The sequence below is a fragment of the Streptomyces sp. NPDC001717 genome, assembly GCF_042892775.1.
In the GTDB taxonomy this organism is placed as follows: Bacteria; Actinomycetota; Actinomycetes; order Streptomycetales; family Streptomycetaceae; genus Streptomyces.
In genome coordinates this window covers 449,642-560,753 of sequence record NZ_JBIAUK010000002.1, presented here as the reverse complement: position 1 = coordinate 560,753, position 111,112 = coordinate 449,642, and the positions used below count along the sequence as shown (strand labels likewise).

The following is a 111,112-nucleotide window of genomic DNA, read 5'->3' as shown; positions in this document are numbered from 1 at the left end:
GGAGGGCCCGGTCGTCGAGAAGAAGGTCCCGCTGCCCGACCGCTGGCTGCGCGGCTTCGCCGAATCCCAGGCCATCACCACCGGCTTCGACCTGCGAGCCGAACTCACCGCCGCCGAGGCCGTACGCTTCCTGCGCTCGCTCCCGCGCAGCCCGGCGGGCGGGAGCGCCGCCGGCGCCGCCCTGTGGGTGGTGCCCGCGGGCCGTACGCTGCGCCCCACCACCCGCCCCGTGCCAGGTGCGGTCTGCCTGCCCGGCCCGGACCGACTCGCCGCCCTCCAGCGGGTCCTGCGCAACGCCACCGGCCTGCGCGTGTACGGCCCCGTGCCCGACGGGGCGGCGCCCACGTCCTCCGCCTGGGAAGTCGGCCTGCCCGGCATGCGACTCACCCTCACCCTCTCCCCGGAGCCCGACCGAGGATTCTCCGGCGAGGGTGGCGTATTGGAAGCCCTCGCCACCGACACGGCGGCCGAGGACGCCGACCTGATATCCGTGCTGCTCGCCTGGGAGCCGCGCATCGACCCGGCCGACCTCGCGGATCAGTCCGGGCTTCCCGTCGAGCGCGTACGGGCCGCCCTCACGCACCTCGGTACGGCCGGCCGCGTCGGCTACGACCTCGCCGAAGCCGCCTACTTCCACCGCGAACTGCCCTATGACGCCCGCCGCGCGGAACGCCACAACCCGCGCCTGGTCGCCGCCCGGGCCCTGCTGGCGGCGGGCGCGGTCACCCTGGACGCCGCCGCGGGCACCGCGGTCGTCGCCTCCGGGGAACGCCGCTACCAGGTCCGTGCGACCGGCGGCGCCCTCAGCTGCACCTGCCAGTGGTGGGCCGACTACCGGGGCCGCCGGGGCCCCTGCAAGCACGCCCTCGCCACCCGCATGGCCCGCCGAGCGGCCACGCACCCCACCGCCACGCACCCCACCGACGCGACCACCACCCCTGCCGGAGCCGCACGATGAACGCCACCGCCCACCAGACCACCGCACCCGCTCCGCAGCCGGATGCTCCCGCTCCGGAGATACTCGCCGCCGTACGGGCCGGACGCGTCAACGCCCTGCCCGGACTGCTTCGGCCCCTGGACCGGCAGCAGCGCCGCGAGCTGCTCGCCGAGTTGAAGGCACTGCGCGCCGACCTGCGCGCCCAGGGCTGGGACAACTGGCGGGCGCGGGACCTGGCGAGCCGGGGCCTGGTCGTGGCGGGCGCCGCGTGCTCGACCGGCGCGGCGGCCACCGCCTCCTGGATCGCCGCCCGCGACCTGCGCCGCTGGCAGGCGCTCCCGACCGGCATCCTGCTCGACGTCCTGTCCGACCGGGAGCCCCGCCTGCTCGGCGACCTCGCCCACCGGCTCGCCGCGCGTGCGGCCACCGCAGAGCAGGACTACCGGCTGATCCGCGAGCTCGTCGAGCTCGCCGGGTGCGCGATGCCCACCACCGACGGCTGCCTGGAGGGCTGGGCCTCCTCCCTGCCCTCCCAGCGCATTCCCCTCGTCGACGTCCTGCGCAAGGACCCGTACACCGCCCAGCTCGTCCCGTGCCTCTTCGAGACCGCCGAGCCGATCGCCTCGCTCAACTGGCTGGGCGAACCCACCGGCCCGTACCACTGGCCGACCGCGCTCGCCGCCCTCGTCGAGGAGGGATTCCTCGACCGCGCCGCCCTCCTGGACGGGTGCACGGCCCGTCTGCTGCGCGGCGGCACGGCCCCCCACCTCAAGCCGTACCTCGCGATCCTCCAGGCCCTGAACCCGACCGCGCAGGAGGAGCGGGAGCGGGCGGCGGACTGGATCGCGCTGGCCGCTGACGCCCCGTCCGCCGTCGCCGGGCACGCCCAGCAGGTCCTGGCCCGGCTCGCCGCGGCCGGCGGCCTCACCCCCGGCCTCCTCGCCGAGATGTCCTCGACCGTTCTCTTCCGCCCCGAGAAGAAGCTGGTCCGCGCCCAACTGGTGCTGCTGGGAAGGGAACTGGTCCGCGATCCGGCCGCCGCCCCCGAGCTGCTCCCCGTACTCGGCGAGGCCTTCGGGCACACCGACACCGACATCCAGGAACGGGCCCTCAAGCTCGCCGCCGCTCATCTCGTCGCCGACCCTGACGTCCGCGCCGAACTGGCCGTCCAGGCCCATCTGCTGAGTCCGCTGCACAGGGCGCGTGCCGTGGAGGTCCTCGGGCCGGCCGCCGCACCGGCCGCCGATGCCGCCCCCTACCGGGAGATCCTTCCGCCGCCCCCGGCCCAGGTCCTGCTCGCACCCGCCCCGGAGAGCGTCGAGGAGACCGTGGAACTGGTCGCCGCCGTGATCAACTCCCGCTCCGCGAGCGTCGAGGAGTACGAACGCGCCCTCGACGGCCTCGTACGGCACGCCCACCGGGACCGGACCGCCCTCGCGGCGGCGCTGCGCCCCGCACTGGCCGGACGCTGGTGGCTCGACCCCGCACAGTCCCGCCACCACACCCATGATCTGCCCGGCATCGAACACGTCGCCGCCGCCGTCCTGGACGTACATCCGGCGACGCCGATCCACGCACCGCGGACCCCGCTCGCCTCCTGGCGCAGCGACTGCCACCACCCCGCGTTCCACGTCGCCGCCCATGCCCGCCTGGCCGAAGCGGCACGGCACATCGCGGACCGGCCGCTGCCCTTCCTGCTCGCGCTCCCGACCCACACGAGCGGCTCCCTGGACCCGTGGACACTGATCGAGCGCCTCGCCGCGTACGCACGGCTCGGCGCGACCCCCGGCCCGGCGGACTTCGCGCAGGCCCTGCTGCGGACCCGCCGCGATCCTGCCGCCATCCCGGCGGCGTCGGCCCTGGGCACGCCCGAGGGGGACCGTCTCGCGGCCTGGCTCGGCGAGGACGGCCGGCCCGCCGCCGTCACCCGGCGCACCGCACCCGCCAGGGCCCGCCACTACGACGTGTGGCCGGAGCACCTCACCCTGGACACCGGGGAACGCCCCACCGTTCTGCACGGCTTCCCCGAGGCGTTCCGGGAGCTGGGACAGGCACGCACGGCGACCGGCCGCTGCTGGGACGGCGACGGCGACGCCTCCCTCGTCGCCGCACTCCCCGAGGACCGGGAGACCCTGGCCGCCTGGTCGCTCCCGGGCATCACCTCCTGCGCACTCCACGAGGGTCGCGGCGGCACCGCCGTGCTGCCCCTGCTCGCGGCCGCGGGCGGCCCGGCCGGCCCGACGCTCCACCTCGCCGTCGCCACCGGACTCGGCGCCCGGTACGCGGAGGACCGGCTCAGGGCCGTCGACGCGCTCCTGGCCCTCGCCGCCCGCGGCGAACTGGACGCCGTACGCCTCGGTACCGACCTGGGGGAGCAACTGACCCTGGACACGGTCAAGCCCAACCGGCTCGCCGACTCGCTGCGCACCGCCGCCGCGACCGGCGCCTGCGCGACCACGTGGGCCGTGCTGGCGGCCGCCCTGCCCGCCCTGCTCACCGGCACGGCAGACCCGCGCGGCACCGGCGAGCTCCTCGAGATCGCCGCCGAGTGCGTCGAACAGTCCCTGGTGGCCTCCCCGTACCCGGACGGACTCGCCGCCGCCGCGGCCCGCGGCGGCCGGTCCCGTCTGGTCACGCAGGCAGTCCGCCTGGGCAAGGCCCTCGACCGGAACGGGGAGTCGGCCGCCGCCTGACCTGTCGGCGGGCCCGGTTGCCCTGACGCGACCGTCGGCGGAGTCGAACGGCTCCGCCGAAACGTTCCTGGGGTGAACGCCGGCGGCCGGACGGGTGACGGGCCGCGGATCAGGGCCCGGGCGGGGTGGGCGGGGCCGCTACAAACGGGCCGTGAACGCGCCCATGCTCCGCTCGCTCCCCGCCGTCCTGATCGCCCTGGCCGCCTGCGCCGCACCGGCCGCAGCCGCCCCGGCAGCCCCTGCCCCGCCCGACCCGGTCGTCTTCGTACACGGCTGGAACAGCGACGGCACGGCCTGGAACACCATGGCGGGACGGTTCCGGGCGGACGGCTGGCCGGCCGACCGCCTCCACCAGTGGACCTACCCGACCTCCCAGTCCAACGCCACCACCGCCGCGCAGCTCGCCTCCGTCATCGACCGTGTCCTGGCCTCGACCGGAGCCGCCAAGGTGGACGTCGTCACCCACTCCATGGGCGCCCTGTCATCGCGCTACTACCTCAAGAACCTGAGAGGCGACACGAAGGTGGACGCGTGGGTCTCCCTCGCCGGCCCCAACCACGGTACGGAGGCCGCCCGTTGGTGCGGCGGAGCCTCCTGCGTCGAGATGCGTCCGGGTTCCGCCTTCCTGCGCGCGCTCAACACGGGCGACGAAACACCCGGACCCACCCGGTACGCCACCTGGTGGTCCTCCTGCGACGCGATCATCAACCCCGCCGGCAGCGTCGCCCTCACCGGTGCGGTCAACACACACGCCCCGTGCCTGCTGCACACCGCCTTCACCGAGAACGCGGGGATCTACCGGCAGGTGCGCGACCACGTCACCGGCACGGCGCCACGCTAGGGCCTGTCGTCAAACTCCCGTCTGCCCCGCGACGCCTGGCACGCGCTCTCGCCGCACCGGGCGAAAGCCCAAGTACGTCCAGTACGCGGGCTTCCGCCCGGCGCACCGAGAGCACGCACCAGACGCCGCGGGGCCACCCTCCGGGCGACGACAGGAGTTTGACGACAGGCCCTAGGCCGACTCCCCGCTACGGGGTCCGTGCGCTCGCCACGCGCCCGGAATCAGCCCCGCCGCTGCTCGCCGCCGCTCTGCCGAGATGCGAAGGCGGCTTCGACGTCACCTCCGCGGGCCGGCGGACCGCCGCACGCCAGGCCGAGCCCTTACGACCACCCAGAGCTCTCGCCGGCCCGCCGGTACGCCGCGCAGCCCGTGTTGGCACCTGCTCCCTCGGTCGGTGACCGGTCAAACGTGTCACGCCGCGCCGACCCCGCGACAGTCGTGTTCGTCATCAGCCCGGTGCGCAGTACGCACGGGTCACTTGCGCCCGAAGCAGCCGAGCCGGCCTCCCGCCCCGTTACAGGCCCGGTACCGCCCCGGCAGCGGCCCGGTACCGCACCGATCCGGTCACCCTGGACGGCCCTCCGCCCCACCGTGCGCGCCCGTCACCAGGCCGGGAACTCGAGAAGGCGCGTCACGTCGTGCACCGCACCGAGCCCGGCAACGCCGTGGGACCTGTACGAACTCCCGTACGCCATCCGGAATCCGTACTACCTGTCCGCAATTCGACCGTCGATGTGCCGTCGGCCTTCACACCTGTCAGCATCGACATCGGTTGAGCGTCAGACGGAAGCTCAACTCCGCAACGCAACCTTCGAATCGAAAGCGAGTGTTGTCATGCGTCACCGCTTGGCCGCAGTCTCCGCCGCCGCCGTCCTCTGCCTCGCAGGCGCAACGGGCGTGGCGGAGGCCCAGCCCGCGAGCCTGTACGCCCCGTCCGCCCTGGTCTTCACGATCACCCAGGGGGACGACGCGGCCACGGGCACCGTCCTGCGGGCGGCCGTCCTCAGCTGCGCCTACACCGCGGAGGGCACGCACCCTGCCCCCAGGGCCGCGTGCGACGCCCTCAACGCCACCGGCGGAGAGTTCAACCGCCTGCTGTCCGCGCCGAATCCGGACCGGGCGTGCCCCATGCACTACGACCCCGTCACCGTCACGGCGGACGGCGCCTGGCACGGCAGCCGCATCGCGTGGAAGCACACCTTCCCCAACGCGTGCCAGATGTCCGCGACCCTGGGCGGCAACGCGCTCTACGCGTTCTGACGGGCTTCGCCGGGCTGCGCCGAGGGGGTCGTGGGGGCTCCCTCAGCGCAGTTCCTCGGCCAGTCCGACGATGATGCCCGCCGGGCCGCGGAGGTAGCAGAGCAGGTAGCTGTCCTCGAACCGGGCGATCTCGCCGACGAGTTCGGCGCCGTGCGGGCGCAAACGGGAAACGGTGTCCTCGATGTCGTCGACGGCGAACATGACGCGGTGCGTGCCCGGAATGTTGTGCGGCCGGTTGCGCGGCCCGGCGCTGATCATCGGCGGGCTCTGGTACTCCGCCAGCTCGAGTCGACCGTGACCGTCCGGGGTCCGGAGCATCGCGATGTCACAACGGACGCCGTCGAGCCCGGTGCACCGGTCGGCGAAGAGGCCCTCGACCTCCCCCCTGCCCTCCAGCTCCATGCCGAGTTCCACGAAGAACGCGATGGCGCCATCCATGTCCTCGACGACGATGCCGACGTTGTCCATCCGTTGAATCGCCATGCCGGTCGCTCCTTCTTTCTCGTCCGTCCGGCGGTGGCCGCCGGTATTCGTTGCCCTGCCCCGTCATATGTCCCTTGGGGCGGGCGACGACCGTCTCCTATGCTCCGGCCGTGGACGGATACGGGCACCTGAGGGCATTGATCGAATCGGCCTGGGAGGAGTTGGACGCCGCGCCCGCGGGCAGCGGGGACCTCTCCCTCGACGCGATCGGCGACGTCCTGGAGACGGGCCACCTGACGCAGCACGACGTCGAGCGGACCGTCGAGCGCCTCGTCACGGTCGCACTGTCCGACGGCGGCCCCCGGGTGCGGGAGTCCGCGCTGCACGCGATCTGCACCGCCTCCGTGCACCACGAGCTCCCCTACCGGGTGGTCGAGCCCCTCGCCGTCGGCGCGGACGCCTTCGAGCGCGTGCTCCTGGAGTACGTCCTGGGCATCCTCGGCTCGACTCACGACCGAGCGTCGCTGCCGGTCGTCGAGCGGTACCTCCGGCACCCCCACCCCGAGGTGCGCAGGGAGGCGGCGGACGCCGTGTACGAACTGCGCTGGAGCCTGGAGTCCCGGGAGTCGGCGCAGGGCGGAACGACCCGGCGGCTCCGGCCCTCGACGCCCGCCGAGTAGCCGCACCGAGCGGAGCCCCGGCCGCTCCGGACGCGCATGCGGCATGTGACGAAGACCCCGCGTACGGGGCCGAACGGATGATGTGGATCCGTACCTGCTTGACCTAGCCTGTACCGGTAACGCACGCCGGGGGGCCGAGCGCAAAGGATCAGCGCCTCCATGGTCGTCACCAGCAGCTCCGCACGCCGTCGGTCGAGGGTTTCCGTCGTCGCGGCGACCGTCCTCGGCCTTGTGGCGGCGGTCGCCGCACCCGCCCTCGCCGCCACGGACGGCTCGTCGGGCCGCTCCACCGCCTCGAACCCCTCCGGGTCCGCCGAGGGCGCCGGCCGGATACCCCTGGGCATATCGCGGCTGGCGCAGGGACCGGGCCACGACGTCGCCATCACCATCGACGACGGTCCGGACCCCCGCTGGACCCCTCAGGTCCTCCAGGTGCTGAGGGAGAACCACGTCAAGGCCACCTTCTGCATGATCGGGACCCGTGCGCAGAAGTACCCGGACCTGGTGCGTGCGGTCGCCGCCGACGGACACCGGCTGTGCGATCACACCGTCGACCACGACGTGACCATGGACCACAAGCCGGTCGCGTACCAGGAGCAGCAGATTCTCGACGGCAAGACCATGATCGAGAAGGCCGCCCCGGGCGTCGCCGTGAACTACTACCGCGCGCCGGGCGGTGCCTTCACGCCCGAAAGCCGCGCGATCGCCGCCGCGAACGGGATGCGGCCCCTGGGCTGGAGCGTGGACCCCAAGGACTGGAGCAGGCCGGGGCTGCCGGCCATCGTCTCCGTCGTGGAGGGCGTACTGCCCCAGCAGCCGACCGTCCTCTTCCACGACGGGGGCGGCGACCGCAGCGAGACCGTCGCGGCGCTCAAGGAGTACCTGCCCTGGCTCACCGACCGGGGCTACACGATGACCTTCCCGGCCCTCACCGGCCGGTAGGGAGCCCATCGGGGCTCAGGGCTCCAGGGCCGCCCGTCCGAACCGGGGACTGTCGGCCCCTCCCGTAACCCGGTGACACCGCGGGGTCCCGGGGTAGAGAATCGACCGAGGCGGGGTGGGGCCGAGGAGCGGGGGGCGCTGTGGGTCGGGCATTGCGTGTGGGGATCGTCGTACTGCCGGTGGGGTTCGTGCTCTGGTACGCCTCGTACTACACGACGATCATGGTCTGGGAGCTGCGCAAGCTCTTCGCCTGGTTCGCCCTGCCGCTGCTCGCCGCGGCCGGCGTCGCCGTGGTGTGGCTCGTGGTGCGGTGGCTGAGGCGGCGCGCGGGGCACACCGTGGGCTCGGAAAGCGCGGTCGCCACACTCGGGTGCCTGGGGGCGCTCGCCGGGCTGGCCCTCGCGGTCGGCTGGCTGGTGTACGGCTCGTACCTCCAGGACCGTGCGTACATGGCGACCGCGAGTGTGGTGACCGACCCCGTACCCGGGCTCACGGCCCGGGCGCCGTACGTCGTCGGCAAGGCGCAGGCCGCCCCGCACCTGGGCGACGTCACGGGCGAGATCTCCGACATCACCTACCTGCCCGACTCGGACAGGTTCGCCACCCTGGTGGAGCGGCGCGGCTGGCTCGCCGGGTACGAGGTCGGGCTCGTGCAGGACATCCCGCTCGGCGGCGAGAGCCGCAGCCAGGAGCGCTGCCAGTTCGACGTGTCCGCCGCCGACGCCCGCATCAGCGGCTGGTTCTCCCACAACCTCGGCCGGAAGATCTCGGCCGAGAAGCGCTGGGTCCGCTTCGAGGCCAATGACGCCTACGTGACCTGCTCGGGGGGCGAGCCGACCGTGGTCGTCCCGCTCAAGCGCCAGACCGGGTTCCTCGTCGTCACCGAACGCCCCGCCGGCGTCGCGCTCTACAACGGGCGCACCGGCAAGCTCACCATCACCTCGGACACCTCGGCCGTTCCCGGTCCGTCCTATCCCCTGAGCCTCGCGGCCCGGCAGCGGGAGGGCACGGCAGCCGTGGGCGGATTCGGCGACTGGTGGTTCGAGCGCAGCGGCTGGGACGCTTCGGAGGACGGCGCCAACGAGGGCAACGAGTCCGAATTCACCCTGCGCTACCAGGAGGGAGCCGGGCGCAGCGCCTACGTGACCCCGCTCACTCCGCAGGGGGAGGCCAGCTCGATCGTGGCCGTGTCGACGGTGCCCACCCGCCACGAGGGCAACGGCCTCGCGCCGATGACCATCCACCGCCTCGATCCCGCGTGGTCGTCCCCGAAGGCGCTGGTCGCCCTCATCAAGGCCGAATACCGGGACGTCTGCTGTTACAACGACGACCAGGTCTTCGAGGTCGTCCCCACGGGTGGCAGCACGTGGACGGCCACCGTCGGCAGCGAGCAGAACATCCGGTACCGGGTGGAGGGGAAGGGCCAGGTGGGAGGCCGTGAGGCGACCTGCCTGAAGGCCGCCGACGGAGCGCTCATCCGCTGCGCGTACGCGGCTCCCGGCTCGCCCGAGGAACAGGAACTCAAACGCCGGGAGCAGCAGAAACAGCAGGAGCAGGGCGCGAAGAACCCGGGGGACCCGGGGGACCTGAAGGGATACACCAACGAGCAACTGGCCGAACTCCAGCGCCGAATGAGCGAGGAGATCAGCCGCCGGCTGAAGGCCGGATAGCGCGGGGGTCGACGAATGGGGCGTCCGTCGTACGGGCGCCCCACCGGTCGTCAGTCCCGGATGAGCAGGACGACGAGTCCCGCGACGACGCCCAGCGCCACCGCGAGCACGGAGTACCGGGGCCGCGACTCGCGCAGTACGGGAAGGAAGTGGTCGACGGAGAAGCGGCCCGGCCCGGTGAGCGTGAGGGTGAGCGCCCCGGCGAGCAGCAGCACTTCGAGCTCGACGCCCTTCGGGGGGAAGAAGGCGCTCAGCCCCCGCACGTCGAGGACGTTGACGAAGACGCCGATCAGGGCCGCCCCGGCCAGCGGGGTGAGCAGGCCGAGCGCGAGGCCGAGGCCGCCGAGGGTCTCGGAGAGACCGGCGATGACGGCCATGGCGTCGCCGGCCGGGTATCCGGCCTGTGTGAAGCCCTTGCCGGTCGCGGAGAGCCCCGGACCGCCGAACCATCCGAAGAGTTTCTGCGTGCCGTGGCCGACCATGGCGAGGCCGACGACGATCCGCAGCACGAGGAGGCCGACGTCGTGGGTCGCGGTGGTGCCGGGGGCCGGCACGGTGGCGAACATCGTGCGCCCCCATTGTTCTTGCACCATGGACGTCCCGTTCTTCCGGCACCGGTGAGCGACGGCCACCCTACGTCGCACGCCCGCGCCGACCGGACCGCAACGGCGGCGGGCCGCTTCGACGACCCGTTCGGCCGCAGATGGGCCCGCACCCGGAACGACGCCCCAACCGGCCGGATCCGGAAGGGACGCTCCACCCGGGCGGCCGGGCGGGGTGCTCACGCCAGCAGGCGCAGGGATGTCGCCGCGATGCCCAGACGTACGCTCTGACCCCAGGTCAGCTGCAGGGCGTCGGCCTCCATGCCGTCGCCGAAGACCACGATCCGGTCCGACTCCACGGTCAGCCGTAGTCCCTGCCGCTGTTCCAGGTGGCCGGAGACCCTGGAGGTTCCCGTCGACGGCGACGGCCAGGCCTCGCGGACGAACCACAGGAGCCGGCGGTCGCACGGCGCGGGCAGCTGTGCGGTGCTGCCGCGTTCCAGCCACAGCGAGCGCAGCCAGCCCGTGGCGCCGGTGCCGGTGCCTACGAGTACGCCGGAGGACGCCTGGGCCTCGCCCGGGCCCTCCTCGCTGTCGGGGCCGAGGCGGTAGCGGGCCGTCTGGTGGCTCGGCGGGCCCAGGTAGATCTCGTTCAGCGCGAGGAGGCGCTGGGTGTCGTCGGCGACGGCCTCGACCATGGTCAGGTCTTCCGTCCGCCCCCCGGAGGTCGCGGCACGCAGGAGGGCGGCCGTGTCGGTGCTGCGGTGACGGACCAGGACTCCGGGGTTGCGACCCGGATCGGTGTCGATGCCGACCACCGGCTGGCCGGAGAGGTACTTCGCGGTGTTGGCGACCAGGCCGTCCTGCCCCACCACGACCACCACGTCCTCCGGCGCGAACAGGAACCGGTCCAGGTCCGCCCGTTCCACCTGGGAGCTGCGCCAGGTGAGCGGCACCGCCGCCGCCACCTCGCGCAGCGCCTGCCGGGTCCGGTCGTGGCGGGTGACCACCTCGTCGATCGAGCGGCCCCGACTGGAGAGGAAGAACGCGGCCTGCCCGTGGGTCCCGTGACGGGCGATCAACTCCTCGTACTCGGTCCTGCGGTGCACGAGCACCGCCCGGGGGGCGAGGCTCACGCGTCCGCCCCGGGGTCCGGACGGCCGAGCCGGCTCAGGAGGCCGGTGAGGACGTCCGGGGTGAGGGTGATGCTCTCGACCCGCGGCAGGTTCTCCGCCATCCGGGTCGCGGCCAGGGCGTACAGCGTGCCCGGGCCCGCCTCGCCGTGCACCTGGAGCCAGGCGGCCTGGGCCTCGGCCCGCGCCGAGCCCGTCTCGCGCTCCGCCGCGGCGTCCGCGCGGGCCAGCCGGACCTTGCGGGCCGCCTCGGCCTCGGTCCGTACGCTGTCGGCCGCCGCCTTCTCCTCCGCCTCACGGCGGGAGTTGATGCCCCGCTGCTCGACCAGCTGCTCCTCGCGCCGGGCCAGTTCGATCTGACTGGCCAGCTCGTTCTCGGCGATCGTGCGCTCGCGCTCGACGGCGACGGCCCGCCGTTCGTAAGTGGCCCGGTCGGCCTCCTGCTGGATCTGCTCGCGGGCCGGTGTGCGCAGCGCGCGCTCCACCTCGGCCTCGGGTCGGATCGCGACGACGCGTACGGCGACCACGTCGATGCCGGTGTCCGGGAGTCGGGGTTCGGCGGCGAGACCGGCGGCGACGCTCTGTCGTACGGAGGCGACGCCGTCCACCAGCGCCACGGCCAGCGGGGTCCGGGCCAGCACGTCCAGCGTGTGCTGCTGCGCGGTCTCGGTGAGGAGGGTGGAGATCTGCTCCAAGGGCGCGCCGCGCCAGCTGCCGTTGTCCGGGTCCACGGAGAAGTCGAGGCGGTCCGCCGCCGCGGCCGGGTCGCTGATCCGGTAGGTGACGGTGGCCTGCACGGTGACGTCCTGGAAGTCGGCCGTACGGGCGTGGAACGCCATGGCCAACTCCCTGTCGTCGACCGGTACTTCGGACAGCGCCGCCGACAACGACCGGTACCAGAAGCTGAGGCCCCGGCCGTCGTGGACGAGCCGGCCGCGCTTGTGGTGGCGGATGTGGGTGGTGGGCGCGGATCGAAGATGACGCCAGCCGAAGCGCCGGGTGATGTCGGCCATGGTGAACCCCCTTGATTTCGTCACCATGACGATAATGGTCGCCGCCCATATCGTCAAGGGGACGAAAAGAAGGGGGTTCGCCATGGCCGCCGCGCCGGCTCAGGGTCCGGTGTTGAGCTCCGCGACGATCGAGGCGGGAGTGTGGCCGCTGCCGTCGGACAGGCGGTGGAAGTCGACGGAGACGAAGTTCGGACTCCGGCCCCCGGTCGCGGTCCGGCACTGGTCCGCGATGCGGTTCCGGAGCTTGGCGCCGTTGTCCAGGGATGCCGTGAGGACCGTGGGCACGTTGCGGTGGTGGCTCATCGTGAACAGCCTCCGGAATCCGGGCTCCTGCCGGTCCAGGGGGACATCGGGCCAGCGGGTGACGCACGCGAGGTCGTTGCCCATGTCGCCGAGGCTCCAGTAGTTGCTCACCGTCCACGACCTGTCGTACATGACGCCCAGCTGCTCGCGGTCGGACCTGTCCGAGAAGACCAGCAGACGCTTGCCGGCGGTGACGAGGTCGGCCACCTTCGGCCAGCCGTTCTGGCGGACGCCCCACGCGTCCGGCCGGAACAGCATCTCGTCGAACCCGCGCACCCTGCCGAGGGATTGCCGGAGCTGCTCGGTGCTGACGTAGTCCTCGAGGAAGACGGTCACCACCTCCTGCGGGTGGGAGGCCAGGAAGTCCACCACGGTCTGCATGGTGCCCTGGAAGGACTGCCTCGGCAGCGCGTAGGTGGCTCCGGCGAAGGTCTTGCAGTCGCCGTGGCACAGGTACACGTCGCTCGGGTAGCAGTCGCTGCCGAAGCTGATGACGCAGAGCCAGGTGCTGTGCTCGTACCAGTGGGTGTCCAGGCTCAGACCGCGGACCCCGTTGTCGAGCTGGGCGCGCACCGACTCGGACTGGTTCACCGAGCTCCAGCGCGAGTCCGCGTAGTTGGTGAAGGAGTTGTGGGTGGCGAGGAAGGAGACCTCGTCGAGGCGGCGGTCACCCCAGCGGGCGGAGGCCTCGGCCGCCCGCGCCGCGGCGGGAGAGGGGGGAGGTGGCGTGGCCGCGGCGGCGCCCGGTGCGCCGAGGAGGGCCAGCAGGAACAGGCACACCAGGAGACGGAGGCCGGTCCTTCCCGTCGGAGAGCCGGCGGAACGGCCGTGACGCCCGCCGGCGGAGGCGCGGAAAGTCGTGTCCATGTCAATCATGGGCGGGAGGGTAGCGCGCCCCACCGCAACGCGCCGCCCCTCGGGCGGCATCGGCCGAATCCCGCCACCGGTGGCTCGCGCGAAGTCGCACGCCGCGCCTTTGTCCGCCACCACACGACGCGCCGGTGGCGCGCCCCGGTCGGGCACGGTCCTCCCGTCGAGCGACGCGTCAGGAGCCGTCATGGCCCTCCCGCGGCTCTGATCGTGGCCGGCCCTCCCGAAGGGACGATCCGGGCCGTACGGCAAGCCACGTCTCGCGCCGCGTACCGGGCCACAGCACACGGTCCGGGCGAACGACGTCCGGGTGAGCCGCCGCGCTCGCCCCGGCATGGGCCCTCGGTGAGCGACTGCATCCTTTGGCCTACCGTGTTTTCCGCCCTGTGGAGGACGATCTCGGGGCGCTCGCCGGGAGAAGGTTGATCCGTGCGAACAACCATTGGTTACACCATCGAAAGCATCGGCTACGTCGTGGGAGCGCAGGGGCTCGTCAGCTTCGCTTCGCAGACCTTCTTCGGCACGGAGTGGGGCTGGTTGCACAAGGTCGTCGACCTGCCGTCCACCGCCTACCTCGGCATCGTCGTCGTGGGGCTGGCCCTCGTCCTCGGCGGGGTCAGGATACGGAAGGCGCCGGAGCGCCACGAGGTCGCCTGACCGGCCGGCCCTCATCCCAGGGTCTGACCCCGCTGGTGGGCATCCTCGGATCAGTGCGTTCTTTCAATCCTGGTGCGAGTGACGCAGGCCAGGTGGGCGGCGTGCGCCCACGCGCGACGCCGCCGCCCGGACCATCTCCCACGCCTTCACCCTCGACACCCCGCGAGACCCGCACATCTGGCCCACACCCGCCCCGCATCCCGTGCCCCGGTACATCGAGGACGCCCTGCTCGTGGGCAGGACCCTCTCCACACTGGGCAGGGCGGCCTTCGAAGGGATCCGCGGCTTCGCGGACCATCACAACATCCACATCGAGGGACTTCCCGACGATCCCGAGGCCGAGGTCCCCCCCCGGATGAGGCCCTGCGGATCATGCGTGACTTCCTGGCCATTCACTTCCCCCGTCTGGTACCCGCCCAGGGACCGGAGACCTCGCAAAGCTGACGCAGGCGCAGATTTCGGCCCGGCGACAGGAACAGATCAGTAGGCACGGGTCACCCTTCGGGTCGTGCGGCGATCTCATACCGTGGTGCCATGGGAGAGGCGAACGCGAGCGCGGTCCAGTGGGTACACGAGGACGTCCACGCCGGTGAGCACGGCGCTCGGGCGAACTGCCTGCCCGAGCCGTGGATGTGCCGGGCTTTCCACCTCGACGGCAGCCTGAGGGACGTTCGGATCCTCGACACGACCCGCGTCGAGTGGATCGCGGTCCTCGAGCGCCTGCGTGTCGTGGCCGACGAGACCGAGGTGGTGCACCCCTACCCCCGGCTCGATCCCGTGCGTCCCGCCGTCGCCGAACTCTTCCGCCTCTGGGCGGACGCGCCGGAGGGCCAGGAGAGCGGATTCTGCTTCCGGGCCCGCTTCGGCGCCGTCTGGTTCGCGGCCTGGCCCGCCTTCGAGGAGGAGATCGAGTTCTCCCTGTGGCCCGAGGACGTCCTCGACGGCGCGGCGGTGGCCGCGGTGTTGCGGTTCCTGGTCGAGGTCGCGGCGGCCGGCCGGCGACGGGCCCTGCTGACCGGCGAGGTCGTCCAGTACGACCCGGGGATGCCCACGCTGATCTCCCACGACCCCGTCACCGGCCTCACTTCCCACATCTGAAAGGGGTCGGCCGGCTCCGACCCCGGCGTGCGAGCGACGGGGCCGTCGTCCGCCCGCGGTCGAGCCGGCCGGCGTGTTCATCGGCCGAGGAGGGCCAGCTCGTGGTTCATTTCGGAGAGGAAGCGGACCACGACGCGTAGTTCGTCGTCGGTGAACCGGGCGCGGGCGGTGTCCGTGCCGTGGGCCAGCGGACGGAAGTAGGCGCGCGCCACGTCCCTCGCCCGCTCCTCGTAGTGCAGGTGGACCACGCGGCGGTCGTCGGCCGCCCGGACGCGGCGGATGTGACCGGTCCGCTCCAGCCGGTCCAGGCACGCCGTCATCGCGCCCGAGGTGAGGTTCATCCGCTTGCGCAGTCGGCCGGGCGTCATGGGGCCGCCCGCGTCGTCGCTGTCCGCGTCCAGTACCGCGATCAGCGCCTGGACGTCGGTGAGATGGAGTCCCTGTTCGTGGGCGAACTCCTGCGAGATCCGATTGAACTCCGCGTTCATCCGGCGCAGGAGCACGGCGAACGACTGCAACCCGATCGGGTCGTCGGACGGAAGTACGGGTGCGGAGCTCTCGGTCGCATGCATAGCATCAGCATAAGATCTCTCGATGATTGACATTCTTTGTCGTTGACTTAACCTTCCGTCCTGCCTGAGGAACCACCTTGAACAAGACATCGCGCCGAGCCTTCTGGGCCGTGCCGCTCGTACTCCTGCTCGTCTGGCTCGGGATCGGCGGAACCCTCGGCCCCTACGCGGGCAGGCTGGGCGAGGTCGCCACCAACGACCAGGCGGCCTTCCTGCCGCGCAGCGCCGAGTCGACGAAGGTCGTCGACGCGCAGAAGGCCTTCGAGTCCTCGGCATCCGTCCCGGCCGTCCTCGTGTGGACCGCGGACGGCGGCCGGGTGACCGGCGCGCAGCAGGAAGCCGCCACCCGGGCGGTCGGGGCCCTCGCCGGCCGGGCCGGAATCGCCGCCGCGCCCTCGCCCGCCTTCGTCTCGGTCGACGGCCTGGCGCTGCAGGCCGTGGTGCCGCTGGCCCCCGATCTCGGCAAGGGGCTCCCGGCGGTCCTGGACGAGGTACGGAGCGCGGCGCGGCAGGTGCCCGGCACCACCGTGCAGATCGCCGGTCCCGCCGCCGCCCAGGCGGACCTCCTCGACGCGTTCTCCGGCATCGACGGTCTGCTGCTGGGGGTCGCGCTCGGCGCGGTGCTGCTGATCCTGCTGCTGGTGTACCGCAGCGTGCTGCTTCCCCTGGTGATCATCTTCAGCGCGGTGCTCGCCCTCGGTCTCGCCTGCGCCGTGGTCTACGCGCTCGCCGACAGGGGCGCGGTCCGCGTCGACGGCCAGGTGCAGGGGATCCTGTCGATCCTGGTCATCGGCGCCGCGACGGACTACGCCCTGCTCATCGCGGCACGCTTCCGCGAGGAACTCGCCGTACGGGGCGACCGCGCGGCGGCGGCACTGGCCGCCGTACGCCGCTCGGCGGGTGCCGTCACCGCCAGCGCGGCGACCGTGGCCCTCGGCCTGCTGGCGCTGCTCGCGAGCGACCTGACCAACAACCGGGCCCTGGGGCCCGTCGGAGCCATCGGCATCGTCTGCGCGGCGCTCAGCGCCCTCACGTTCCTGCCCGCCGTACTCGCCCTGCTCGGACGGGTGGCCTACTGGCCCGCCACCCCCAAGCCCGCCGACGCCACCGTCGAGGGCCACACGGTGTGGCGCCGCGTCGCCGGGCTCATCGACCGGTCGCCGCGGCGCGTATGGGCCTCCTCGGCCCTGCTGCTCCTGGTCCTGGCCGCCTTCGCGCCCGGCCTGTCCTCGAAGGGCGTGCCGCTCGACGAGATCTTCGTCAACGAAGCCCCCTCGGTCGGCGCGCAGCAGACCCTCGCACGGCACTTCCCCGGCGGTTCCGGCAACCCGGCCGTCATCATCGCGGACGCCGGGCGGGCCGCGGAGGTACGGTCCGCCGCCGAGAGCACGGACGGCGTCGCCGCGGTCGTCCCCGTCACCGCGGGAGGCCGGCCCGGAACGGGGACGCCACTGGTGGTGGACGGCCGGGTGCGACTGGACGCCACGCTCGACGCGGCCGCCGACAGCGACGCGGCGAAGCAGACGCTCCGGCTGCTGCGGGAGCGGGTACACGCGGTTCCCGGCGCCGAGGCGCTGGTCGGCGGGTACACGGCCCAGCGGTTCGACACCCAGGAGACCGCGGCCCGTGACCGTACCGTGATCGTCCCGGTCGTCCTCGGCATCATCCTGCTGATCCTCGTCGCACTGCTGCGTTCCGTGGTCGTACCGGTCCTCCTGGTGGCGACCGTCGCCCTGAACTTCCTGGCGACGCTGGGCGTGTCCGCGCTGGTCTTCGAACACCTGCTGGGCTTCAGCGGCACGGACGCCTCCGTCCCCCTGTACGGGTTCGTGTTCCTGGTCGCCCTCGGCGTCGACTACAACATCTTCCTCATGTCACGCGTACGGGAGGAGAGCCTGGCACTCGGCACCCGCAGGGGCGTGCTGCGCGGCCTGATCACCACGGGCGGAGTGATCACCTCCGCGGGCGTGGTGCTCGCGGCCACCTTCGCCGCGCTGATGGTGATTCCGTTGGCCTTCCTCGTCCAGATCGCCTTCATCGTCGCCTTCGGCGTCCTGCTGGACACCCTCGTCGTACGGTCCCTGCTGGTGCCCGCACTGGTCATCGACATCGGCCCGCGCGCCTGGTGGCCCAGCGCCCTGGCCCGGACCCCGGTGGATCCTGGCCGGCGGTCTCAGGACCTCTCCGCGGTCTGACGCCCGTCCCGCGGACCGTCCCGGCGCGGCGGCAGCGGCAGGAAGCCGCTGGTGCGCGCCGCGTATGCGGCGTAGCCGGGACGGTCCGCCATGTGCTTCTCCAGGAGGCGCTTGCCGCTGCCGACGGTGAGGAGCAGCGTCATGAGGACGGGGGACACCAGGACGGCGAGGGCCGGCTGCCAGGCGGTGCAGGCGAGCAGGTAGAGGCCCCACCAGACGAGGCTGTCCCCGAAGTAGTTGGGGTGCCGGGTCCAGGACCACAGGCCCCGGTCCATGATCCGTCCCCGGTTGGCCGGATCCTCCTTGAACCGGGCGAGCTGGTGGTCGCCGACGGCCTCGAAGCCGAGCCCGAGCGCCCACACCGCGATGCCGCAGAAGGCGAGGACGCCGAGGGGTTCGGAGCTGTAGGAGGCGGCCTGGACGGGCAGGGAGATCAGCCAGACGAGGGCGGCCTGGCCGAGGTGGACCACGCGCAGCGCGTACCAGGTCCGGCTGCCGGGGGCCTTGTCGAGGAGGGCGGTGTAGCGCGGGTCCTCGCCGTGGCCCCGGGAACGCCACGCGATGTGCGCCGAGAGCCGCAGCCCCCAGACGACGGTCGCCGCCGCGACGAGCAGGCGCCGGCCGTCGTCGCCGTGTCCGGCGGAGAGCAGCCAGGTGACGGCGGCGACGGCGCTGAAGGCGATGCCCCAGGCGATGTCGACGATGCGGTGCAGCCCGCGGCGTACGGCGATGGCGAAGGTGGCGAGCAGCACCATCCCCGCCGTGGCCGCCGTGACGGCGAGGTTCGTTGCGAGGGAGGCCCAGTCGGTGCCGTTCACGACGGACCGAGCCGGGACGGCGCAGGGGATGCGGCGGGTCTCACGGGCGGGTCCTTTCGGTGAGGAGCAGCTGGCGCACGTCGAGGTAGCGGGAGCGGAATCCGGCCTCCGAATAGGCCAGGTAGAACTCCCACATGCGCTGGAACACGGAGTCGAACCCGAGGGCGGTGACGGTGTGCCGGTTGGCGGTGAACCGCTCCCGCCACAGCCGGAGGGTTTCCGCGTAGTGCTCGCCGTAGCCGCGGTCGACGACGGTGCCCAGCCCGGCGGCGGCGGAGTGCTCGGCAATGGCCCTGCGGGAGGGGATCAGCCCGCCGGGGAAGACGTACTTGCTGATCCAGGTGTGCGTGGCGGCCGTGTGGAGCATCGGGCCGTGGCCCATGGTGATGGACTGCAGGGCGATCCTCCCGCCGGGGGCGAGCGCGCGGCGCAGCGCCTCGAAGTAGGAGCCCCAGAACTGGATCCCGACCGCCTCGATCATCTCGACGCTGATCACGGCGTCGTGCCGGCCTTCGGCGTCGCGGTAGTCCCGCAGCTGCACCTCCACCCGGTCGGCGAGTCCGGCGGCGGCGATGCGTTCGCGGGCGAGGGCGGCCTGTTCGGCGGAGAGGGTCAGGGTGGTGACCCGGGCACCGCGGGCGGCGGCCCGCAGGGCCAGCTCGCCCCAGCCGGTGCCGATCTCCAGCAGCCGGGTGCCCTCACCGACCCGGGCGAGGTCCAGGAGCCGGTCGATCTTGCGGTGCTGAGCGGACGCCAGGGACTCGAACCGGGCGGGGAAGTCGTCGAAGACCGCGGAGGAGTAGGTGAGGGTGGGGTCGAGGAACGCGGAGAACAGATCGTTCGACAGGTCGTAGTGGCGCCGGATGTTGTCACGGGCTCCGGCGAGGGTGTTGCGGTCGGCGACGGGGCGGGCGGAGACCCACAGCCCGCGGAGCCGGCGCAGCGGGGCGGGCACCAGGTCGTCGACGTGCTCGGCCAGAACCGTCAGTACGCCCGCCAGGTCGTCGCTGTCCCATTCGCCGGCCATGTAGGACTCGCCGAAGCCGATCAGGCCGTGGCGGCCGATGCGGCGGTGGAAGGCCTCGGGGTCGTGGAGGGTCATCAGCGGGCCGGTGGCGCCGGCCGGGCGGGCGGCGGCGCCGGTGGGTGCCGTCAGCGCCAGCCGCTCCAGGGCGCGGCGCACCAGGTGACCGGCCACGGCGGTGCGGGCGGGTGCGGGTGACGGCAGCCGGGCCGCGTCCGCCCAGCGTCCGGCGTCGACTTCGCAGCGACGGACGGCGGGCGCGACCGTACCGGCGCCGTGGGCCGACCCCGCGGGCCGATCGGTCGCTGCCTGCGTGGGGATCCCGACGGCCCGGCCGTGGGAGGTGGTGGCGGGCTGGGTCACGACAGCATGCCCTTCTGCGGAGTGGACCGGGGACGGGGTTGTACGGGCAGGCGGCGCATCAGCAGGTGGAGGCCGTGGCGGCGGATGCCGACCCAGACGGCGGCGGTGGACCACGGCCTGCGGACGGCGGCGGACAGCAGCGCGGGTACGGTGGCGGGCCTGCGGCGGCCCCGTACGACGGCGGTGAACGCCCGGCCGTCCTCGTTCTCCAGGTGGACGGTCAACCGGAGCCGTTCGTCGGGCAGCGGGAGCCGCATCCGGTAGTGGCCCTCGACCGCGAAGAAGGGCGAGACGTAGAACTCCTTGTCCACCTCCACCTCCGCGCCCGCCTCCACGTCCGCCTCCGTCCCGCCCGAGTCGTCCGTCCGCAGCAGGTAACAGTGCCGCTCCCCGTAGGTGTTGTGGACCTCGGCCACGACGCAGACGAGCGCGCCGGAGCGGTCGTGGCACCAGTACACGCTGAGCGGGTTGAAGACGAACCCGAAGACCCGGGCGTGCGCCAGCATCGTCACGCGCCCGCCGTCCAGGTCGATGCCGCGGGCGGCGAGGAAGGCGTCGAGCCCGGCACGGATGGAACCCGCGCCGCCGGTGAAGTGGTCGCGGGAGTCGAACCGGGCGAGCGGACGCACCGGCCGAGGCAACACCGGCAGCCGGTCGAGGTCCACGCACCACAGGTAGGTGCGGTGCCGGAAGGAGTGGCGCAGCGGTGTGGTGCGGGCATGCGCGATCACGCATTCGTACAGCGCGGCGGAGCCTCCGGTGCCGGTCACCAGCGCACCCCCAGGGATCGGGCGGCCTCGGCGCCGGAGCGGCAGCCGTCCTCGTGGAAACCCCAGCCGTGCCAGGCTCCGGCGTACGCGGTCACGCCCGTGTTGAGGCGGGGCAGCTCCCGCTGCGCCGCGACCGAGGCGGTCGTGAACACCGGGTGCTCGTAGACCATCCGCTCCACCACCCGGTCCGCGGCGATGCCGTCCTCCCCGCCCAGGGTCACGACGAAGCCCGCCCCGGCGGGCAACCGCTGCAGGCGGCGCATGTCGTAGCTGACGCGCACGGGCTCCGTCGAGGGGTCGCAGCCGGTCATGCGGTAGTTCCAGGAGGCGCGGGCGTGCGGCGAGCGGGGCAGGATCCGGGTGTCGGTGTGCAGCACGGTGGGGTTGCGCGAGTACGTGAAGGCGCCCAGGAGCCGCCTCTCGTCGGCGGTGGGGTCGGCGAGCAGACGCAGCGCCTGGTCGGGGTGCGTGGCCATCACCAGGGCGTCGTACGGTTCGGTGCCGTCCTCCCGGGTGGTGACCAGTACGCCCCGGTCGGTGCGCCGGACCGCCTCGACCGGGCTGGAGGTGCGGACGCGCTGCACGTGCTTGGCCGCGGCCGCCACGTACGAGGCGGAGCCGCCGGTGACGGTCTTCCACTGCGGGGAGCCGGTGACGGACAGCAGTCCGTGGTGGTCGAGGAAGGCGAAGAGGTGGGCGGCCGGATACGAGAGGGCGGTGCCGGCCGGGCAGGACCAGACCGCCGAGACCAGCGGGAGCGCGAAGTGGCCGACGAAGTACGGGGAGAACCCGCCGCGGCGCAGGAAGTCCCCGAAGGTGAGGCCCGGGTGCGCTCCGCGCGCGAGTAGGCGCCGGGCACGGCGGTGGAAGACGGGGACCTCGGCCAGCATCCGCAGGTGGCGGCCCCGCAGCGCGGCCCGAGAGGCGAACAGCCCCGCCGGGCCCCGGGCGCCCGCGTATTCCAGGCCGCAGCCGTCGCACCGCACCGACATGCTCATCTCGGCGTCCTGCGTGCCCACGCCCAGCTCCCGGAAGAGCCGCAGCAGCGTGGGGTAGGTGCGCTCGTTGTGCACGATGAACCCCGAGTCCACGGCGACCGGGAGCCCACCGGGGCGGGCCGCCTCATGGGTGTGGGCGTGCCCGCCGAGCCGGTCGTCCGCCTCGTACAGGGTGACCTCGTACGAGGACGACAGGACGTAGGCGGCGGTCAGGCCCGCCACCCCCGCGCCGACCACGGCCACGCTCCGGTGTTCCACCACGGCACTCCCGCCACTCGGCTCGCCGCCGGCAGGCGGCCCTTCACCCGTGATTCGCAGCCGGTGGAGGAGCGGATTGGAGGCAATCCGCGAGCGGTGCGCGAGTGGTCCGCAGGTGATCCCCGGGCGCGGTCGACGGTCAGGCGGGGAGGGTCATCAGGAGGAGGGGGGTGGTGGTCGGCCGGGGTGATCCTCCGGAGGGTTCGAGGGTGAGCCCGACCGCACCCGCGTCGGCGGGGTTGCCGGTGAGGAGGACCGTGCCGTCGTGGTCGATGAAGCCGGCCGGGCGCATGGTGCCGTCGTGGTCGAGCCACAGCTGGTACGTCTTGCCCGTCGCGGGGGCGGGCAGGTTGGCCGCGGTGAAGACCGCCCTGTTCTGGCGGTCGGAGGAGACGACGGTGGTCAGGGCTCCGTTGGCGGCCCGTCCGTGGACGGTACGGGCGTCCGGTGCGGCCAGGACGGCGCTCACGGCGTCCAGTTGCTCCTGCGCCTGCCGGGCCTGCCGGCGGAGCTCCTGTCCGTTCTGCGCCTGCCACACCGCGATGCCGCCGAGCACGCCGGCGGTCACGGCGGCGGCCAGAGCCAGGGGAAGGGCCTTGCGGCGCAGCACGCCTCCGGAGACGGGTGCGGGGGTGGTGGCGGGGACGTGCGGGGGCAGTTGGCGCACCTCGTCGATGGCGGCCATGACCTGTGCCTTGGCCGCGGCGGGCGGAGGCTGGGAGACGGCTGCCGCAAGACGGGCCGCGGTCGCCTCGAACTCCGCGGCCTCCTGCCGACAGGTCTCGCACACCTGGAGGTGGGCGTCGAGCTCCAGGCGCTCGCCGGGCTCGAGTGCGCCGAGGGCATGGGCGGCGACGAGGGTGTGGGCGTCGGAAGCGTGGTGTTTCATGTGGTCACCCCCATGCAGTCGCGGAGCCGGATCAGCCCGTCGCGCATGCGTGTCTTGATGGTCGGAAGCGGTGTGCGCAGGCTCTGGGCGACTTCACGGTAGGTCAGCCCCCGGTAATAGGCCAGGGTGACCGCTTGGCGCTGGAGTTCGGTCAGACCGCGCAGGCAGCGGCGCACCTGCTCGGACTCCAGGCGGGTCTCGACCTGCTCGGAGACCTCGTCGAAGGCGGTCGCGTGCTCGCGTGCGGCCTGGGCGTGCTCCCGGTCCGCGGACGCCTGGGCGGAGCGGACCCGGTCCACGGCCCGCCGGTGGGCGATGGTCGCGGCCCAGGTGGTGACGGCACCGGCGTCGGGGCGGTAGCGGGCGGCCTGCCGCCACAGGTCGATCATGACCTCCTGGGCGACCTCCTCGGACTGGGACCGGTCGCGCACGACCTTGACGATGATCCCGAAGACCATGGGGGAGAGGGCGTCGTAGAGGGCGGAGAAGGCCTGTTTGTCGCCGTGGGCGACCTTCTGCATGACCTCGGCGAGGTCGCTGCGGCCCGGGCCGTCCGAGCGCCCGGTACCGAAGGGGATCGGTCGGCTCACCGGCGCCGCTCCGGCTGCGGCCGGAAGGCGAGGTGGTGGCCGGAATCGGCCGTCGGGGGGCGGGGCTTCCATCGCATGCCGGTCCTTCGTCCTGGTCGCTCGGGCCGGCCCGACCACCGCTCATGGGCAGTCCGACCGGCGGAGTCCGCTGGTGGGTCGAGAGTTCTTCGTAGCGGACGGGCCGGTGGATGGGAGGCCGCTTCGCGCTTCAGGATGCCTCACGGCCGGAGCGCTTCTCGATCCCGGTGGTCACCCGTGCCCTCCGGAAGAGCACCGGGAGCCACAGCAGACAGGCCAGCAGGGGCACCGCGGCGTAGGTGGCCATGCCCACACCGGACCCCAGCCGGTCCATGAGCGCGCCGAGGACGAGATAGCCGACGCCGATGAGCGCCGACTCCACGAACGCGATCATCGACAGCAGGCTCGCCCGATGGCGCGACGGCACCGCCTCGTTGAACACGTTGTCCACGATCACGGCGGCGATCTCGGGAATCCCGACCAGGACCAGGAACGCGGCGATGGTGACCCAGACCAGGCCGAAGCCGCTCAGGCCGAGCGCCACGGCGAGCGTCAGGAGGGACACCGGGACGACGACCCGGTACCCGATGCGCCGGTCCGCGCGGTCCGACAGCAAGGGAGTGAGCCCGCCGACGAAGAATCCCGCCGATATGACCGCGCTGACCAATGCGGTGCCCGCTCCCTGATCGGAGAGGGTCTTCTGCGTGAAGATGATGTACGGCGTCAAGGTCGCGTGCATCAGCCCGGACACCACGACGAGCGTCACGAGCGCCGGCGTGGCGACCCGGAGCATCGCCCGCCACGCCGTGGCGTCGCCGTGCTGCTCTTCGGCCCCGTGCTGCTCTTCGGCCCCGTCCTGCTCGTCGGCCCCGTCCTGTTCGTCCACCGCGTCCACGCCGCGGATCTCGGGCACCCGGGACATCAGCACCACCACGGCCAGGACGAGGCACGCGGCCGAGCCGGCGTAGACGATTCCCCAGGAAATCCGCTGCAGTTGGCCGCCGAGGACGATGGCGGCTCCCGAGGTGATCGTCCCGATCATGGTGAACCGGGATTTGATCTTCACGTAGCCGGCCGTCGCACCACGACGTACGAGCAGGTCGTACAGCAGGGCGGTGTCCGAACCGGACACACATGCCATGCCCACGCCCTGCCCGATGAACAGCGTCAGGAACAACCAGTAGTCGGAGAACGCCATCTGACCGAGCAGACAGCCGGCCGTCAGTACCTGGCCGATCGCGATGCTCGCACGCCTGCCGATTCGGTCGGCGATGACCCCCGTCGGCAGCTCCGCAACTCCGCTGACCAGGTAGAGCAGTGTCTGGAGCAGGGCCACTTGCCCGGCGGAGAAGCCGCGCTGCTGGAGGAAGAGGACGAATACGCCGCGCTGGAAGAGCGAGTTGGCGAGCACGGCGTACACGTAGAACGGGCGCGCGACGCTTCGTGCCGCATCGTCGACTGACGTCGACCTGCCGAGGGCCTGCGTGGTGCCGGTCATGCTCCGCGCTCCCCCTGGCGACTCTGGTGATCATCGGTGCTCGGCCTCGGCCGCCGACCGGAACTCGGTGGAGGTGTCAAGTGCCCGCACCGGTTGCGTACATCCTGGAGCCGGGGTGGGCGCGAAGCACGGGAAATTCCGGATCTCGTCCCACCCCGGGGCCGGCGCCGCGTACGCCGGCACCGCACCGCGCGGCTTGCGTCAGCCCAGCGAGTACTCCAAGGAGTAGGAGTGGCTGCCGTCTTCGGACCGGATGATCTCGAAGGAACCCGTGATCCCCGCGAGGTCACCGGAGCCGGTTCCCCGGACCACGCGGATCGCGAGCTGCTCGCCGTGGCTGCCCGGCGCGCTGTGCTGGAGGACGAATGAGCCCTTGAGACCGTCGAGTTCGCCCGTGAATCGCTCGACCGCGACGTAGGCCGCCGGAGAGCCCTCGATCTCGGTCACCGTCAGCATGTTCACGGTGCTGGTGCCGGTCAGGCCCCCCTCGAAGGTCTTGGTGATCCGCGCGCGGCCCAGGGCGGCACCAGGGCCTTCTTCCAGGGTTTCCGGTTCGAAGGAGGTGAGATCGAACGTTCCGCCGGCCTTCATGCTCATTGCGCACTCCTCGAATCCTGATCGTCCGTATCGTGCAGCAGCCTCGCAGACACCACTGACAATGCCTGCGCGAAGGCCGCCGAAGCCCCGGTCCGGTACGTGCAGCCCGCGCGCCGTCATCGCAGCCGCGCCGGCCGTCGGGCCGGCCGTCGGGCTGCTGACCGGCTGCTCGACACCGCTCGGATCGAGCAGATCCAGGTCCGGGCCACGAACGGCGGGAACAAGGACCAGTGGCAGGTCGTCATGGGCGAGCCGGACCCCGAGGATGCCGTCGCCGTGCATCCTTGGGTACCGGAGAAGCCCGGCGAGCTCGGTTCGAAGAGCGTGCGATGAGGCCGGTTCGAATGTGCCGGGCAGCACACGGACGGCCTGCTGCTCCGACGAGGCAGGCAGGCCCCGGTCAGATCGTGACCGGGCCCTTGGGGGTGGCGAACTCGACCGAGACCAGGCCCGGTTCCTCGTCCTCGACCCAGGTGACGTCGATCTGGTCGAGGGGGTGATCGGCCGGCTCGCCGAGGAATTCGGCGATGGAGGCGGCGTCGCCGGCGATGGAGACCCCGTGGATGCTGCTGGAGGTGCGCGGGTCGGCGCTCGGGCGCTCCTCCATGGGGACCATCCACTGCAGGAAGTAAGGCAGTTGCGGGTCTTCCATCAGTTCCAGTAGGCCGATCTGCTTCCACCTCAGGTCGAACCCGTCGGGGCGGACACGGTGGCCCTCGGACGAGGTTCGGCCGAGGCGGGCCTCGACCGGGGCGATGTCGTCGACGGAGACCACCCACCCGAGCCAGCCGCCGCCCTCGGCAGCGCGGCGCGCGACCGCCTGCCCGAAGGGCGCGCGGTCGGCGGCGGGGTGGTCGAGCGTGGTGACGACCTCGACGTAGGTGCCGCCGCTCAGCGGGAGGATGAAGTTGCGGGTGCCGAATCGTGGGTGCACGCCTCCGTCCACGAACCCGGCGCCGAGGGCCGACCCGATCCACTGGACGGTCGAGACGAAGCTGTCGCGGGCCACCGCATAGGACACGTGATCAAGTCGCACGGCGTCATCATCACCCGGCAGGCCGCACGAATCCCGACGACACGCCCGCTGCCCCGGCCTGATCCGCCGTGGATTCGACCATGGAGCGGATCGATCGACGTCATCCCGGTGGGGGAGGCCGGGTTCAGGGGTGGATCAGGCTCAAAGCCTCGCACTCTCCAAGCGGCTCAGCGCCTGCATGGCCTCGCGCTCGATGCGCGAGAGACCGTCGAGGATCGAGCCGGCCTGGTCGAGGTACGCGGCGTCACCCGTTTCGCCGGCCTTCCCGACCAGCGCGGCGACTTCCGTCCACAGTGCGGCCGCCTCGGTGTACAGGGCGTGGCCGGTGCGCAGGTGGCTGCTGTCGAGCAGATCGGCGCATTCGGCGAGGAAGTCGCGGTAGAGGTTGCGGAACAGGGCTCCGCCGGTGCCGGCGTGCTCCATCAAGAGGGCGGCCCGCGGCAGGTCCCGCCGTGGGTCGTCGGTGCGCCGGAGCCAGGTGCGCACCAGCTTGCCCGCCTTCTCGATGCCGCGGTGACCGAGGTTGGCGATGGGTGGGTCGAGGAAGGCGTCGGCGCAGGCGGTGATGGCGGGGACGATCCGTCCGTGCGGCGCGGGCAGGTTCTTCGGAACGGCGAGGGCGAAGGAACGGTGCCTGGCGGTCATCGGTCCGCGCGCGGCCCTGGCCCGGGCGAGGCCGGTCAGACTGGTGGAGACCGCTCCGCCCTGCCGGTCGGTGTCCACCAGGTAGGCGTGGTGGTCGTCGTAGCCGTACAGGGCGACGACGTGGCCGCCGAAGTGGACCTTCGAGCCGAAGTAGTCCAGGTGGTAGCTGTCGAGCTGGAGTCCTACGGGGCGACCGGCGTCGATGGAGGCCGTCACGCTGTCCCATGCCTTGCGGGGGGATGTGGTCTCCTGGACCAGGAGCTCCAGCCCGAGCCTGCCGGCGAGGTTCCTCGTGAGGTCGAACGGTTTGACCCGTCCACCGAGGAAGGGGAAGCCCATGTTCCTGCCGTCCCAGTAGATGAAGGACAAACCGGCGCCGAGGCCGAACAGCATGGGCTCGGACAGGTCGACTCCCTGGTGCCGCAGCAGTACTCCCAGGGCTGACGTCTCGCAGTGCTGCGTGCCGCGGGCATCGATGCCCGTCACCGTGCTCATGCCGTGTCCTCCTGAACGGGGATGATCAGCCGGGTCGTCAGTTCTTCTTCGGGCGCTTCCTCCGGGCCGACGAGGTACGCCTCGCGCACGGGTGCGCCGGCCGGGCGCAGTCCGCGCTCGTGGATGGCGGAGAAGAGCGCGTTGTAGGCCAACGGCAGTTGCGCATAGGGCCCGATGTGCGTGGTCTCGGCGACGAGCCCACCTGCCAGCACCTCGCACTCCAGGCCGGGCACGCCTTCCCCCTGCGGGGTCCGCGCTCCGACGGCGATCTCCATCGGCTCCTCCAGGTCCAGCGGGTACAGCCCCCACAACGGCGGCACCCAGGCGATGTCCGTACCGCCGAGCACGGGCAGCAGCCGGCTCACGCACTCCGCGACCGTGGTCCCGATCTCCGCTGGGGTGCAGACCGCCCGCACCACCACCAGCCGTTGCTCCGGCTCCTTGCCCAGCGTCACCTCGTAGCCGGGAAGACCGCCTTCTGCCAGCCGCTCCAGCATCCCCAGCCGGACCTGGTCCCTGCTGATCCGCTCGGCCAGCCGATCCCGCTCGGCGCGCAGGAGCTCCGCCCTGCGCTCGGGTCCGGCGGCCAGTGCCTGGGCGATGACGGCCAGGGGAAGATCCATTTCGCGGAGGAGGGCGATGGTCAGGGCATCACGTGCCTGTTCGGGTGCGTAGTAGCGGTAGCCGGAGCCGACGCCCACGTGGACGGGAGTCAGAAGCCCCATGTCGTCGTAGTGCCGCAGCTGCTTCACGCTGAGGCGGCACAGGCGGGCGAAGCGCCCGATGGTGAGAAGTTCGTCGTGCACGCCCTCATGGTGGACTCTCCCACGGGGGGAGAGTCCAGAGCTTCGGCCCTCGCGGTCGTAGAGGCCGGTGCCGAAGCCCGGGGTCTTCAGGAACTGGTCGATGGCGGTGTCGACCGGCGCCTTGACGGTGAACTCGTTGGACTTCGCGCCGCGCTGGATGGACTCCCACGCACCGAGGACGTTGATCAGACCCGAGCCCTGGGCGTGCGCCGGGACGTCGTCGATCTTCTTCGCGGTGCTGGTGAGCGCGGTGCGCAGGCTCGCCGGGGACAGCGCGATCTTCTGCTGCTTGGCGGCCGAGATCAGCAGGGCGCTGGCGCCCGCGGCCTGCGGCGAGGACATCGAGGTGCCCTGGAGCATGCCGTAACCGGCCGGGAGGTTGTAGCCGGCCTCCTTCACGGGCGCACCGGGCAGCCAGGTCTGCACGGCAGATGCCGGCCGCGCAGCGCGTCACGAGGGTGCGCCATCCTGATGGGGGCCGGTCAGCCGCCGACGCCCACACCTTGGAGGGAAAATGAACCGCCGCGTCCTCAGTGCCACGTTGCAGGTCCCGCTTCCGCCCGAAGACGCCTTCCGGCTCTTCACCGCCAGGGGCGAGCGGGACTGGGTGCCGGGCTGGGACCCCGTTTTCCCGGTCGAGACGCCTGACGACACCGCACCGGGAACCGTCTGGCTCACTTCGTCGGACGAAGAGCAGACGACCTGGCTGGTGATCTCCCGCGACTTCCCGCGGTCCATTTCCTACGCCCGGATCACCCCGACGGTCCGTGCCGGCACGGTCACCGTCGCCCTGGCCGGGACCGAAGCCGGCAGCGAAGTGACGGTCACCTACGACATGACGCCCTTCACCCGGGCCGCGCAGAAGGCCCTCGACGAGTTCGCCGCCGACTACCCGTCCTTCATCCGCTCCTGGGCAGAACTCATCACCGCACACCTGGCTTGATGGCGCGGTTCGAAAGGCCGCGACCTCCCCGCAAGGCGGCGCCGCCTTGCATCAGGTTGTGGTTGTGGATGGGGTGTCGCGGAGCTGTTCGAGGCGCGCCACGTTCTGCCGGTCCACTGGGTCGGTGCTCGCCTCGGCGGCGAACCAGGCGTCGAGGATCTCCTCCAGCACCGGCTCCGATGTCAGGCGCAGGCTGAGCGCGAGCACATTGGCGTCGTTCCAGCGGCGCGCACCGTCCGCCGTGTGGGCGTCCGTGCACAGGGCCGCGCGCACGCCGGGCACCTTGTTCGCGGCGATCGACGCGCCCGTGCCCGTCCAGCAGCACACGACGGCCTGGTCGGCGTTTCCGGCGGCGACCTCGCGGGCCGCTGCCTGCGAGCAGGCGGCCCACTGCGGATCGTCGCCGGGGCTCAGCGCCCCGTACGCCACCACATGGTGTCCGCGGTCGCGCAGTTGCCGGAGGAGGGCACGCGCCACCGGTTCGTCCATGTCCGAGGAAACGCAGATCCGCATGCCCCGAGACTACTGAGGATTTCGGGTCGCCGTCGGGGCCGTGCGGGAATCCGGACGGCCGGGAGGTGGGGCCGGCTGGAGCCGTCCGGCGGGCGGCGGTGGCGGGGCTGATGCACGCACACCGCGTGGCCCGGCGCAGGGGCCACCCCTCCTCCGTGACACGGGGGGCCGACCGCGCACGTTCGGTCTCGGTGACCAGGGGATCACGGTGGGGCGCGAGGGCGTCCTCGCGTACGTCGAGGACCCGGCTCGCATGTCTCCAATGTCCCGGGACGACACACAGGCCCTGGTCTGTGACTCCGCACACCCTCCCTTGACCAGGGAAACAAGGGTTACCTAACTTCGACTGTATGGCCCCCCACGACCCCATCCCTTCCCCGGACGAGCCCGACGCCTCCGACGCGTCCGCGCTGGTCGACTTCGAGGTGGACCTCACCGCGCAGGAGGTGCTCCGGCGCGCCCAGGTCATGGAAGCCCTCGGCCCGGACTGGAACCCGGTCGAGGTGCTGCTCGGCGAGGAGGCCGCGTACGACCTGCTGTACTCCGGACTCGACGCGCAGCAGCAACGGCTCTACGACGACCTGGTCGCGGCCGGTGTACTGCCCGCGAGGGGAGACGGCCGTGCTGCCGCTTGATCCGCAGGCCGACCCCGGGCGCCGCGCCTGGGTGGCCTGCCCGAAGTGCGACGACGCCCAGGGCTGCGATCCCTGCGGGCAGCGGCGCACCTGCTCCACGCACTGGCGCTACCTGCTCACCAACACGGGAAGCCTGCTCCACCTCCAGTGCCCCGCGTGCACCCACGTCTGGGTCCACGAGAGCGGTTTCGGCGCCACCCGCTCCGTGTGGGACCGCGTCGTCGGCGCGCTGCCCCGCTTCTCGGCGTAACCGCGTCGCCCCTGGTCTCCGTACGCGACGGGACGGGGGCCGCCGTCCCAACGCCGCCGACATCGCCCTTCCCGGCCCCACCGCGCCGCACGGACCCGGCCCGGGCCACGCCTCGTACGCGTCCCCGCTCTGCGGAAGGTGCGCGTTCCACGCCTTCCACGAGGCGGCCTCGGCCGTCTCCCGCGGCATCTCCGGCATCGGTACGCGCCCGGCCGACCGACCGTACGTGCCGGCGAGCGCACGGCGACCGCCTGCTGCCCGGGCGCCACTGCTGATCCACGCCGCCTCCGTACGCGACGCCCCCGACGAATCGGCGGTGCCCACGGTGCGCCCTGGCCCGAAGCGGGCCGGTGGGGGTCTCCTTCCATCTCCGTTCTGCGATCGTTGGACGACAGGTCGACCTGTTCCTCACCCAGTCGGGTCTGCGACCCGCTGACCACTGAAGAGGAGGCGTGAGTGGGTGACTGGATTCCCCGCGAGGAGTGGGTGCAGACGCAACCCCAGGCGCTCGTGGCGTCCTGCGTCATGCTGCTGGACGACCAGGACCGGATGCTTCTGCTCCGGTACGGTCCCGGCCAGGGAGAGGCCAGCGGGAAGTGGTGGCTGCCGGGCGGCATGGTCGATGACGGCGAGAACCCGTGGCCGGCGGCCCGCCGGGAGATGAGTGAGGAGACCGGCATCCGGCTGGGCGCCGAGCCTTGTCTCATCGGCATCGACCACAGGGTCGACGTCCTCGGCACCGGCCCTGTCGTGGACTACTTCTTCGCCGTACGGCATCCCGCCGGCCCGCAGATCCGGCTCAGCGCCGAACACGACCGGCACGCCTTCCACGACCCCGACGACCTTCCGGATCGCCTCGCCGCACACCGTCGGACGCTCACCGTGCTTCATGCCGCTGCTCTGACCGGCCGCGCCGTGTACCTGCAGGAGGGGATGCCCGTATGAGCCGTATCCGTACCGCCGCGACCGGCCTGCTCGCTCGACGAGGTCGGCGGACTGCGGATGATCCCCTGTACCTGCGCGACCGACTCGCCGCCGTCGCTGCCCAGGCCGCGGCCGGTACATGGCAGACGAGGTACCTGGGGGACATGGCCTGACCGGGCACGACACCATGCCCCGTCTCAGACGGCCGGCAGGCGGGATGGCCGGCCGTCACCGCTGCTCAGTGCTGCTCATCGTGTCCGGCGTGAAGCACGGTCGCCGCGATCTCCCGTACGCGGTCCAAGGTGATCCCCGTGCGCTGTTCGACGGCGAGGGGGTGGTCGGTGGGCTCGAGTTCGACGAAGGGGCGCTCACCGACCGGGCGCGTGTGGACGTTCGTCTTCAGGTTGAGGGTGGTGGTCGGGTAGACCGTCAGGTCGGTGGTGAGCCAGCCGAAGTAGGGATCCTCGGCCTCACGACCGGGCCGGTCCCACAGATCTGCGGCCCGGGAGAAGTTCTCGCGACTGAGCGAGACCCAAACACCCCAGGAGAACACCTCGTCGCTGTCGATGACCGGTATCTCGATCAGGCCTTTGACGAAGTAGTGCTCCCCTTGCACCACGCACTGGTCCGAGGACAGCAAACAGTCGTCGGCGTCGGCGAAGGCCGGATCCCACACGGCCGGGGCCTCGGCGGTGTAGTTCATCGGGAGCTCGAAGTGGTCGGCGCCGCAGCACTGGCAGGTGAAGCCGTTTTCACTGGTCATGGGGCCGGAGCCTAACGACACGCCCCGACACCACCACGAGCGGCTTGTGTCAGATGGCTCCGTGGGGAGCGATCGCGAGCATCGGGACGTCGTCGTGGAGCGTGTGGGTGTGGCGGGGGAGGTCGGTGTTGAGGAAGTTGATGACGTCGGCGGGTCCGGGGGCGGGGTGGTCCGCGAAGTGGTGGCGCAGTCGGCTCACGAAGGGGTAGAAGACACCATCGGGGCTGCGGGCCTCCACCAGTCCGTCCGTGACCAGCAGCAACGTCGCCCCGGGTGAACCGGTGGTGCCACTCCGCCGGCGGGCCCGAACCGCCGATTGCGCCGACGGCGGCATCTTGTCCACCCGACACCTGGCCATGAGCACCGGGGACCGGTTCGGCGCGGAGGGCCGGCAAATGTCGCGCGTGGCGGAACCGCCTCACCGCCCGGACGCTCTCGCCGCCGCGGAGCACGCCGCCGCGGCCGAGCGGCCGTGCCACCGAAACCGCCCACGGCTGGCGCCAACCCGCCCGGACAGCAGACCTAGGCGCCCGCGGCGAGGAGCACGGCGATCGTTTCGGAGTGGGGCCCGGTCCTCGCCCATTCAAGAGGGGAACGGCCCGTGCCGTGGTCCTCGCGGAGACGGGCGTCGGCGCCGTGGGCGAGCAGTGCACTCACCGTCTCGGCATGTCCCCAGCACGCGGCTGCGCACAGGGGCGTGCCCTCCGAGCCACGTCCGCTTTCGGTGTTGGGCGAGGCCCCGGCTGCCAGCAGGTACAGGACGTTGTCCGTGGCTCCGGTGACCGATGCCGCGTAGAGAGGCGTGGTGCCGTCGGCGTCGCGGGTCTCAGGGCAGGCCCCGGCCCGCAGCAGAGCGGCGATGTTCGTGCCGTCGCCGAACATCGCCGCTTCGACGAGGCGCTTGGACAGTTTCTTCTGCTGTCGTCTGTTCACGATCGCTCAGGCTAGCCACGACTCGCGGGCGATTCCGAACCCGCTCGGTGTTGGCGCCGACCCCGTGGAGCCCGCTCGCCGCGGCCGACGGTGGCGGAAGCGGCGGCCGCCGTTCGTAGTCGCCGTAGACGGGACGGATGCTGCCCGTGTTGGGACGATAGCCTCATGCCATGCCCGAGACATCAGTGGCGCACTTCTACGACGAACTGGCCGACGACTACCACCTGATCTACTCGGACTGGGAAGCGAGCATCCGTCGGCAGGGGGACGCCCTGGACGCACTGGTCGGCCAGGATCGCGCGGCGGTGCTCGACTGCTCCTGCGGCATCGGCACCCAGGCCATCGGCCTGGCGCTGCGCGGGCACCGCGTCACCGGGACCGACATCAGCCCCCGCGCCGCCGCCCGCGCAGCGCGAGAGGCCGCCGGCCGGAGTCTCGACCTGCGTACGGCCGCCGCCGACATGCGGCGCCTCCCCTTCGCCGATGGCCGGTTCGACACCGTCGTCTGCGCCGACAACTCGCTGCCCCACCTGCTGACCGAGCAGGATGTGAAAGCCGCCCTGGCCGAGATGCGCCGCGTCCTGCGCCCCGGTGGTCAGCTGCTGGTCAGTACGCGGCCCTACGACGAGCTGCTGCGTGATCGGCCGTCTTCGACGCCTCCGCAAGTCCACACGACCGGCGAAGCCGGCGACGGACAGCGAACCGTCACCTTTCAGCTCTGGCACTGGCACGACGACGGCGAGCGCTACGACTTGGAGCACTTCCAACTCCTCCCGGATGAGGGAGATTGGCGGGTCCGGGTCCGCCGGACCACCTACTGGGCTGTCGACCGGAGCCGACTGGCCGGCCTGGCGGCCGAGGTCGGGTTCGTCGAGCCCGAGTGGCGGATGCCGCAGGAGACGGGCTTCTTCCAACCGCTGCTCGTGGCCCGAGCGGCTTCGTAGGCAGTGTCCCCGGATGATGGCGGAGGATCCGCTCCGGCGTGGGGTCGTGCTCCGTCTTCGGCCGGGGCCTCGTTGCGGGTGGCGGCGCCGCAGCTCGCGGGCGAACCGAACACCGTCACCCGAAGGGGACCGCCCGGGCATGCGTTGACCGGCCGGGCGCGGTGGGTGGCTTTTCGCGACTGGTCCCCGGGCCTTGGCAGTGGCGATACCGTGGTGACACACGTTCAGTTCTGCCCTCTGGAGGCCTCGATGAGCGAACAGCCGGCCCCCGCCACCCCCCGACTGCCGCTGGAGGCCGCGGCTGCCGACGGCCTGCGCGCGTTCGCGGCCAAGACCCGGGCCGACGCGGACCAGTTCGCAGCGGTCCTGGAAGACATCGCCACCAACGGCCTGCCCGCGGTGGAGGACTGCACGTCGTGGGAGGAGCTTCGCGAGGTCCACGTGGCCCGTCTGACCGCCCAGCGCCCGGCCGTCGCCTGATGCCCGCTCCCCTCGCTTCCCACCGTTCCCGCCGCGCCCGCATCGCCTCTTCCGACTCCGCCGCCAAGTCGTTGGAGAACATCACCGGCGAGGCATGACCGCACGCCTTGGACCGCGCACTGGTCGTCCTCTCCGTCGCCCCCGACCTGGGCGAACCGATCCCCGGCGACACGGCAGGTCCCGGCTGCCGCCAGTACGCCTGAGGCCGTTCGCGTCCTGTTCCGCCTCGTCACCGCCTTGCGCACCGGTCGACTGACGAGCCCCTGCACCCACACCGCCGCCGCGCGGCCCCATCGACCGCTCTGGCGCGTCTCCGTGCGGCGGCCGTGCGTGCGCTCAGGCGGGCAGGGCGTCGGCCAGGCCGACGCCGAGCAACCGGAAGGCCCGGTCGGCGGAGGCGACTGCCTCGGGGTACACGTCGTCGGCCGGGCGGCCCGCCTGCATCTGGGCGCTGTTGCGGTCGGCGAGGGTGCGCAGGACGGTGACGATCTGCACTGCGGCGAGCCGCGCGGTGAGCTCGTCGGCGCCGGCCTCCTCCAGTGCCCCGGCCAGGTGCGCGATGCTGCGCCCCGCGTACCCGAGCAGCCGCTCGCTCAGGCTCGCCGTCGTGCTGAGGAGCCGGGCGAAGGCGACGGCGTCGGGGTCGGAGGTGAGTCCGGTGACCGGGTCGCGCCGGGCCAGGGCGTCGAGCTCGTGAGCGTGCAGGGCGGCCAGGGGACTCGTACCGGCCGGGCGGGCGCGGACCACACGGGCGGATTCGTCCTCGTGGTCGGCGAACACGTGCAGGACCAGGTCTTCCTTGGTCGGGAAGTAGGTGAACAGCGTGCGCTTGGAGACCTCGGCCTCCTCCGCGATCTCCACGATCGACACGTCGTCGAAGCCGCGGCTCAGGAACAGGCGCAACGCCACCTCGAAGATCGTCTGCCGGGTGCGCTGCTTCTTGCGTTCCCGCAGTCCAAGTTGCTCAGCCATGCGCCCACGATAGCAATGCGGCACCTAGGGGAAACTTGCACCTGGTATAGTTTTCATCCAGGTGAAGGAATCTTCCTGGGAGGCTCGATGAACACGCAGGTCACTGACGTCGCCGATGTCACCGACGTCACCGACGTCATCGTCGTGGGGGCGGGCGGCGCCGGACTCACTCTCGCCACCGAGCTCGCCCTCGCCGGCATCCCCGCCGTCGTGTTGGACCGCCTGCCCGGCCGCAACCTCCAGTCCCGCGCCGGGGCGATCCAGCCCCGAACCGCCGAGATGCTCGCGCTGCGCGGTCTGCTGGACGACGCCCTCGGACGGTCGATCGACTACCAGCTCGTCGGCGGCCACTTCGCGGGACTGCCGGTCCCGCTGGACTACGCGGCGTGGGACACCCGCTACCCGCATCCCGTCCTGCTCCCGCAGGACCAGCTGGAGGCCGTGCTCGAGGACCGGCTGACCAAGCTCGGCGGCGAGGTGCTGAGGGAGCACCGGCTGACCGGCCTCCACCAGGACGTCGACGGTGTCACGATCACCATGGCCACACCGGACGGCGACCGGTCGCTGCGGGGCCGCCATCTCGTTGCGTGCGACGGCGCGCACAGCAGCGTACGCAAGATCATCGGAGCCGATTTCCCCGGCCAGGCCGCCACCATCCGCATGGCCACCGCCGACCTGCTGCTCACCGGCGACCTCGACGACAGTGCCGGCGGACACATCAGCTCGCGTATCCGCACCTCGCCCGAGGGGCACTTCGCCATGATCACCCCCTTGGCGGACGGCCTGCACAAGCTCATCTTCAGCGGCCCGCGAACCATGACGGCCGAGCGCGACGCCCCCGTGACCACGGAGGAGGTCCGCGAGGTGCTGCACGCCACCCACGGCGGGGCGCTCGACGTCGCAGAGATCCGTTACTCCTCCCGGTTCAGCAACGCCAGCAGGCAGCTGGCGCACTACCGCCACGGTCACGTCCTCTTCGCCGGCGACTCCGCCCACATCCACTCTCCGGCCGGCGGCCAGGGGCTCAACCTCGGTGTGCAGGACGCGTTCAACCTCGGCTGGAAGCTCGCCGCCGTCCTGCGCGGCGAGGCGGGCGAGGCGTTGCTGGACACCTATCAGACCGAGCGGCACCCCGTCGCCGCCCGGGTGCTCGCCCTCACCCGGGCCCAGGGCGTGGTCATGGGGCCGCAGCGCGACGGAGGCCTGGCCGAGCTGCGCGACGTGCTGACCGACCTGCTCCGCCTGCCCGACGCCAACCGGTACATGGCCGGAGTGATGGCCGGGCTCGACCTCTGCCTCCCGTCTCCCGACGCCGAGGCCCGTCCTCTGTTGGGCCTGCGGATGCCGGACCTCGACCTCGTCGTCGACGGGGGCGAACGGGTCCGGTTCAGCGACCTGACGCGCACCGGACGCGCCGTCCTGCTCAGCCTCTCCGACGCCCCTCTCCCCGCCGCGGCCCCCTGGAGCGACCGGGTCGTCCACGTGCGGGCCCGGGTGGCGTCCGGCGCGATCGACGCCGAGGCCGTACTCGTCCGCCCGGACGGATACGTCTGCTGGGCCGGAGGCGCCGGTCTCATCGAGACGCTCACCCGCTGGTTCGGCCCGGCCGACCTCGTGGGCGAGGGGCTCGTGGGGGAGTCCGGGCAGGGGGCATGAAGGCTTGCCGACCGCCGCGGGCGGCCCCTCCGGCCTCGAAGTACGCCAGGGGCATCAGATGCCGTCGGCTGAGCATCGGCGGGAGGCCATCGCGGTCGAGGCCGTGGTCTACGGACGCACGGCCTCTGCCATGTCGCTGTCCGCTCCGTCTCGGGGGTGGTCAGTCCATCGTCCAGCCGTACTCCCTGTGTGCGGCATCGGCTTCCTCGTCACCAAGCCAGGTGAGGCTGAACCGCCGGCCCCGGAGCCGAAAGATCCCCGCCGCCCAGTCGGCAAGCTCCTCGTCGAGGATTTCAGAGGAAATGATCCCGTCGTCGACCTCGGCCAACTGCTGTGCGGGGCCGACGTGGAACAGTGCCCACTCGGGAAGGTCCCGCGGACTGCCCCACCGCCTGCGCCAGAAGGGCCCTTCCCTCCGCCGCCAGGTGACGACTCGGATCACGAGCACGCCGATCTGCTCGTCCCCGTCCATGAGACGAGCGGCCGCACGGCGGTACGGGTCGAGCCGGGCATCGGGTGCGGGCTCCGGCCACTCACGTCTGAACACACCTTCATTCTTGCCGTCGCGCACCGGGCCCGGCCGGCGAGACCCGGAACGGCTGATCACACCGCGCCCGTGTCCCACCGGCCGGGCAACCCAGTGGCGGCCGGAGCGTGGGTGCGGAAGGCTCGCGTGCATGGTTTCGATACTGCAGAACGTGGCGATTGACTGTGCGGACCCCTACGAACTGGCAAATTTCTGGGCCAAAGTGACCGGCCGTCCGTTGCATCCGGAGGACAAGCCCGGTGCCCGGGAGACTCAGGTGCTGTTGGCGGAAGGACCCATGTTGTACTTCAACCAGGTCCCCGAGCCCAAGAAGACCAAGAACCGGATCCACCTGTGTTTGCGCCCTGAGACATCGCGTGAACAAGAGGTGGAACGGCTGCTCGGCCTCGGTGCCACCTTCGTCACCGATCAGCGGAATCCTGATGGGACGGGCTGGGCAGTCCTCGCCGACCCCGAAGGCAACGAATTCTGCGTGCTTCGCAGCGAGTCAGACCGGGCCTCGACAGGTTTCTGACGCCCGCGCTCCCCCAGGACTCTTACAGGAGGGGCGCGCCTTGGCCGCCGCCCTTGGAGGGGGCGGCCGTCTGACTGGGGTGGTCAGGGGGTCGGGTGTTGGGGGGTGCTGGCGATTCCGGTTTCGCGGCCGCTGAGTTCGGCATCAAGGGTTTCCTGGGCGATGCGCATCGCGGCGGCGTATTCGGGCTGGGAGAGTCGTTGCCAGGCCTCGTCGGGTGCGACGTCCTCGGTTCGGCTCATGACCCACCAGATGTTGCCGAACGGATCCCGCACCCGGCCTCCGCGGTCGCCCCACGCGCTGTCGGTGATCTCGGTGACGACGGTTGCCCCGTGTGCGACGGCGGCGGCCACGGCGGTGTCGGCGTCGGGAACGTAGACGCGCAGGAGCGCGGGCATTTCGGGCCAGTCGGGCCGGCGGTCGAAGGCCAGGACGACCGTGTCGCCGACGCGGATCTCGCCGTGTCCGATGGTGCCGTCGGCGACGGGCACCCGGGCGAGTTCCACGCCGTCGAACGCGGCGGTGATGAAGTCGAGCAGTGCGCCGGTGTCGTCGGTGACGACCCACGGTGCGACGCTGGTGTAGCCCTCGGGTGCGGTGTGCTTCATCGGTGCGTCCTGACTGCCGATTCCGGGTGACGTGACGACACTACGACCGAACCAGGTCAGATCTTGTCCTAGTTCCCGCCGTGTCGATTCACGCCTGCCGACGCCATGCAGGCACGCACCGAGGAGGCCCGGACGGCGTTCGCCCATCGCGCAAGAGATACGTACCGCCCCGAACCGGGCAGGGTGCATCGTATGGATCACCCCACCAGGCTCGGTGTCTTCCGGAGCGAGGCGGAGGCCTTCGACAGGGCCGTACGGCTGGCGGCCGACGGCGGCCGCCAGGCCCCGCCGGTGCCTTCCTGCCCCGGCTGGTCGGTCGCCGACCTCGTCGGCCACCTCGGCAGCGTCCAGCGCTACCTCACGCACGTCCTCCGGGAGCGGCACATGGAGCCACCGGACCCCGCGAACCCCGCTCTCTACGCACTGCCCGAGGACCCGGCGGTACGGGCCGCCTGGCCCCGGCACGATGCGACACCGCACCGCGGCCCCGTGCCCGAGGAGCTCTTCGACTGGTCGGCCGCTGCCTCACGGCAGCTGGCGGATGCGCTGCGCGAGCTCGGACCGGACGTACCGGTCTGGAGCTGGTCGGCGGAGCGGACCAGTGGCTTCTGGCTGCGCGTGCAGACCATCGAACAGGCCGTCCACCGCTGGGACGCGGAAGCCGTCACCGGAACCCCGACCCCCTTCGACCCCACCTTCGCCACCGACGCGGTCGCCCAGACCTTCGAAGTCATGGTTCCGGCCCGGCGCGGCTGGAAGCCGGCCCCGGCGGGGAGGGGGGAGCGCTACCGCTTCCGCCGCACCGACGGCCCCGAGTCCTGGACGCTGGAGTTCAACCGCGCCGGGGTACGGCTGGAGCCGGACGGCGCCGGACCGGTGGGCGTCGAGGCCGCGGGCACGGCCTCGGACCTGACGCTGTTCCTCTGGCAACGACTCCCCGCCACCGGCCTGGACGTCACCGGTGACGATGCACTCCTCGAGCACTGGTTCACCCTCGTCCCGCCGGCTTGAAGCGGCGGGCCGTGCACCCGCGATCACGGAAGGTTCTCCTGGGTCGTGAAGGGGGCACGTCCGCTCGACGGGTACTTCCACACTCCGACGATGATCGAAGCCCCGAGCCCCGAGCCTCGGCTCCGGCGGCGCCACCACCGTGCTGATCAAGGACTTCCTCCGCAACCCGAGGTCGGCAACGCGATCGTCGTCGTTCCGCGCTGACCGAATCCCACCCCGCGCGTTCGGGGTTTTGCCATGCTGGCCCTCATGTCGGAATCGGGGCCGGACGGCCGGTCGAGCTCGCCCGCACGACGGGCCAAGCGGCTCATAGCCGTCGTCATCTCATTGGGCGCGGTGGCCGCTGCGGTCGTCCACGTTGTCAAGCCCGAGGTGAAGATCGACGGCGTCACGCTGGCACTCGCCGCGATCGCGGTGGTGCCGTGGCTCGGCGACCTCTTCGAGAGCATCGAGCTCCCGGGTGGGACCAAGCTCCAGTACCGCCGCCTGGAGGAGCGCGTCGAGGCGGCCGAACAACGCACCGACGAGGTCCGGCAGGCCGTGGGGGACGCCGCCCGTCAGGCCCGGGTCGCCCTGGTGACGTCAGGCGGGGTACGCGGGGGCGGCACCTCCGCGGAGGCCGAGGTGCGCGAACTCGTCCACCAGTACGCGGAGCTGCGCCGCACTCAGCCCTCTGGCAGCGCACGGACCCTCTTCCAAGAACGCATTTTCGCCGAACTCGTCAGAGTCACCCCGTACGTGGACGACTTCGACGTCAGCGCCGCCCTCCGCTCGCGCGACGGAGGTACCCGCCTGACCGCCTACGCGCGCCTGCACGCCCGACCGGAACCCGGCCGCCTCGGCGAGCTGGTGGCGACAGCCGTAGAGGAAGGTCTTCCCTTCAACCAGTACTGGGCGTTCCGCGCCGTCGGCACGGTCGTCGACGAACTCGGCGCGGACAACGTATCGCTGGGAACGATCCGTACGCTGCGCATGGGCCTCGCACGCATTCCGGCGGACTCCGACCGGGCCATGGCGCTCCTCGGAGTCCTCGCGAGGCTCGAGGACCTGGGACGGCGTCGGTGAGACCGATGAGGTGGTCGACCTGCGCGAGAACTCCCTGACCGATGTGCCGAAGCCGCTGGCCGGCCTCCCGCGACTCCGTCAGATCGACCTGCGGAGCAACCGCATCGGCCACATGCCCGACTGGCTCGCCCGGATGCCATCGCTGGAGAAACTGGATCTCCGGTGGAACGAGATCGATCCTTCCCTGCCGCTCCTCAGCCGGCTGGAGCAGCGCGGGTGCGTCGTCCTGACGTGATCGAGACGACCTCCTCGATGCGCGGTGCCGCTGTTTCTCGGGTGCCGGCACGTATTCAGTGAATGCCTGCCTACTGAGCGTTCGGGCGCCCCTGCAGGCGCAGGTGAGCGCGGAGGGACCGTGCTACTTGGTCTGCCGAGTCAGCCGCAACTCGCTCGTGCCCGGGTCGCCGAAGCAGCTCGAAAACCTTCGGCCCGCGATGCTCCGGTCGCAGATCCGCCATGCGTGGAACGATGTGGAAGTGCACGTGCGCGAAGCCTTCCGCTTCGGCGAATTGGACGACGTAGGTCTTGGTGCAACCTGTCACGCTCCGGAGAGCACGGGAGAGCGTGACCTGCCACATCCCCAGGGCGGACATCTCGGCCAACGACACTCGTACTTCACAGGAACCCCTCTGACGCACCCTGCTCGGCACGCAGCACGGCGAGTCGTACGGCGTCGCGCCCACCGGGGAAAACGGTTCGCGATGCCATGGAGCCGGTGGCAGGGTGCGGCGCATGGCACCCCAGTACGAGATCCGCGCCGACTACGATGCCCACACGGTCGTGCTCTACCAGGCGTACCCACCTGTCATCGCCGATGCCGCCCTGCGAGCGGGTCGCTTCGTCGCGCCGTTCTCGTTCCACAGGATGACGTGGATCAAGCCCTCGTTCCTGTGGCTGATGCACCGCAGCAACTGGGCCCGCAAGCCCGGTCAAGAGCGTGTTCTCGCAGTGCGGATGACCCGTCGGGGTTGGGAGGAGGCCCTGTCTCGGGCGGTGCTCACGACCGGCGACCCCGCTGCCTTGGCCCGAGCTGCCGTGCACGTCCAGTGGGACCCGGAACGCTCGCTGCGCGGAGCGGCACTGAACCACTACAGCATCCAAGTCGGCATCGGCCGCGGCCTGATCCGGACGTTCGCCGAAGAGTGGACCGTCAGCCTCACCGACCTCACGCCCCGGGTCCGCAAGGCGGCGGAGCTGATCAAGGCCGGGCATGCGGCCAAGGCCCAGCGGCTGTTGCCGGCGGAGAGGGTGTACCCGATGGAGGCGCCACTGAGCGGTGTGGTGACGGGCTTTCACAACACCTGGTGAGAAGGGGTTTCCCGGGGGTTTCCCGTTTCCCGTTGTGTTGGGCGACCCGCGCCTCCTCGACGCGGAGGGGTGATGGCGCGCAGTCTCGGAGTGTCAGGCGGTCGGCCGGTGCGGACAGGACGAACATGACGCAGACGACGAACGCGACGAGCACCACGAGACGCGGGACACCGCGACGGAATCGGGGGAACGGACATGGCGATGCGGGGAACGGTGGGAGCGGCAGTGGCGGCGGTGGCCCTTCTGGCCGCGGGGGCGGGGACCTGCCTCACCCCGGCGGCTGCGGCACCGGCTCCGAAGGCGGCGGGGTCGTGCGACGTGCTCGCCACCGGCGCTTCCGCGGTGGCGGAGCGGGCGGTACGGGCCGCGTGCGAGCAGATCGGCGTCTGGTACACCTGGGGCGGCGGCCACGGGCCGCAGCCGGGGCCGACGTACGGTCAGGTCGACCCGAGCGACCCGGACAGCGCGCATGACCCGGAGCGGCTGGGCTTCGACTGCTCGGGGCTGGTCCGGTACGCCTATGCCCGCGCGGCCGGCGGCGACCCGCTGGCCGGCAACGCGTACCACCAGTTCAACTCGCCGCAGGTGCAGCAGCGGTTCGCGGCCGCCGAGGGCACCGCGCCGCTGCTGCCCGGGGACCTCCTGGCCTGGGGTTCGGGGGGCTCCATCCACCACATCGCGATCTACCTGGGTGCGGGGAAGATGGTCGAGGCCCGGGAATCGGGCACCCGGATCACCGTCAGCGACGTGCGGTTGGGCGGGGACTACGCGGGAGCGGTCCGCATCGGCGCCGCACCGGCCTCCGGCACGTTCAGCACCTGGGGTACCGATGTGTGGACCCACACGGAGCCGTCCACCGGGAGCCCGCGGGTGCACAAGTTCCCCGGCCCCACCACGGTGCGTGTCGATTGCCAGAAGCACGCCGAGTCCGTGACGGCGGAGGGCTACACCAACGACGCCTGGTCCTACCTGCCCGAGTACGGGGCGTGGATCACCAACATCTACATCAAGGGCCCCGCCTGGCTGGACGGCGTACGCACCTGCTCCTGAGCACCACCGGACCCGGGGGCGGATCGGCCGAGCGGCCCGAAGATCTCGGTGCGGTCGAAGTCGGCGGTGTCCATGTCGTCCAACACCGGCCCGAGTTGCTTCTCCTCGTACGTGAAGTGGGTCTCCATGACCGCCTCGATGCCGTCGAGGTGGAGGTGTGCCACCTCCGGGTCGGTCGAGTCGGCCACGGCCTTCCGCAGTGCGCCGATGAGGTGCTCGATCATGTTGTGGTCCTGGGTCAGTTTCGCGACCACCGGTGCCAGGTCGGGTCGTGCCCGCAGCAGTTCCGGGAACAGCGAACCGTCCTCGGCGCGGTGGTGGCCGGAGAGGGCAGTGCAGAAGCCGTGGCAGAACAACAGCAGGTCGGTGGCGGCGTCGGCCGGGTCGCCGCCGTCCAGGGCCGCCCGCGCCAGCGCCAGCGCGGTGCGCAGTTTTGCGTGGACCTGCCGTAGCTCGCCGCTCCAGGCGGTGGCGCGATCAGGCAGCATGATCGCCCTCCCGTCGCGGTCGGGGGTGGCCGGGACAGCGATTCTCGGCGGGGTGGGGCGTGGTCGTGATCTTCTGCGCATTCGGGGCGGGAATGGCCGTGGCCACCTTCCGTTACGACGCCTCCATGCCTGACGATCCATCCGCCACCGGCACGCGACGCTGCGCGGAAGTATATCCGTGGTGTGATCAGACCATCCGTGGCCGGAACACTCCAGGCACGCGACCGGATGCGCCGCGGCAAGCCCCAGCCGGCCCCAGCCGGCCCCAGCCGGCCCCAGCCGGCCCCGCAAAGCCGCGCCTGCCGCCCCGGGGGTCCCGTTCCGCTCCGGGCCCGGCCTCACTCGGAGTCATCAGGAGGCGACTTCGAGTTCCTCGACTGATCACCGGCAGGGCCCGTACGTCATGGTTGGGTGACAGGAGTGCCACAACGCCGCAGCACGGGAACTCGGGCGGGCCACGGTGCCGTGTCCCTGCACGTGCCGGTGCGGGGCCGGCGGCGAGACACCGAGGAGCATCCCATGCAGTACTACTCAGCAGGCCTCCGTCGCTCGGCGGCGGCGCTCGTGGCGGCAGCGGCCGCCACCGTCCTGATGACGGGCTGCGGGCCGACCGACGACGGGGCCGCGGGCACGTCGCCGTCCACCCCGGCCGGTTCCGCGCCGGCCGCACCGAAGCCCACCGCGGGCTCCTCCGCCGGCGGCTCGGGCGGAACCGCGCCCACCGCCTCGGCGTCCACCCCGGGCGGCGGTACGAAGCCCTGTACCGCCGACGAGGTCAAGGTCTCCGATGCCCAGCAGGCCGCGGTGCGCCCGCCCGGCACCGGGACCGGCGCGGCGGTCCTCTCGGTCGCCAACACCTCGAAGCACGCCTGCACGCTCACCGGATACCCGACGGTGGCCGGTGCGGGCAACGGCTCACCCGAGAAGAACCTGCCGCTCGCCACCACCCACAGCGGGGCGGCATCGACGGTGACGCTGGCTCCCGGAGCCCGGGCGTGGACGAAGCTGACCTTCGTCAACGTGCAGGGCGAGGCGGACGGGTACTGCGTCTCAGGGGCCACTCCGGTCGTCTTCCCGACGCTCGTCATCGGTGTGCCCGGCGCGGGCTCGCACCAGATCGCGATGACCGACGGTTCCTTCGCCGAATGCGACAACAAGGTGACGGTCAACGCCTTCTCCGCGGCCAAGCCGTCCTGACCGGAAGTGCGGGAGCGCGCGGCCCCGTATCCGCGTGCGTCGCGGCCCGGTGCTCAGTGGCGGTAGGCCGCGGTCGCGGTCTCGACGAACGATCGGACCAACGGGTTGGTGTCGCCCGCGTTCCAAGCCGCCACCACTCGGCTCGGAGGCATGTCGATCAGCGGCACCACGGCCAGCTCCGCGGGGAGGTCGTGTCCGAGCGGGGCCAGGCCCACCGTGCCGTTCCACAGCACCGCCTGCAGGCATTCCTGGACGGCACGCACCACCGGGCCCTCGCGCGGCCTGCCTCCGTTCCAGTACGACTGCCAGACGGGGTCGGTGCCCTGCGGGAACTGGAACCAGCGGCGGTCGTTCAGCTCGGCCAGTCGCAGGCCCTCGCGGATGGCCAGCGGATCGTCGGCGCGCAGGACCACGCCGACCGGATCGGCCCGCAGGACACGGACCGTCAGGGCGGTTTCGTCGAACGGCGCCCGGCTCAGCGCGACGTCGACCAGTCCGGCGCGCAGCCCGCAGGTGGGGTCGGTCAGGTCGGTGTCGCGGATCCGGATGTCGATGCCCGGATGGCTCCGGCGGTAGGCGGCGGCCAGCCTGGACACTCCCGGGTCCGTGCCGTCGCCCAGGATGCCGATGGTGAGGGTCGCGGCGCCGGCCGCCGCGCTCACCCGTGCCCGGACGCGGTCCGCGTGGTCGAGCAGGGCCCGCGCCTCGTCGAGCAGCACCGTACCCACCGGAGTGAGCGTGACGCCGGTGGGGGAGCGGGCGAAGAGCAGGGCCCCGACCTCGGCTTCCAACTGCTTGACCGCCCGGCTCAGCGGCGGCTGACTCATGTGCAGTCGGGTGGCGGCCCGGCCGAAGTGGAGTTCCTCGGCGACCGCGACGAAATAGCGCAGGGTACGTAGCTCCACGCTGCAACGATACCCACCGGGTATCGGCACCGTGGAACAGGTCTTGGACACCGGAGCGGCTCCGGCGGCTCACTGGTGGGCATGACCGAAGAAGCACGGAACAGCGAGCACGGCGAGCCTCGGACCGGGTCGGCCCTGTCGGTGGTGGGTCCCGGCGAGGGCGAGACGATCGTGCTGGGCGCCACGCGCATGCGCGTCCTGGAGGACGGCAGTCACACCGGGCACCGCCTCGCGATCGCCGAGTCCGTCCTCGCCCCGCACACCCAGGGACCGCCCCAGCACCGCCACGGCCTGCACGACGAGGGCTTCTACGTCCTCTCCGGCACCGTCCGGTTCACCGTGGGGGACGAGGACCACGACGCGACCGCGGGCACGCTCGTCATGGTCCCGCCCGGAACCCCGCACACCTTCGCCAACCCGACCGACCAGCCCGCCGTCATGCTCAGCACCTTCACCCCGGATCTGTACGTGCAGTACTTCCGCGACCTCCAGGAAGTGCTCGCCGGAGGCCGGACGCCGACACCGCAGGCCAACATCGACGCGATGAGCCGCTACGCGACCGAGGCCGCCACCGACCACGCCTGAATCCGAAGACCCGGCACGGACCGGGACGGCATCCAACCTCAGGGCGCTGGGGTGGTCGAAATACTCGGCGCTACCGGCCTCGTACTGCCGCCGCTGACCGGCATCGCTCCCTCGGCGGCGCCGGCCGCGGCCATCAGCTTCGTACTCCTGCAATGCGGCGCGATCGCCGTCCACTTGAGCGGCCGAGACCGCCGGATCGCACTCAACGCCGGACTCACCGCCGCCGCGGCCGTGACCATCTGGCTGTCCGTCCGGCTGTGAACGGCGCGAGCACGATCGCCCGGATGTCGGGCCGCAGCCCGTTTCTCCGTAGATGTCGGGACCGACAGGCGGTATCGGTCGTTCATCGGCGGCTGCCGGTCCGATGTCGGTTGCTTGTCGGACAGGTCCTGCAATGTTCCGGCAACGGCCCGACCCGAACTCACTCGGCGGCCCCGATCCCCAGGAGTCAGTCACCATGCACATGCCCGTCACGATCATCGGCGCCGGACTCGGCGGACTCACTCTGGCCCGCGTCCTGCACGTCCACGGAATCACGGCCACCGTCTACGAGGCGGAGTCCTCCCCGACGGAGCGCACGCAGGGCGGGCTGCTCGACATCCACGACCACAACGGACAGCTCGCCCTCGAGGAGGCCGGCCTGATGGACGAGTTCCACGCCATCGTCCTCGAGGGCCGGCAGGCGATGCGGGTCCTCGACCAGGACGGGACCGTCCTGCTCGACCAGCCCGACGACGGCACGGGCGGCCGCCCCGAGGTGCACCGCGGCGCGTTACGACGGATCCTGCTCGACTCGCTCCCGGCCGGCACCGTCCGGTGGGGGCACAAGGTCGCCGGCACCCGCACCGTCGGCCCGGGCCGCCACGAGGTGACGTTCGCCGACGGCGGCACCGTCGTCACCGGCCTGCTGGTCGGCGCGGACGGTGCCTGGTCACGGGTACGGCCGCTGCTCTCCACCGCCACGCCCGAGTACGCAGGCACGTCCTTCGTCGAGACGTACCTGTTCCACGCAGACTCCCGCCACCCGGCCGCCGCGAAGGCGGTCGGTGGCGGGATGCTGATCGCGCCCGCCCCGGGCAGGGAGATCTTCGCGCACCGGGAAAGCGGCGACACCCTCCACGCCTACATCGCACTGAGCAGGCCGCTGGACTGGTTCGCGGCCATCGACTTCACCGATGCCACCACGGCCACCGCACGGATAGCGGCCGAGTTCGACGGCTGGGCACCGGAACTCACCGCGCTGATCACCGACGGCGACACGGCGCCGGTCCTGCGCCCCCACTACGCTCTGCCGACCGGGCACCGCTGGGACCGGGTGCCGGGAGTCACCCTCCTCGGCGACGCCGCCCACCTCCAGCTCCCGAACGGCGAAGGCGCCAACCTGGCCATGTACGACGGATCCGAACTCGGCAAGGCCCTCGCCGCGCACCCCGACGATGTCGAGGCCGCTCTCACCGAGTACGAGACGGCCATGTTCCCCCGCAGCGCCGAGCCCGTCACCTTCGAAGGGGGAGAGGTCCCGGGAATCGACTCCGAGCGCAACACGGCCCAGGGCCTGATCGACATGATGGCGGAGAAGGACCGCCGATGATCCGAAGTCGTCCGCAGACGACCCTCGTTCCTCACCCAGGCCGTCATACGGCGGGATCCACGTTCCACGTCTCCGGCAGATCGCTGCCGCAGAAGACGCAGACGTAGTCGTCCTCGCGCACGATGTTGTGCTCCTGGCAGTCGGGGCACCGCCGGAACACCACCTCGTGGGTGAAGCCGGAGGGCCGACCGAGTTCCACGTCGTCCAGAGCACGAGCGACTGCCGACCAGGAGGTGACGTCCGGGCAGTACCCGGTGGACTGGTTGCTGATCTCGCCCACGGTCCACCGGTCTGCCTCGCGCGTGAAGCTGATCTCGCCGGCACTCAGAACCGTGTCCCCGCCGGCGCAGGCCACGTGCTCGCTTCGCCGCGGTGCCAGCCGAAGCACACCATCCGTGCCGACCACGAAGGTGAACGGTTCGGTCAGCTCGGTTGCCGATCGCTCGGCGATCCAGCCGTCGAAGTCGGCTGCCGAGCCGATCGGGCACCCGCCGCTGCCGGGCCGGACCGCATCCTTCAGTTCAACCGGTCCGACATATCTGTAACTCAACACGCTTGATCATTCCACATGAGACTGTCGCCGCCGGTCAGTCTCGGCGTGCTTCCAGAATGTCCTTGGTTACGAGACCGCGGGACAGCGGCGCGGTCACCGCCGGCACGGCAAGGGGGAGAAGCAGGTCCACCACCGGCGAGGCGGCCCCGCCCGCGTTTCGGAACCGGTATCCGGTGGGCGGCGGCGCATACGGCCCGCAGACCCCGTCGGGGAGAACGCGCGCGAACCTGCCTAGGATCAGCGGCATGGCAACGCGACTGGTGCAGATCAACATGAAGGCCCGGGACGACTCCGCGCTCGGCCGGTTCTGGGCGGAGGCGCTCGGTTGGGGTGTCGACAGCGAGGGACCCGGCGTCACCAACCTCGAACCCGTCGGCTTCAGCTACCCCGACCCCGTGGCCGTCTGCATCGACATCGTCGCCGACCCGGAACCCAAGACGGTGAAGAACCGGGTTCACCTCGATCTGGCCACCGACTCCACGGCCCATCAGGAGGAGTTGGTCGCGCGTCTGAAGGACCTCGGTGCGACCCTCGCCGACGTGGGTCAGGGCGACGTCCCCTGGACGGTCATGGCCGACCCGGAGGGCAACGAGTTCTGCGTCCTGGAACCCCGCCCGATCTACCGGGACACCGGGCCGATCGCCGCGGTGGTGGTCGACTGCACCGACCCGCGCGGGATGGCCCGGTTCTGGGGTCGGGCTATGGACTGGACGGTTCACGAGGTCACGGACGGCCAGGCCACCATGCGATCCGCCCAAGGCGTCGGCCCCTACCTGGAGTTCCTTCGTGCCCCCGGCACCAAGAGCGGGTGGAACCGCGTCCACCTCGACGTCCGCCCCTACCCCGGTGACGACCTGGCGACGGAGGAAGCCCGACTGCGCGCCCTGGGTGCCACCGACCCCGGTATCGACCAGTCCGCGATCTCCTGGACGATCCTGGTCGACCCGGAAGGCAACGAGTTCTGCCTCCTGACCCCCCGCTGACCTCGGGGCGGGGCCCGCCGAAAAGGTTTGTCACCGGGTCGGACGTCGACGCTGATCACCTCATGACCATCAGAAAGGGCCATGCCGTCTAGGCGCCCCGCCCCGCTCTCCACCGCTCGCGCGCCGCCCCGCCCCGCTCTCCACCGCTCGCGCGCCGCCCACCGCCGCTCACCGCAGCGCCCGACGACCGCGACCGCCGACCCAGGAGAGCCCGCCCGTGCACAAGACCGCCCTCGTTCCCTACGCGCACCTTCCCCGCGCGCACCACGACCGCCACGTGCTGACCAGTACCGTCGACGTCTTCGGCACCGCACACTGGCTGTTGACCGATCGTGCCCCGAAGCCCGGCCGTGATGTCCTGCCCTTCGACGCCCTGGTCGTCTCCGTCCGTCCGGGCGGCAACGTCGAACTGACCGAGCTGAGCGCCGTACGGTCCCGATGGCCGCGTCTGGACCGCCTGCCCGACGGCGGGTTCGTCGTCGCCGCGTCTCGCACCCGCCGGCGCGAGGAGGAGGACGACGACCAGGTGCAGGTCTTCGACGCGCTCGGCCGCGAGACCTCGTCCTTCTCCGTCGGGGACGCCGTCGAGCACCTGCTCGTGGACGAGGCCGGCCACATCTGGGTCGGGCACTTCGACGAGAACCCGGCCGGAATCCGCCGTTGGAGCGCCACCGGTCGGCTCGCCTGGACGTCATACGACGCCGACATCCCCGGCCTCTACGACTGCTACGCCCTGAACGTGTCGGGCACCACCGCCTGGGCGTGCCCCTACACGGACTTCCCGCTCGTCGAGATACGCCCCGACAGCCCCGACAGCCCCGATCGGCCCGTGAGGGTGTGGTCGAACCGCATACGGGGCGCCAACGCGGTTGCCGTCCACGGCGAGCGGGTCGTCTTCTACGGCGGCTACGGCCAGGAGCAGGACCGGCTCGCCCATGGAGAGCTCACCGAACGGTCCGTCGAGCCCACGGACGTCGGCCCGCTCACCCTGCCCGACGGCCTCGCCCCCGGCCGCCGGCGGGTCGTAGGCCGGGGAAGCAGGATCTACGTCCAGGCCGAGCCGTTCACCGCATGGGGAGTGTTCGACCTGAGCACCTGATGGCCGGCGCCGGAAACGTCCACCGGGACCGTTTCGGCCCGATGGACGTTTCCGGTCACGGCACTAGGGCGCGGGTGGGCCGTCGAGGGCGGTGTCGAGACCATCGAAGAGCCGGTCGACGTCGTGGGCGGTGGTGTGGAGGTGGGGGCTGATCCGTAGTGCGTTGCCGCGGGCTCCGACGAACACGCCCGCTCGTTCCAGTGCGCGGGCGGTGGCCCGTTGGAGGCGAGCGGGAACGGTGATCCCGAGCATGTGCGGCCCGTGGGGGGCGGGGACGGCCAGGCCGCGTTGGCGGGCATGCTCCGCGACGAGCGTGGTGGTGTCCTTCAGAGTGGCGGCGATACGGGGGACGGTCCAGGTGGTGAGTTGACGCAGGGCGGCCAGGGCCATGGGGGTCAGCTCGAAAGCGGTGCGCGCCCCGGCGTCGAAGCGCCGCGCACCGCCCTGGTAGGCGGTGCGGTAGTCGACGAGACGGGCGAAGTCCTGCGCGTCCTGACGCAGGATCCAGTTCTCCTCCAGCGGCCGCCCGTCCTGGCGGGCGGGGGAGACGTAGAGGTAGCCCAGACCGAAGGGCCCCAACAGCCACTTGTATCCGACGGTGACCAGGAAGTCGGGACGCAGCACCGCCACGTCCAAGGGGACCGCGCCGGCGGACTGGCTCGCGTCGACGACCAGCGCCGCGCCCACGGCACGCGCGGCCGGGGCGACGCGCTCCAGCTCCAGCCAGGTCCCGTCCGTCCAGTGCACCTGCGGGACCGACACCACGGCCACCGTCTCGTCGAGAACGGCCAGCACCGCTTCGGTCCAGGTCTGGCCGGCCTCGCGCCGTACGGTCAGCATGCGGGCGCCGGTGCGTTCGGTGAAACGCCACCAGGTGTAGATCCCCGACGGGTACTCGTCCGCGAGGACCAGCACCCGGCTGCCGGGCGCCGCGTCCAGGTTGGCGGCGGCCACCGCCATCCCGTAACTGGTCGCCGGCACCAGCGCGACGTCGTCCGCGCCCGCCCCGATCAGTGCGGCGAACAGCCCCCGCCGCTCCTCGGCCGCATCGAACCAGTCGGCGGCCTGGATCCGCCAGGGCTGCGCCCGCCTTTTCAGTGCCGCACCGCCCGCCCGTAGCCCGGCACGCAGGGTGGGGGCCAGGCTGGCGGTGTTGAAGTAGGCGATGTCGTCGGGGATGTCGAACAGCGCACGCGCCGGTGCGAGGGGGACCGCGTGGTCGGGTGCCGACATGAGGAAGCCTTCCGGTGAGTGGCGCCGCAGAGCTCCGGCCGACGGGGACCGCGGGCAGACGGCCGGTGCCGTCAGCATGTCCCGATACGGGGCGGCCGCGGGGGAGTGACGCGCTCGGGGGTCGCGGCTCCCGCTCGCCCCGCAGCCGTCGCGTACCGGCGCTTCACCGCCTCGTCGGCCGCGGCGGCCTTCTGCGCCGCTTCTCGTACGCCTCCCGGATCCCGCCGGCCAGCCCCAGGAGCATCGCCGTCCCGACCGCGATTCCGGCCGCGGTGCGCAGGCCCCAGCCGTGCACGTCCCCGGCAGCCCGCGGGGAGACCTTGCCCTGCGGGTCGTACACCACCGCCAGGGACTCGCCCTCCTTCACCGGCCGTGAGGCGGTGTCCAGGTGCTCAGGGCCGCCTGCGGGGCAGTCCAGGAGGTGGTCGTACGAGGTCCGGGTCGTCGAGGTCCAGTGGCCCTCGGCGTCCATGGAGGAATCGGTCTCGGTGTGCTCGGTGATCTTCAGCACGACGCAGCCGATCTCGACGCCCCGGTCCTCCAGCACGCCGTGCCCCACGGACGTGAGCGCGAGGATGGCGCCGAGGCCGGCCGGGAGGGCGGACAGCGCGATGAGCGGGGCCCCTCGCCGCGCGGCGAGGGCCGCGTGCCGGCCGAGCAGGGCCAGGGGGAGCAGCAGCCCACCGAGGAAGAACGCCCAGGTGCCCAGTGACCCGTACGCCGATTCCCAGGCCACCCCGAATGCCAGGGCCGCGGCGAGCGGAGGTACGGCCAGTGCCGTTGCGGTGCGCGGCAGTCCGCGTATCCATCCTCCGTGCCATCGCGCCATGTCCGCCCCCGTGGCTCGTGCCGTGCCCTCCAGGTAACCGCGATGGCGAGGGGCGCGTAAAGAGCGCGGGCGCGGAGTCAGGGGCCCGTTCGGCTGTCCGGGTCCGAGCGGCGGCCTCCGTACGAGGCAATCAGCGCGTCGGCGACGGCGGTTGCGTCCGTGTCGGCCACATGGGCCGGGTATTCGGGCAGCAGGTCGTCCCAGACGGGCAACCACGACCCGTACAACTGGGCCTGCCCCTCGGGCCGGGCGAAGAACCACACGTGCAGGTGTGCGGCCCCGTCCCCGATGCGGTAGACGTGGGCTCGACTGATGTGGGGCAGTGCCTGCACGTGGCGGACGATGTGAGTGGTGAGCACGCCCAGCTCGGCGGCCAGATCGTCGGGAAGATCGGCCAAGTCGTAGTGGTCGCGCGGGAAGAGCATCAGCACCAGTGGTACGCCGACGCCCGGTATGCGGGCGAGTCGCCAGCGGTCGTCGAGCCAGATGCCTTCGTCGCGGGAGCGGCACTCGTCGCAGTCCGCCGGGTCTTCCCCGTGCCGCGGCGCCTCCGGGAGAACGGGCGGGCGGAGCGCGGAAACGCGTAGGCCCTCCGCCTCGAAGGGGCTGACGTCCCATCCGGTCATTCGTGCCAACGGAAGCCGAAGCTCGTCATCCGCAGCCGCACGTGCATGGTCGTAAAACTCATCGGGTCGCAAGGCCATGATCGCGAGATTAGCCGTGCTTCGGCGTGGCGGCGGGTCGTTTTACGGCTGCCGTCCCGGTCGTTGATACCGCCCTCCAAGTTCACGAATTGAAGCGAAGCCCGCCGAGCCGCAGCAAGAAAATGCGCAAATAGGGGCAGATTATGGGCAAACGGGACCTGCGGGAACGTTGTCATCTCGTTAAGAATTCACTCCTTGACGGTGGTGTCAGCGCCGAGTTGACTTCGCCTACCTCGGCCGAACGGACACGGCCTCGTCAGGGAGGTTTACGTAGTGAACGCATATCTGGGGCGGGCCGCCGTTGCCGTCGCCGTTTCCGCCGCAACCGTCTCGCTCGCCGCGTGCGGCGGCGCGGACGAAGGTGACGGGAGACCCGCCGGAGGATCCATCAAGGGCGACGCGATCAAAGTCGGCCTCCTGCTTCCCGAGGACGAGACCGCGCGCTACGAGAAGTTCGACAAGCCGCTCATCGAAAAGGAGGTCCGCAAGTTCACCCGGGGCAAGGGCGAGGTGCTCTACGCCAATGCCAAGCAGGATCAGGCTGCTCAGAGCGCGCAGGTCGAGTCGATGATCGCCAAGAAGGTGAACGTCCTGATCATCGACCCGGTGGACTCCAAGGCCATCGCCGGCGCGGTCAAGAAGGCCAAGGACGCCGGCATCCCGGTCGTCGCCTACGACCGCCTGGCCGAGGGCCCGATCGACGCCTACACCTCCTTCGACAACCACGACATCGGCATGCTTCAGGGCAAGGCCCTGCTGGAGGCGCTGGGCGACAAGGCCAAGTCCGGCCAGATCGTGATGATGAACGGCTCGGTCACCGACCCGAACGCGCGACAGTTCAAGGAGAGCGCGCACTCCGCCCTCGACGGCGAGGCGAACGTCGGCAAGGAGTACGACACGGTCGACTGGAAGCCGGAGAAGGCCACCGCCAACATGACGGCCGCGATCTCGGCGCTGGGCAAGGGCAAGATCGTCGGGGTGTACTCGGCCAACGACGGCCTGGCGGGCGGCATCATCGCCGCCCTGAAGGCGGCCGGCGTGTCCCCGCTGCCGCCGGTGACCGGCCAGGACGCCGAACTCGCCGCCGTGCAGCGGATCGTCGCGGGCGAGCAGCTCATGAGCGTCTACAAGCCGTACGCCCCCGAAGCCGCGGCCGCGGCGGAGTTGGCCGTCACCCTCGCCGAGGGCGAGAAGATCGACGGCATCATCAACCAGTTCGTCGACAGCCCGACCACCAAGCGGGTGCCGTCCGTGCTGGTCCCCGGCATCGCGCTGAACAAGGGCAACATCAAGAGCACCGTGGTCCAGGACGAGGTCTACACGGTCGCCGAGATCTGCACCGACAGGCTGAAGGCCGCGTGCGAGGAGACCGGCCTGAAGTAGCGGCGCGGGCCCGGGCGCAGGTCGTCACGCGGGGTCCTCGGCGCGTACGGCATCGTGGTCGCCGGCGGGCTGGGTCGGGACCGCGACATCGAAGGCCGCCGCCTGGAGCAGGTAGGCGTCGCGGAAGTCCCCGGTTCCCGTCGCGTCGTCCATCAGCTCCTCGAAGGTGCCCGACTCCGCGACCCGGCCGTCCTTGAGGACGTGGATGAGGTCGGCGTGGCGTACCGAATGCAGGCGGTGCGTGATGAGCACGATCGTCTGGCCGGTGGTCGCGGCCAAGGCCCTGATCTGGTCGAAGACCCGCTGCTCGGCGACGGCGTCCAGGGCGCTGGTGGGCTCGTCCACGATCAGGATCTCCGCCTGCCGGTACTTGGCCCGCGCGATGCCGATGCGCTGCCACTGGCCACCCGAGATCTGGTGCCCGCCGCGGTAGCCGCGCGCCAGCAGCGTGCCGAGGCCTCGCGGCAGGTCAGCGAGGACCCGGTCGGCCCCGGAGAACGCGGAGGCGGCCTCGACGGCGTCGTCGTCGATGGCCTGGCCGGGCTGGCCGATGCCGACGTTCACCCGGTACGTGAACGGCCACTGGTAGAAGTCCTGCGACATCAGCGCGACCCGGGCGAAGACCTGGTCGCGGTCGGCGTTCCGGGCGTCGACGTCGTCCCACCAGATCGTCCCGCCGGCCTCGTCAGGCAGGTACAGGCCGGACAGCAGCTTGACCAGCGTGGACTTACCCGAGCCGTTCTCGCCCACCAGCGCCACGATCTTCCCGGTCGGGAAGGTCAGACTGACCTCGCGCAGGGTGGGCTCCGGCGTCGTGTCGCTGCTGCCGGGGTAGGTGAAGGTGACCTTCTCGAACCGGACCTCCCGCAGCCGCTCGGGCAGCGGCTGTCCGCCCGTGGGGATCGCCCGCCGCCGGGCTTCCCGGCACAGCCGCTCGAAGTCGGCGACGAACAGGCTCTCCTGGTGCAGCTCGGTGATCTGCAGCACGAGCGTGTCCAGGCTGGCGGCGCCGCTGCGGATGGCGAGGACGGCCGTACCGGCGACCGCGAGGTCCATGGCCCCGCCCCACAGCAGCAGCCCGAGCGCCCCGTAGGTGAGCAGGGTGGCCGTGCCGCCTGCGCCGTCTGCCACGAGGCCGACCCGCGCGGCCCGGCGGGCCAGCCGGGTCTGCTCGCGTTCGCTGGTCTCGGCCATGGTCCGGAAGTGACCCAGCAGGAACGGGCCGACGCCGTGCACGCGGACTTCCGCGGCCGCCTCCTTCTGGGTCAGCAACTGACCGAGCAGGTGCCCGGCGCGGGCGTGCTGCACGAACGCGTGGAAGGAGATGTACCGCTGGCGGGAGATCGTGAGCGAACTCCACGCGCTCGGCAGCGTCATCAGCACGAGCAGCGGCAGCAGCACCGGGTGCAGGACGGTCAGCACGCCGGCCGCGGCGATCAACGACACCGCCGCGTTCAGGGTGTTGGTGCAGTAGCGGATCATCCGTCGGGCGGAGTCCGCCCCGTACCGGGCCGCGTCCAGGAGGCGGTGGAACTCGTCGTCCTCGATCGCCGAGAGCTCCGTACGGTGCACCAGCCCCAGGTACTGCTCCGTGGCCACCCGCTGCACCTTCGGCTCCAAGGCGCCGGTGGCGGCCGTCGACGCCGAACGCAGCAGGGACCCGACGAACGCGGTGACCGCCACGAGCACGAGGGCGGGTACCGCCCGCGTGAGGCGGTCGTTGGTGCTGCCGTCCGCGAGGACGTGACCGAGCACGCTGTTCACGGCGACCAGGCCGACCGCTTGGACGATGCCGCGACCGACCTCGGAGGCCAGGACCACGCGCAGCGCGCGGGCATCGGCCAGGTGCGCGAGCCGCACGCCCATCCTCACCAGGCGTGGTAACTCCCTGGCCATCTTCCAGAGCCCGAGCTTCAGCCACGCACCTTCGTGCTGGTCCCAGCCGATGTCGTAGGCGAGCTCACCGCCGAAGAGGAGCCGCTCGGACTCCGACACACCGGCGGCGGACCCGGCCGTGGTGGACTCGGGGTGTTCGATCACGGCAGGGGTTTCGACGTCGTTCGGCAGTGGATCCACGCGGTCCTCCGGATGGGTGCACGACTGGTACTGGTACGGGTACTCAGGGAACGGCTCCCGATCGGGCGGGTCACGGCCGGATCGGGGGCCGGGCGAGACGACCACCGTCGGAGCCACGGCGGTTCTCGGCTACGCAACCGAGATGCCGGTCGCCCGGTGGCGAAGTCCGGCCATCCGATGTTGCGTTCAAGGCGTGTACCGGCTCAAGTGATTTCAGTGCGCCGGTCCGGTGCCGCAGGGTCACCGGCCGGCGCGGAGCCCCGCCGGGGTGACGCCGGTGTGCAGGCGCATGGTGCGGGTGAGGTGGCTCTGGTCGGCGAAGCCGCACAGCTGGGCGATCACTGCGATCGGGGTGTCCGTGGTGAGCAGGGCGCGGCGGGCGCGTTCCAGGCGCAGTCGGACCAGGTACTGGTGCGGGGACTGGCCGGTGGAGGCGCGGAAGGCCCGGGTGAAGTGCGAGGGGCTGACCCCCGCCACGGCGGCGAGCTCGGTCAGCGAGAGCCGGCCGTCCGGATAGCCGTTCATGTGGTCGACGACCCGGTTCAGCCTCTTGGGCGTGAGTCCGCCCTCGCGCTCGGGCAGTCGCGGGCCGCGGGTCGCGGCGGTGCGGATCAGGTGGGCCGCGAGCGCCTGCAGCATCGACTGGGCGTACAGCGGATCGGCGGGTCGGGGGCCCTCGTACTCGGCGACCAGACGCTCGACCAGCATGCCCAGGAACGGGTCGGTGAGGTGGTACAGCGGGGCCAGCTCCAGAGGGCCGGGCAGGTCGCTCTCGGTGGCGAGCTTCTCCAGCCAGGCCGGTTCCAGGGCGACCAGCATCAGTTCCGCGTCCTGCTCCCAGCGCGGCCGGGACGCCCAGCCGGCCGGGTTGACCAGGGCCTGGCCGCGATGGAAGCGCTCGCGCCGGGGGCGCCCGTCGACGGTCCAGCTGAGGTCGGCCGAGCCGCCGGTGTGCACCACCACGACGTGCCGGGTCGGACCGTCCGCGCCCTCGGAGCCGCCGCCGGCCCGTTCCAGACCACGCTCGACCACACCCTCGTCCAGGTCGGTGCCGCTTCCGGAGAGCCGGACCAGATGGGGCTTGATCAACGACGCCGCCGTCGCGGACCGAGAGGGCTCCGCGGGCGTCGTGGGGGTCGGGGTGGCAGCCGATGTCGAGGGTGTCGCCATGCTGTCGATTCTGGTCCCTTCGGGTGAGGAATGCCGAACCGGCGGAGCCCTCGCCGCCAGCCCCGGCCGGGATCATGAGCGGTTCGTTCCAGGGGCCGTCGGATTGTTCAAGCCCCGGACGGCCCCCGCGACGGACAGTGATCCGGCGAGAGTCCCCCGAGCCGGGGGGATCCCCTCATCCGGCGAGGAGCCGTAGATCATGAACAACAACCACTCCCTGGCGGGCAAGGTCGTCCTGGTCGGCGCCGGTGCGAAGAACCTGGGCGGACTGATCAGCCGCAGTGCGGGCGCGGACGGCGCCAAGGTCGTCGTGCACTACCACTCCGACGGCACCGCACCGGACGCCGAGGCGACCGTCGCGGCGGTCAAGGCGGCCGGCGGCGAGGCGGTCGCCGTCCAGGGCGACCTGACGAAGACCGCCGACGTCGAGCGGGTCTTCGACGTGGCGCTGGAGACCTTCGGCGGCGTCGACGTCGCCGTGAACACCGCGGGCATGGTGCTGCGCAAGCCGATTGTGGAGACCACCGAGGCCGAGTACGACGTGATGCACGCGGTGAACGCCAAGGCCGCGTACTTCTTCATCCGCGAGGCGGGCAAGCGGCTGAACGACGGCGGCAAGGTCATCACCATCGTGACCTCCCTGCTGGCGGCCTTCACCGACGGCTACTCCACCTACGCGGGTGCCAAGGCCCCCGTCGAGCACTACACCCGTGCCGCGGCCAAGGAGTTCGCCGTCCGCGGCATCTCGGTCAACAACATCGCGCCGGGGCCGATGGACACGCCGTTCTTCTACGGCCAGGAGACCCCGGAGCGGGTCGCCTTCCACAAGTCCCAGGCGATGGGCGGCGGGCTGACGAAGATCGAGGACATCGCGCCGATCGTCACCTTCCTGGCCACCGAGGGCTGGTGGATCACGGGCCAGACCCTCTTCGCCAACGGCGGCTACACCACGCGCTGACCCTCCGGACGTCGCCCGCCGTCGCCGGTCGTACGTCGAGCGCGGCTCATGTCGTCGGTGGCGTGGTGCGCAGGCCTTCGAGGAGTGCCGCCAGGTAGCGGTGGGCGGTGGCGATCCGGTCGGCGGGGGTGCCGCTGTGGACGTCCACGGCGTGGGCGATCCCGCACATGAGCGGGACCAGATCTCCGGAGGTCAGGTCGGGGCGGACCGCTCCGCCCTCCTTGGCCCGGTCGAGGAGGGCGGCGCCGACCGACCACAGCGACTGCTTGAGTTCCGTCGTGCGCGGCAGGGCGTCCACGGCCGCGGCGGTGACCGGGGCCAGCGAGGCGTCCGTCACCTGCGCTTCCACGGTGCGGGTGAGGAGGCCTTCCAGCGCAGGCCAGGGGTCGGTGCCGGCCGCCGCCTGCTCGCCGTGGGCGACCAAGGCTTCCAAAGATGGCGTCGCGACGGTTTCCAGCAGCGCCTCGGGAGTTGCGAAGTGCCGGTAGACGGTGCCCACACCGAGTCCGGTACGCCGGGCCACGTCGTTGAGCTGCAACGGTGTGCCCTCGTCGACCAGCGTGCGGGCGACGGCGACGATCCGCTCCCAGTTGCGGGCCGCGTCCTTGCGCAGCGGGGTCGTCGTCATGGGCACATCGTAATCGGATGGCTCATCCGGGATGCCACGACCTCGGCCGATGCCGTACGTGGGCGGTCAGGGGGTCGTGAGCGGGGCATGCCGTTCGCTGAGGCGGCGTACGGCCGCGGCCACCCGAGGATCGGTCGCGATGCGGTGCGGGGTCGCCGGGCGTGCCCGGGCGTCGATGAGGATGCCGGTGCGGCCGGTCAGGGCGTCGTCGGTGGCCGCCGTGATCGAGGGCCTGGCCGCCAGGGACGCCGGGCCGGAGGTCGAGCGTCGGAACGTACGGCGCACCAGCGGCCACAGCAGCCGCAGGGCGGGGGAGACGATCCTCGGGTCGGTCATGGTGCCGTTGGTCATGTCGGTCGCGGCGCCCCCGGGGTCGGCGGCGAAGACCGATACGCCCGTGCCGTCCAGCCGCTTCGCCAGGTCGAGCGTGTAGGCGAGGTTGGCGAGCTTCGCGCGGCCGTACCAGTGGAAGCCGTAGTAGCCGCCGGGCGGCTCGACGGCGTCGAACACGCGCTTCGCGACTCCGACCGCGCCCGAGGTGACGTTCACGACCCTGCTCGGCGCGCCGGCCGTGAGCGTGGGAAGGAGCAGTTCGGTCAGCAGGTAGGGCGAGAGGTGGTTGACGACGAAGGATGCCTCGACGCCGTCCAGGTCCCGCCGATCGGGGAACATCGCCCCGACGTTGTTCACCAGTACGGTCAGCGGCGTTCCCGCCGCGGCGTGCTCGGCGGACAGCCGACCGGCCAGCGCGCGCACCTCCTGGAGCGAGGCGAGGTCGGCGGCCAGGAACCGGGCGGCATGTGCGGGGTTCGCGGCGTCGATCCGTTCGACCGCCCGCGCGCCCCTGGCGGGGTCGCGTCCGATCACGGTGACCGAGAACCCGGCCGCAGCCAGTCCCAGCGCCGTCTCCAAGCCGATGCCGGCGGTACCGGCCGTGACCACGGCTGTCTTCCTCATGGCTCCTCCACCCTCGGTCAGGCATACGGATAGGTCATCCGATTGGCAGAACGTAACACACAACCGGATGGTCTATCCGTTTCGGGGATGGTCGAGGGCCGTGGGACACCACGCCCGCGTGGTGGTGAGCCGGCTTCAGGTCGAGGTCAGAGCGGCCGCGCCGAAGGAGACGTCGAAGCGGTCGCACCAGATGGTGACGCTGCTGTACTCGGACAGCTTCACGTCCGCGGGGATCGGGTAGTTCTGGTCACCCTTGTTGCCCTTGAGCTTGCCGAGGCTGACGTACTTGCCGTCGTCGAAGACCCGCCAGCCCGCCGTACCCTCCTTGACCGGGGCGTCGGTCAACCACACCCGCAGGTCCGGCCCGTTGCTCGTGTCCAGCCCCTCCAGGCGCAGGGTGTGCGAGCCGTCCGGCAGTCGGACGATCTTCACCGTGCCCGTGGTGGTGTGCTCGTGGCTGATCAGACTTCCCTGGGCGACGGTGCGCGGGGAGGGCTGAGCCGGTGCGGCGGAGGCGGAACCCGCGCCGCCGCCCGGGTTGCCCGGAGCCGAAGCGGGCAGCGCTTCGCTGACCCTCTCGTCCTGCCACAGTTTCCACGGCTCGAACCAGTACAGCCCCAACGCCACCAGCGCAGTTGCCACGGCCACCGCCACCAACGTCAGCGGCCTGCGCCGCCCGCCCTCACGTCCCACTTCGCGCTCCTTCGTCGTCGTTCAGGACGCATTCAACGGCACCGTGAGCATGGAGCCCAGAGCGGCACTGATGACGAAGTCCTTACGGCGGGATCGGGTGGTTCGCCGGCCCGGGCGCGAGGGCGCCGGCATGGTTCCGGTGTCCGCATGTCGGTCCCGGCGGACGCGGGCGGGGGGAGCTCGTCATGATGAGCACATGATGCGCAGCGACGACACGAACAGCGATGACACGAACACCGACTCTCCGGCGATCGCCCTGCTGAAGGAGTTGGGAGCCGAGACCACCAAACACTCCGGCGGTACGCTGCTCGCCCATCTGCTGCGCGTGGAGGCGCTGCTCGCCGAGTGGGGCGCACGGCCCGCCCTGCAGACCGCGGCCCTGTGCCACGCCTTCTACGGTACGGACGGGTTGCCGTTGAGCCTCCTGGAACTCTCCGAGCGCGCCCGCCTCGCCGAGGCGATCGGCGCGGAGGCGGAAGGGCTCGTGTACTTCTACGCCAGCTGCGACCGCAAGGCCTCCTACCCCAGCCTCGCCTCCCCGGACGAGACGGCGGTGACCTTCCGGGACCGCTTCACCGGTGAGGAGTTCACCCCGTCCCTGCAGCAGCGCCGCGACTTCGCCGAGCTGACGGTGGCCAACGAACTGGACCTGGCCAAGGTGAACGAGTCCTTCCGCGAACGCAACGGGGCGGCCCTGCTCGAACTCTTCACAGGCTGGACCCCGCTTCTGTCGGAGGCGACCCTTCGCGATGTGACCGCGGTCCTCGGCTGACCCGTACCGGCTGACGGCGTACGCCTCCGAGGCGAGCCGGGAAATCCACTTGAAGCCGCGCCGGGTGCGCGTGGCAACCTTGCGCGGTGATCGTTGAGTTGTCTCCCGGCTTCCTGAGTTGGGACGAAGTGGACCCCGCCCGTCAGCCGTTCGACAGCGCGTCCGCGGCGCAGGTCGTGCGGGGACTCGGCCCGGCCGCGTGCGTGCCCATCCGCCCCGACACCTCCTTCGCGGACCCTGCGATGAGCGCTTGGAGCGGTGGCGTGGCCAAGTCCTGGGCCGACGCCATGTCGTACGCCCTCATCCGGCACTATGGCCGCTGGACCGTCGGGTGGCGCTGGGCGCACGACGAGGGGGATTTCGACGGCGGACCGGTGGGCAACTGGTGCTGCCCGCGGGACTCGATCACCACGCCGGAAGAGACACTGGCCCGTGTCGAGGCGGCCCTGTGCGAATGGCGCGCGTGGCTGGAGAACCTCGCCGGTTGGTTCGAGGCGTACCCGTTGGACCTGACCGACATCGAAGACCAACGGATCTTGTGGGAGCGCGCGGCGCGGAATCTGATCCTGCAGGTCGTCGACCGTACCGGGTGCGGCAGCGGCTGGTACGGCCACTGCCACCAGGTGCTGACGTGGTTCCTCAGCCGATGGGGAGTGGCGCCGGACGTGGCGCAGGGGCTGGTGGGCGAGGCGATCGGAGGACGTTTCCGCAGCTGGTCCGGTCCCGACGCGGTGTTGGTCGACGACATCGCGGAGCAATTGGCGCTCTCCCTGCACCCGGGCATCGGCGGCCCGGGCCCGGAGATGCCGGCACCGGATCACTTGCGGCGCTGGCTCGCCGTGCGCGAGTCGGTGCCGTGGCACGAGGTCCCGGACGGCGGCGCGGACGGACCGGTGGTGCCCGTCCGCGACGGAGCGGCGCAGGACGTGCGCGCCTTCGACCGCGCCATCGACCCCGCCCGGGCCGAAGGCCTGCTCAGCGCTCTCGAACTGCTCCGAGTCGACGCGGCACGCGGGGCGCGGCTCGACTTCGCATTGCTCGCCAGTTGGCAACAGCGACTCCTGGGCACCCCGCAGCCGCCGCGGTTCCGCGACGTGCCGGCCTTCGCCAAGGGAGGCCGAGAGCGCTACGGCATCGAACCGGACACACCGGCCCGCTTCGACGCGTGCCTGGCCGAGAGCGCATCCGACGAGGGCGGACCTCTCGGCCTGACCGCCCGCGCGGCCCGCGCCTATCTCGACATCTGCTTCTTCCACCCCTTCGACGACGGAAACGCCCGCTCCGCCTTCCTCGCCCTCGTCTTCGTCCTGGCCCGCGAGGGCATCGCACTCGACGGGATCGGCCTGCTGCGCCGCATCACCTTCCAGGCCGGCCATCCTCAGGACCCGCTGAACCTCACCCGCTACATCAACGTCCATCTCGAGGAGACCCGGCGCCGCGCCGCCGACCGAACGGGGAATCCCCGTCCGAAATGAAGATGATCGGTCGTCGATCGGACCTCTGGCCTGACGGTCATGACCGCGCCCGCATATCCTCCGAAGCCCGTGCCCGGTGACCGCATGGCGATCATCTCCCCCTCGTCCGGACTGCCCGAGCTGTTCCCCCTCCCGTACGAGCTGGGGCTCAAGCGGCTGCGTGAGGACTTCGGCCTCGAACCGGTCGAGTACCCGGCCACCCGCACCATGGGATCCACCCCCAGGGAACGCGCCGACGACATCCACGCCGCGTTCGCCGATCCCTCGGTCAGGGCGGTGATGGCCAGCATCGGCGGCGACGACCAGATCACCGTGCTTCCCCTGCTGGACCGTGAGCTGATCCGCGCCAATCCCAAGCCCTTCTTCGGAACGAGCGACAACACCAACCTGCTGGCCTTCCTGTACAACCTCGGCATCGTCGCCTACCACGGCGCCTGCCTGATGACCGAGCTCGGCCGCCCCCACGCACTCCACCCCATGACCGCCGACTCGATACGCGCGGCCTTGTTCACTTCCGGCCCGTACGAACTCCGCCCCGCCACCCGCTACCGCGACACCGACCGGGACTGGGCCGAGCCGGCCACCTTCGACAGGGAGCCGGACTCGCAGCCGGCCGGCGGCTGGATCTGGCACCGGCCCGATCGGCTCGTCGAAGGCCGTGCCTGGGGCGGCAATCTGGAGATCCTCGCGTGGCTGCTGATGGCCGACCGCGAGATCGCACGCGACCCGGCCGGCTACGAGGGCGGCGTGCTGTTCCTGGAGACGTCGGAGGAGCTGCCGAGCGGGGAGGAGGTCTTCCGGATCTTGCGCAGCATGGGCGAGCGAGGCCTGTTGGCGCGCTTCCCGGCCCTGTTGATGGGCCGCGCCAAGGCATGGTCCTTCCAGCGGCCGAACACGGCGGAGGAAAAGCTGCGCCACGCCGCCGAGCAACGCGAAGCGGTGCTGCGCGCGCTGGCGACGTACGCCCCGCACACCATGGCCGTTTTCGACGTCGACTTGGGGCACACCGATCCCCAACTGGTGGTCCCTTACGGCGGAACGGTCAGGGTCGACGGCCCCGCGCGGCGGATCACGGTGACGTACTGACGGCCATGCGCGCACGGGGCGGCCGCGCTGCGAGCCCTGGTGTGACGGGTCAGCGCATGCTGACGGTGACCGCGGGGAGGGGTAGGTCGGACAGGTTGAGCTGGAGCCCGGTCATGGTCAGGTAGGTCTGCGAGTCGGTCAGGGTGTTGGACGGCGCCTGGGTCTGCCCGCGCCTGCTCACCAGCAGGTACCAGCCTCCGCGCTTGTAGCTGCGGGAGAGGTCGGCGGTGTCGCCGCTCGGGTTCAGCACCCAGCCCTGGCGCTCCAGGTCCGCACAGATCGCCTTCATCTCGGACTCTGCGGCGGCCTTCTCCCGGACGGCCATCCAGCCCGTCCTGTTCAGGTTGGATCCGGCCGGGACCGTCGACTTGCCCTGCTCCGGGTCGAGCCCCGCCGCGCGCACGGCCGTCCCGATCACTTCGTCCACCTCGTCCCGCGTGAGGGGCGGTGACGTGGGTTCGGGCTCCGGCGCGGGCGCCGACGCGGATGCGGACGCCTTGGACTCGGGCGCGCCCAGGTGCACGCGCCCGTTGTCTCCGATCTGAACCTGGTCCGGCATGACCACGGCAGCCAGACTCACGATCAAGGTCGCGGCCAGTCCGATCCACACCCTCTTCAAAAACGCGTTCAACGTGGAAACTCCCCCCGAGTGATCATCAGAGGGGAGTCTCACACATCCCGTTCGGCACCCGGCAGCCATATTCCCTGGTGATCGCCTCCCGGACCGCCCTGTCACAGGGGCATGTGAGACTCCGGACGGTGAGGTACCGCAGCAGAGAAGCAGGGGTTGAGTGTGATGGCGACACTTACGACGAGATCAGGAAGGCCCTGTCCCTCCTGTCGCCGGCGGGGCCGGTTGCCGAGTTCCTGCTCCACGTTCAGGACGGGCAGACCTGGTTCAGATGGAGCGACGAGTCGTTCGGCGACGAGGACGACGAAAACGATCACGTCGGGAACAAGTCGGTGCCCCCGCCGAACAGCGGCGTCGACCAGAGCCTGCCGGTGATGACCTGGGAGCGGTTCTGGCAGCTCGTCGAGGTGCTCGGTGGTGAGGCCGGCATCGAGACCTGCCAAGGCTTCGAGGACGCATGTGGGCGTCTGGCCGAGACCCTCTCGCGTGAGCCTGTGGGGCAGATCATCGGCTTCGGTGAGCGACTTGCCGAAGCCCTCTACCGTCTGGACCAGGCAGATTTCGGCACGCTCCCCGTACTCGGGATGGAGTCGGCCGATGGTTCGCCGTTTCCGCAGTCGGACGACGGTTTCCTGTACTCGCGGGCTGCCGTCGTGGCCGCCGGCCGCCGGACATACGAGAGTGTCTTCGGTCATCCCGAGCGATTCGCACCGTTCACCGCACTGCAATGCGAGGAACTCCTCTACGTCCACGAGGAGGTGTTCGAGCAGGTGACCGGAACGGAATGGGACCGTCTCACCCGCTACGACTTCGAGACCTGCTCGAACGCCGACGGCTGGCCCGATCTCCACAAGTGACCACTGCCCAAGGGCTGCCCCGGCCCACGAGGACGATCGCGAACGTGCCCGCATCGGCGGGGGCCGCGCCGGTCGGCCCGGCGGCCGCGGCGAGTACGGCGCCCACCGGAGCCCCGAGCAACGAGGCGATCTGTCAGATACGTGCGAGGAAGGGCCGAGCGGACCGAGGCGGGCCGGGCGGTGTCGAGGGATGCCATGGCCGCCGACGCTACGACCCTCGATCAGGTCGAGGGCGGGCAACTCACGGCGGGGCCGCGGCGTGGGGGAGGGCCGAGGGGTCGACCGCGCCTCACGCGCTGCCCGTGAACTGCAGCACCGCGATCCCCGCCAGGACGGTGATGCTCGCGGTGATGCGCCGGTGGCCGAGGCGTTCACGGAACACGACCGCACCGATCAGGGCGCCGAAGACGATGCTGGTCTCCCGCAGGGCGGCGATGGTGGAGAGGTCGCCGCGGGACTGCGCCCATACGACGAGCCCGTACGCGAGGAGCGAGAGCAGTCCGCCGAGCAGGCCGCGGCCGCACATCGGGCGCAGCGTGGCGAGCAGGGAAGGCCCCCGGCGGGCCCAGGCGATGAGAGGGAGGACGAGTCCCTGGCAGAGGTAGAGCCAGGCGATGTAGCCGAAGACCGTTCCGGAGGCGCGGACGCCGTTGCCGTCGACGAGGGTGTACGAGGCGATCATCACGCCGGTGCCGAGCGCGGCGGCCAGCGCGGGCAGTTGGGCCCGGCCGGGGATTCCGTCCGCGAGGGCGAGACCGGCCAGGCCGCAGGAGATCACCGCGATGCCGAGGGCCTGCCCGGCGGGCAGGGCGTGGCCGAGGAAGGCGGTGGAGACCAGGGCCACCACGAGCGGAGAGGTGCCCCGGGCGGTGGGGTACATCTGTCCGAAGTCGCCGAGCTGGTAGGCGCGCAGGAGCAGGAGTTGGTACGCGACCTGAAGCGCGGCGGAGGCGGCTATGTACGGCCAGGCCGCAGGGTCGGGCAGCGGGGCGAGGCAGACGAGGACGGCCCCGCAGCCCGCGGAGGCGAGGCTGATGAGCGTGAAGCCGGCCAGTTTGTCGCGCAGCCCGTGGGTGAGTCCGTTCCACAGGGCGTGCAGCATCGCCGAGGCGAGGACGACGACGGGCACGGCGGCGGGGCCCGATAGGGACGGCAGGTGTGCGGGCACGTTCGCTCCTCACGGCAGGCTGTGGAATGAAATTCCTTGTTAGGGTAACCGTATGGAAATTCATTCCGTGGAGTATGGGTCGGTGGCATCAGGCGCCGGGCTCGCCGCGCACATCCGGGCCCATCTGCCCGACCTGCGGGAAACCGAGGCGCGGGTGGCGCAGGTCGTCCTGGACAAGGGGGCCGAGCTGGTGCACCTCAGCGTCAGCGACGTCGCCGCACTCGCCGGCACCGCGCCGTCCACGGTCGTACGGGCCTGCCAGCGGCTGGGGTTCCGCGGGTACCAGGAGCTGAAGATCGCCGCCGCCCGGCAGGCACCCGCCCAGGAGCCCTCCAAGGATCGGGACCCGGCCGCCCGCGCCCTGGCCGACACGGTCCGCGCCGCCCGGGAGGCCCTGGACGGAGTGGCGGCGACGGTGACCCCGGAGCACCTGCGAACGGCGGCCGGACTGATCGACGCGGCCTCCCGGGTGCTGGTGGTCGGCGCGGGGCTGTCCGGCGCGGTCGTGCTGGACACCGCGTACCGGCTGCGCGCGCTGGGTTTCGCGGTCGACGCGCCGGCGGACCCCCTGACCGCGCAACTGGCCGCCTCGCAGCTGACGTCCGCCGATGCCTGCCTGGCCATCAGCCACACGGGCGCCACCCGCAGCACCGTGGACGCCGCCCGGGGTGCCCGACAGGGCGGTGCCCGGGTCGTCGCCCTCACGAGCTACGCCCGCTCGCCCTTGAGCGAGGCCGGCGACTGCACGCTGGTGGCGGGAGGCCAGGACCTGGTCTTCGGACTCGAAACCGTCGCCAGCCGCCTGGCCCACCTCACCGTGATCGACGCACTCACCCTCACGCTGCTGGAACTGCGCGGGGCGCCGGCCGAAGCGGCGCTGCGCCTGTCGGCGGACGTCACGGTCGACCACTCCTACTGACGGCCCGCCCGGTAGGGCCCCGGCCGACACGGTTGCCCGCCCTCACGGCGAAGGGCCCCACCCGTCGGTACGTGACGGGTGGGGCCCTGTGCTGCTCGGACGGAGGGGGGAGCCTCCGAACGTCTCCGAGTCAGCCGGCGGCGAGGAGGGTGAGCGTGTCGATCACGCGGTTCGAGAAGCCCCACTCGTTGTCGTACCAGGCGACCACCTTGACGTGGCGGCCGTCGACGCGGGTCAGCTCCGAGTCGAAGATCGACGAGGCGGGGTTGCCCGTGATGTCGGCGGAGACGAGCGGGTCTTCGGAGTACTCCAGGACCCCCGCGAGCGATCCCGCCGCCGCGGCGCGGTACGCCTCCAGGATCTCCTCGCGCGTCACGTCGCGCGCGACGGTGGTGTTGAGCTCGACGATCGAGCCCACCGGGACCGGCACGCGGATCGAGTCGCCCGACAGCTTGCCCGAGAGGTTCGGCAGCACGAGGCCGATCGCCTTGGCGGCGCCCGTCGAGGTCGGCACGATGTTGACGGCCGCGGCGCGGGCGCGCCGGGCGTCGCGGTGCGGGCCGTCCTGCAGGTTCTGCTCCTGAGTGTAGGCGTGCACTGTGGTCATGAAGCCGTGCTCGATGCCGGCGAGGTCGTCGAGTACCGCGGCCAGCGGGGCCAGTGCGTTGGTCGTGCACGAGGCGTTCGAGACGATCGTGTGCGCGGCCGGGTCGTAGGCGTCGGTGTTGACCCCGTACGCGAGCGTGACATCGGCGCCGTCGGACGGCGCGCTGACGAGCACCTTGCGCGCGCCCGCCTTGATGTGGCCGCGGGCGGCCTCGGCCGAGGTGAAGCGGCCGGTCGCCTCCAGCACGATGTCGACGCCGAGCTCGGCCCACGGCAGCTGCTCGGGTTCGCGTTCGGCCAGCACGGTGATGCGGCGGCCGTCGACGACGAGCGCGTTACCGTCCACGGTCACCGGACGTCCGAGCCGACCCGCGGTGGTGTCGTAGGCGAGCAGCCGCGCGAGCGTGGTGGGCTCGGTGAGGTCGTTGACGGCGACGACTTCCAGGTCGCTGTCGCGTTCGAGCAGCGCGCGCAGCACGTTGCGTCCGATGCGGCCGAATCCGTTGATGGCGATGCGAGTCATGAGCGATGTCCCTTTCGTTCGCCATCAGGTTCGCTCCCGTCACCCGCCCGCGACAGCGGCGAGATCGCCACGGTTCGCAAGGATCCCGCCACAGGAGCCGTCGGCGGTCGTTTTCGCCTATTCACCCCGGGTGAAGGTGCGCCGGTAGTCGGTCGGGGTGGTCCCGAGGATGCGGTGGAAGTGCAGCCGCAGATTCGACCCGGTCCCGAGACCGACATCGGCGGCGATCTGCTCGACGCTCCGCTCCGAACGCTCCAGCAGCTCCCGGGCCACGTCGATCCGGGCACGCATGACCCACTGCATCGGCGTGTACCCGGTGTCCTCGGCGAAGCGCCGCGAGAACGTACGCGGCGAGACCCCCGCGTGCACGGCGAGCGCTTCGAGGGTGAGGGGCTCGCCGAGCCGGTGCAGGGCCCAGTCACGGGTGGCGGCGAACCGTTCGCCGAGCGGCTCGGGCACGCTGCGGGGCACGTACTGGGCCTGGCCGCCGCTGCGGTACGGGGCCGCGACCAGCCGCCGGGCCGCGTGGTTCGAAGCGGCCACGCCGAGGTCGCGCCGCAGGATGTGCAGGCACAGGTCGATGCCGGAGGCGGCGCCGGCCGACGTCAGTACGCTGCCCTCGTCGACGAACAGGACGTTCTCGTCGAGCCGGACGAGCGGATGGCGGGCGGAGAACGCCCGGGCGTAGTGCCAGTGGGTCGTGGCCCGCTTGCCGTCGAGCAGGCCGGTGGCGGCGAGCGCGAACGCGCCGGTCGAGATGGCGGCGAGCCGCGCGCCCCGTGCGTGGGCGGCGACCAGCGCGTCGAGCACGGGCTGCGGCGGGTCGTCGCGGTCGGGAGAACGGTAGCCGGGGACGAAGACGATGTCGGCCCACGCAAGGGCCTCCAGCCCGTGGGTCACGTGGTACGACAACCCGTCGCCCCCGGTCACGAGCCCGGGCGCGGCACCGCAGACCCGTACCTCGTACGGCATGCTGGCGCGGGTCGTGAACACCTGGGCGGGGATTCCGACATCGAGGGGCTTGGCGCCGTCGAGGACGAGAACGGCGACACGGCGGAGATGGGGAGGCGGCACGGGCACGAGAGTACGCGGCGCGGGAATGGCGACGGCCCTGGTGACAGGGGTCGAGCGGGGGCGCGCCCTCGCGCGGCCCCCGGCATGCGCGAGCACGCCGGGTCCCTGCCGCGTCGGCCGGAAGGCTCCTAGTACGGCCGGGCCCGAGGCGCGAAGGCCGGGGCCAGCTTGTCCTGCGAGGCGCGGGGGAAGGCGACCGTGTTCGGGTCCCCGTCGGAGACGTACCGGTCGGGGCCGGCGGCGAGCTTGTCGAGCCAGCGCGACGAACCGAACTCGGCGTCCGGGTCCTTCGGCCCCGCCGAACGGATCCGCGGGATCGCGCCGGGGGTGAAGGTCTTGGCGTACGGAGAGACCGAGGGGTTCGCGCCCACGAGGTACACCCCGTCGTAGCGGTAGCCCGTTCCCCGCGCGGCGACCGCGTCGGACTGGGGCATGGCGCCGAACGGCAGGGCGAGAGAGGTGACGCGGGTGCCGGGCGCGGCCGTCTCGATCGCACGCTGTCCCGCGGTGATGGCCTGCGCGGCGCCGGCCTCGTCCAGGGAACGCAGGTTCTGGTGCCGGTCGGTGTGGTTCCCGACCTCGTATCCGTGCGTCTTCAGCCAGGTCAGCGCCTTGGCGGAACCGGTGGCCGAGAAGCCGTCCGCGTTGACGAAGAAGGTCGCGACCGGCTTGAACGAGGGGTACTTCTTCGCCGTCTCCGTCAGGATGGCGACAGCCGTGTCCGCCGCCGGGGCTCCGTTCGGGCCGAGGCGCAGCTGGCTGTTGGTCGAGTCGTCGAACGTGAGGACCACGGGGTGCGCTCCGGCCGGGATGTCGATGCGGCCGGTCTGGAAGGCCTGGGCGGTGACCGGGACGTAGTTCTCCCGGGCCAGGCGTTCGAGCTCGGCCCGGAAGTCGGCCGGGGTCCGGTCGTAGACGCCGGCCGGTTTCGCGGTGAGCTGGTGGTACATCAGAACGGGCACGTCGCCCAGCTCGTTGGCGCCCACGTCCGCCGGGGACTTCGCGGCGCCGACCGCGGCAGCGGCCGATGGAGCCGTCCGGCGCTGCCCGGCGGTCGGTGAGGACCCCGGGGAGCAGCCCGCGGCGAGCAGGGCGGCGGCGCCGGCCAGGGCGCAGAGCGGTACGAACGGGTGGCGCATGCGGGGACCCTCCCGAGACGAAGCGGACGAGCCATACCTACCGGCGGCGAGGGTGCCCCTATCGCACGATCCCCTGGATGGCCGAGCCGCCACGCCGGGGCGGGACCCGGCCGTTCGCGTGAAATCCGCTCGGAACGGAGGATCCGTGCGCCCGGACGGCAATCAATGGAGGCACCATCCGGTCACAGCGCGAAGGACATCATGATGGCCAAGAGGTACATATCCCGCTCCTCCTCTTCCTCCGGCTTTCGCCGGCCCGCCCGCCGGCGAGGCCTCATGGCGACGACCGGAGTGCTCGCACTGGCCGTGGCCGGTGGCGGGGCCTGGATGTTCCTCGCGTCGGGGCCGGGAGTGGAAGGTCTCGCCGACGGAGCCGTCCTCGATGGCCGAAAGGCCGCGCAGATCAGCGCCTACCTCGACGCCGACACGGCCGGCCGGCGGGACAGGATGCAGGTCGCCCTCGACGGCGCGAAGGTTCCCGTCACCGCGGAGCAGGGCGCCCGGCTGCGACTGGGCCTGCCGCCCTTGACCGAGGGGCGACACACCCTGGTGGTGGCGGGCGGCACGAGCCTCCCCTTCGCCTCGTACCGCAGAGTCGTCGGCTTCACCGTGGACTCCACACCGCCCGACCTGAAGGTCGCGGACCCCGCGGTCACGAACGGCGGCGCTCCCGTGACCATCACCGGCAACGCGTCCCCCGACTCCCGGGTGACCGTCGACGGCAAGAAGGTTCCCGTCGACGGATCCGGAGCCTTCAAGACCACGGTGCCCAAGGGCACCCGAGTGGTGACGATCACCGCCGTCGACCGCGCGGGGAACACCACCACCAAGGCCGTGTCCGCCCGGGGCCGCCGCCCGATGATCCGCGCCGCGCACATCACCGCCATCGGCTGGGGCGACGACACCCTGCGGGGCAACGTCCTCTCCCTGGTGCGCAGCGGCAAGCTCAACGCCGTCGAACTCGACGTCAAGGACGAGGACGGCGAGGTCGGGCACGCCTCCCAGGTGCCGCTGGCCCGACAGATCGGCGCGGCCAAGGGCTACTACGACGCCCGCAAGGCGATCGCCGAACTCCACGCCGCCGGCGCTCAGGTCATCGGCCGCATCGTCGCCTTCCGCGACCCGAAGCTCGCCGCGGCCGCCTGGAAGGACGGGAAGCGCAACCAGCTCGTACTGACCCCCGAGGGGCAGCCCTACGACGGCGGCCACTACGGAGCCCTGTCCTTCACCAACTTCGCCGACCCGACGGTGCGCAAGTACAACCAGGACCTTGCCGTCGAAGCGGCCCGGCTGGGCTTCGACGACGTCCTCTACGACTACGTGCGCCGGCCCGACGGGCCGCTGGGACACATGCGCTTCCCGGGCATCGGGTCCGCCACGCCGGAACAGTCCATCACCTCCTTCGTCGCCGACACGCGGACCGCCCTTCGTCCGCACGCGACGTACCTGGGCGTCTCGGTGTTCGGCATCGCCGCGACCCGGCCCACCGAGATCGCCCAGGACATCGGGGCGCTGGCGAAGGTCACCGACTACATCGCGCCCATGGTCTACCCGTCCCACTGGGGACCGGGCGAATACGGCGTCGCACAGCCCGACACCGCTCCGTACGCGATCGTGCAGCGCTCGCTCGCCGATTTCGCCCGGCAGGTGAAGGGGACCCAGGCAGAAGTCGTGCCGTGGCTGCAGGACTTCTCGATGGGCAGCACCTACGGGCCGACGGAGGTGGCCGCTCAGATCAAGGCCGCGGCGGCGAACAAGATGAACTCCTTCATCCTGTGGAATGCCGGCGCCCGCTACCAGGGTGCGGCGCTCCAGCAGATCTCCGCGCACTGACACGGCCGATCGCAGCCGGTGCCCGGCCCGTTGTGTTCGCGCGACGGACCGGGTGAGGATGCCCGAATGCGGAACTCCGTGATCATCGACGCCCCGTCCAACCTCGGCCTGCGGCCGCCCGCCCCCGGCACCGTGCCCGGCTGCTACAAGCTGGCCGGAGCGCTCCGCGAGAACGGCATCCTGAGACGGCTCGGGGCGCGCGAGGGCGGGGTGGTCGTGCCCCCCAGGTACGACCGCGGCGACTGGCAGGAGGGCGACGGGGTCTTCAACGCGGCCGCGCTCGCCACGTACACCGTGCGGCTGGCCGACCGGATCGAACACCACGTGTCGGCGGGGGAGTTCGCCGTGGTCCTGGGAGGAGACTGCTCCATCCAACTGGGCGCGGCGCTCGCCCTCCGTCGGCTCGGTCGCTACGGCCTCGCCTCCGTCGACGCCTCGCCGGACTTCCGCAACCCGGAGAACTCGAACCGGATCGGTGCGGCCGGTGGCGAGGAGCTGGCCCTGGCGACCGGGCGCGGCCAGAGCGACCTCACCGACCTGGAGGGTCTGCGCCCCTACCTCCGGGACGCAGACGTGCGCGCTCTCGGTACCCGTGACGTGTACGCGGACGACCCCGAGATCGCCCAGCTGCGGCAGCTGAAGATCCCCGTCGTGACCGTCTCCGAACTGCGCGCATGGGGTCCGGGCGAGCTCGGCTCCGCGACCGCCGTCAGCCTGGAGACCCCGGCCCTGGACGGCTTCTGGGTGCACCTGGACGCCGACGTGCTCGACCCCGCCGTTATGCCGGCCGTCGACAGTCCCGACCCGGACGGACTGCTGCCGGACGAACTCGTCGCACTGCTCCGGCCGCTCGTCCGGTCCCCGCGTTGCGTCGGTCTCAACGTCACCATCTACGACCCCGATCTGGACCCCGAGGGCACGGCCGGCGCCCTGCTCACCGACCTGGTCGTGACGGCACTCGCCGACGGCTGACTTCCAGGCCCGCGCTTCAGAACGGCGGCTCGTTCGGGCCCGGAGACGCCCACGAGATCTCCAAGCTTCTCTGGGCGGCGGCCCATGGGGCGGCACCCACCCCTGAGCGGCGGGCAGTCGCCGCCCGTGCGTGCGTGCGTTCGGAACGGCGTCGGGGCCTGGGAGACGGGTGACGGAAGTCTTACGGACCGGTGCGGGTCCCGTCGGCGGGCGGTGGGGTTCCGTAGCGTGCCGGGCATGCGAGTACTCGTAACAGGAGGAGCCGGGTTCATCGGCTCGCACGTGGTGGCCGCGCTGGCCGCCGAGGGACACACGCCCGTGGTGCTCGACGCGCTGCTGGCGTCCGCTCATCCGCAGGCCCCCGAGCTGCCGGACGCCGAGTTCGTCCGGGGCGACGTACGGGACCCGGATACGGTCGGGCGGGTGCTGCGCGGTGTGGACGCCGTGTGCCATCAGGCCGCGATGGTCGGCTTGGGCAAGGACTTCGCGGACGCGCCGGAGTACGTCGCCTGCAACGACCTCGGGACGGCGGTGCTGCTGGCCGGCATGGCGGAGGCCGGGGTGCGGAGGTTCGTGCAGGCGGGGTCGATGGTCGTGTACGGCGAGGGCCGGTACGAGTGCCACGACCACGGGGTGGTGCGGCCCGGGCCGCGGGCGGTCGCGGACCTGGAGGCGGGACGGTTCGAGCCGCGCTGCCCGCGCTGCGGGGCCGAGCTCGTCCCCGGCCTGGTCGACGAGGACGCGCCGGTGGATCCGCGGAACGTGTACGCGACGACGAAGCTGGCGCAGGAGCACCTGGCCGCCGCCTGGGCCCGGTCCGTCGGCGGTACGGCCGTTTCGCTGCGCTACCACAACGTGTACGGGCCGGGCATGCCGAGGGACACCCCGTACGCGGGAGTCGCCTCCTTCTTCCGGTCCGCGCTGGCCCGGGGTGAGGCCCCGCGGGTGTTCGAAGACGGCGCGCAGCGGCGTGACTTCGTCCATGTACGGGACGTGGCCCGGGCGAACGCGGCGGCCCTGGCCGGTGCCGGGAACCTGCCGGCCGGCGGCCACACGTCGTACAACGTGGGCAGCGGCGATCCGCACACCGTGGGGGAGATGGCCGGCGCGCTCGCAGCGGAGCACGGTGGGCCGGCTGCGGTGGTGACGGGGGAGTTCCGCCTGGGCGACGTCCGGCACATCACCGCGGACTCGTCCCGGCTGCGACGTGAGCTGGGCTGGCGTCCCGAGGTGGGGTTCGCCGAGGGCATGGCCGAGTTCGCCCGGGCCGGGCAACGGGCCTCGGCCCGGGTCGGCTAGGCACCCGTCCCCGTGACGCCGGGGGTGCGTGGGTCAGCGGTTCGCGGCGGCGAGTGGCAGGGTGACCTCGAAGCGGCAGCCGCCGGGGACGTTGTCCACCCGGGCCCGCCCGGCGTGGGCCTCGACGATGCCGCGCACGATCGCCAGCCCGAGGCCGGCGCCGGCAGGGGGTGTGCGGGCGGGGTTGCCGCGCCAGCCGGTGTCGAAGACCTTGGGCAGGTCTTCCTCGGGGATGCCGCCGCAACCGTCGGTGACGGACAGGACGGCGGTGTCCTGGTGCCGGTCGACGCGTACGGCGACGGTGCCGTCGGCGGGGGTGTGGCGGATGGCGTTGACGAGGAGGTTGGCCAGGACCCGGGTCATCTCCTTGCCGTCCACCTCGACCGGTACGTGGGCGATGTCGTCGCCCCGCAGCCTCACGCCCCGCTCGCGGGCGAGGGGGTCGGCGCCGAGGAGGGCGTCGGCCGCCAGGTCCTGGAGGGAGACGCGGCTGGGGGTCAGTTCGAGGGCCCCGGCGTGGATGCGGGAGAGCTCGAAGAGGTCGCCGACCATGGTGTCCAGGCGTTCGACCTCGGTGCGGATCTGCCGGTGGTAGCGGGCGGGGTCGGCGGCCACCCCGTCCTCCAGGGCCTCGGCCATGGCCCGCATTCCGGCGAGCGGGGTGCGCAGGTCGTGGGAGATCCAGGCGACGAGTTCGCGGCGCGAGGACTCCAGGGCGCGCTCCCGTTCCCGGGAGGCGGCGAGCCTGGCACTGGTGGCGGCCAGTTCGCGGGTGACGGCCGCCAGTTCCGCGGTGGCCGGGGCCGGGGGAGCGGCGAAGCTGCCGTCCTCGCCGAAGTCGCGGGCCGCACGGGCGAGGTCGCGGCCGCGCGCCACGACCCATCGTCCGAGGAGCACCGCGGTGACCAGGGAGACGACCGCGGCCATGGCGACCACGAGGGTGACCACGCTCAGGTCGTGCGGGGAGAGGAACATGGCCCAGGCGACGGCGAGGGTGCCGGAGAGCATGGCGGTGACGGTGACCGCGGCGACGACGGTCAGGGAGACGGCGACCGACCGGTGCCGCAGGAGGCGCAGCGCGACCGCGCCGAGCAGACCGGCGCAGGCCGCGCCACCGAAGGCGAACGCCGCGATCAGCAGGATGTCCTTCACCGGGCGTCGTCCTCTTCGCTCGCGTCGAACCGGTACCCCACGCCCCAGACCGTCTGGATGAGCCGGGGTGCGGCCGGGTCGTCCTCGACCTTGGCGCGCAGGCGGCGTACGTGGACGGTGACGGTCGACAGGTCGCCGAAGTCCCAGCCCCACACGTCCCGCATCAGCTCCTGACGCCCGTGCGCCTGGCCGGGACGGGTCAGGAAGTGCGCGAGGAGGTCGAACTCCCTCAGGGTGAGCGTGAGTTCGCGCCCGTTCTTGACGGCCCGGCGGGTCTGCGGATCGAGCCGGATTCCCGCGCCCGTGAGCAGCCCCCGGCCGGGGTGCCGCGGCGCCGCGGCACGGCTGCGGCGCAGGACGGACTCGACGCGCAGGACCAGCTCGCGGGGACTGAAGGGCTTGGTGACGTAGTCGTCCGCGCCGAGTTCCAGGCCGGCGATCCGATCGTCCTCCTCGCCGCGCGCCGTCAGCATGATCACCGGAACGGGGCGGTCGGCGCGCAGCCGACGGCACACCTCCAGCCCGTCGATGCCGGGCAGCATGAGGTCGAGGACGATCAGGTCCGGGTCGTGCCGCGCGGCGGATTCGAGGGCGGCGGGGCCGTCGGCGGCGTGGTGGACGGTGTGGCCGGCCCGGCGCAGGTAGCCGGTGACGACCTCGGCGACGGTGGGATCGTCGTCGACGACGAGGACCCGTGCGGGGACGAGGACCCGGTCGGGCGGGGCCGGCGGCGCGGGAGGGAAGGGCTGAGGTGTGTTCGTGGCCGTGCTCATGACGCCAAGCCTCGCATCGCCGAGCCTGAGCCGTCTGCGGCGTTCCGGCCCCGGATGGTGGACGTCCGCGTTTCGTAAGGAGTCGATGTCCGCTATGTCCCGGGGGAATTCCTACGGTGGCAGCCGTGACCGAAAACTCCGTGGACGTCGTCCTGCCCTGTCTGAACGAGGCCGAGGCCCTGCCCTGGGTACTCGCCCGCATCCCCGCCGGCTGGCGGGCCCTGGTCGTCGACAACGGGTCCACCGACGGATCCGCCGACATCGCCCGCTCCCTCGGCGCCACCGTCGTACGGGAATCCCGGCGCGGCTTCGGCGCCGCGTGCCACGCCGGACTGCTGGCCTCCGAGGCCGAGTACGTCTGCTTCTGCGACTGCGACGCCTCCCTCGACCCCGGCCTGCTGAGCGGTTTCGTCGGCGCGGTGGCCGCGGGCGAAGCCGACCTCGTGCTCGGCCGCCGCCGCCCCCAGGCCCGCGGCACATGGCCGGCGCACGCCCGGGCGGGCAACTTCGCGCTCTCCCGGATGCTGCGCCGCCGCACCGGCCTGCGCCTGCACGACCTCGGCCCCCTGAGGGCCATGCGCCGGGAGCAGCTCCTGCGCCTGGAGCTGACCGACCGGCGCTCCGGCTACCCGTTGCAGATGGTCGTACGCGCCTGCGACGCGGGCTGGCGGGTGCGCGAGGAGGACGTGCCCTACCTGCCGCGCAGCGGAAAGTCCAAGGTCACCGGCACCTGGCGGGGCACCTGGCACGCGGTCCGCGACATGCGCGCGGTGCTCGCCGAGCCCCCGTACGTGCCCGCCGCACCCGGCCGTGCCGAGCGGGCCGGGGGTGCCCGGTGACCTCCTTGCTCGTCATCGCCAAAGAGCCCGTGCCCGGCCGGGTCAAGACCCGGCTCACGCCGCCGTTCACCCCGCAACAGGCTGCGGTGCTGGCCGAGGCCGCGCTCGCCGACACCCTGGCGGCCGTGGCGGCCACCCCGGCCGAGCGGCACGTACTGGTCCTGGACGGCGCACCGGGGCCGTGGCTGCCACCCGGCTTCGACGTCGTACCGCAGCGCGGCGGGGGCCTCGACGAACGGCTCGCGGCCGCGTTCGCCGGCTGCGCCGGCCCGGCGCTGCTGATCGGCATGGACACCCCGCAGGTCACCCCGGAGCTCCTGGCACCCGCGCTGGCCTTCGACGCGTACGACGCCTGGTTCGGGCCGGCAGCGGACGGAGGCTTCTGGGCCCTGGGCCTGGCGGCGCCGGACCCGGCGCTGCTGCTCGGCGTCCCCATGTCCGTACCCGAGACCGGGCCGGTGCAGTACGAGCGGCTGCGCGGGGCCGGGCTCCGCGTCGGGCTGCTGCCCCGGCTGCGGGACGTGGACACCGCCGCCGACGCGGCGGAGGTGGCCGCCCTGGCACCGGTGGGCCGGTTCGCCGCGCGCCACCGGCAGCTCAGCGGCCGTACAGCGGTGGCACGATGACCGCCCCCGCCACCCGTACCGCCCCCGGCGCCCCCGCCCCCGGCGCCCCCGCCCCCGGCGCCCCCGCCGCCCCCGCCGCCTTCGGGCCCGCCGCGACGCCGGGCCCGGCATGGCGGGCCGACCCGTACGCCCTGGCCCTCCGCACGGGACAGGGCCCCCTCTTCCTGCGGCGCACCGACGGCCGGCGGCTGCCCCTGGACGTCGAACGGTGGTGCGCGGGGACGGACGCGGCCGACGAGAGCGTGCTCTCCCGCTGCCGCGGAACCGTTCTCGACATCGGCTGCGGCCCCGGCCGGCTCGTCGCGGCGCTGGCCGAACGGGGCCACCGCGCCCTCGGCATCGACGTGACCCCGGCCGCCGTGACACGGACCGTGCGCCGCGGCGGAACGGCCCTGTGCCGCTCCGTCTTCGACCCCCTGCCCGGCGAACGCCGCTGGGACACCGCCCTGCTGATCGACGGCAACATCGGCATCGGCGGAGATCCCGCCGTCCTCCTGCGGCGCACCGCGGACCTGCTCGCCCCCGGCGGGCGCCTGCTCGCAGAGGCCGCGCCCGTCGACGTGGACGAGCGGTGCGAGGTGCGCCTCGACGACGGCCGCGGCACCCTCGGCACCCCCTTCCCCTGGGCCCGGGTCGGCCGCCGGGCCCTGCTGCGCCACGCGGAGGCCGCCGGCTGGCGCACCGTCGCCAACTGGACGCTGGCCGGCCGCCACTTCGCCGAACTCGTCCCGAGGGCACCGCGCCGCCGCGCCGCCGAGGCCGGCGCCCCCCACCGGGCCGCGTCGTGATCCGACCGTCCGGCGCCGCCTCCCGGGCCACCGCCTCTCCGGACACCGCCTCCCGGAGTACCGCCCTTCGAGCCACCGCCACCACAGCGGTCCTGGTGGCGGCTTTGGTCGCGGTGCTCGCCCTGACCATCCGCCGATACGGCTACTTCGCGGACCCGGCCGGCCTGTCGTGGCTGTACGCCGCCTGCTGGGCCCTGTTCGCGGCCGCCGCGTGGTCCCTGCGCCGGGTACCCGCACGGCACGTCGGCGCCCTCGTCCTCGCCGGTGGTGTCGCCGTCGCCCTGACGGGCCTGATCGCCCCACCCCGCACCAGCACCGACTCGTACCGCTACGCCTGGGACGGCCGCGTCCAGGCGGCCGGCATCTCCCCCTACGACCACGCCCCGGCCGACACCGCCCTCCAGCGGTACCGCGACGACTGGCTGTTCCCCACCGGGAAGGCGTGCGGCGAGCCGGACCTCGCCCCGGTCTCCGAAGGCGTCTGCACCCGCATCAACCGCCCCCGCGTCCACACGATCTACCCACCGGCCGGCGAACTGTACTTCCTCCTCGTCCACGCCCTCTCACCCGAAGGAGTCCGTCACAAGGCCCTCCAGGCGGGCGGCGCCGTCCTCGCCGTCACCACCACCCTGGCGCTCCTGCGCATCCTGCGCCGCCGCGGCGACCCCCGCACCGCCGCCTACTGGGCCTGGTGCCCGGCGGTCGCCGTCGAAGCCGTCAACAACGCCCACGCCGACGTCCTCGCCGTGCTGCTGTCCGTCATCGCCCTGGGCCTGACGGTCCGCCACCGGGCCCGGGGCGGCGCGGTCCTCGGCCTGGCCATCGCCGCCAAACTCCTGCCCGCCGTGCTGCTCCCGGGCGCCCTGTCCGGCGTACGCCGCGCCCGTGACGCCGCCGCCACCCTGCTCCCGGCGGTCGCGGTCCTCACCCTCCTGTACCTGCCGTACGTCCTGCTCTCCCACTCGTCCGTCCTGGGATACCTCGGGGGCTACGCCGACGAAGAGGGCTACCAGGACGCCTCCGCCGGCGACCGCTACGCCCTCCTGCGCCTGCTGATCCCCGACTCGTGGGCCGCACCGGCCGTCGCCGCCGGCATGCTCGCCGTCAGCCTGTACGTGATCCTGCGGGGCGACCCCGAGCGCCCCTGGAGCGGTGCCCTCCTGGTCACCGGCACCGCGTTCCTCCTGACCACTCCCGGCTACTCCTGGTACGCCCTCCTGCTGATCGCCCTGGTGGCCCTCGACGGCCGCTGGGAATGGCTCGGCGTCGCGGTCGCGGGCGCGGCCGCCTACCTGACGGGCCGTGTCGTCCCACACGCGGGCACGGCCGTGTACGCCCTCGCCGCCTCGGCCGTCCTCTGCGGCCGGGCGGCGCGCAGACGACCCCACGACCCCCGCCGCCCCCGAGCCCGTACGGCCGGACCGGGCATCGGACCCACGGCGAAGGAGACACCACGGTGAACCCACCCATGCGCAAAGGCCCGCCGCCCGGCCCCTCCCGCCCCGAGTTCTGGCGCAGCCCGCTGCGCGGCCCGTGGCTGACGGCGGTGTTCGGGATCGTCCTGCTCTTCGGCATCACGATCCTGTTCGTCACGGGACTGCTCTCGTACGCCGCGTACGAACCGGACCTCGCGGCGGTCAACGACCAGACCCCGGACAAGGGATGGCTCGGCTTCTACCTCTTCTCCTGGCCGACCTCCCCGTACTGGCTCTACCGGGTCACCCAGGGCGTGCACGTCACGCTCGGCATCGTGCTGGTGCCCGTGCTCCTGGCCAAGCTGTGGTCGGTCATCCCGAAGCTCTTCGCCTGGCCCCCGGTACGGTCGGCCGCCCAGGCCGCCGAACGTCTCTCGTTGCTCCTGCTGGTGGGAGGAGCCGGGTTCGAGTTCGTGACCGGCATCCTCAACGTGCAGCTCCACTACGTCTTCCCGGGCTCCTTCTACACGCTCCACTTCTACGGTGCCTGGGTGTTCATCGGCGCCTTCACGGTCCACGTGGTCTTCCGGCTGAGGCGGGCCGTACGGTCCCTGCGCGCCGGGCCACGGCAGCAGCCGGCCCCGGACAGCGAGGAGGCGGCCGGTCTCGTCTCGCCGCGCCCGGCCGCCGCGACCATCTCCCGGCGGGGCGCGCTGGGCATGGTCGGGCTGGGCTCCTTCGCGCTGTTCGCCGTGACCGTGGGGCAGAGCGTGGGCGGCTGGTTCCGCCGGACGGCGCTCCTGGCCCCGCACGGACAGGAACCGGGCTCCGGACCCGGCGGATTCCAGATCAACAAGACGGCCGCCTCCGTCGGCATCCGCCCCAGCGACACCGGTCCGGCCTGGCGGCTGACCGTGCGCGGCGCGGGACGCCAGATCGACCTCACCTACGACCGGCTCCTGGCCCTGCCGCAGAACGAAGCGCTGCTCCCCATCGCCTGCGTGGAGGGCTGGTCGACCGCCGACCAGCGCTGGAGCGGCGTACGCCTGACCGACCTGGCCGCGCTCGTCGGCCTGGGCACGCACACCCCGCAGGTGCTGGTCGAGTCCGTCCAGCGCGGCGGTTCGTTCAGCTCCGTCGTCCTGAGCGAGGGCCAGGTCCGGGACGCGCGCTCGCTGTTGGCCGTCCGGGTCAACGGGGCCGTGCTCTCCCTCGACCACGGCTACCCGGCCCGGGTGATCGTCCCCGGCGCCCCCGGCGTCCACAACACCAAATGGGTCACCCGCCTCACCTTCGGGGAGCCTTCGTGAAGCCGCCTACCGTCGAGTCCGCATCGACCGCCACGACCGCCTTCCGGCACCGCTACGGAGCCTCCCCGCTCCATCTGATCCTCGTCCTCGCCTCCTTCGCCCTCGCCTGCTACGCGGGGCTGCGCCTGCTCCGGGGGGACGCCGTCGGCGTGGCCGTGTGGTTCGTCGGGGCGGCGCTCCTGCACGACCTCGTCCTCCTGCCGTTGTACGAGGTCACGGACCTGGCCGTGCAAAGGCTCCTCGGGCACGGTGCACGGGAGGGCGAAGGCGGGCCACGGATCGGCGTCAACCACGTCCGGGTGCCCGCCTTCGTCTCGGGCGTCCTGCTGCTCGTGTACTGGCCGCTGGTACTCGGCCGGGTCGGCCACTTCACGATCACCACCGGCCTGCCGGCCGACGTGTTCCTGGGGCGGTGGCTGCTGATCACCGCCTGCCTGTTCGCCGCCTCGGCGGTCGTCCTGGCCGTTCGGCTGTGGAACAGGGGCAGAGACGCGCGGCGGGCCCGGGCCCGGGCCCGGGCCCGCGCCCGCCAAGCGGCGCGCCCGGCCCGTGAGCCGGGCGAGCGCTGACCGCGCATTCGCTTCCCGGCTGCCAGACAAGGCCATCCCCGCCTCTGTCTTATCGGCCGCCACTCGGGTAAGTGCATTCACGGTCGGGACCTCACCGGGCCGGCTTGCTGTTTTCGGTCGATTCCGTGAAGCCGAACGCAATTCGCGGCGCCGGGGGTTCTTGCGCTCCGGCGCAGCTCGACCCGCTGATCGAGAATTTTGGCCGTGGCGCCCATCGCGCGGCGCGGCTGGTTGGCGGTGTGGCGGAATCGAAGTCTTTACACCGGCCTGGTCGCCCGGAAAGCTTTAGGCGGGATCGCGGCGCCGGTAGTGTCCCCGGCGACGCGGTCCCGGCCGCGGGATTCGACCAGTCCCGGACAGGTGGGGCGACGGCGTGCGCGGTGTTCCGGCTCCCCTCGAATTTCGACTGACATTCATCGAACGAGGGGAACGTGAATCCGCGAGGGAGTGGGAGGGGGGAGGTTCGGGTGGCGGGTGCAGAGAATAAGCGATTTCCGCATTGACTGCGTGCGGGCGTCGAACTGTGTCTGCCGTTTCGGGAACAGACAAATTCTCGTGACCTCGGTTGCCGCTATTCCTCCCGAGGGGTGTTTCGCGCGTTCCGTCGAACCGACGTACGGTCCAATGTCCGACCGGCTGCGCCCTTGTGTGCTCCTTCATCGCGCCGGTTGACGCCGCCGAGCGGCACAGCGATACCAATGCGCTCGCCGCACCCCCTGCTTTTCGGCACGTGGGGGTTGTACGTTCCCAAGGCATATTCCAGCCGGCGCTCGTTGAGGTGGAGAGGGACAGGCATGACGAGCAATGCGAGCGAAGTCGACCTTCAGGGCCTGCTGAGCCGAGCCCTGGACGCAACGGGCCAGAGTGCACGGTGGACCACCGACGCCGATGCGATGTGGTGCCGCCTCACGCCCTCGTCCGCCGGCCGGCGCCAACAGGGCTGGAAACTGCACATATCGGCGACCGCTGCCTCCGCGCCCGCCGTCCTGGCAAAGGCCCTGGACGTCCTGCTGCTCCAGGAGTCGGCATTCAAGTTCGCCCGATCGCTGGAGCAGGTCAGCGCGCTCAATTCCCGTTCCACACCGAGGGGCAGCTCCGGCAAGTTCATCACCGTCTACCCGCGCTCGGACGCCGACGCGGCCCGGCTCGCGCGGGAACTGCACGAAGCCACGGCGGGACTCGTCGGCCCCCGGATCCTGTCCGACCAGCCCTACGCCGTGAACAGCCTCGTGCACTACCGCTACGGCGCGTTCGTCGGCCGACGGCGCCTGTCCGACCAGGGACTGCTGGTCTGGTACATCGAAGATCCCGACGGCAACCCCGTCGAGGACGTCCGCACCGGGCAGTACGCGCCGCCGCCGTGGGCCGTCAGCCCTTTCCCCGCCTCGGTCCCGGCCCCGCCGCCCGCCCCGAGGCAGACGACGGCCCCGGTGCTGCTCGGCGGCCGCTTCTCGGTACGGGAGGCGATCCGCCACACCAACAAGGGCGGCGTCTACCGCGGGGTCGACGCCGCCACGGGCGCCCCCGTGGTGATCAAGGAGGCCCGTCCGCACGTCGAAGCCGACGCGTCCGGGGCCGACGTCCGCGACTGGCTGCGCGCCGAGGCCCGGACGCTGGAGTTCCTCGACGGCACGGATCTCGCCCCGCGGTCCCTCGCGATGTTCGAGCACGCCGGACACCTGTTCCTCGCCCAGGAGGAGATCCCGGGCATCCCGCTGCGCAACTGGGTCGCCGAGCGTTTCCGGGACGCGGGCAGCGAGCGCTACCGCGCCGACGCCCTGGACCAGGCCGCGCGCCTGGTGGACCTCCTCACCGCGGCCCATGCCCACGGCTGCGTTCTGAGGGACTTCACCCCCGCCAACATCATGGTCCGGCCCGACGGAAACCTGCGCCTCATCGACCTCGAACTCGCCGTCCTCACGGGCGACGACCCACTGCCGACCACCGTGGGCACCCCCGGCTTCAGCGCCCCCGAACGACTGCTGGGCGCGCCCGTCTCGCCGACGGCCGACTATTACAGCCTCGGAGCCACCCTCTGCTTCGTACTCACCGGCAAGGTCCCCCAGCTGCTGCCCGAGGAACCGCCCACCAGGGCCGCCCACCAGCGGCTCGCCACGTGGCTGGCCGCCGCCGACGACGTCCTGCGCCTGCCCGGAGAGGCGGCCGAAGCGATCCTCGGGCTGATGGAGGACGATCCCGCCGAGCGCTGGGACCCGGCCCGCGCCGGCGAAAACCTGCGCCGCGCACGTGAGGTGCGACCCCGTGCGGAGAGGACCACCGCGATACGGTCCACCCCGTCGAGGACCGGTGCGACGAGCCCCGGTGCGACCGAGGCCGTGGTGGCGGGCATCGTGCACCACCTCGTCGATTCGATGACCCCGAAGGACGACCGGCGACTGTGGCCGGTCTCCACCATGGCGGGGGAGAGCGATCCCTGTACCGTGCAGCAGGGCGCGGCCGGCGTCCTCGCAGTCCTGACGAGGTACTTCGAGCTCACCGCCGACCCGCGTCTGCCGGAACTCCTCGCAACCGCGGGTCACTGGGTGGCCGCCCGCACCGACACCGGCGCCGTGCGTCCCGGCCTGCACTTCGGCGGCCTCGGTACCGCCTGGGCCCTGTACGAGACCGGCCGGGCCCTCGGGGACATCGCCCTGGTCGACCACTCGCTCGCCCTGGCCCTGGCGCCCCTGGAATCGAGCCCCCACCGCGACATCACCCACGGCCTCGCCGGAAGCGGACTGGCCGCCGCCCACCTGTGGCGCCGCACCGGCGACCCGCGCCTGGCCGCCCGCGTCACCGAAGCGGCCGAACGGCTGGCCGCCGCGGCGACCCCCGAACCGTACGGTGTGAGCTGGCCCGCACCGGCCGAAGCGGTGGCGCAGGAAGCCGGCAAGCGCTACCTCGGCTTCGCCCACGGCACGGCCGGCATCGGCTGCTTCCTGCTCGCCGCCGCCACGGTCACGGACCGCAAGGAGTACCGTGACCTGGCCGTGGCAGCCGGTGAAGCGCTGGCGGCGAACGCCGTGACGGTCGGTGGGGCGACCCACTGGCCGGCTCAGGCAGGCGACGTGCCCACGGCCCCGTACTGGTGCCACGGCTCGGCGGGCATCGGAACCTTCCTCCTCCGGCTCTGGCAGGCCACGGGCGACGGCCGGTACGGCGACCTCGCCCAGGGCGCCGCGCGAGCCGTCATGGAACGGGCCTCCCGCGCGCCCCTGACCCAATGCCACGGACTGGCGGGCAACGGGGACTTCCTCCTCGACCTGGCCTCCGCGACCGGAGACCCCGCCCACCGAGCCGGGGCCGACGCCATGGCCCGCCTCATCGCCGCCGAAGGCGCCCACCGCGACTCCCACGTCGTCTTCCCCAACGAGTACGGGGACGTCTCGACGGGCTGGAGCGACGGGTCCGCAGGAATCCTGGCCTTCCTCCTGCGGACCCACCACACGGACTCCCGGCTCTGGATGATCCAGCAGCCGGGCTGAGCGGCAGGGAACCTGCCGCCCTCTCAAGGAGAAGGAGAAAGTCATGGAGAACCGCGACCTCGAACTGCTGGCTCACCTGCACGCCCTTCCGGAGACCGACCCCGTGGGCGCCGACGGAGCGGCGTTCGCCGCGACGTGCGAGTGCGTCGGCCTGCTCACGCTCCTCAACACCGTCTGTGTCGGCATCAGCTGTGCCTGACCAGGCCCCTTCGCCCCTTTCCGCGCCCGGCTTGACCCAGCGGCCCCGCCCACGGCCCAACCGCTGATCGGGTGCTGAGCGCCGGTTCCCCGGGCGACCGGGGAACCGGACGAAAGGGGCATCTTGCCCTCCGGTCGGCGGCTGCCCACGCGGCGCCGCCGGCCGGAGTACTCCGTCCCGGCCAGAGCTGCACGAACCGGCACCGCCCGGAGGCCGTCACACGCCCCCGCCACGGGACAACCCCGAGCAGACGAGGACCCCCTTTGGCCATGCAGCCGCACGCCGGTGACCACGCCCCCGCAACCGCGACCCTCCTGACCACGCCCCCCGCGGACCCGACCGCCGCACAGGCGCCGTACGCCATCAGCACCCGCGGCCTGGCCAAGAGCTACCCCGGCCCGGACGGCACCCTGACCCCCGCCGTGCGCGGCCTGGACCTCGACGTGAACCAAGGAGAGACCTTCGCCTTCCTCGGCCCCAACGGCGCGGGGAAGTCCACCACCATCTCCCTGCTGTGCGCCCTGGCACGCCCCACCGCGGGAGCGGCCACCGTGGCCGGCGTCGACGTGGTCGGCCGACCCAACCTGGTCCGGCGACGGGTCGGCATGCTCTTCCAGCACAGCGCGCTCGACATGGACCTGACGGTCCAGCAGAACCTGTACATCCACGCCCGGCTCTACGGCATGAGCCGCGGCCAATCCCGCCGGCGCACCGCCGAAACCCTCGAGGCAGTCGACCTCACCGATCGGAGGCGGGCTCCGGTCCGTACCCTCTCCGGCGGGATGCGGCGGCGCCTCGAACTCGCCCGAGGCCTGCTCCACGAGCCGAAGGTCCTGTTCCTGGACGAGCCGACCACCGGCCTCGACCCCCACGCGCGCGCCCAGGTCTGGCACCACCTGCGCCAGTTGCGCGACCGGAGGGGTACCACGCTCTTCGTCACCACCCATTACCTGGACGAGGCCGAGAACTGCGACCGCCTCGCCATCATCGACGGCGGCCGCCTGGTCGCCCAGGGCACCCCCGGCGCCCTCAAGGCCGCGATCGGAGACGACCGGGTGGTCCTGCGGACCAACGACGACCCCGCCGCCGACCGTGTCGTTCGCCGCACCGCACCGCCGGGCACCCGTACGACCCTCGACTCCGAGGGGATCAGCCTTCACGTGCCCGACGGCAGCTCCTGGATCCCACGCCTGTGCGCCGCCCTCGCGGCCGACGACATCGCCGTTCGGGCCGCCTCCGCGACCCCACCCACCCTCGACGACGTCTTCTTCCACCACACCGGCCGGAGCATCCACACCGCACGCCCCACCTCGGCCCCCGCCGGCACGGAACCCGCCCTCGCCGCCGTCACCGAACCGGGCGCCACCGCGACTGCGAGGGAGGGCCGGTGACCACCCACGCCACCACGACACCGGGAACCCCCGGACTCCCCGGCGCACCCGAGCCGGCCCCGCGGGCCCGCCTGCGCGAGGAACTGCGCGCGGTCTTCGCCCTCGTCCACCGCGACCTGCTGCGTCTGTCCTCGCACCCCACCCACACCGCCCTGATGCTGATCCAGCCGGTGCTCTACCTCTTCATCCTCGGAGGCGGCCTGGCCGCCCTGATCCCGAACTCCGCACTCGGCGTCGGCTATCAGACGTACCTCTTCCCCGGCATGCTGATGATGACCGTCCAGACCCCCGCCATCATGGTCGGCATCCGCCTGATCACCGACCGGCAGACCGGCTACCTGCGGGAACTCCTGATGGCTCCGGCCGGCCGCGCCACCCTTCTGCTGGGCAGCTGCGTCGGTGGCACCGCGGTCGCGGCCGTCCAGGGCACCGTCATCCTCGCGCTGGCCGGGGCCGTCGGCCTGCCCTACGACCCCCTCCTCCTGGCCATGCTCCTCGGCGGCATGATCCTGGCCTCTTTCACCATCACCGCGCTGGCGCTGGCCCTGGCCGTCAGCCTGAGCCGCGCCGAACTCTTCCACATGCTCCTCGGTCTGGTGATGATGCCGCTGCTCTTCCTCTCGGGCGGTTTCTTCCCCCTCGACGCCCTTCCCGGCTGGGCCCGCGCCCTCGCTGCCGTGAACCCCCTCGCCTACGGCGTGGACGTGCTGCGCCGTTCCATCACCGTGCGGGTGCCGGACCAGGCGACCGCGGCAGGCATCGAATGGTTCGGCCGGCAACCCCCGCTCCTCCTGGAAGCCGCCGCCCTCCTCACCGCCGGCGCCCTGGCCCTCCTCTGGGCCACCCATCGCTTCCGCCGTCCGCAATAGCACGAGACCGGTCGCAAGCGAGCCCTCCCTGCCGGTCCTCGACCGAACTCGGACGGTTGGTGCGGGTGGTGCCCGAAGTCGGAGGAGACTGGTGGTGTGGCGGGCCGATCTCGGCCGTCTGCCCGTGTGGATCGAGAGGCGGGGGACGAGAGCCCCCGCGGAGGGTGAGCGTTGTGTCGCGTCGTTTTGACTGTTCGAACGAGTCGGAATGGGCCGAGGGACTGCCGGAGGCCGCGGCGGCGGTACGCCGCGGCGAGCTGGTCGTGCTGCCGACCGACACCGTGTACGGGATCGGTGCGGACGCCTTCGCGCCACTGGCCGTGGCCGGTCTCCTGGACGCGAAGGGCCGGGGCCGGGCCATGCCCTCGCCCGTGCTGGTCGGTTCCCCGCCGGCCCTGGACGACCTGGTCGACGAGCTGCCGGAAGGCGCGCGGGAGCTGGTGAGCGCCTTCTGGCCGGGCGGACTGACCCTGGTCGTCCGGCACAGGTCGGACCTGGGATGGGACCTGGGCGAGACGAACGGCACGGTCGCGGTGCGGATGCCCGACCATCCGGTGGCCCTCGCCCTGCTCGACGAGACCGGGCCACTGGCCGTCTCCAGCGCCAACCTGACGGGCAAGCCCTCGCCGCAGGACTGTGATGCCGCCCAGGACATGCTCGGCGAGTCGGTGGCGGTCTACCTGGACGCCGGACCGACGGCGGCGGACGTGCCCTCGTCCATCGTGGACCTCACCGGGCCGGCCCCCCGCCTGCTGCGGGCCGGCGCGATCAGCGCCGAACGACTGCGGGCCGTCGTACCCGACCTCGACGAGGGCTGAGGCGACCGGGCAGGCCGGTCTCGGCCGGCCTGCCCGGGGCAGTCACTTGGCGGTGGCGGTCGGGACGTCCAGGCCACGGGCGGTGACCAGCTGGGCGGTGCCGTCCGCGAGGCGGTAGGCCAGGCCCACGACGGCGGCCTCACCCGCCGCGACCCGATCGGCGAGCAGCCGGGAGCGGTCCAGCAGCAGATCGACGGTGTGCCGTATGTGCTCGGCGATGAAGTCGCCGTCCTCGGTGTGGCCGGCCGCCCGGGCCGCCAGCACGCTCGGCGTGACACGCTCGATCACGTCCCGCACGAAGCCACCCGCGGTGGCCCCGTCCTCCACGGCGGCGCGCGTCGCCGCGACCGCGCCGCAGGCGTCGTGGCCCAGGACGACGACGAGCGGGCAGCCCAGGACGCTGACGCCGTACTCGATGCTGCCGAGCACCTCGGTACCCACGACGTGGCCCGCCGTCCGCACCACGAACAGGTCACCCAGCCCACGGTCGAAGATGATCTCGGCGGCGAGGCGGGAGTCGGAGCAGCCGAACAGGACGGCGAACGGTGTCTGCGCCGGGGCGATCTCCGTGCGGCGGGCGGCGTCCTGGTTCGGGTGCTCAGGCGCACCGGCAACGAAGCGCTCGTTGCCGGCCAGGAGCGTGGTGAGGGTCTCCTGGACATTCATTCGGTCGTCGGTCATGGCCGCAGACTACGCGCAGGCGGTGGGGTCGGCCGTACTCAGGGGGGCCGCCGGGGCAGTGAGCGGGTTCGAGCCTTGCCCCGCGCCACCCGGCCCCGCCCCGCGCCACCCGGCCCCGCCCCGCGCCACCCGGCCGCGGTCCGTGCCGGTCGGCGTCCGCGTCCGGTCAGGCTCGGGCCGCTCGGGGCGGGCGTTCCCTCGGCCGGGTGGGTGAAGTGCGGGCACGGACGGGTCCGTCGTTCGGGTGGAATGACGGAGGCTGCCGTGAAGACCGCCGTCCCGTGGCGGCGGAGCCGCGGCCGTTCACGGACCGTGCCGGCCGGCGCGTCTCGGTGTCGTACGACACCCTCGTACGCAGCGAGGCGGGCTCCGCCGGGCCCCGCCGGGAGCGTGCCGTGGGCAAGACTTCCTCGCGTGCGCGGAGAACGACGTGAGTCCGGGGCGGCCGGGGTGACCAGCACGGCCGGGGTGTTCGTGGGGCGTGGCCGTGAGCTGGCCGCCCTGAGCGCCGCGCTGGCGGACAGCCGTGTGGTCACGGTGGTCGGACCCGGCGGAGTGGGCAAGAGCCGCTCCGCCCGCCGGCTGCTGGAACGGGCCGACCCCGGCCGCGCGGTCGTGTGGGCGGAGCTGTCGGGGCTACCGGACGCGTCCGGGTTGGTCGACGCCGTCGCGGCCGCGTGCGGTCTCGCCGACCACACCGCACGCGAGCCGACGGAGGCCCTGTGCGCCTGGCTGGCCCACCGCAGCCCGCTCCTCGTCCTCGACTCCTGTGAGCACCTGGTGCCCGAGGTACGGGCCCTGACCGCCGACCTGCTGACCGCCTCGCCGGGGCTCTCCGTCCTCGCCACGAGCCGCGAGCCCCTCGGCGTTCCCGGTGAACACGTCCTCGAACTGCCGCCGCTCAGGCCCGAGGAAGCCCTGGAGCTGTTCCTCGGCCGTGCCGCGGTGGCCGCGTCGGGACTGCCGCGGAACCGGCCGCCCGCACTCCTCGAGGCGGCGCGGGACATCTGCCGGCACCTCCAGGGCATCCCCCTGACGCTGGAACTCGCCGCCGCGCAGTTGACCCGCCACACCCCCCAGGACCTGGCGGCCCGTCTGCGCCGGCACATCGACCCGCTCACCTCGGACACCCTCCGCGATCCCCGGCGGCACCAGAGCCTGCGCACCACGATCGGCTGGAGCCACGAACTGTGCGAGCCGGCCGAGCGGCTCCTGTGGGCGCGGCTGTCGGTCTTCGCCGGGCCGTTCGACGAGGCCGACGCGCGCGCGGTCTGTTCCGACGAAGCGCTGCCGGCGGCAGGGGTCGCGGCAGCACTGGACGGACTCGTGGCCAAGTCGGTCGTGCAGAAGGCAGGCCGGGAGCACACCCTGCTCGACACCGTCCGGGAGTACGGAGGCACGTGGCTCCACCGGCTCGGGCAGCACGACGTCGTCCGCCGACGCCATGCCGCCCACTTCCACCGCCTGGCCCGCCAGGCCGATCAGGGATGGCTCTCACCCGACCAGGGCAGCTGGTACCAGCGGCTCCGGGCCCGCCACCGGGACCTCTGCGCCGCCCTGGACTTCCTGCTCCGTACGGAGCCCGGCCAGGCCCTGGACATGGCCGCACGGGTGGCGTTCTTCTGGGGCTGCTGCGGGCGCCTGCACGAAGCGCAGAGCTACCTCCAGCGCGCCCTGAACAGCCCCAGGCCGCACGACACCGACCTCGCACGGCCCCGTTGGGCGCTGGGCGTGGTCCTGCTCCTGCGCGGCGAACACGACCACGCCCACCGGATCGCCCTCGCCTGCCAGGCCGCCGCCATGGGTTCCGGGGACGGACGAGAGGACCTGGACGGGCGACTGGACGCCGCGTACCTGCTCGGAATCAGCCACCTCATGGCCGGCCGGCCGCTCGCCGCGCGCATCGTCACCGACAACGCCCTCGACGGTCTGCCGGGCACGCCCTTCGACTCCGCCGCCACGCTGCGCTGCCACCTCGCCCGGACCTTCGCCCTCACCGCGACGGGGCTCCGCCACGAGGCCCGCGCCGCGGCCGAGGAACTGCGCGAGGGCTGCGCCGCACTCGGAGAGCACTGGACCCGTTCCTACGCCGACTACCAGCTCTCCCTCATCTCCCTGATCGAGGACCGGCCCGCCTCCGCCGCCCGGCACGCCCGGGCCATGCTCGCCGCCAAACACCGCCTCGGCGACAGCTTCGGCACCGCCCTGGGCCTGGACCTCCTCGCCGCCGCCCACGCCGCCGACGGTGACCCCGTACGGGCGGCCCGTACCTCCGGGGCGTGCCAGACGCTCTGGCAATCCGTCGGCCATCCCCAGCGCGGTACACCGGAACTGGCGCCCCTGCGGGCCGAATGCGAGCGCCGCGCCCGGGCCCGGCTCGGCGACGACGCGTACGAGGCCGCCTACCAGGAGGGCATGCGCGACGGCTGGGCCTGACCACCGACCCCGAGGCGCCCCAACGGCACGCCGTGGGCGGGCTGTTCGTCGCCGTGGCCTTCGGGGGAGCAGGGGGTATCGCTGTTCCGGGGCGTTGCTTCAGCGGGCTGCGGGGGTGGGTCTACCGCGAGCGCTCCCAGACGGTCCGCGTCAGCTCGTATTCGACCTCACCGTGTTCGGAGCCCTCGATCGCCTCCGGCCAGTCCCCGGTGAAGTGCCGCAGGAACGACAGGCCGCACTTCTCCATCACGCGGCGCGAACCGGTGTTGACGGCCATCGTGTTCGCCGTGACCCGCTCGACCCCCAGCTCGCTGAACCCCTTGTCGATCAGCGCCCGCGAGCCTTCGGTGGCGTACCCGCGCCCCCACGCAGCCCGGTTCAGCCGGTAGCCGAGCTCGACCACGGCGGGGCTGTCCTCCTCCAGCGGCCGGAGCTCGAACCAGCCGAGGAAGATGCCCGTGGCCGCCTCGTGGGCGGCCCAGTAGCCCTGTGCGCCCCAGCAGTCGTAGACGTGCAGGAGGCGCGGCAGGGTCCGCGTGTGGATCACCTCCGGGCTGGTGGGGCGGCCGCCGGTGATGAAGCGCATGACCTCGGGGTCGCCGTCCAGGGCGATCAGGTGGTCGGCGTCGTCGATCCGGAAGGCGCGCAGTTCGAGCCGGTCGGTCTTCAAGAAGTGGGTCATACGGAGATGTTCGGCACCCGAGGCCCGGCCCTGCCACCTGATTTTGCTGCGTGCGGATGCATGCCGCCGCACGCCCGACCGGTCGGGCCGGCTCAACTCGTCCGGTGCCGGCCCGAAGCCAAAGTGGTGGCGAGCCGCGCGACCGGATCGCCCGCGAAGTGATGGACGGACCTACCGGTCGGCCAGGTCGAGATTCCGTCGTCCGTCCACCGCGGCACCACATGGAAGTGCAGGTGGGGCACTGACTGCTCCGACCCCGGACCGCTGGCGCTGAGTACGTTCACGCCCGAGGCGTTCAAGCCGGTACGCGAAGCCTCGGCCACGCGCTGGACGAGTGCCGTCACCTCTGCGAGGACCGCGGGCGGGGTGTCGAAGACGCCGGCGTAATGGCGCGTCGGAACGACCAGGGTGTGACCCGGCGCCAGTGGGTCCAGCGGCGCAAAGGCACAGGCCACCCGGCCACGCGCCACCCAGCTCGCGGTGTCCTCACGGATGAGCTCGCAGAAGACGCATTCCATACGACGAACCCTGTCAGAAGCGGTGTCAGCGGTCCGACGTACGGTGACGTGCGGCACGGACCCAACTCTAGAGCACGGCCTGCGCCGTGAGCCGCTGCGCGGCCCGGATCGCGTCTGCCGGGACCTCGAAGACGATGAAGCGCCCGTCGTGTTCATTGCCCTGCTCGCCGACGGCTGTGAATCCGAAGCCCGCGATGGTGGCCAGGGAGGCGGTGTTGTCGGGGCTGATCCTGGCCCGCACGGTCCTGACTTCGGGTTCGGCGGCGGCTCGGTCGAGGAGGGCAGCCAGCATGGCGCGTGCGTAGCCCTGGCGGCGGTACCCGGGCACGACGGTGAAGCCGACCTCGACCATGCCGGCCTCGTCGGGCGGTCCGTGGAACCCGGCGTCGCCGACGACGACCTCGTCCGGTTCGGACACGGCGGCGCGCGTGATCCAGGGGGCTGCGGACGGGTCCTTGGCAAGCTGGTCGGCGCGATGGCCGAAGATCCAGCGGGCCCGGTCGCCGACGAAGTGTTCGTCAAGGGCGACCCCGGCCTCGGCGCTGCCGCCGGCGAGGTCACCGTCGGCGAGTGCCCGCAGGGCCTTCTCGCCGAGCTCGACGAAACGGATGTGTTGGGGGATGGAGAGGGGTTCGCTGTTCATCGTGGAGATGCTCGCCCGGCAGTCGGACGGCTGTCCACCGCTTTACGGCCGGCCCGTGCGAACGAGTCACGGGTCGCGCGTGCTCGCGCTCGTCCGGAGAGTGCCTGACGGAGCGCGTGTCAGGCGAGGCCCGCTTCGATGGCGCGGCGGACGGCGTCCGACCGGTCTCGGATTCCCGCCTTGGCGAACAGGTTGTTGATGTGGGTCTTGACCGTGGCCTCGCTGATGAACAGCTTCTCGGCGATGCCCCGGTTGGGCAGCCCGAGCCCGATGAGCGCGAGCACCTCGCGTTCCCGGGGCGTGAGGTCGGCGGGCAGGTCCCGCCCCGGTGGAGCGGGCGAGTGGGACTTGGTCCCTGCCGTCGCCCGAGCCGTGGCGAGCAGGCGGTCCTGGACCGCGCGGTCGAGTACGGACTGACCGGCCGCCGCGGCCCGGATCGCGCGGGTGATGTCGCGGCGTCCGGCGTTCTTCGTCAGATATCCGCGGGCTCCGGCGCCCAGCGCGCCCAGGATCGAGTCGTCGTCGGCGAAGGTGGTCAGGACGACCACCGCCACCTCCGGGTACCGCTCGGCCAGTTGACGGGTGGCCTCGATCCCGTCCATCACGGGCATGCGCAGGTCCATCAGCACCACGTCCACCGGCCCGGCGGCGACCGCCTCCAGCACCTCGTGGCCGTTCGCGGCGGCTGCCACGACGTCGATGTCCTCCGCCAGGGCGAGAACCGCCGCGAGCGGCTCGCGGACCGCCGCCTGGTCGTCCGCGACGACCACCCTCAACTGCTGCTGTCGCTCTGCGGGTTCACTCATGTCGGGATCACTGCCTCCACTCGCCAGCCATTGCGGTGCCGTCCTTCGGTGACCGGACCCGCGGTGACCGTTCCGCCCAGCAGGGCGACCCGTTCGCGCATGCCGATCAGTCCCATCCCGCTGCCCGCGCCCGCGTTCACCTCACGAGTGGCGGGGCCGTTGCGGACGCTCAACGTGATCGAGGCCGCGGAGTACGTCAACTCCACCTCCACTGCCCCGCCGGGAGCGTACCGAGCCGCGTTGGTGAGGGCCTCCTGCGCGATCCGCAGCAGGTTCTGGGTCGCCCGGGCCGGCACTTCGCGCACGGTCCCGGTGACGGTGAGGGCATCGCGGTGGCCCGAGGACTCCAGCATCGCGGAAAGGCTCTCCAGCAGGGGCAGCGCGTCCTCGCGGAGCGCGTGCACGGTCCACTGCGCCTGCCTCAGGCTCTCCTGGACCAGCCCGTGGGCCTTGTCATGGGCCTCGCGGACCTTCTCCAGGTCGCCGGTGTCGATCAGCGCGTCCGCCAGTTCCAGCTGCATGTTGATCCCGGCGAGCGAGTGCGCCAGGACGTCGTGCACGTCCCGGGCGATCCGGCTTCGTTCGGTCAGCACGGCGGTACGGGCCTCGGCCCGGGCGGCGCGTTCGGCCGACTCCGCCGCCTCGATGGCCGCCCGTACGGCCCGGTGCTGGGTGCGGTTGACGATGCCGATCAGGACCGGGAGGCCGGTCAGGAGCCCGAACGCCCACGGCAGCGCCTCGTGCCCCGGGCCGAGGCGGAAGTAGAGGACCGCGCCGCACAGGAGACTGCACGTTCCGGCGAGCACGAGGGCCGGCTTGGTCTCCAGCCGGTATCCGATGTGACCGGAGAGGAAGAAGGCGAAGAGGTAGGCCGTTCCGCTGCTGCTGACACCGATCAGGGCGGCTGCCGCGACGACGCCGAGCCCGAGCCAGATCAGCGCGAGGCGCGGGGAGACCTTGTGCTCGGGCAGGCGCCTGGCCAGCAGCGCGGCGGAGTTGACCACGAAGAGGACGGCCACGGCCAACCCCCGGTCGTCGAAGCCCATGGGCCGGATCGTCAGGGCGCCCACGACGACGACCGCGAGGCTCGCCACCCAGTGCATCCGTGCGTCCTGCCCGGGAAGGGGGCGCGGTTCCGCCCCCCGGCCGGTGTCCGTGCTGGGGGGCGGGGCGCTCTGGTCTGCGGGCACGGGCCGAACATACTGCACGGTCAGGCCGTACGGTCGAGGACGGCCACGGGGCGGGGAGCCTTGACCGCCCGGCTGCGTACGTAGATGGTCGCCACCCGCGTCACGACCTCGGTCAGCGCCATCAGCACGAAGGCCGCGACCCACGCCTGCTGGCCGGTGATGTGGTGCGCGAGGCTGAACCGGGCGACGTCGTCGGCGCCGCCGCCGTGCTCGACCCACACCTGGAAGCCCATCCGCGCTCCCATGCCCACGACCCACAGGACCGCCGACACCGCACCCGCCTTGATCAGGAGGTGCCCGTCCAGGGCGCGGATCCGGGTGTAGATGCCGCCACTGATGCCGAGTGCGGCGCCGACGGCCATCAGCGCGGCGATCAGGACCAGGTCGTTGCCGTCGGTGGGGACAGTGTCCAGGTACGAATGCGCCACGAAGGCCACGATGATCAGCGGCAGGAGGAAGGTCTTGCGGTCGAGACGGCCTTCCCGCAGTTGCCGGAAGACGACCAGGATGAGGGCTGCGTCTGTGATCCACTCGGTTGCTGTCATGCCCTACAGACTGCTGCGACGCAGCTCGCGGCACCTGGACCCACGGGTGGAACCGGGGGTGGAGATCGCCGGCCGGACGGGGCGTCCAGCGCTGAGCGTGCGCCCCGTTCATTCGTCGAATGCCGAAATGATCGGGCATTCTGGAGTCATGGACCACAGACGTGCTCTCGAACAGGCGGATTCCCCGGCCCCAGCCCCGGACCCAGCCTCAGCTCCGGCCCCGGCTGCGCGGCTCGCCGCTCTCGCCGCCGCCCTGGCCGACGAGACCCGGGCCGCGATCTGCATGACCTTGCTGGAGGGGCGCGCCTGGACTGCGGGCGAGCTGGCCCGGATCACGGGTGTCGCCCCCTCCACCGTCAGCGGGCACCTGGCCAGGCTCCTGGACGCGGGGATCTGCGTGACGGAGAAGCAAGGGCGGCACAGCTACGTGCGCATCGCCGACGCCGCCACGGCCCGGCTGGTGGACGAACTGGCCTCCTATGCCGTCCCGGGGCGGGACGCGGCACACGCGGTGCCGGTGGTCGCCGCGCCCGACCCGCTGGCGCGGGCCCGCACCTGCTACGACCACTTCGCGGGTCGGCTCGGAATGGCGGTGACGGACGCGATGGAGGGCCGGGGCCTGCTGCGCACCGAGGGCGTGTTCGAGATGACCGAGGCCGGCATCGACTGGTGCGCCCGCGCGGGCGTCGACGTGACGGGCGCGGGTCGCAGGCCGCCGGCGAGCTCCTGTCTGGACTGGACCGAGCGCCGCCGGCACCTGGGCGGCCTGGTCGGAGCACGGCTCTGCGCGCGGGCCCTGTCCGAGGCGTGGGTGGTGCGCCCGGAGGGGGGCGGGCGGGGCTTGCTGGTCACAGGGGCGGGGGAGGAGGCCTTCGGCGAACTGCTGGGACTCACGCCGCAGGCGTGGAGCTAGTGCCGTGACCGGAAACGTTCACCAGGTCGGCAAACCTTTCCGGTCACAGCACCGGCGAGCGCTCCGAAGGCCTCGGCACCCCGCGGGAAGGCTGCCCGAAATAGTTCGGCGGTCACCGAAGTGTTGGGTGTAGGGTCGGCAGACATGAAGACCGACCCGCGCGCCCGCACGCGCGCCCTTCCGCCCGGCCTCCTCACGGCCATCGCCGTCTGCTGCACGGTGTTCGCCTGGGCGTCCGCCTTCGTCTCCATCCGCAGCGCCGGAGCCGCCTACTCGCCCGGGGCCCTCGCCCTCGGCAGGCTGCTCGCCGCCTCGCTGGTCCTCGTCGCGATCCTCCTCGTGCGCCGCGAAGGACTGCCGCCGCGCGGGGCCCGCCGGGGCATCCTGCTGTCCGGACTCGTCTGGTTCGCCGGCTACACGGTCGCGCTGAACTGGGGTGAACGCCTCGTCGACGCGGGGACCGCGTCCCTGCTCGTCAACACCGGTCCGATCCTGATGGCCCTCCTCGCCGCGCGCCTGCTCGGCGAGGCCCTGCCGCCGCGGCTGCTGACGGGCATGGCGGTCTCCTTCATCGGCGCCGTGGTCGTCGGCCTGTCCATGTCGTCGGGAGGCAACGGCTCGACCCCGCTGCTCGGGGTGGTGCTGTGCCTGATCGCGGCGGCGGCGTACGCGACGGGCGTCGTCGCGCAGAAGCCCGCGCTCTCCTTCGCGACGCCGCTCCAGGTCACCGCCTACAGCTGCCTCACCGGGACCGTGGCCTGCCTGCCGTTCGCCGGGCAACTCGTGGCCGAGGTCCCGAAGGCCCCGCTGTCCGCGACGCTGAACATGGTCTACCTGGGCGTGGTCCCCACCGCCCTCGCCTTCACCACCTGGACCTACGCCCTCGCGCGGATGCCGGCCGGGAAGCTCGGCGCGACGACGTACGCCGTGCCGGCCATCGTCGTCCTGCTCAGCTGGATACTCCTGGGCGAGGCGCCGGTCTGGCTCAGCCTGCTGGGCGGTCTCCTGTGCCTCGCCGGGGTGGCCGTCTCCCGCTACCGCCCGCGCACCCGGCAGGAATCCGAGGCCCGAACGGAGGAGCCCGCTCCCGAAGCCGCGGCCACACGGGGGCGCTAGCCCAGTGCACCCCCGGCCTCCGCGGAGACGAACTACCGGCCGGCGGTCGGGTCGGGCAGCGGCCTGCCCTCGCACGAGGCGTCCTCGGCCGGCATCCGGCCGTCGACGAGGAAGCCCTCGACGTACGCGTCCACGCAGGGGTTGTGCGACTGGTAGACGCCGTGGTCGCCGCCGCCGACGGTGATCAGCCGGGATCCGGCCGTCTCCCGGTGGGCCCGCAGCGCGCCCTCGTAGTAAGTGGCAGGGTCGTGGAGCGAGTTGAGCATCATGATCGGCGGCAGCCCGCGCCCGGTGACCTGCACGCGGGGCGCCTGGGAGCGCGGCCAGGCGGCGCAGACCGAGGCGAACGTCAGCTCACGGGCTCCCGCCATCGGGTACGCGGCGCTGTCGGCCGCGCTCCGACGGACCCAGTAGGCGCTGTCGTGCCTCCACGGGGTGTCCTGGCAGATGACGGAGAAGAAGTCCGCCGCGAACGGCGCCCCCAGCGGGTGCTTCAGCTTCTCGGCCAGGGCCTTGCGGGCGGCCGGCGGAGCCGCGTCCGGGTGCTCCAGGACATCGAGCAGCATCGCCAGGTCGGGGAAGCGGTCGCCGCTGTAGATGAGGGAGGTCGCGGCGGCGTCGAGGTGGTTGGGAGTGACCGTCGTCCCCTCCAGGTCCAGCGGGTGATCACCCAACGCGCTCCGCAGCCGCTCGTACGAGGCCTTGGCCTCCTCGGCGGTCCGACCCCGGTGGTACGTCGCGTCGTTCGCGGCGAGCCAGGGCAGGAAGTCCTGTTCGAACCGGCGCTGGAAGCTCATCGGCTGGCCCGTCAGGAACGCCTGCCAACTGCCCGTGAAGCCGATGTTGCTGTCGAGCACCACCCGGTCGACCCGGCGCGGGAACTCGGTCGCGTAGTAGGCGCCGAGGAAGGTGGCGTACGAGGGGCCGTAGTAGGACACCTTCGACTCGCCGAGCAGCGCCCGGAACAGGTCCATGTCGTGCACGGCCTGGTCGGTGGTGATGTACGGGAGCAGGTCGCCCGACCGCCGCTCGCAGTCCCGTACGAAGTTCCGCGCCCGGTCCACGGTGGCGTCCACGGCCCGCGGAGAGCGGTCGCGCAGGTCACCGCTGGTGAACAGGGCGTCCACCGTGTCCTGGTCGGAGCAGACCACCTGGGTGCCGGCCCCCACCCCGCGCTGGTCGAAGCCGACGACGTCGTACGCGGCCGCCAGCTTGGGCGAATACGCCGCCAGCCCCGCCGGCCGGCCCAGCCCCGAGGCCCCCGGCCCGCCGGCCGCCATCATCAACACGCCCCGCCGCGCGGCGGGGTCCGCGGCCCGGTGCCGGGAGACCGCGACGGTCAGGTCCGCCCCCGTGCCCGGGTGGTACCAGTCGCGCGGCACCGTCATGGAGGCGCACTCCAGCGCGCCGGACCGGCACGGCTGCCAGTCGAGGCGCTGCTGCGCGTACCGCGCGGGCACGGCCGGCGCGCCGCCCTTCGCCCCGGCGGCGCTCGCCGGTGACGCGGGCAGGGCGGCGAGCGCGAGCAGCCCGCACACGGCGGCCGTGGCCCACCGCGCGGGCTTCTTGAAGTGGTGCATGTGGGTGGTTCCCCCCGGTCGGAGCGTTTCGGTACACCCCGATCCTCTGAAACCTCGGCCCACCGGACGATCCCCCCAGTGCCCGTATTCGGGGTGGTGCCTGCACCACCCCCTGCCTGACGAACTCGTGCGCCTGCGGGCGGGCGCCGTCCTCGCGACCTGGACCACCGCGTCGTCACGCGGTGGCGCACGGCGCGGACCTGTCGCGCCGCGGGCCCGACCGCGTCGAGCCCGGGGTGTCAATCCGTGGGCCGATGCCCTCGCGAGCAATACATCGGTGGGCCGATGCCGCGCGGGAGGGCCACGTGACAACTTTCCCCCGTGTCCACGGACTCACTGTCGGGGCGCAGCCGGCGATCCGTCACCACAGGAGGACACATGACCACCACGCCTTCCATCAGCCGGATCGGCATGACGCGCCGCAGCATGCTGGGGGCCGCGCTGGCCGCCGGTACCGCCTTGCCGCCGGCCGCCGTTGCCGGCCCCGCTTGGGCGGACCCGGCCGAGGCCGACCCCGTCGCGACGCGACTCACGTTGCCCGTGCCGACCGGGCCGTACCCGGTGGGCACGGTCCAGCTGCATCTCGTCGACCGGTCGCGTCCGGACGACCTCGCGGGCCCCGGGCACTTCCGCGAGCTGATGGCCACCGTCTGGTACCCCGCCCGGGACGTCGCGCGGTACCCGGTGGCGCCCTGGATGCCGGCCGGCGCATGGCAGGCGTTCCTCGCCGACGTGGGGTTCGGCGCTCTGGCCTCCCTGGGCCCGTTCACCGCCGGCCACGTGGGCGCTCCGGTGCTGCGGTCGGGCCGACGGCTGCCCGTCGTCGTGTTCTCGCACGGCGCGCGCAGCCACCAGGGCGACCACACCGGCGTGGTCCAAGAGCTCGCGAGCCACGGATACGCGGTCGTGACGGTGGCTCACCAGTACGACACGTACACCGAGTTCCCCGACGGCCGGATCGCCGTCCCGGTGCGCGACCGGCAGACGCCGACGCTGCCGGGAGACTTCGCCGCTGACCTGCGCTTCGTCCTCGACTGCGTCGAGCAGATCGCTGCCGGGTGCAACCCTGACATCGACCACAGGGAACTGCCGGCCGGCCTGCTCGGCTCCCTCGACCCACGGTGCATGGGAGCGTTCGGCTGGTCGAAGGGCGGGACGGCCACCGCAAGCGCCATGCTCGCGGACGAGCGCATCCTGGCCGGGCTCAGCCTCGACGGCCCGATGCAGATGAACCCGCCGCTGTCCGGGGACTTGTACCGGCCGTTCATGATGATGTCCGCGAAGTTCACCCGGGCCACGGACCCGGAGGCCGCCGCATTCTGGTCGCACCTGCGGGGCCGGCGGCTGAACATTCAGGCGGAGGGCGCCGTCCACATCTCGTACGGCGACAACGAGGCGCTGTTCCCACAGGTGGCGAAGCTGCTCGGATGGAGCGCGCAGCAGCTCCAGGACGTGATCGGCACCCTCGATCCCGACCAGGCGGTGAAGATCCAGCAGGCGTACCCGCTCGCGTTCTTCGACGAGTACCTGCGCCACCGTCGGGGCCATCTGCTCGACGGGCCGTCCCCGGCCTTCCCGGCAGTCACGTTCCTCTGATGTCGAACCGGGCGGGGCGCCGCCCAACTCTGGCTCTCGGTCCGCTACGAGGCGCCCGTCCTCGTAGCGGCCGTCAACGAGTGGCCGTGACCGGCGCCTCAGCCCAGCAGCTGCGTGAGGCGCTCGAGGTCGTCGTGTACGGACTCCTGTTCCTCCGGGGTGAGGTGGACTGCGGTGGCCGCGGCGAGCGCGGACGTGGCGGTGTCCTTCTCGCCGAGGCGAGCGGCGACGTCCGCACGCAGCACGAGAAGACGAAGCCGTTGCACGGGCGTGGGCCGCTCGTCCTGAAGGCGCAGCGCCCGGTCGATGATCTTCGCGGCGCCCGCCGGGTCTTCCTTGGAGTCCGCGAGGAGGGATGCGTGGTGCAGGGCCCGGGCGAAGGTCTCCTCGGGGGCGGGCCGGTGGTGCTGGTCGTCGCTCGTCTGCTGCCCGATGCGGATGCAGTTGCCGCCGGGATCGGTCATGAGGAACTGCCGCACGCCGTATGAGGTGTTCTTCAGCGGCCCGAGTCGTGGCAGCCCGCGGTTCGGCACTCTCCCGTACGCCGCCTTCAGTCCGGCCCGAAAGACCTCGTGCAGCCCGTCGACGTCATCGGTCTGGACGATGCACGTACTGAACGACTCGGCCGGCTCGTACTGCTTCATGCCGAAGAAGTGGAGCTGTATGCCGCCTCGTTGGACGACCGCGTACGGATTGGGGCTCTTCTGCTGGAAGGTCACCTCGAACCCGAGGGCCGTATAGAAGTCGAGGACGGGCTGGATGGTCTGGCACGGCAGGATCGGAATGGTCTTCTCACCCATGTCGCCCCTCTAGTCAAGTTTGAATAGAAGGCTGCGGGGGCTTGGACCTCGCTCTGCCGGCGGCTCGCCGGTGGGTCTCGTCCTGCGTCACCCTGTTTCTCCCAGGGCCGCGCTCGACAGCACCCATGCCGGCGTGACGATGACCCACCAGGCGAGGAACGATCCCACCTGACGCCGCCGGTTGTGCATCCCGATCACGGGGCCCCACCTCCTGGGGTGCTCGCCGTCGGCAGGGGCTGCCAGGTGTGGTCGTAGGCCGGAGGGTTCCACGGTTTGGGGGCGGGAGGAGCCGCGAACGGTCCGGTCCGGGTGGTCACGAGGATCATCATCGTCCCGACGAAGAGCAGGGTGATGATGATCAGGGCGAGACCGACGGGGTTGCGCGGGTTGTAGTAGTAGCGGTTGGTTCCCCACTTGCTGCGTTTGAAGACCGGCTCGTCGTCGTATTGCACAGGCTTTCCCCCCGGTTGGCACGTCTTGGGGCGCCGCCGCACACGGGCGAGGGCGGCGGGATCGGGTTGCGGAGCTCGTGCGTCCCTGGCCCCTACCGGGCGACTGCGGCGACGCCTCGACCGATCCGCCAGTACGACGACGTCCGCCACGGCGCTGCCGACGCCCCGTCTCCACCCGCTCTGATCTGCGACGGATTCCACTTGCCCGACCCCATCCTCACGCCGGTGGAAGGCTGCTGTCCATCCGTGCCGGAAGTTCTCGCTCAGCTCTCCATTGCTCCTGGCGGAGTGCCGCCCACCGGGCCGTGCCAGTCCAGGCACAGGACGGTCGCGTCGTCCTTCGGTGGCCGGCCCTCGTAGGCGTCGGTGACGGCTCCGACGAGGGTGCGTACGACCTCACGTGGGTGCTCGGCGGCGGTCGCGCGCAGGAGGGCGGGCAGGTCGACGGTGTGCGCGTCGCGTTCCTGCATGCCGTCGGTGTGCAGCAGCAGGCGGTCTCCGGGGCGCAGGTCGAGGTCCTGGACCTGGTAGGCGCCCTGTGAGGGGATTCCGAAGGGCAGGTTCACGGCGAGTCGCAGTTCGCTGACCGTGTCGCCGCGCAGGAGGTACGGCCAGGGGTGCCCGGCGTTGACGAGTTGGGCGCTGGTTCCGTCCAGGGCGATGCGCAGGAGTTGCCCGGTGGCGGTGCTGTGGTGGCCGTGGTCGAGGAGGGCCCGGTGAACGTGTCGGGCCTGCTCGGTGAGGTCTTCGCCGGCGCGGCGGGCGCCGCGGGAGGCGTTGACCAGGAGGGTGGCCATGAGTGAGGCGCTCACGTCGTGGCCCATGGCGTCGGTGATCGACAGGTGCAGGGTGTCGGTGTCGAGGCTGTAGTCGTAGGTGTCGCCGGCGATGTCGGAGGCCGGGACGAGGGCGCCGGCCAGGGTGAACTCGGGGGCTTCGCAGCAGGAGGCGGAGGGCAGGAGCTGGCGCTGGATCTCGGCGGAGAGGCTGACCGGTGTGGTGCGGTTGCCCCAGTGGTAGAGGTCGGTGAAGCGCCGGTCGGTGACGATGATGTACGCCAGCGCGTGTGCGGCCTCTTGGACCTGGGTGCGTACGTCCTCCGTGACCTGGGTGAGGAACAGCTCCAGGACGCCGACGCTGTCGCCGCGGTTGGTCACCGGGGCGAGCAGTCGACATCCGTCCTCGCCCTCTGTGGTCACCACCAGCTTCTGGTCGCGCAGAACGTCGTCGTAGACGCTGCTGCCCGCGAGCGGGACTTGTTCGGCAGGCTGCTCACCCGTCCCGGCGGCCGTGTCGTGGACCCGCAACAGGCGGCGCCCGACGACGTCGACGAACACGAACGACACGTACGTGGCATCGAAGCGGTCGCGCAGATTGCGCGCCACGACGTCGAGAGAACGCACGGGCGCGGCACTCTCGGCTGCTTCCAGTACGTCGCCCAGCCCGATCCGGTCGTTCGCCGCGGCGGCCTCCCGGAACGCAGGCTCGCTCCTCCCCTTTCGCGGGGGCCAGACGTGGACCGTCAGCACCTGCTGTACCCCGCTGACGTGCAGCAGGCGCGCCACCGGCCGGCTGAGGGCGGTCAGCGCGAGAGATTTCCCGGTCTCCAGGGCCAGCCGGTTCAGGTCCAGCAGGATGTGCAGACCGGTGGTGTCGCAGAAGGTGACGGCGGACAGGTCCACGTCGAGGCCGTCGCGGCTGGAGTCCAGAGCCGAGAGGAGGTCTGCGCGCAGTCCGTCGGCATCGTCCATGTCGATCTCGCCGCTCACGTGGGCCAGGATCCGCTGAGGTCCGGGTTCGAGGACCACGACGGCGACGGAAGGCCGCGCGGTGCCGCCGGCGTACTCGGTGACGGGCAGACGGTCGGGAAGAGCGGTCATGGCCTGCTCCCTTCACGCCCCGAAACCTCGGGAAGAAGGCATGACAGGGACGGTGGTGGGCCCGGATCCCGCACCGGTGCGCGGGTCAGGCGCGCGCGTGGCGCTCACGGTGGTCACCGTCCTTGGAAGAGGGGTCGGCGGCCGCCCCGGCCGCGGGGGTCAGGTCGACCAGCAGGTGCAGGAGGTTCGCGATCTCGTGGTGTCCCTCGGCCGGATGGCGAAAGAGGGTCCCGGGCGTGACCTCGTAGTGATTGCGGCGGCCGCGGCGTACCCGGGTGAGGTACCCGGCGCTTTCCAGGTCCCCGACGATGGCCCCGGCTGCCCGCTCCGTGAGCCCGCAGCTCCCGGCCAGGTCGCGAAGCCGGACCTCCGGGTCGTTCAGGATCATGGCGAGGATCCGGGCGTGGTTCGTGACGAACGTCCAGTTGGTCCGAGGCTGTATCGGCTCCATGTCCGAAATTATACGATTTGCGATTCCGGTTTCGCCAGACCTGAACCCGGAATCCTGCGACGTACTTCTACGGGGCGCCACGTCGCCGCCGCCCAGCCGCTGTCGGTCCCGGGAAGCCGCGGACGGCCGCACAGGACCCCGGGGCCCCTGCGGCTCGTCGGCCGAGGTCGATGCCGGGTGCCGGGTGCCAGGTGCCGGGTGCCGGTTCGCCCGGACGGCGTAATCTGGGGGAAAGGTGACGTACGGCGCACTTCGGGCGCGCCGCACCGCGCCTCTCACCTCTCGCACCCGGGCCAGGGAGGCGGCGCGTGACCGATCCGTACGGCTTCCTCAGGATCCCCCGCAGGGCCGTTCCGGCACGGCCGGTCGAGGAACGGCTCGGGGACTGGCGCGAGGTGTACGCGGGGCAGGCCCTGCTGCCGCTGGTCCGCGAGCAGGCCGACCGCTGTATGGACTGCGGCGTCCCCTTCTGCCACACCGGTTGTCCGCTGGGCAACCTGATACCCGAGTGGAACGCCTACGCCGCCCGCTCCGACTGGCGCGCCGCGTACGAGCGGCTGCACGCGACGAACAACTTCCCCGAGTTCACCGGCCGGCTCTGCCCGGCCCCCTGCGAGGACGCCTGCGTCCTCACGATCAACGCCGACCCGGTGACCATCAAGAACGTCGAGCAGACGATCGCGGACGAGGGCAGGCGGCGCGGCTGGATGACCCCCCGCCCGCCGGAGCGGCAGGGCGCGAGGTCCGTGGGGGTGATCGGCTCCGGCCCGGCGGGCCTCGCCGCGGCCCAGCAGCTGACGCGGGCCGGGCACCGGGTCGTGGTCCACGAGCGGGCCGACCGGCTCGGTGGGCTGCTCCGCTACGGCATCCCCGAGTTCAAGATGGAGAAGGAGCACATCGACCGCCGGATCGAGCAGATGCGGGACGAGGGAACCTCCTTCGTGACGGGCTCGGACGTGGGCGGGGCCGAACCGGCCGACGCGCTGCGCGGCCGCTACGACGCCCTGGTCGTCGCGGTCGGCGCCGGGGAGCCCAGGGAGCTGCCCGTCGCGGGGCGTTCCCTGGGCGGCGTCCACCAGGCGATGGAGTACCTGACCTGGGCCAACCGGGTGTGCGCCGGGGACCGCCCGGCCTCCCCGGTGACGGCGGACGGCGTGCACGTGGTGGTCGTCGGCGGCGGCGACACCGGCTCTGACTGCCTGGGAACGGCCCTACGGCAGGGCGCGCTGTCGGTGGTCCAGCTGGACATCAACCCCGAACCGGGGTCCGACCGGGCCGACGGCGAGCCCTGGCCGGTGCACCCGAAGGTGTACCGGATCTCCCACGCCCACGAGGAGGCGCGCGGCCGGGCGGGCCGCGACCCCCGGCTGTTCTCCAGCGCCACCCTGCGCTTCGAGGGGGATTCCGGCGGGCGGGTGCGGGCGCTGCGGCTGACCGCCGTCGAGGCCGGGGAGCGGCGGCCCCTGGCGGGCACCGAGCGGGTGATCGAGGCCGGACTGGTCCTGCTGGCGCTGGGCTTCTCCGGTCCCGAGCGGGCCGGCGGGCTGCGCGAGCAGCTGGGGCTGGAGTACGACGGGCGCGGCAACTTCGCGCGGGACGCGGACTTCGCCGCCGCCGGCGGACGGGCGCCGGGGGTGTTCGTCGCCGGAGACGCGGGCCGGGGCCAGTCGCTGGTGGTGTGGGCCATCGCCGAGGGCCGGTCGGCGGCCTCGGCGGTGGACCGTTACCTGACCGGCTCCACGGTCCTGCCGGCCCCGGTGGCGGCGCACGACCGGCCCATGACGGCGCTGGGGCGCCTGCGGTACGGGAGCGACCCGGACGGGACCTGAGGCCCGGCGGGGTCGCTCCCGTACCGCGTACCGCACGTGGTGGAGGGCGGCGACGGGGTTGATCTCCGCAACCCGAGCCCGGCGGCGGCGCACGGTGAGGCCGAAAGATCCGAACCGGTGCCGGGAATCAGGCCGCGACGAGCTCCCGCTCGCGGTCCGGCGTCTTGACCTTGGGCTTCTTGTTCGGCAGCGAGAGCCGGACGACCTTGCGCCACGCGGAGAACACCTGCTTGGGCAGCGGCCCGGTGACGTACTCCAGCTCGTACTTCTCGAACAGCGCGCGCACCTTCACCGCGACCTCGGCGTACCGGTTGCTCGGCAGGTCCGGGAACAGGTGGTGCTCGATCTGGTGGGACAGGTTGCCGGTCATGAAGTGCATGGCCTTGCTGCCGCTGATGTTCGCCGATCCCATCATCTGGCGCAGGTACCACTGGCCACGGGTCTCGCCCTTGATCGACCGGCGCTCGAAGACCTGCACGCCCTCGGGGAAGTGCCCGCACATGATCACCGAGTGGGACCAGATGTTGCGGACCAGGTTCGCGGTGAACGTGGCGGCGAGCGTGGTGAGGAACGACGGGCCCGACAGCAGCGGGTGGATCACGTAGTCCTTGAGCACCTGCTTGCGGATCTTGCGCCCCACGGCCCTGGCCCGCGCGCGGAACTCGGGGTCCTTGCGGCGGCGCCCCCGCAGGTTCCTGCCGAGCTCCAGGTCGTACGCCGCGATGCCGTACTCGAAGAAGCAGGCGTTGATGAAGTTCCACAGCGGCTGGCCGAGGTGGAACGGGTGCCACCGCTGGTCCTCGTCGACGCGCATGATGCCGTAGCCGAGGTCGTTGTCCTTGCCGATCACGTTGGTGTACGTGTGGTGCAGCTCGTTGTGCGAGTGCTTCCACTGGTCGGACGGCGAGACGTGATCCCACTCCCAGGTGGTGGAGTGGATCTTCGGGTCCCGCATCCAGTCCCACTGGCCGTGCAGGATGTTGTGGCCGATCTCCATGTTGTCCATGATCTTCGCCACGGACAGCCCGGCGGTGCCGATCAGCCACGCGGGCGGGAAGAACGAGAACAGCAGCACGCCCCTGCTGACCAGCTCGAGCTTGCGCTGCGCCGAGATGACCTTGCGGATGTAGGCAGCGTCTTTTTCGCCCCGGCTGGCGATCACCTCATCGCGGATCGCGTCCAGCTCGCGGCCGAGCTCCTCGATCTGCTCCGCGGTCAGGTGGGCGGTGGGGTCGATGGCGGTCAAGGTGCTCCTACCGTTCGATGTCGCAGGCGCCCGCGGCGGCGGACACGCAGGTCTGGATGAGGACGCCCGGCTCGGCCTCGGTGATCTCGCCGGTGCGCAGGTCGCGGACGGCGCCGGCCCTGAGCGGTGTGACGCAGCCGAAGCAGATTCCCATGCGGCATCCGGACGGCATGAGCACGCCGGCCTCCTCGCCGACGTCCAGCAACGGCGTGGCGCCGTCCGCGTCGACGGTCTTGCCGGTGGCGCTGAACGTGACCTCGCCGCCGTCACCGGCGACGACGATGCTCGGGCGGAAGCGTTCGGTGTGCAGGCGCTCCGGGACGCCGCGGTCGCTCCACAGCTTTTCGGCGGCGTCGAGCAGGCCCGCGGGCCCGCAAGCCCAGGTCTCGCGCTCGGCCCAGTCGGGCACCAGTTCGTCGAGCCGGGCGATGTCGAGCATGCCGTCCGTGTCGGTGTGCACCTCGGTGAGCCGCAGCTTCTCGTCCGCGACCAGGTCGTGCAGTTCGTCGCGGAAGATCACGTCTTGCGGCTGTGGCGCGCAGTGGACCATGACGACGTCGTCGAACTCGGTGTCACGCAGCATGCCCATCACAGGTGTGATGCCGCTGCCGGCCGTCAGGTAGAGCACCTTGGCGGGCTTGGCCTCCGGCAGCACGAAGTCACCGGTTGCCTGGTCGAGCTGGACCAGCGTGCCCGGCTTCGCCCTGCGGACCAGGTGGTTGCTGACCTTGCCGTCAGGGATCGCCTTCACCGTGATCGTGACGCGGCCGTCCCGGCGGTTCGTCGGCGAGGTGATGGAGTAGGCACGCCACAGGCGCCTTCCGTCGACGTCGACCCCGATCCGCACGTACTGACCGGCCGTGTGACCGCGCCAGCCCCGCCCCGGCCTGATCACGACGGTCGCGGAGTCACCCGTCTCGGGGTGCACGGCCTCGATGCGCCCGCGCAGGTCGGCGCCCGCACGCAGCGGGCTGACCAGGTCGAGGTAATCCGACGGCAGCAGCGGCGTCGTGACCATCTCCAGCAGTTTCCACGCCCTACTGCGGAGGGCTGCACTCGTCATGACTCCAGCTTGATGCGCCTCAAGGCGTAAAGTCCTGACCGCAGGACGTAAATCTGGTCGAGTGAATTGTTCGCAGGAAACAAAAACGTGAACCATGCAATCCGGAGGGCCAGCGAATTGGCCCTGGACGAGACGACGGTCACCGCGCTGAGGGCCGAGCTGAAGACCACCGCCGACGAGGTCGTCCAGGCGATCATCGACGAGGTCCCTTCCTACGCCAATGCCCTTTCGGGGCGCATGGGCGGCACCATCCGCCGAGCCGTCCGCACCGCCCTGGGACATTACCTGGACCTCGCGAGCGGGAACGCCGTCGGC

Annotated in this window: 110 protein-coding genes and 5 pseudogenes (2 of these 115 cut by a window edge); 57 read left to right on the top strand and 58 right to left on the bottom strand. The window is 72.1% G+C overall.

What is annotated here, in order from left to right:
* The 4 genes from ACFYZL_RS07095 to ACFYZL_RS07080 all read left to right on the top strand — a co-directional run.
* A protein-coding gene (locus ACFYZL_RS07095; RefSeq protein ID WP_388676809.1) for an SWIM zinc finger family protein crosses the window boundary here: on the top strand, nt 1-958 show its 3' portion. It extends 470 nt beyond the left edge of the window; the window shows 958 of its 1,428 coding nt (coding positions 471-1,428); its start codon lies beyond the left edge, outside the window; the stop codon is at nt 956-958.
* Nucleotides 955-3,630 (top strand): DUF6493 family protein, encoded by a 2,676-nt coding sequence (locus ACFYZL_RS07090; protein ID WP_384747067.1) that lies wholly within the window; start codon nt 955-957, stop codon nt 3,628-3,630. Before ACFYZL_RS07095 ends, ACFYZL_RS07090 begins: the two co-directional genes overlap by 4 nt.
* Before the next feature lie 151 nt (nt 3,631-3,781).
* Nucleotides 3,782-4,471, top strand: a complete 690-nt coding sequence (locus ACFYZL_RS07085; RefSeq protein ID WP_384747068.1) for an esterase/lipase family protein — start codon at nt 3,782-3,784, stop codon at nt 4,469-4,471.
* Between the two features lie 834 nt (nt 4,472-5,305).
* Entirely contained in the window at nt 5,306-5,731 is a 426-nt protein-coding gene (locus tag ACFYZL_RS07080; RefSeq protein WP_384747069.1) for a subtilase-type protease inhibitor, read from the top strand.
* Nucleotides 5,732-5,773: 42 nt separating this feature from the next.
* Here ACFYZL_RS07080 and ACFYZL_RS07075 read toward each other — a convergent pair whose 3' ends face one another.
* Entirely contained in the window at nt 5,774-6,214 is a 441-nt protein-coding gene (locus ACFYZL_RS07075; RefSeq protein WP_384747071.1) for a VOC family protein, read from the bottom strand.
* 110 nt (nt 6,215-6,324) lie between these two features.
* Here ACFYZL_RS07075 and ACFYZL_RS07070 point away from each other — a divergent pair, with 110 nt between their 5' ends.
* The 3 genes from ACFYZL_RS07070 (at nt 6,325) to ACFYZL_RS07060 (ending at nt 9,446) form a co-directional block, all read left to right on the top strand.
* Nucleotides 6,325-6,834 carry a HEAT repeat domain-containing protein gene (locus tag ACFYZL_RS07070; RefSeq protein ID WP_384747072.1) on the top strand — a complete coding sequence of 170 codons (510 nt, stop codon included), beginning with the start codon at nt 6,325-6,327 and terminating at the stop codon, nt 6,832-6,834.
* Nucleotides 6,835-6,993: 159 nt separating this feature from the next.
* The gene (locus ACFYZL_RS07065; protein ID WP_384747073.1) at nt 6,994-7,776 is read left to right on the top strand and encodes a polysaccharide deacetylase family protein; all 783 of its coding nucleotides are present in this window, start codon (nt 6,994-6,996) and stop codon (nt 7,774-7,776) included.
* 140 nt (nt 7,777-7,916) lie between these two features.
* A complete protein-coding gene (locus ACFYZL_RS07060) occupies nt 7,917-9,446 on the top strand; it encodes a hypothetical protein (protein WP_384747075.1) in 1,530 nt (509 codons plus the stop codon).
* Between the two features lie 50 nt (nt 9,447-9,496).
* On the opposite strand, the gene ACFYZL_RS07055 is transcribed toward ACFYZL_RS07060, so the two are convergent.
* From ACFYZL_RS07055 to ACFYZL_RS07040, 4 genes are all read right to left on the bottom strand, one after another.
* Complete coding sequence (locus ACFYZL_RS07055) at nt 9,497-10,039, bottom strand: DoxX family protein (RefSeq protein WP_384747077.1); 543 nt, start codon at nt 10,037-10,039, stop codon at nt 9,497-9,499.
* Nucleotides 10,040-10,227: 188 nt separating this feature from the next.
* Nucleotides 10,228-11,124 carry a hypothetical protein gene (locus ACFYZL_RS07050; protein ID WP_384747078.1) on the bottom strand — a complete coding sequence of 299 codons (897 nt, stop codon included), beginning with the start codon at nt 11,122-11,124 and terminating at the stop codon, nt 10,228-10,230.
* The gene (locus ACFYZL_RS07045) at nt 11,121-12,134 is read right to left on the bottom strand and encodes an SPFH domain-containing protein (RefSeq protein ID WP_384579496.1); all 1,014 of its coding nucleotides are present in this window, start codon (nt 12,132-12,134) and stop codon (nt 11,121-11,123) included. Before ACFYZL_RS07045 ends, ACFYZL_RS07050 begins: the two co-directional genes overlap by 4 nt.
* Nucleotides 12,135-12,233: 99 nt before the next feature.
* The gene (locus ACFYZL_RS07040) at nt 12,234-13,313 is read right to left on the bottom strand and encodes a PI-PLC domain-containing protein (protein ID WP_388676801.1); all 1,080 of its coding nucleotides are present in this window, start codon (nt 13,311-13,313) and stop codon (nt 12,234-12,236) included.
* Nucleotides 13,314-13,736: 423 nt separating this feature from the next.
* On the opposite strand from ACFYZL_RS07040, the gene ACFYZL_RS07035 reads away from it, so the two are divergent.
* Together ACFYZL_RS07035 and ACFYZL_RS07030 are read left to right on the top strand one after the other, a co-directional pair.
* Nucleotides 13,737-13,964 (top strand): hypothetical protein, encoded by a 228-nt coding sequence (locus ACFYZL_RS07035; protein WP_384747082.1) that lies wholly within the window; start codon nt 13,737-13,739, stop codon nt 13,962-13,964.
* A 534-nt stretch (nt 13,965-14,498) separates the two neighbouring features.
* Nucleotides 14,499-15,062: a hypothetical protein gene (locus ACFYZL_RS07030; protein ID WP_388676798.1), complete on the top strand. Its 564-nt coding sequence runs from the start codon at nt 14,499-14,501 to the stop codon at nt 15,060-15,062.
* A 77-nt stretch (nt 15,063-15,139) separates the two neighbouring features.
* Here the strand turns inward: ACFYZL_RS07030 and ACFYZL_RS07025 are convergent, their stop codons facing one another.
* Entirely contained in the window at nt 15,140-15,634 is a 495-nt protein-coding gene (locus tag ACFYZL_RS07025; RefSeq protein ID WP_384747088.1) for a MarR family winged helix-turn-helix transcriptional regulator, read from the bottom strand.
* A gap of 77 nt (nt 15,635-15,711) precedes the next feature.
* Here ACFYZL_RS07025 and ACFYZL_RS07020 point away from each other — a divergent pair, with 77 nt between their 5' ends.
* Nucleotides 15,712-17,829 carry an MMPL family transporter gene (locus ACFYZL_RS07020; protein ID WP_384747090.1) on the top strand — a complete coding sequence of 706 codons (2,118 nt, stop codon included), beginning with the start codon at nt 15,712-15,714 and terminating at the stop codon, nt 17,827-17,829.
* Here the strand turns inward: ACFYZL_RS07020 and ACFYZL_RS07015 are convergent.
* The 12 genes and pseudogenes from ACFYZL_RS07015 to ACFYZL_RS06960 all read right to left on the bottom strand — a co-directional run.
* Nucleotides 17,808-18,647, bottom strand: a complete 840-nt coding sequence (locus tag ACFYZL_RS07015) for a DUF1295 domain-containing protein (protein ID WP_388676794.1) — start codon at nt 18,645-18,647, stop codon at nt 17,808-17,810. The two genes, ACFYZL_RS07020 and ACFYZL_RS07015, sit on opposite strands and share 22 nt — an antisense overlap.
* A gap of 40 nt (nt 18,648-18,687) precedes the next feature.
* On the bottom strand, nt 18,688-20,034 hold the full coding sequence (locus ACFYZL_RS07010) for a class I SAM-dependent methyltransferase (RefSeq protein ID WP_388676790.1): 1,347 nt from the start codon (nt 20,032-20,034) through the stop codon (nt 18,688-18,690).
* Entirely contained in the window at nt 20,031-20,804 is a 774-nt protein-coding gene (locus ACFYZL_RS07005) for a DUF1365 domain-containing protein (protein WP_388676787.1), read from the bottom strand. Before ACFYZL_RS07005 ends, ACFYZL_RS07010 begins: the two co-directional genes overlap by 4 nt.
* Nucleotides 20,801-22,060: an NAD(P)/FAD-dependent oxidoreductase gene (locus tag ACFYZL_RS07000; RefSeq protein WP_388676784.1), complete on the bottom strand. Its 1,260-nt coding sequence runs from the start codon at nt 22,058-22,060 to the stop codon at nt 20,801-20,803. The genes ACFYZL_RS07005 and ACFYZL_RS07000 overlap by 4 nt, the downstream gene beginning before the upstream one ends.
* A 139-nt stretch (nt 22,061-22,199) precedes the next feature.
* The gene (locus ACFYZL_RS06995; protein ID WP_384755589.1) at nt 22,200-22,949 is read right to left on the bottom strand and encodes an anti-sigma factor domain-containing protein; all 750 of its coding nucleotides are present in this window, start codon (nt 22,947-22,949) and stop codon (nt 22,200-22,202) included.
* Nucleotides 22,946-23,539: an ECF RNA polymerase sigma factor SigK gene (gene sigK / locus ACFYZL_RS06990; RefSeq protein ID WP_384755592.1), complete on the bottom strand. Its 594-nt coding sequence runs from the start codon at nt 23,537-23,539 to the stop codon at nt 22,946-22,948. The genes ACFYZL_RS06995 and sigK overlap by 4 nt, the downstream gene beginning before the upstream one ends.
* 208 nt (nt 23,540-23,747) lie before the next feature.
* Entirely contained in the window at nt 23,748-25,055 is a 1,308-nt protein-coding gene (locus tag ACFYZL_RS06985) for an MFS transporter (RefSeq protein ID WP_388676780.1), read from the bottom strand.
* A gap of 201 nt (nt 25,056-25,256) precedes the next feature.
* Nucleotides 25,257-25,934: a DUF3224 domain-containing protein gene (locus ACFYZL_RS06980; RefSeq protein WP_388676777.1), complete on the bottom strand. Its 678-nt coding sequence runs from the start codon at nt 25,932-25,934 to the stop codon at nt 25,257-25,259.
* Between the two features lie 118 nt (nt 25,935-26,052).
* Nucleotides 26,053-26,688 (bottom strand): VOC family protein, encoded by a 636-nt coding sequence (locus tag ACFYZL_RS06975; RefSeq protein ID WP_384755600.1) that lies wholly within the window; start codon nt 26,686-26,688, stop codon nt 26,053-26,055.
* A gap of 141 nt (nt 26,689-26,829) precedes the next feature.
* Nucleotides 26,830-27,828 (bottom strand): BtrH N-terminal domain-containing protein, encoded by a 999-nt coding sequence (locus tag ACFYZL_RS06970; protein WP_388676773.1) that lies wholly within the window; start codon nt 27,826-27,828, stop codon nt 26,830-26,832.
* A pseudogene (locus tag ACFYZL_RS06965) lies at nt 27,825-28,271 on the bottom strand (GyrI-like domain-containing protein); the annotation flags it as partial. The pseudogene ACFYZL_RS06965 and the gene ACFYZL_RS06970, both read right to left, overlap by 4 nt.
* Before the next feature lie 153 nt (nt 28,272-28,424).
* Nucleotides 28,425-29,066 (bottom strand): annotated as a pseudogene (locus tag ACFYZL_RS06960) (MerR family transcriptional regulator); the annotation flags it as partial.
* 82 nt (nt 29,067-29,148) lie between these two features.
* Between ACFYZL_RS06960 and ACFYZL_RS06955 the strand changes: the two are divergent.
* Nucleotides 29,149-29,577: an SRPBCC family protein gene (locus ACFYZL_RS06955; RefSeq protein WP_388676770.1), complete on the top strand. Its 429-nt coding sequence runs from the start codon at nt 29,149-29,151 to the stop codon at nt 29,575-29,577.
* A 51-nt stretch (nt 29,578-29,628) separates the two neighbouring features.
* Here the strand turns inward: ACFYZL_RS06955 and ACFYZL_RS06950 are convergent, their stop codons facing one another.
* Nucleotides 29,629-30,090, bottom strand: coding sequence for an RpiB/LacA/LacB family sugar-phosphate isomerase (locus tag ACFYZL_RS06950; RefSeq protein WP_384755609.1), 462 nt, complete (start codon nt 30,088-30,090; stop codon nt 29,629-29,631).
* A gap of 350 nt (nt 30,091-30,440) precedes the next feature.
* Here ACFYZL_RS06950 and ACFYZL_RS06945 point away from each other — a divergent pair, with 350 nt between their 5' ends.
* The 3 genes from ACFYZL_RS06945 to ACFYZL_RS06935 all read left to right on the top strand — a co-directional run bounded on the left by ACFYZL_RS06945 (nt 30,441) and on the right by ACFYZL_RS06935 (nt 31,920).
* Nucleotides 30,441-30,725, top strand: coding sequence for a DUF6400 family protein (locus tag ACFYZL_RS06945; RefSeq protein WP_384755612.1), 285 nt, complete (start codon nt 30,441-30,443; stop codon nt 30,723-30,725).
* A complete protein-coding gene (locus ACFYZL_RS06940; protein WP_384755615.1) occupies nt 30,712-30,975 on the top strand; it encodes a hypothetical protein in 264 nt (87 codons plus the stop codon). Before ACFYZL_RS06945 ends, ACFYZL_RS06940 begins: the two co-directional genes overlap by 14 nt.
* 456 nt (nt 30,976-31,431) lie before the next feature.
* Nucleotides 31,432-31,920, top strand: coding sequence for an NUDIX hydrolase (locus ACFYZL_RS06935; protein ID WP_388676764.1), 489 nt, complete (start codon nt 31,432-31,434; stop codon nt 31,918-31,920).
* A 217-nt stretch (nt 31,921-32,137) separates the two neighbouring features.
* Here ACFYZL_RS06935 and ACFYZL_RS06930 read toward each other — a convergent pair whose 3' ends face one another.
* The 3 genes from ACFYZL_RS06930 to ACFYZL_RS06920 form a co-directional block, all read right to left on the bottom strand.
* Nucleotides 32,138-32,602, bottom strand: a complete 465-nt coding sequence (locus ACFYZL_RS06930; protein ID WP_388676949.1) for a DUF2199 domain-containing protein — start codon at nt 32,600-32,602, stop codon at nt 32,138-32,140.
* A 109-nt stretch (nt 32,603-32,711) separates the two neighbouring features.
* Nucleotides 32,712-32,924, bottom strand: coding sequence for a SpoIIE family protein phosphatase (locus ACFYZL_RS06925; RefSeq protein ID WP_388676761.1), 213 nt, complete (start codon nt 32,922-32,924; stop codon nt 32,712-32,714).
* Nucleotides 32,925-33,184: 260 nt separating this feature from the next.
* Nucleotides 33,185-33,595: an ankyrin repeat domain-containing protein gene (locus tag ACFYZL_RS06920; RefSeq protein WP_388676758.1), complete on the bottom strand. Its 411-nt coding sequence runs from the start codon at nt 33,593-33,595 to the stop codon at nt 33,185-33,187.
* A gap of 170 nt (nt 33,596-33,765) precedes the next feature.
* Here ACFYZL_RS06920 and ACFYZL_RS06915 point away from each other — a divergent pair, with 170 nt between their 5' ends.
* From ACFYZL_RS06915 to ACFYZL_RS06905, 3 genes and pseudogenes are all read left to right on the top strand, one after another.
* A complete protein-coding gene (locus ACFYZL_RS06915) occupies nt 33,766-34,539 on the top strand; it encodes a class I SAM-dependent methyltransferase (protein ID WP_388676755.1) in 774 nt (257 codons plus the stop codon).
* Between the two features lie 249 nt (nt 34,540-34,788).
* Nucleotides 34,789-35,019, top strand: a complete 231-nt coding sequence (locus tag ACFYZL_RS06910) for a hypothetical protein (protein WP_384746900.1) — start codon at nt 34,789-34,791, stop codon at nt 35,017-35,019.
* Nucleotides 35,019-35,219: pseudogene (locus ACFYZL_RS06905) on the top strand (hypothetical protein); the annotation flags it as partial. The gene ACFYZL_RS06910 and the pseudogene ACFYZL_RS06905, both read left to right, overlap by 1 nt.
* Nucleotides 35,220-35,355: 136 nt before the next feature.
* Here ACFYZL_RS06905 and ACFYZL_RS06900 read toward each other — a convergent pair.
* Nucleotides 35,356-35,991 (bottom strand): TetR/AcrR family transcriptional regulator, encoded by a 636-nt coding sequence (locus tag ACFYZL_RS06900; protein ID WP_384746901.1) that lies wholly within the window; start codon nt 35,989-35,991, stop codon nt 35,356-35,358.
* A gap of 87 nt (nt 35,992-36,078) precedes the next feature.
* Between ACFYZL_RS06900 and ACFYZL_RS06895 the strand changes: the two genes are divergently transcribed.
* Nucleotides 36,079-37,647 carry an FAD-dependent monooxygenase gene (locus ACFYZL_RS06895; RefSeq protein ID WP_388676750.1) on the top strand — a complete coding sequence of 523 codons (1,569 nt, stop codon included), beginning with the start codon at nt 36,079-36,081 and terminating at the stop codon, nt 37,645-37,647.
* 160 nt (nt 37,648-37,807) lie between these two features.
* On the opposite strand, the gene ACFYZL_RS06890 is transcribed toward ACFYZL_RS06895, so the two are convergent.
* On the bottom strand, nt 37,808-38,194 hold the full coding sequence (locus ACFYZL_RS06890; RefSeq protein ID WP_384746903.1) for a hypothetical protein: 387 nt from the start codon (nt 38,192-38,194) through the stop codon (nt 37,808-37,810).
* Nucleotides 38,195-38,324: 130 nt separating this feature from the next.
* Between ACFYZL_RS06890 and ACFYZL_RS06885 the strand changes: the two genes are divergently transcribed.
* Nucleotides 38,325-38,708 (top strand): VOC family protein, encoded by a 384-nt coding sequence (locus ACFYZL_RS06885; RefSeq protein ID WP_388676746.1) that lies wholly within the window; start codon nt 38,325-38,327, stop codon nt 38,706-38,708.
* Between the two features lie 83 nt (nt 38,709-38,791).
* Here ACFYZL_RS06885 and ACFYZL_RS06880 read toward each other — a convergent pair whose 3' ends face one another.
* Complete coding sequence (locus ACFYZL_RS06880; protein WP_384746905.1) at nt 38,792-39,316, bottom strand: VOC family protein; 525 nt, start codon at nt 39,314-39,316, stop codon at nt 38,792-38,794.
* Between the two features lie 192 nt (nt 39,317-39,508).
* On the opposite strand from ACFYZL_RS06880, the gene ACFYZL_RS06875 reads away from it, so the two are divergent.
* The 5 genes from ACFYZL_RS06875 (at nt 39,509) to ACFYZL_RS06855 (ending at nt 43,750) form a co-directional block, all read left to right on the top strand.
* On the top strand, nt 39,509-40,327 hold the full coding sequence (locus ACFYZL_RS06875; protein WP_388676743.1) for a maleylpyruvate isomerase family mycothiol-dependent enzyme: 819 nt from the start codon (nt 39,509-39,511) through the stop codon (nt 40,325-40,327).
* Between the two features lie 249 nt (nt 40,328-40,576).
* Nucleotides 40,577-41,392, top strand: coding sequence for a hypothetical protein (locus ACFYZL_RS06870; protein WP_388676740.1), 816 nt, complete (start codon nt 40,577-40,579; stop codon nt 41,390-41,392).
* A 10-nt stretch (nt 41,393-41,402) separates the two neighbouring features.
* Nucleotides 41,403-41,627 (top strand): hypothetical protein, encoded by a 225-nt coding sequence (locus tag ACFYZL_RS06865; protein ID WP_388676737.1) that lies wholly within the window; start codon nt 41,403-41,405, stop codon nt 41,625-41,627.
* A gap of 497 nt (nt 41,628-42,124) precedes the next feature.
* Complete coding sequence (locus ACFYZL_RS06860; RefSeq protein ID WP_384746911.1) at nt 42,125-42,700, top strand: DUF4291 domain-containing protein; 576 nt, start codon at nt 42,125-42,127, stop codon at nt 42,698-42,700.
* A gap of 195 nt (nt 42,701-42,895) precedes the next feature.
* The gene (locus tag ACFYZL_RS06855) at nt 42,896-43,750 is read left to right on the top strand and encodes a C40 family peptidase (protein WP_384746913.1); all 855 of its coding nucleotides are present in this window, start codon (nt 42,896-42,898) and stop codon (nt 43,748-43,750) included.
* On the opposite strand, the gene ACFYZL_RS06850 is transcribed toward ACFYZL_RS06855, so the two are convergent.
* Nucleotides 43,702-44,238 (bottom strand): hemerythrin domain-containing protein, encoded by a 537-nt coding sequence (locus tag ACFYZL_RS06850; protein WP_384746914.1) that lies wholly within the window; start codon nt 44,236-44,238, stop codon nt 43,702-43,704. The genes ACFYZL_RS06855 and ACFYZL_RS06850 overlap by 49 nt on opposite strands.
* A 519-nt stretch (nt 44,239-44,757) precedes the next feature.
* Between ACFYZL_RS06850 and ACFYZL_RS06845 the strand changes: the two genes are divergently transcribed.
* The gene (locus ACFYZL_RS06845) at nt 44,758-45,435 is read left to right on the top strand and encodes a DUF4232 domain-containing protein (protein WP_388676733.1); all 678 of its coding nucleotides are present in this window, start codon (nt 44,758-44,760) and stop codon (nt 45,433-45,435) included.
* Between the two features lie 53 nt (nt 45,436-45,488).
* Here ACFYZL_RS06845 and ACFYZL_RS06840 read toward each other — a convergent pair whose 3' ends face one another.
* Entirely contained in the window at nt 45,489-46,340 is an 852-nt protein-coding gene (locus tag ACFYZL_RS06840; RefSeq protein ID WP_388676730.1) for a LysR family transcriptional regulator, read from the bottom strand.
* Nucleotides 46,341-46,421: 81 nt separating this feature from the next.
* Here ACFYZL_RS06840 and ACFYZL_RS06835 point away from each other — a divergent pair, with 81 nt between their 5' ends.
* From ACFYZL_RS06835 to ACFYZL_RS06825, 3 genes and pseudogenes are all read left to right on the top strand, one after another.
* Nucleotides 46,422-46,925, top strand: coding sequence for a cupin domain-containing protein (locus ACFYZL_RS06835; protein ID WP_384746920.1), 504 nt, complete (start codon nt 46,422-46,424; stop codon nt 46,923-46,925).
* A 48-nt stretch (nt 46,926-46,973) separates the two neighbouring features.
* Nucleotides 46,974-47,186: pseudogene (locus ACFYZL_RS06830) on the top strand (DoxX family protein); the annotation flags it as partial.
* 196 nt (nt 47,187-47,382) lie between these two features.
* Complete coding sequence (locus ACFYZL_RS06825) at nt 47,383-48,516, top strand: FAD-dependent oxidoreductase (protein WP_388676726.1); 1,134 nt, start codon at nt 47,383-47,385, stop codon at nt 48,514-48,516.
* Nucleotides 48,517-48,559: 43 nt separating this feature from the next.
* On the opposite strand, the gene ACFYZL_RS06820 is transcribed toward ACFYZL_RS06825, so the two are convergent.
* On the bottom strand, nt 48,560-49,066 hold the full coding sequence (locus ACFYZL_RS06820) for a hypothetical protein (RefSeq protein WP_388676723.1): 507 nt from the start codon (nt 49,064-49,066) through the stop codon (nt 48,560-48,562).
* 248 nt (nt 49,067-49,314) lie between these two features.
* Between ACFYZL_RS06820 and ACFYZL_RS06815 the strand changes: the two genes are divergently transcribed.
* Nucleotides 49,315-50,052, top strand: a complete 738-nt coding sequence (locus ACFYZL_RS06815) for a VOC family protein (RefSeq protein WP_388676720.1) — start codon at nt 49,315-49,317, stop codon at nt 50,050-50,052.
* A gap of 217 nt (nt 50,053-50,269) precedes the next feature.
* On the top strand, nt 50,270-51,151 hold the full coding sequence (locus ACFYZL_RS06810; protein WP_388676717.1) for a hypothetical protein: 882 nt from the start codon (nt 50,270-50,272) through the stop codon (nt 51,149-51,151).
* A gap of 63 nt (nt 51,152-51,214) precedes the next feature.
* On the opposite strand, the gene ACFYZL_RS06805 is transcribed toward ACFYZL_RS06810, so the two are convergent.
* The 3 genes from ACFYZL_RS06805 to ACFYZL_RS06795 form a co-directional block, all read right to left on the bottom strand.
* Entirely contained in the window at nt 51,215-52,384 is a 1,170-nt protein-coding gene (locus ACFYZL_RS06805; RefSeq protein ID WP_384746931.1) for an aminotransferase class V-fold PLP-dependent enzyme, read from the bottom strand.
* A gap of 163 nt (nt 52,385-52,547) precedes the next feature.
* A complete protein-coding gene (locus ACFYZL_RS06800) occupies nt 52,548-53,213 on the bottom strand; it encodes a hypothetical protein (RefSeq protein WP_388676714.1) in 666 nt (221 codons plus the stop codon).
* Nucleotides 53,214-53,290: 77 nt separating this feature from the next.
* Nucleotides 53,291-53,839, bottom strand: coding sequence for a hypothetical protein (locus ACFYZL_RS06795; protein WP_388676711.1), 549 nt, complete (start codon nt 53,837-53,839; stop codon nt 53,291-53,293).
* 351 nt (nt 53,840-54,190) lie between these two features.
* Here ACFYZL_RS06795 and ACFYZL_RS06790 point away from each other — a divergent pair, with 351 nt between their 5' ends.
* On the top strand, nt 54,191-55,300 hold the full coding sequence (locus ACFYZL_RS06790; protein ID WP_388676708.1) for a substrate-binding domain-containing protein: 1,110 nt from the start codon (nt 54,191-54,193) through the stop codon (nt 55,298-55,300).
* 24 nt (nt 55,301-55,324) lie between these two features.
* On the opposite strand, the gene ACFYZL_RS06785 is transcribed toward ACFYZL_RS06790, so the two are convergent.
* Nucleotides 55,325-57,196, bottom strand: a complete 1,872-nt coding sequence (locus ACFYZL_RS06785; RefSeq protein WP_388676946.1) for an ABC transporter ATP-binding protein — start codon at nt 57,194-57,196, stop codon at nt 55,325-55,327.
* Between the two features lie 420 nt (nt 57,197-57,616).
* Nucleotides 57,617-58,546, bottom strand: a complete 930-nt coding sequence (locus ACFYZL_RS06780; RefSeq protein ID WP_388676705.1) for a helix-turn-helix transcriptional regulator — start codon at nt 58,544-58,546, stop codon at nt 57,617-57,619.
* Nucleotides 58,547-58,745: 199 nt separating this feature from the next.
* On the opposite strand from ACFYZL_RS06780, the gene ACFYZL_RS06775 reads away from it, so the two are divergent.
* The gene (locus ACFYZL_RS06775) at nt 58,746-59,504 is read left to right on the top strand and encodes an SDR family oxidoreductase (protein WP_384746941.1); all 759 of its coding nucleotides are present in this window, start codon (nt 58,746-58,748) and stop codon (nt 59,502-59,504) included.
* A 46-nt stretch (nt 59,505-59,550) separates the two neighbouring features.
* Here ACFYZL_RS06775 and ACFYZL_RS06770 read toward each other — a convergent pair whose 3' ends face one another.
* The 3 genes from ACFYZL_RS06770 to ACFYZL_RS06760 form a co-directional block, all read right to left on the bottom strand.
* Complete coding sequence (locus ACFYZL_RS06770; RefSeq protein ID WP_384746943.1) at nt 59,551-60,132, bottom strand: TetR/AcrR family transcriptional regulator; 582 nt, start codon at nt 60,130-60,132, stop codon at nt 59,551-59,553.
* A 66-nt stretch (nt 60,133-60,198) separates the two neighbouring features.
* On the bottom strand, nt 60,199-61,089 hold the full coding sequence (locus tag ACFYZL_RS06765; protein ID WP_388676701.1) for an SDR family NAD(P)-dependent oxidoreductase: 891 nt from the start codon (nt 61,087-61,089) through the stop codon (nt 60,199-60,201).
* A 135-nt stretch (nt 61,090-61,224) separates the two neighbouring features.
* Nucleotides 61,225-61,782 (bottom strand): DM13 domain-containing protein, encoded by a 558-nt coding sequence (locus ACFYZL_RS06760; RefSeq protein ID WP_384746947.1) that lies wholly within the window; start codon nt 61,780-61,782, stop codon nt 61,225-61,227.
* Nucleotides 61,783-61,978: 196 nt separating this feature from the next.
* Between ACFYZL_RS06760 and ACFYZL_RS06755 the strand changes: the two genes are divergently transcribed.
* The 3 genes from ACFYZL_RS06755 to ACFYZL_RS06745 all read left to right on the top strand — a co-directional run bounded on the left by ACFYZL_RS06755 (nt 61,979) and on the right by ACFYZL_RS06745 (nt 65,115).
* On the top strand, nt 61,979-62,554 hold the full coding sequence (locus ACFYZL_RS06755; RefSeq protein ID WP_388676698.1) for a DUF6817 domain-containing protein: 576 nt from the start codon (nt 61,979-61,981) through the stop codon (nt 62,552-62,554).
* Nucleotides 62,555-62,640: 86 nt separating this feature from the next.
* Nucleotides 62,641-64,029: a Fic family protein gene (locus ACFYZL_RS06750; protein WP_388676695.1), complete on the top strand. Its 1,389-nt coding sequence runs from the start codon at nt 62,641-62,643 to the stop codon at nt 64,027-64,029.
* Nucleotides 64,030-64,068: 39 nt separating this feature from the next.
* The gene (locus tag ACFYZL_RS06745) at nt 64,069-65,115 is read left to right on the top strand and encodes a S66 peptidase family protein (protein ID WP_388676692.1); all 1,047 of its coding nucleotides are present in this window, start codon (nt 64,069-64,071) and stop codon (nt 65,113-65,115) included.
* Between the two features lie 49 nt (nt 65,116-65,164).
* Here ACFYZL_RS06745 and ACFYZL_RS06740 read toward each other — a convergent pair whose 3' ends face one another.
* Nucleotides 65,165-65,695, bottom strand: coding sequence for a hypothetical protein (locus tag ACFYZL_RS06740; protein ID WP_388676689.1), 531 nt, complete (start codon nt 65,693-65,695; stop codon nt 65,165-65,167).
* A gap of 179 nt (nt 65,696-65,874) precedes the next feature.
* Here ACFYZL_RS06740 and ACFYZL_RS06735 point away from each other — a divergent pair, with 179 nt between their 5' ends.
* Nucleotides 65,875-66,603 (top strand): DUF4240 domain-containing protein, encoded by a 729-nt coding sequence (locus tag ACFYZL_RS06735; RefSeq protein WP_388676686.1) that lies wholly within the window; start codon nt 65,875-65,877, stop codon nt 66,601-66,603.
* A 289-nt stretch (nt 66,604-66,892) separates the two neighbouring features.
* Here the strand turns inward: ACFYZL_RS06735 and ACFYZL_RS06730 are convergent, their stop codons facing one another.
* Nucleotides 66,893-67,705 carry an EamA family transporter gene (locus ACFYZL_RS06730; protein WP_388676943.1) on the bottom strand — a complete coding sequence of 271 codons (813 nt, stop codon included), beginning with the start codon at nt 67,703-67,705 and terminating at the stop codon, nt 66,893-66,895.
* Nucleotides 67,706-67,853: 148 nt separating this feature from the next.
* On the opposite strand from ACFYZL_RS06730, the gene ACFYZL_RS06725 reads away from it, so the two are divergent.
* The gene (locus tag ACFYZL_RS06725; protein WP_388676683.1) at nt 67,854-68,690 is read left to right on the top strand and encodes a MurR/RpiR family transcriptional regulator; all 837 of its coding nucleotides are present in this window, start codon (nt 67,854-67,856) and stop codon (nt 68,688-68,690) included.
* A 130-nt stretch (nt 68,691-68,820) separates the two neighbouring features.
* On the opposite strand, the gene gap is transcribed toward ACFYZL_RS06725, so the two are convergent.
* From gap to ACFYZL_RS06710, 3 genes are all read right to left on the bottom strand, one after another.
* Nucleotides 68,821-69,819: a type I glyceraldehyde-3-phosphate dehydrogenase gene (gene gap, locus ACFYZL_RS06720; RefSeq protein ID WP_388676680.1), complete on the bottom strand. Its 999-nt coding sequence runs from the start codon at nt 69,817-69,819 to the stop codon at nt 68,821-68,823.
* Nucleotides 69,820-69,936: 117 nt separating this feature from the next.
* Entirely contained in the window at nt 69,937-70,893 is a 957-nt protein-coding gene (locus tag ACFYZL_RS06715; protein ID WP_384746960.1) for a GlxA family transcriptional regulator, read from the bottom strand.
* 128 nt (nt 70,894-71,021) lie between these two features.
* A complete protein-coding gene (locus tag ACFYZL_RS06710; RefSeq protein WP_384746962.1) occupies nt 71,022-72,032 on the bottom strand; it encodes a polysaccharide deacetylase family protein in 1,011 nt (336 codons plus the stop codon).
* 276 nt (nt 72,033-72,308) lie between these two features.
* On the opposite strand from ACFYZL_RS06710, the gene ACFYZL_RS06705 reads away from it, so the two are divergent.
* From ACFYZL_RS06705 to ACFYZL_RS06695, 3 genes are all read left to right on the top strand, one after another.
* On the top strand, nt 72,309-73,865 hold the full coding sequence (locus tag ACFYZL_RS06705; protein ID WP_384746964.1) for a putative glycoside hydrolase: 1,557 nt from the start codon (nt 72,309-72,311) through the stop codon (nt 73,863-73,865).
* Between the two features lie 66 nt (nt 73,866-73,931).
* Nucleotides 73,932-74,837 carry an arginase family protein gene (locus ACFYZL_RS06700; protein ID WP_388676676.1) on the top strand — a complete coding sequence of 302 codons (906 nt, stop codon included), beginning with the start codon at nt 73,932-73,934 and terminating at the stop codon, nt 74,835-74,837.
* Nucleotides 74,838-75,074: 237 nt separating this feature from the next.
* Entirely contained in the window at nt 75,075-76,136 is a 1,062-nt protein-coding gene (locus ACFYZL_RS06695; RefSeq protein WP_388676673.1) for an NAD-dependent epimerase/dehydratase family protein, read from the top strand.
* Nucleotides 76,137-76,169: 33 nt separating this feature from the next.
* Here the strand turns inward: ACFYZL_RS06695 and ACFYZL_RS06690 are convergent, their stop codons facing one another.
* Both ACFYZL_RS06690 and ACFYZL_RS06685 read right to left on the bottom strand, forming a co-directional pair.
* Nucleotides 76,170-77,288 (bottom strand): sensor histidine kinase, encoded by a 1,119-nt coding sequence (locus ACFYZL_RS06690; protein WP_384746969.1) that lies wholly within the window; start codon nt 77,286-77,288, stop codon nt 76,170-76,172.
* Entirely contained in the window at nt 77,285-78,061 is a 777-nt protein-coding gene (locus tag ACFYZL_RS06685; RefSeq protein ID WP_388676669.1) for a response regulator transcription factor, read from the bottom strand. The genes ACFYZL_RS06690 and ACFYZL_RS06685 overlap by 4 nt, the downstream gene beginning before the upstream one ends.
* Nucleotides 78,062-78,177: 116 nt before the next feature.
* On the opposite strand from ACFYZL_RS06685, the gene ACFYZL_RS06680 reads away from it, so the two are divergent.
* From ACFYZL_RS06680 to ACFYZL_RS06630, 11 genes are all read left to right on the top strand, one after another.
* Nucleotides 78,178-78,900: a glycosyltransferase family 2 protein gene (locus ACFYZL_RS06680; protein ID WP_384746972.1), complete on the top strand. Its 723-nt coding sequence runs from the start codon at nt 78,178-78,180 to the stop codon at nt 78,898-78,900.
* Nucleotides 78,897-79,526: a DUF2064 domain-containing protein gene (locus tag ACFYZL_RS06675; RefSeq protein WP_384746973.1), complete on the top strand. Its 630-nt coding sequence runs from the start codon at nt 78,897-78,899 to the stop codon at nt 79,524-79,526. The genes ACFYZL_RS06680 and ACFYZL_RS06675 overlap by 4 nt, the downstream gene beginning before the upstream one ends.
* The gene (locus tag ACFYZL_RS06670; RefSeq protein WP_388676665.1) at nt 79,523-80,314 is read left to right on the top strand and encodes a class I SAM-dependent methyltransferase; all 792 of its coding nucleotides are present in this window, start codon (nt 79,523-79,525) and stop codon (nt 80,312-80,314) included. Before ACFYZL_RS06675 ends, ACFYZL_RS06670 begins: the two co-directional genes overlap by 4 nt.
* 95 nt (nt 80,315-80,409) lie before the next feature.
* A complete protein-coding gene (locus ACFYZL_RS06665) occupies nt 80,410-81,774 on the top strand; it encodes a glycosyltransferase 87 family protein (RefSeq protein WP_384745811.1) in 1,365 nt (454 codons plus the stop codon).
* An 8-nt stretch (nt 81,775-81,782) separates the two neighbouring features.
* Nucleotides 81,783-83,039, top strand: coding sequence for a molybdopterin-dependent oxidoreductase (locus ACFYZL_RS06660; protein ID WP_384745813.1), 1,257 nt, complete (start codon nt 81,783-81,785; stop codon nt 83,037-83,039).
* On the top strand, nt 83,036-83,608 hold the full coding sequence (locus tag ACFYZL_RS06655; RefSeq protein WP_388676662.1) for a hypothetical protein: 573 nt from the start codon (nt 83,036-83,038) through the stop codon (nt 83,606-83,608). The genes ACFYZL_RS06660 and ACFYZL_RS06655 overlap by 4 nt, the downstream gene beginning before the upstream one ends.
* 794 nt (nt 83,609-84,402) lie before the next feature.
* Nucleotides 84,403-87,093 carry a class IV lanthionine synthetase LanL gene (lanL, locus tag ACFYZL_RS06650; RefSeq protein ID WP_388676659.1) on the top strand — a complete coding sequence of 897 codons (2,691 nt, stop codon included), beginning with the start codon at nt 84,403-84,405 and terminating at the stop codon, nt 87,091-87,093.
* Between the two features lie 43 nt (nt 87,094-87,136).
* A complete protein-coding gene (locus ACFYZL_RS06645; protein WP_384745735.1) occupies nt 87,137-87,292 on the top strand; it encodes a VenA family class IV lanthipeptide in 156 nt (51 codons plus the stop codon).
* 269 nt (nt 87,293-87,561) lie between these two features.
* Nucleotides 87,562-88,683: an ATP-binding cassette domain-containing protein gene (locus ACFYZL_RS06640; protein WP_384745737.1), complete on the top strand. Its 1,122-nt coding sequence runs from the start codon at nt 87,562-87,564 to the stop codon at nt 88,681-88,683.
* A complete protein-coding gene (locus ACFYZL_RS06635) occupies nt 88,680-89,552 on the top strand; it encodes an ABC transporter permease (RefSeq protein ID WP_388676655.1) in 873 nt (290 codons plus the stop codon). The genes ACFYZL_RS06640 and ACFYZL_RS06635 overlap by 4 nt, the downstream gene beginning before the upstream one ends.
* A 173-nt stretch (nt 89,553-89,725) precedes the next feature.
* Nucleotides 89,726-90,370: an L-threonylcarbamoyladenylate synthase gene (locus tag ACFYZL_RS06630; protein WP_384745740.1), complete on the top strand. Its 645-nt coding sequence runs from the start codon at nt 89,726-89,728 to the stop codon at nt 90,368-90,370.
* Between the two features lie 42 nt (nt 90,371-90,412).
* On the opposite strand, the gene ACFYZL_RS06625 is transcribed toward ACFYZL_RS06630, so the two are convergent.
* Nucleotides 90,413-91,051 carry a carbonic anhydrase gene (locus ACFYZL_RS06625; protein WP_384745741.1) on the bottom strand — a complete coding sequence of 213 codons (639 nt, stop codon included), beginning with the start codon at nt 91,049-91,051 and terminating at the stop codon, nt 90,413-90,415.
* 414 nt (nt 91,052-91,465) lie between these two features.
* Here ACFYZL_RS06625 and ACFYZL_RS06620 point away from each other — a divergent pair, with 414 nt between their 5' ends.
* Nucleotides 91,466-93,487, top strand: coding sequence for an ATP-binding protein (locus tag ACFYZL_RS06620; RefSeq protein WP_384745742.1), 2,022 nt, complete (start codon nt 91,466-91,468; stop codon nt 93,485-93,487).
* Nucleotides 93,488-93,608: 121 nt separating this feature from the next.
* Here ACFYZL_RS06620 and ACFYZL_RS06615 read toward each other — a convergent pair whose 3' ends face one another.
* From ACFYZL_RS06615 to ACFYZL_RS06590, 6 genes are all read right to left on the bottom strand, one after another.
* A complete protein-coding gene (locus tag ACFYZL_RS06615) occupies nt 93,609-94,169 on the bottom strand; it encodes a GNAT family N-acetyltransferase (protein WP_384745744.1) in 561 nt (186 codons plus the stop codon).
* Between the two features lie 92 nt (nt 94,170-94,261).
* Nucleotides 94,262-94,744: an HIT family protein gene (locus tag ACFYZL_RS06610; protein WP_388676649.1), complete on the bottom strand. Its 483-nt coding sequence runs from the start codon at nt 94,742-94,744 to the stop codon at nt 94,262-94,264.
* A 10-nt stretch (nt 94,745-94,754) separates the two neighbouring features.
* Nucleotides 94,755-95,330, bottom strand: coding sequence for a GNAT family N-acetyltransferase (locus ACFYZL_RS06605; RefSeq protein WP_388676646.1), 576 nt, complete (start codon nt 95,328-95,330; stop codon nt 94,755-94,757).
* A gap of 119 nt (nt 95,331-95,449) precedes the next feature.
* Nucleotides 95,450-96,136, bottom strand: a complete 687-nt coding sequence (locus tag ACFYZL_RS06600; protein ID WP_384745750.1) for a response regulator — start codon at nt 96,134-96,136, stop codon at nt 95,450-95,452.
* Nucleotides 96,133-97,344 (bottom strand): sensor histidine kinase, encoded by a 1,212-nt coding sequence (locus tag ACFYZL_RS06595; protein ID WP_388676643.1) that lies wholly within the window; start codon nt 97,342-97,344, stop codon nt 96,133-96,135. Before ACFYZL_RS06595 ends, ACFYZL_RS06600 begins: the two co-directional genes overlap by 4 nt.
* A gap of 2 nt (nt 97,345-97,346) precedes the next feature.
* Nucleotides 97,347-97,871, bottom strand: coding sequence for a hypothetical protein (locus ACFYZL_RS06590; RefSeq protein ID WP_384745753.1), 525 nt, complete (start codon nt 97,869-97,871; stop codon nt 97,347-97,349).
* A 148-nt stretch (nt 97,872-98,019) separates the two neighbouring features.
* Between ACFYZL_RS06590 and ACFYZL_RS06585 the strand changes: the two genes are divergently transcribed.
* Together ACFYZL_RS06585 and ACFYZL_RS06580 are read left to right on the top strand one after the other, a co-directional pair.
* Nucleotides 98,020-98,784, top strand: coding sequence for an ArsR/SmtB family transcription factor (locus tag ACFYZL_RS06585; protein ID WP_388676640.1), 765 nt, complete (start codon nt 98,020-98,022; stop codon nt 98,782-98,784).
* A gap of 144 nt (nt 98,785-98,928) precedes the next feature.
* A complete protein-coding gene (locus ACFYZL_RS06580; RefSeq protein WP_388676637.1) occupies nt 98,929-99,900 on the top strand; it encodes a DMT family transporter in 972 nt (323 codons plus the stop codon).
* Between the two features lie 32 nt (nt 99,901-99,932).
* On the opposite strand, the gene ACFYZL_RS06575 is transcribed toward ACFYZL_RS06580, so the two are convergent.
* Nucleotides 99,933-101,480, bottom strand: coding sequence for an alpha/beta hydrolase (locus ACFYZL_RS06575; protein WP_388676634.1), 1,548 nt, complete (start codon nt 101,478-101,480; stop codon nt 99,933-99,935).
* A gap of 378 nt (nt 101,481-101,858) precedes the next feature.
* Here ACFYZL_RS06575 and ACFYZL_RS06570 point away from each other — a divergent pair, with 378 nt between their 5' ends.
* Complete coding sequence (locus ACFYZL_RS06570; RefSeq protein WP_388676631.1) at nt 101,859-103,076, top strand: alpha/beta hydrolase family protein; 1,218 nt, start codon at nt 101,859-101,861, stop codon at nt 103,074-103,076.
* A 98-nt stretch (nt 103,077-103,174) separates the two neighbouring features.
* Here the strand turns inward: ACFYZL_RS06570 and ACFYZL_RS06565 are convergent, their stop codons facing one another.
* From ACFYZL_RS06565 to ACFYZL_RS06545, 5 genes and pseudogenes are all read right to left on the bottom strand, one after another.
* Nucleotides 103,175-103,876, bottom strand: a complete 702-nt coding sequence (locus ACFYZL_RS06565; protein ID WP_388676628.1) for a bleomycin resistance protein — start codon at nt 103,874-103,876, stop codon at nt 103,175-103,177.
* A gap of 194 nt (nt 103,877-104,070) precedes the next feature.
* On the bottom strand, nt 104,071-104,328 hold the full coding sequence (locus ACFYZL_RS06560) for a hypothetical protein (protein ID WP_384745763.1): 258 nt from the start codon (nt 104,326-104,328) through the stop codon (nt 104,071-104,073).
* Between the two features lie 263 nt (nt 104,329-104,591).
* Nucleotides 104,592-105,776 (bottom strand): PP2C family protein-serine/threonine phosphatase, encoded by a 1,185-nt coding sequence (locus ACFYZL_RS06555; RefSeq protein ID WP_384745814.1) that lies wholly within the window; start codon nt 105,774-105,776, stop codon nt 104,592-104,594.
* 81 nt (nt 105,777-105,857) lie between these two features.
* Nucleotides 105,858-106,208, bottom strand: a pseudogene (locus ACFYZL_RS06550) (STAS domain-containing protein); the annotation flags it as partial.
* Nucleotides 106,209-106,293: 85 nt separating this feature from the next.
* On the bottom strand, nt 106,294-106,659 hold the full coding sequence (locus ACFYZL_RS06545) for a helix-turn-helix transcriptional regulator (RefSeq protein ID WP_388676625.1): 366 nt from the start codon (nt 106,657-106,659) through the stop codon (nt 106,294-106,296).
* A 308-nt stretch (nt 106,660-106,967) separates the two neighbouring features.
* Between ACFYZL_RS06545 and ACFYZL_RS06540 the strand changes: the two genes are divergently transcribed.
* Nucleotides 106,968-108,488: a glutamate synthase subunit beta gene (locus tag ACFYZL_RS06540; RefSeq protein WP_384745767.1), complete on the top strand. Its 1,521-nt coding sequence runs from the start codon at nt 106,968-106,970 to the stop codon at nt 108,486-108,488.
* 127 nt (nt 108,489-108,615) lie between these two features.
* On the opposite strand, the gene ACFYZL_RS06535 is transcribed toward ACFYZL_RS06540, so the two are convergent.
* Both ACFYZL_RS06535 and ACFYZL_RS06530 read right to left on the bottom strand, forming a co-directional pair.
* A complete protein-coding gene (locus ACFYZL_RS06535; RefSeq protein ID WP_384745769.1) occupies nt 108,616-109,734 on the bottom strand; it encodes a fatty acid desaturase family protein in 1,119 nt (372 codons plus the stop codon).
* Between the two features lie 7 nt (nt 109,735-109,741).
* Nucleotides 109,742-110,797 carry a ferredoxin reductase gene (locus tag ACFYZL_RS06530; RefSeq protein ID WP_388676621.1) on the bottom strand — a complete coding sequence of 352 codons (1,056 nt, stop codon included), beginning with the start codon at nt 110,795-110,797 and terminating at the stop codon, nt 109,742-109,744.
* Nucleotides 110,798-110,884: 87 nt separating this feature from the next.
* On the opposite strand from ACFYZL_RS06530, the gene ACFYZL_RS06525 reads away from it, so the two are divergent.
* On the top strand, nt 110,885-111,112 hold the start of the coding sequence (locus tag ACFYZL_RS06525; RefSeq protein ID WP_384745773.1) for a helix-turn-helix domain-containing protein. Its footprint extends 912 nt past the window's final position; the window shows 228 of its 1,140 coding nt (coding positions 1-228); its start codon is at nt 110,885-110,887; its stop codon lies beyond the right edge, outside the window.

What these genes read in the sequence shown, in the direction of transcription:
- ACFYZL_RS07090 (WP_384747067.1), top strand. Translation starts at nt 955, where the DNA reads ATGAACGCCACCGCCCACCAGACCACCGCACCCGCTCCGCAGCCGGAT.
- ACFYZL_RS07080 (WP_384747069.1), top strand. Translation starts at nt 5,306, where the DNA reads ATGCGTCACCGCTTGGCCGCAGTCTCCGCCGCCGCCGTCCTCTGCCTC.
- ACFYZL_RS07075 (WP_384747071.1), bottom strand. Translation starts at nt 6,214, where the DNA reads ATGGCGATTCAACGGATGGACAACGTCGGCATCGTCGTCGAGGACATG.
- ACFYZL_RS07065 (WP_384747073.1), top strand. Translation starts at nt 6,994, where the DNA reads ATGGTCGTCACCAGCAGCTCCGCACGCCGTCGGTCGAGGGTTTCCGTC.
- ACFYZL_RS07055 (WP_384747077.1), bottom strand. Translation starts at nt 10,039, where the DNA reads ATGGTGCAAGAACAATGGGGGCGCACGATGTTCGCCACCGTGCCGGCC.
- ACFYZL_RS07045 (WP_384579496.1), bottom strand. Translation starts at nt 12,134, where the DNA reads ATGGCCGACATCACCCGGCGCTTCGGCTGGCGTCATCTTCGATCCGCG.
- ACFYZL_RS07040 (WP_388676801.1), bottom strand. Translation starts at nt 13,313, where the DNA reads ATGATTGACATGGACACGACTTTCCGCGCCTCCGCCGGCGGGCGTCAC.
- ACFYZL_RS07030 (WP_388676798.1), top strand. Translation starts at nt 14,499, where the DNA reads ATGGGAGAGGCGAACGCGAGCGCGGTCCAGTGGGTACACGAGGACGTC.
- ACFYZL_RS07025 (WP_384747088.1), bottom strand. Translation starts at nt 15,634, where the DNA reads ATGCATGCGACCGAGAGCTCCGCACCCGTACTTCCGTCCGACGACCCG.
- ACFYZL_RS06995 (WP_384755589.1), bottom strand. Translation starts at nt 22,949, where the DNA reads ATGAAACACCACGCTTCCGACGCCCACACCCTCGTCGCCGCCCATGCC.
- ACFYZL_RS06985 (WP_388676780.1), bottom strand. Translation starts at nt 25,055, where the DNA reads ATGACCGGCACCACGCAGGCCCTCGGCAGGTCGACGTCAGTCGACGAT.
- ACFYZL_RS06980 (WP_388676777.1), bottom strand. Translation starts at nt 25,934, where the DNA reads ATGCACGGCGACGGCATCCTCGGGGTCCGGCTCGCCCATGACGACCTG.
- ACFYZL_RS06970 (WP_388676773.1), bottom strand. Translation starts at nt 27,828, where the DNA reads ATGAGCACGGTGACGGGCATCGATGCCCGCGGCACGCAGCACTGCGAG.
- ACFYZL_RS06955 (WP_388676770.1), top strand. Translation starts at nt 29,149, where the DNA reads ATGAACCGCCGCGTCCTCAGTGCCACGTTGCAGGTCCCGCTTCCGCCC.
- ACFYZL_RS06950 (WP_384755609.1), bottom strand. Translation starts at nt 30,090, where the DNA reads ATGCGGATCTGCGTTTCCTCGGACATGGACGAACCGGTGGCGCGTGCC.
- ACFYZL_RS06945 (WP_384755612.1), top strand. Translation starts at nt 30,441, where the DNA reads ATGGCCCCCCACGACCCCATCCCTTCCCCGGACGAGCCCGACGCCTCC.
- ACFYZL_RS06930 (WP_388676949.1), bottom strand. Translation starts at nt 32,602, where the DNA reads ATGAACTACACCGCCGAGGCCCCGGCCGTGTGGGATCCGGCCTTCGCC.
- ACFYZL_RS06915 (WP_388676755.1), top strand. Translation starts at nt 33,766, where the DNA reads ATGCCCGAGACATCAGTGGCGCACTTCTACGACGAACTGGCCGACGAC.
- ACFYZL_RS06910 (WP_384746900.1), top strand. Translation starts at nt 34,789, where the DNA reads ATGAGCGAACAGCCGGCCCCCGCCACCCCCCGACTGCCGCTGGAGGCC.
- ACFYZL_RS06900 (WP_384746901.1), bottom strand. Translation starts at nt 35,991, where the DNA reads ATGGCTGAGCAACTTGGACTGCGGGAACGCAAGAAGCAGCGCACCCGG.
- ACFYZL_RS06895 (WP_388676750.1), top strand. Translation starts at nt 36,079, where the DNA reads ATGAACACGCAGGTCACTGACGTCGCCGATGTCACCGACGTCACCGAC.
- ACFYZL_RS06885 (WP_388676746.1), top strand. Translation starts at nt 38,325, where the DNA reads ATGGTTTCGATACTGCAGAACGTGGCGATTGACTGTGCGGACCCCTAC.
- ACFYZL_RS06880 (WP_384746905.1), bottom strand. Translation starts at nt 39,316, where the DNA reads ATGAAGCACACCGCACCCGAGGGCTACACCAGCGTCGCACCGTGGGTC.
- ACFYZL_RS06875 (WP_388676743.1), top strand. Translation starts at nt 39,509, where the DNA reads ATGGATCACCCCACCAGGCTCGGTGTCTTCCGGAGCGAGGCGGAGGCC.
- ACFYZL_RS06870 (WP_388676740.1), top strand. Translation starts at nt 40,577, where the DNA reads ATGTCGGAATCGGGGCCGGACGGCCGGTCGAGCTCGCCCGCACGACGG.
- ACFYZL_RS06860 (WP_384746911.1), top strand. Translation starts at nt 42,125, where the DNA reads ATGGCACCCCAGTACGAGATCCGCGCCGACTACGATGCCCACACGGTC.
- ACFYZL_RS06855 (WP_384746913.1), top strand. Translation starts at nt 42,896, where the DNA reads ATGGCGATGCGGGGAACGGTGGGAGCGGCAGTGGCGGCGGTGGCCCTT.
- ACFYZL_RS06850 (WP_384746914.1), bottom strand. Translation starts at nt 44,238, where the DNA reads ATGCTGCCTGATCGCGCCACCGCCTGGAGCGGCGAGCTACGGCAGGTC.
- ACFYZL_RS06845 (WP_388676733.1), top strand. Translation starts at nt 44,758, where the DNA reads ATGCAGTACTACTCAGCAGGCCTCCGTCGCTCGGCGGCGGCGCTCGTG.
- ACFYZL_RS06835 (WP_384746920.1), top strand. Translation starts at nt 46,422, where the DNA reads ATGACCGAAGAAGCACGGAACAGCGAGCACGGCGAGCCTCGGACCGGG.
- ACFYZL_RS06825 (WP_388676726.1), top strand. Translation starts at nt 47,383, where the DNA reads ATGCACATGCCCGTCACGATCATCGGCGCCGGACTCGGCGGACTCACT.
- ACFYZL_RS06815 (WP_388676720.1), top strand. Translation starts at nt 49,315, where the DNA reads ATGGCAACGCGACTGGTGCAGATCAACATGAAGGCCCGGGACGACTCC.
- ACFYZL_RS06805 (WP_384746931.1), bottom strand. Translation starts at nt 52,384, where the DNA reads ATGTCGGCACCCGACCACGCGGTCCCCCTCGCACCGGCGCGTGCGCTG.
- ACFYZL_RS06800 (WP_388676714.1), bottom strand. Translation starts at nt 53,213, where the DNA reads ATGGCGCGATGGCACGGAGGATGGATACGCGGACTGCCGCGCACCGCA.
- ACFYZL_RS06795 (WP_388676711.1), bottom strand. Translation starts at nt 53,839, where the DNA reads ATGACCGGATGGGACGTCAGCCCCTTCGAGGCGGAGGGCCTACGCGTT.
- ACFYZL_RS06785 (WP_388676946.1), bottom strand. Translation starts at nt 57,196, where the DNA reads ATGGCCAGGGAGTTACCACGCCTGGTGAGGATGGGCGTGCGGCTCGCG.
- ACFYZL_RS06780 (WP_388676705.1), bottom strand. Translation starts at nt 58,546, where the DNA reads ATGGCGACACCCTCGACATCGGCTGCCACCCCGACCCCCACGACGCCC.
- ACFYZL_RS06775 (WP_384746941.1), top strand. Translation starts at nt 58,746, where the DNA reads ATGAACAACAACCACTCCCTGGCGGGCAAGGTCGTCCTGGTCGGCGCC.
- ACFYZL_RS06770 (WP_384746943.1), bottom strand. Translation starts at nt 60,132, where the DNA reads ATGACGACGACCCCGCTGCGCAAGGACGCGGCCCGCAACTGGGAGCGG.
- ACFYZL_RS06765 (WP_388676701.1), bottom strand. Translation starts at nt 61,089, where the DNA reads ATGAGGAAGACAGCCGTGGTCACGGCCGGTACCGCCGGCATCGGCTTG.
- ACFYZL_RS06755 (WP_388676698.1), top strand. Translation starts at nt 61,979, where the DNA reads ATGATGCGCAGCGACGACACGAACAGCGATGACACGAACACCGACTCT.
- ACFYZL_RS06745 (WP_388676692.1), top strand. Translation starts at nt 64,069, where the DNA reads ATGACCGCGCCCGCATATCCTCCGAAGCCCGTGCCCGGTGACCGCATG.
- ACFYZL_RS06730 (WP_388676943.1), bottom strand. Translation starts at nt 67,705, where the DNA reads ATGCTGCACGCCCTGTGGAACGGACTCACCCACGGGCTGCGCGACAAA.
- gap (WP_388676680.1), bottom strand. Translation starts at nt 69,819, where the DNA reads ATGACTCGCATCGCCATCAACGGATTCGGCCGCATCGGACGCAACGTG.
- ACFYZL_RS06710 (WP_384746962.1), bottom strand. Translation starts at nt 72,032, where the DNA reads ATGCGCCACCCGTTCGTACCGCTCTGCGCCCTGGCCGGCGCCGCCGCC.
- ACFYZL_RS06705 (WP_384746964.1), top strand. Translation starts at nt 72,309, where the DNA reads ATGGCGACGACCGGAGTGCTCGCACTGGCCGTGGCCGGTGGCGGGGCC.
- ACFYZL_RS06700 (WP_388676676.1), top strand. Translation starts at nt 73,932, where the DNA reads ATGCGGAACTCCGTGATCATCGACGCCCCGTCCAACCTCGGCCTGCGG.
- ACFYZL_RS06695 (WP_388676673.1), top strand. Translation starts at nt 75,075, where the DNA reads ATGCGAGTACTCGTAACAGGAGGAGCCGGGTTCATCGGCTCGCACGTG.
- ACFYZL_RS06685 (WP_388676669.1), bottom strand. Translation starts at nt 78,061, where the DNA reads ATGAGCACGGCCACGAACACACCTCAGCCCTTCCCTCCCGCGCCGCCG.
- ACFYZL_RS06670 (WP_388676665.1), top strand. Translation starts at nt 79,523, where the DNA reads ATGACCGCCCCCGCCACCCGTACCGCCCCCGGCGCCCCCGCCCCCGGC.
- ACFYZL_RS06660 (WP_384745813.1), top strand. Translation starts at nt 81,783, where the DNA reads ATGCGCAAAGGCCCGCCGCCCGGCCCCTCCCGCCCCGAGTTCTGGCGC.
- lanL (WP_388676659.1), top strand. Translation starts at nt 84,403, where the DNA reads ATGACGAGCAATGCGAGCGAAGTCGACCTTCAGGGCCTGCTGAGCCGA.
- ACFYZL_RS06645 (WP_384745735.1), top strand. Translation starts at nt 87,137, where the DNA reads ATGGAGAACCGCGACCTCGAACTGCTGGCTCACCTGCACGCCCTTCCG.
- ACFYZL_RS06640 (WP_384745737.1), top strand. Translation starts at nt 87,562, where the DNA reads ATGCAGCCGCACGCCGGTGACCACGCCCCCGCAACCGCGACCCTCCTG.
- ACFYZL_RS06625 (WP_384745741.1), bottom strand. Translation starts at nt 91,051, where the DNA reads ATGACCGACGACCGAATGAATGTCCAGGAGACCCTCACCACGCTCCTG.
- ACFYZL_RS06615 (WP_384745744.1), bottom strand. Translation starts at nt 94,169, where the DNA reads ATGACCCACTTCTTGAAGACCGACCGGCTCGAACTGCGCGCCTTCCGG.
- ACFYZL_RS06605 (WP_388676646.1), bottom strand. Translation starts at nt 95,330, where the DNA reads ATGAACAGCGAACCCCTCTCCATCCCCCAACACATCCGTTTCGTCGAG.
- ACFYZL_RS06600 (WP_384745750.1), bottom strand. Translation starts at nt 96,136, where the DNA reads ATGAGTGAACCCGCAGAGCGACAGCAGCAGTTGAGGGTGGTCGTCGCG.
- ACFYZL_RS06590 (WP_384745753.1), bottom strand. Translation starts at nt 97,871, where the DNA reads ATGACAGCAACCGAGTGGATCACAGACGCAGCCCTCATCCTGGTCGTC.
- ACFYZL_RS06585 (WP_388676640.1), top strand. Translation starts at nt 98,020, where the DNA reads ATGGACCACAGACGTGCTCTCGAACAGGCGGATTCCCCGGCCCCAGCC.
- ACFYZL_RS06580 (WP_388676637.1), top strand. Translation starts at nt 98,929, where the DNA reads ATGAAGACCGACCCGCGCGCCCGCACGCGCGCCCTTCCGCCCGGCCTC.
- ACFYZL_RS06575 (WP_388676634.1), bottom strand. Translation starts at nt 101,480, where the DNA reads ATGCACCACTTCAAGAAGCCCGCGCGGTGGGCCACGGCCGCCGTGTGC.
- ACFYZL_RS06570 (WP_388676631.1), top strand. Translation starts at nt 101,859, where the DNA reads ATGACCACCACGCCTTCCATCAGCCGGATCGGCATGACGCGCCGCAGC.
- ACFYZL_RS06565 (WP_388676628.1), bottom strand. Translation starts at nt 103,876, where the DNA reads ATGGGTGAGAAGACCATTCCGATCCTGCCGTGCCAGACCATCCAGCCC.
- ACFYZL_RS06545 (WP_388676625.1), bottom strand. Translation starts at nt 106,659, where the DNA reads ATGGAGCCGATACAGCCTCGGACCAACTGGACGTTCGTCACGAACCAC.
- ACFYZL_RS06530 (WP_388676621.1), bottom strand. Translation starts at nt 110,797, where the DNA reads ATGACGAGTGCAGCCCTCCGCAGTAGGGCGTGGAAACTGCTGGAGATG.